The sequence below is a fragment of the Micromonospora sp. B006 genome, from assembly GCF_003408515.1.
Taxonomy (GTDB): Bacteria; Actinomycetota; Actinomycetes; order Mycobacteriales; family Micromonosporaceae; genus Micromonospora; species Micromonospora echinospora_A.
Genome location: NZ_CP030865.1, coordinates 167,272 through 277,647 on the forward strand (window position 1 = coordinate 167,272; position 110,376 = coordinate 277,647).

The following is a 110,376-nucleotide window of genomic DNA, read 5'->3' on the forward strand; positions in this document are numbered from 1 at the left end:
GACGCGGCTGAGCGGTGTGGGGCCGGATCGGCGGCCGGCCCGGATGGACGGTCGCACAGCGTAGCCGCTCATCGCCACCCATCGGTCGCCCACTGGGTTGACCAGGGCGGACCCCGAGCACGGCGCTCAGACTTGCGAAGTACGCTCTTGGGCCATGGGCGACCGCGACGACCTGCGCAAATTCATCAGTGACCTGGCTGTGGTCCACGGCCGGGTCGTGCTCTCGTCGGGTCGCGAGGCGGACTGGTACGTGGATCTGCGCCGGGTCACGCTCCATCACGAAGCGGCTCCGTTGATCGGTCGGGTCATGCTCGACCTGACCGCCGACTGGGCGTACGACGCGGTTGGTGGGCTGACCCTGGGCGCCGATCCGGTGGCCGCCGCCATGTTGCACGCCTCGGCCGGCACCGACGACGCGGTGGACGCGTTCGTGGTCCGTAAGGAGGGCAAGGCGCACGGCCTCCAGCGCCGGATCGAAGGTCCGGACGTGGCCGGTCGCCGGGTCCTGGCGGTCGAGGACACCTCCACCACTGGCGGAAGTGTGTTGACGGCGGTCGAGGCATTACGCGAGGCGGGGGCCGAAGTGGTGGGTGTGGCGGTTATTGTTGATCGAGGCGCCGGCGACGCGGTGCGAGCCGCCGGATTGCCCTATAGGGCGGCCTATACGTTGGCTGACCTCGGCCTTGTGGCGTAAAAGTCTGCCGATTCGGATCTGCTGATATGCAGGCGGATCGATGCTGCTGGTGGAAGGATGGAATACGTGGGAACTGCGTTGGCTGAAATGACCATGCCTCAGATCTCGCCGCTTGCCGGCGAGCCGATCGAACGCGCCGACGCCGAGCGGCTCGCGGGGGTCCTCAAGGCCCTCGCGGACCCCGCACGGCTGCGGCTGCTCAGCCTGATCCAGTCGGCTCCCGAGGGGGAGGCGTGCGTGTGTGACCTCACCGCGCCGCTCGGCCTCTCGCAGCCGACGGTCAGCCACCACCTGCGAATCCTCACCGAGGCCGGCTTGCTGGAGCGGGAGAAGCGCGGGGTCTGGGCGTACTACCGGCTGGTGCCGTCCGCGATCGCCACGATCGCGGATCTGCTCACCCCGCCGCGGAAGCGGGCCACCAAGAAGGCTCGCTGAAACCTTCGGGCCGACCCGACGAGGGTCGTCCCGGCCGGGTGCCCGATGGCGTGCGAGGGGTGGCGCCATCAGCGCACGATGACGGCTGCGGCCGTTCGTGTGACCCGGTTCGATGAGTCATGCCGAAAGCCGGTCCTCGCCCGAGGGCCGGCTTTCGGTGTCTGAACGCGCTCAGCGGCGGTGCTGCCCGCCGTCTCCGTGGCCGGGCCGGTGCTCCTCGATGCCCTCGCGAGCCGCCTCCACAGTGCCGGCCACGGTCGCCGCGGTGATCACCGCGACCGCCTCGCCGCGCTTGCGCGCCCGCCGGTCCCGCAGGAACTCGAAGAAGATCGGCAGCACCGAGATCACGATGATCAACGCGACCACCGGCAGGATGTACCTGTCGATCTTGTCGCCGATGGCGTCGTAGATCTGCCGGGCCAGCAGGTAGCCGATCAGCAGGATGCCGTCCACCCAGAGGACCGCGCCCACCACGTTCCACACGAAGAACTGGCGGGCCGGCATGCCGAGCACCCCGGCCACCGGGTTGAGGAACGTCCGCACGATCGGGATGAACCGGGCCAGCACCACCGCCTTCGCCGGCCCGAACCGCTGGAAGTAGTACTCCGCCTTCTCCACGTACTCCCGCTTGAACAGCCGGGAGTTGGGCTTCTCGAACATGCGGCGGCCGTACCGGGCGCCCAGCCAGTGCCCGAGCTGCGCGCCGACGATGGCGCAGAGCGGCCCGCCGATCATCAGACCGGCCAGGGACAGGCGGGTGCCGTCGCCGAAGATGGCGTCGGCCACCGGGGAGGCGGCCACCCCGGCCAGGAACAGCAGCGAGTCGCCCGGGAAGAAGAAGCCGACCAGGAGCCCGGTCTCGGCGAACAGAATGACCCAGACGCCGATCATGCCGAAGGTGTGGATGAGGTCCTTCGGATCGAGCGGGTTCAGAGCCACGCTCTCGGAGAACATCCGTGTCTTCTCTGCTGTGTCCACGGCCACACAGGGTACCCCGGCCCGGTCCGGCATTTCGGCCGGACCGGGCGTCCTCGTCAGAGGCGGGGATCGACGGGCTCGGACTCGCAGGCGAGGATCGCGAACACCAGCTCGTGGCGACGCCAGAGCGGCGCGTCCTCGGCCAGCGCGTCCAGGGCGGCCAGGCCCAGGCCGTGCTCGCGCAGCGCGAGCCCGCGCTTGCGGCCCAGCGAGCGCCGGCGCAGCGCGGCGAGCTGACCCGCCTCCGTGTACCCGGGACCGTAGATGATCCGCAGGTACTCGCGGCCCCGGCACTTGATTCCCGGCTGCAGCAGCGAGCCCTTCGGGCCACGGGCGGCCAGGCCCGCGTACGGCTTCACCACCATGCCCTCGCCGCCGTTCGCGGTGAGCGCCAGCCACCACTCGGTCGCGTCCGCCACCGCCGCCTCGTCGGCCAGCTCCACCACCCGCCGACGGGTCGGCGTGAAGAACTCCGGGTCGGCGGCGCAGAACCGGTCGGCCAGCGCCAGGTGCCAGCCGTGGTCGCGGTCGGCGTAGCTCACCCCGGCCCCGGCCAGCACCGCGAACGGCGCCAGCGTCACCCCGCGCAGCCCGTCGGTCGGCCGGACGTACGCCCGGTAGGCCGCCGAGTAGGCGGTGACCTCGGCGGCCCGGTCGGCCATCCGGGCGTGCAGCCCGTCCACCGGCAGCCCGCGCCCGGCGGCGGTGTCCAGCGCGGCGAGCACCGCCGGCAGCGCCGCCCGCCCGGCCGCGCCGACCCCGGCGTACTGCTCGCGGATCAGCCCGCTCGCCTTCGCCGACCAGGGCAGCAGCTCGGCGTCGAGCAGCAGCCAGTCGGTGCCCAGCTCGGCCCAGAGACCGGCGGCGGTGACCGCGGCGCGCACCCGCGCCAGCAGCTCGCCGTCGAGCGGCGGGTCGAAGAACGGCCTACCGGTACGGGTGTGCACCACCCCGCCGTCGAACCGGCCCGGCTCCCGCTCCACGAGCACCACCGCCCGCGAGCCCATGTGCTTCTCCTCGCAGACCACCCGGTCGACACCGGCCGCCCGGTAGTCGGCGAACGCCTCGGCCGGGTGCTCCAGGAACCCCTCGACTGTCGACGTGGAGCAGGGCGCCATGGTCGGCGGCAGCCACACCAGCCGGCCCGGGTCGACCGCGAACCGGCTCATCACCTCCAGCGCGGCGGCGGCGTTCTCGGCCGGCACGGTCAGCGACCCGTACTGGTGGGTCACGTGGCGTCGCCCGGTCACGTCGGCCAGGTCCAGCACGGTGTCCGGCCGCGCCGGCGTGAGCGGGACCAGCGGCCGGGCCGGGGCGTACCACTTCTTCACCGCCGGTACGGCGACCAGCTCCTTCTCCGGGTAGCGCAGCGCGGTGAGCTGCCCGCCGAACACGCAACCGGTGTCCAGGCAGATGGTGTTGTTCACCCACTCCGGCTCGGGAGTCGGCGTGTGCCCGTACACGACCATGGCCGAGCCCCGGTAGTCGCGCGCCCACGGGTAGCGCACCGGCAGGCCGTACTCGTCGGTCTCGCCGGTGGTCTCGCCGTAGAGCGCGAACGAGCGCACCCGGCCGGACGCCCGCCCGTGGTACGCCTCCTTCAGCCCGGCGTGCGCCACCACCAGCCGGCCGCCGTCGAGCACGAAGTGGCTGACCAGGCCGTCGATGAACGTCTCCACCTCGGCGACGAACTCCGGCGGCTCGGCGGCGAGCTGCTCCATCGTCTCGGCCAGGCCGTGGGTCAGCTTGACGTCGCGGCCGCGCAGCTTGCGCAGCAGCTTCTGCTCGTGGTTGCCCGGCACGCAGATCGCGTGGCCGGCCGCCACCATGCCCATCACCAGGCGGAGCACGCCGGGCGAGTCCGGGCCGCGGTCCACCAGGTCACCGACGAACACCGCGGTACGCCCCGACGGGTGCGCCGCGTCCACCGGGCGGCCCGCGTCGTCGCGGCGCAGCACGTAGCCGAGCCGGGACAGCAGCGCCTCCAGCTCGGTACGGCAGCCGTGCACGTCCCCGACCACGTCGAACGGCCCGGTCAGCTCGCGCCGGTCGTTGAACATCTTCTCGTAGCGGATCTCCGCGGCGTCGATCTCCTCCACCCCACGCAGCACGTGCACCTTGCGGAAGCCCTCGCGGGCCAGCCGCCCGAAAGACTGCCGCAGGTCGCGGCGCATCCGGTTGAGCACCTGCCGGCCGAACGTGCGGTCGGCGCGCGCCTCGGTACGCTCCCAGGCCACCGCCTCCGGTACGTCCAGCACGATCGCCACCGGCAGCACGTCGTGTTCCCGGGCGACCCGGACCAGCCCGGCGCGGGCGTGCGGCTGGAGGTTCGTCGCGTCGACCACTGTCAGCAGTCCCCGGCGCAGCCGGATGGCGGCGACGTGGTGCAGCGCGTCGAACGCGTCCGCGGACGCCGACTGGTCGTTCTCGTCGTCGGCGACCAGCCCGCGGAACGTGTCCGAGGAGAGCACCTGGCTGGGCGCGAAGTGCCGCCGGGCGAACGTCGACTTGCCGGAGCCGGAGACGCCGACGAGCGCCACCAGTGCCAGCTCGGGGATGTCCAGGACGGTCATCGGTTCGTCGCCTCCTTCCGGTCGTTGCTGGTGTTCTCATCGCGGTCGGCGCGGGTGAACACCGCCATCTGGGTCGGCGCGCCCACCTCCGGGTCGTCGTCGCCGACACCGCCGATGACAGCCGTGTAGCCGTGCGCCGCCGCCACCCGCGCCACCCAGGCGGCGAACTCGGCCCGGGTCCACTCGAACCGGTGGTCCGCGTGCCGGAACCGGCCCGGCCCGAGCCCCTCGTAGCGGACGTTGTGCTCGACGTTCGGGGTGGTCACCACCACCGTGCCCGGCCGGGCGTGACCGAACACCGCGTCCTCCAACGCCGGCAGGCGCGGCGGATCGACGTGCTCGACGACCTCCATCAGCACCGCCGCGTCGTACCCCCGGAGCCGGTCGTCGCGGTACGTCAGCGCCGACTGCCACAGCCGGATCCGGTCCCGCTGCCGCTCCGGCAGCCGGTCCAGGCGCAGCCGCCGGGCCGCCAGGCCGAGCGACCGGTCGGACACGTCGACGCCCACCACCTCGGTGAAGCGCCGGTCGGCGACGAGCGCGGTGAGCAGCGCGCCGCCACCGCAGCCCAGGTCCAGCACCCGGCTCGCGCCGCTGTCCCGCAGCGCGGTGAGCACCGCCTCCCGCCGCCGTACCGCCAGCGAGGCGCGGCGGACGTCCTCCGCCACCGGGGCTTCTCCGGGCGCGGGGTCGATGCTGTCGTCTGCGGGCGGCTCGTCGGCCAGCCGCAGCTCCGTCAGGCGGGCCATCGCCACGCCCGCGAGCGCCCGGCGGTGTGCCAGGTAGCGCCGCGTGATCAGGGTCCGCTCCGGATGACCGGCCAGCCAGCCGGCACCCGCGCGCAGCAGCTTGTCCACCTCGTCCGGCGCCACCCAGTAGTGCTTCGCGTCGTCGAGCACCGGCAGCAGCACGTACAGGTGGTTGAGGGCGTCCGCGAGCCGCAGCGTGCCGGTCAGCGTCAGGTCGACGTAGCGGCTGTCGCCCCAGTCCGGGTACGTCTCGTCGAGCGGGATCGGGGTGGCAGTCACGGTCCAGCCCAGCGGGGCGAAGATCCGTACCGCCAGCTCCGCGCCGCCCCGGCAGCGCAGCACCGGCACCCGTACGGTCAGCGGGATCGCGCTCGCGGCCAGTTCGGGACGGTCACGCGACTCGCCGCGCAGGGCGGAGCGGAACACCTTCGACAGCGCCGACGAGAGCAGGCTGGAGGCCGCGTACGGGCGGTCGTTGACGTACTGCCCGAGCGCGAAGCCCTCCGGCGCGCGATTCTTCCGGCCGCCGCCCAGCTTGAGCGGATCGACCTCGACCAGCAGCGCCGCCGTGCAGCGAGCCTCGTCCGCCTCCGGATAGAACACATGCGCGGCGCCGGCGGGCAGATCGAAGGTCTGCACGCGGTCCGGATGCTTCACCAGGAGGTGGCCGAGGTCGGTTGCGGGGCGGTGGGTCGTGGTCAGGGTCAGCAGCACTTGTCGATGATCTCGTTTCTTGCTGGTTTCTGTCGTGGGGGTTTCCGGGGGAGCCCGGCCTGCTCCGGGCGGTCAGGCTTGATCCCTGCGCAGGCCGGGCTCCCCCGGAAACCCGACCTGGTCCGGCTTCGTCGACCGGCGTGCTGCTGGGTGTCTTTTGCTTCTATGTGGCGGTGCCCCGCCGACCTTTGGTCGGCGGGGCACCTTTGTGCTTCTCGTCAGGCTACGAAGCGGGTCCTGCGGCGGCGGGTCAGCACGTAGCCGACCGCGCCGGCGGCGAGCAGCAGCGCGCCGATGCCGGCGATCAGGCCGGTGGAGGAACCGGTGATCGGCAGCGTGCCGCCGTCACCGCCGCCCTGGCCACCGTCGCCGCCACCCGGCGCCGCGTTGACGACGACCTTGGCGGTGTCGTTGGCCGGCTTCAGGTCACGGTAGAAGCCACCGTCGCACTGGCACGGCACGTTGATCTTCACGAGGCCGGTGTCGTTGGCGATCACCTTGTCGATCTTCAGGCCGAAGTCCAGCTTCACGGTGTCCCCGGCCTTCAGGAACGAGTCGAAGTAGCAGCGGTAGTGACGCGCGCCCGGCTTGCCCGGCTCACCCCACTCGTCGCCCTTCACCGGCGAGCAGTTCTCCGGCACGGCGGTCGTGGTGGTGCCCTTCGGCACGTCGAAGGTCAGGTACGTGACCGAGCTGCCGGAGCGGCTGTAGTCGAGCGTGGCCGGGCCGTTGTTGCGCAGCCCCACCGTCGCCTTGACGGTCGCGCCCGCCTTCCCGGTGACCGACGCGCCGAGCGCCTCCAGGTCGGTGCTGTTGTTGCCGGTGACCTTCACCTGCAGGTACGTGCCGTTGTTCTCCGGCCGCGGGTCGGCCTGGAAACCCCGCGCGGCGGCCCGGCCGGCGGCCTCGGCCAGCGTCAGCTTGCCGTCGGTGCCCGGCTTGCCGATGGTCACGTCGTAGTTGCCGAGGTAGTTCTCGAAGTCCTCGAACTCGTCCGGGGTCATCCAGATGATCTCGCCGTACCGGGAGCCGGGCGCCATGGTGTCCGCGCCGAGCGCGTACGGCAGCGTCGCGCCGAACGTGCTGCCGGCTGAGAGCTCCTCGTCGAACCGGCAGGTGCGCAGCTCGTCGCCGACGTACGTGCAGTTGCTGTAGTGCTTGGCGGCGTTCATGCCGTAGTCGTTGTAGAAGACGACGGCGGCGCCCTTGGCGGTGGTCTCGCCGACGTTCGTCACCTTCAGCGGCGCGGTGAAGCTCTTGCCCGGAGCTGCCGACACAGTGGTCTCCGGGCCGGCCGCCAGGTCGACGCCCTCACCGACGCGCACCTTGGCCTCGTGCGACACGCTGTCGAAGCCGTTCGCCGACAGCGTCACCTTGAGCGTGCCGGTGTCGCCGTCCTGGGCCTTGCCGGTGGGCTTGATCTGCACCGGGAAGATGCCGGAGAGGCCCCACTCGTCGAGCTCCACCTCCCACGGCGTCGTGCACACGAGCACGTTCGCGGAGGGCGAGGTGCAGTCCGTTCCGGTGTTCTCCTCCTCGCCGACGGTCACCTTGCCGGCGAGCCCGGTGAGGTCGTAGCGGACGGTGAGGTCGTGCAGCACGACCGAGCCCGAACTGCGGATGATGCTGTAGTCGATCTTGCCGTCCGAATCGGCGGCGATCGTCGTGTCGCTGAAGTAGACGCCGAGATTGACCTTCGGGTCCGCCGCGAAGCCGGGTGTGGCGGAGGCGGCGACGAACGCGCCTGCGACGCCCAACCCGGCGAGTAGACGCCGGCTGGAGTTGCTGAGCATGAAGAGGGTCCTCCCGTGGGGGTGATCAGGTGGAGCCCACGGAGCTTAAAGATTCCTTAAAGGATCGCGTTGTCCCACATCATGAATATTGACCGAACGGATGATCGGCGCCACCGCAATGTTCCAGCTGCCCGGGACCGTCCATCAATCGGACACCGGGAGGTGCAGTGACGTACGAGGAGTTCGCCGACGCGCGGTTGGGCGCCCTGCTGCGGTACGCGGTCATGCTGACCGGAGACCCGCACCAGGCCCAGGACCTGGTGCAGGAAACCATGGTCCGGGTCCAGCTCCACTGGCGGCGGGTGGCTCGCAGCGACGTCCCGGAGCGGTACGTGCGCCGCATGCTCACCAACCAGTTCATCGACTGGCGGCGCGGCTCGTGGGCGCGACGGGTGCTGCTGCGCGGCGAGGTCGACGACTCGGTGCCCGCCACGGCCGACCACGCCCAGTCCGCTGTGGACCGGGACCAGGTCCGGTCCTGGCTGGCCCGGTTGCCCCGGCGGCAGCGCGCCGCCCTGGTGCTGCGCTACTACGAGGACCTGCCGGACGGGGAGATAGCCGAGATCCTCGGCTGCGCCGTGGGCACCGTCCGGTCCAGCATCTCGCGCGCCCTGGCCACCCTCCGAGCCGAACTCGTGGAGGTCTCCTGATGATCGAGGACGAACTGCGGGCCGCGTTCGCCCGCCTTGAGGAGTCGACCCCGCCCGTCGGCCCGGTCCGGGCCGCCGTCGACCGGGCGGTGATCACTCGCCGTCGGCGCCGTCGGCGCGTACGCCTGGCCGGCACGGCGCTGGCGGTCGCCGCCGTCGCGCTCGGCGGCTTCACCGCCATGGCGCCCCGGCCACCGGCGCCCACGGCGGCGCCCTTGCTCGCCACGCCGGAGCCCGCGCCCGGCGGCGCGTTGAACGTGCTGCTGCCCGGCGTCGACCAGGCCGCCGGCAGCCGCCGTGCCGACTCGATCCTGCTGGTGCACGTGCCGGCCGACCGGAGCCGGCTCTACCTGGTGTCGCTCCCGCGCGACCTGCTGGTGCCCACGCCGGAGCAAGGCGGACTGGAGAAACTCAACGCGACCTTCTCCCGCGCCGCCGGTTCGGGCACCGACCTGGCCGCCGGCTTCCGGGCGACCCGCCAGGCGGTCGCCCGGCTGACCGGGGTACGCGTCGACGCCGGCGCGGTGCTCACGTACCCGGGGGCACGTGAATTGACCGACGCGGTCGGCGGCGTACCGGTCTGCCTGCCGGAGCCGGTTCGCTCGGTGCACACCGAGCGGCGTTTCCCGTCCGGATGCCAGCGGCTCAACGGCGCGGCGGCGGTGGACCTGCTGCGGCAGCGGTACGGCCTGCGCGACGGCGGACTGGACCGCGACCGCAACGCGGCGCGCTACGCCGCCGGCCTGCTCCACCAGATGCGGGAGCAGGGGACGGCGACGGACCCGGCGCAACTCGGCCGGCTGCTCCTGCGGGTCGGATCGGCCGTCACGGTCGACACCGGCGACCTCTCGCTGCCGGCGCTGGTGGCCGCGAGCGGCCGCGCAGCCGCGGCGGAGCCGGTCGCGGTTGCCTTCCCTGTGCTCGCCGAGTGGAACGGTCGCGGCTACGAGCCGGACCCGGAACTCACCCCGGGGCTCCTGGACGCGCTGCGGGCCGACCGGCTGGGGCAGTGGGCCGCCGCCCACCCGGCCTGGGTCACCAGCCTGCGGTGACCCGGCGCCGGATCAGCGGTAGTCGTCCTCGTCGGCGGTGACGACACGGGCCTGCTCCATGGCGTCCCAGTCGTCGACCTCCATGCCGCGGTGCGGCTCGCCGTCGCTGTCGTCGGTCACCGCGGTGGCCTGCTCGACCGCGTCCGCCGGTTCGGCCTCCAGATCCCGCTCCTCCGGGGCGAGGTGGTCACTGGGCGCGAAGTCCTCGTCGGGCTGCCCCATCGTCCCTCCCTGATCTCCGTGCGGGCATCGTCCCCACCACCGTACGGGCTGGTCCGGGCCGCCGCCCGGTGGCGGGCGGAACGCGGAGTCGGCGATTGTCCCGCTCCCGGCGCACGGCCGGTGCCAGGATGGTTGCCATGGGCTTTCTGATCCGACTGGCGATCACCGCTGTCGCGTTGTGGATCGCGACGCTGATCGTGCCCGGGGTGGAGGTGAGCGGCCGTAACACCGGCAACAACGTGCTCACCCTGATCGTGGTGGCGCTGGTCTTCGGTGTGGTCAACGCGGTGCTCAAACCGCTCATCAAGGTGTTCGGCTGCGTGTTCTACCTGCTCACGCTCGGCCTGTTCGCGCTCGTGGTGAACGCCCTGCTGTTCCTGCTGACCGACTGGATCGCCGGCGTGCTGAAGCTGCCCTTCCACGTGGACGGCTTCTGGGCCGCCTTCTGGGGCGCCATCGTGGTCGCGGTGGTGAGCTGGCTGATCAGCGTCGTCGTGCCGGACCGGCTGGAGAATCGGTGAGCAGCGCCCGGGCCGGTTGTGCCCCGTGCGCGCTCCTACGGGATACTGCCCGCGGTGGACAGCGCGGTCCGGCGCACCCGTGGACGTCAGCGGCCGGAACGGTCGCCTCCATGGAAGACAGCGGCCTGCACGGCCGAGAGCGGTAAGTAAGGAGCGTTCGACATGCCCATCGCTTCCCCTGAGGCTTACGCGGAGATGCTGGACCGGGCCAAGGCCGGCCGGTACGCGTACCCCGCGATCAACGTGACCTCCTCGCAGACGCTGAACGCGGCGCTCAAGGGCTTCGCCGACGCGGAGAGCGACGGCATCATCCAGGTCTCCACCGGCGGCGCGGAGTACCTGTCCGGCCCGTCCGTGAAGGACATGGTGACCGGCGCGGTGGCGTTCGCCGCGTACGCGCACGAGGTCGCCAAGAAGTACCCGGTGAACATCGCGCTGCACACCGACCACTGCCCGAAGGACAAGCTGGACAAGTTCGTCCGGCCGCTGATGGCCATCTCCCAGGAGCGCGTCAAGGCCGGCCAGGAGCCGCTGTTCCAGTCGCACATGTGGGACGGCTCGGCCGTGCCGGTGGCGGAGAACCTGGAGATCGCCGAGCAGCTGCTCGCCGAGGCCGCCAAGGGCAAGATCGTCCTGGAGATCGAGGTCGGTGTCGTCGGCGGCGAGGAGGACGGCGTCGAGAACGCCATCAACGACAAGCTCTACACCACCGTCGAGGACGGCCTGGCCATGGTCGACGCGCTCGGCCTGGGCGAGAAGGGCCGCTACATGGCGGCGCTGACCTTCGGCAACGTGCACGGCGTCTACAAGCCGGGCAACGTCAAGCTGCGCCCCGAGGTGCTCAAGCAGATCCAGGACGCGGTCGGCGCCAAGTACGGCAAGGACAAGCCGCTCAGCCTGGTCTTCCACGGCGGCTCCGGCTCGCTGCTGTCGGAGATCCGGGAGGCGCTGGACTACGGCGTGGTGAAGATGAACATCGACACCGACACCCAGTACACCTTCACCCGCCCGGTCGCGGACCACATGCTCCGCAACTACGACGGCGTGCTGAAGGTCGACGGCGAGGTCGGCAACAAGAAGATGTACGACCCGCGCGTCTGGGGCAAGGCCGCCGAGGCCGGCATGGCCGCCCGTGTGGTCGAGGCCTGCGAGCACCTGCGCTCCACCGGCACCACCATGAAGTGACCCTCTGCGTGTAAGGAAGGGCCCCTTATTAACCGCTGTGGTTAATAAGGGGCCCTTCCTCTACCGCAGGCGTTAATAAGGGGCCCTTCCTTTCACCGCACCAGGAGGGTGACTGCCTCGCGGACGTCGTCGGTCAGGTGGATCGTGTGCGACAGGTCGCCGAACGGGGACGCGGCGAACAGCGGCCGCAGCAGCGACTCCACCGGCAACTCCGTGGTCCAGTACGTGCGGTCCAGGAAGACGTACGCCCCGCTCGCCCCGTCCGTGCCGTAGAACGTCTTCGTGGCCGCCTGGAACACCTCCTGCACGGTGCCGGCCCGGCCGGGCGCGAACACGATGCCGCCCCGGGCCAGCCGCAGGATCGTGTCCTCCCGGATGGCGTTGGAGAAGTACTTGGCGATCCGCCCCGCGAACAGGTTCGCCGGCTCGTGGCCGTACAGCCAGGTGGGGATGGCCAGCCCGCCGGAACGGGCCCACTCGGTGCCGGGCGCCGACGGGCGGGGCGAGGGCAGCGACGGGCCGTCCGCGTACCGCTTGCGCACCGCCAGCGCCGCCGCCGTGTAACGCTCGTGGTCGGTGAAGTCCGGCGCGACGGCGAGCGTGTCGATCGCGGCGGACAGCTCCTCGGCCGGCCAGGCCGCGAGGAACGCGCCGAGGTTCGCCGCCTCCATCACGCCGGGACCGCCGCCGGTGACCACCAGGCGGTCGGCCCGCGCCAGCTCCCAGCCCAGCACCGCCGCCATCCGGTACGCGGCGCTGCCGCGCTGTACCGCGTGTCCGCCCATCACCCCCACCACGGACTGCGGCCCGTGCGCGGCCAGCCACGACCGGGTGGCGTCGGCCAGCGCGTTGTCCACGCCGTGGTCGTGCAGCCGCTGACCGAGTGCCTCGCGTACGTCCGGCAGCGCGCCGCCGTGCGCCCGGAAGTGCGCGTACACCCGGGTGTCGTACATCCCGGCGAACCCGCCCTCGGCGAACCCGGCGGCCAACTCGTCGGCGGTGTAGAGGTGCGACGGCTGGGTCGGGTAGGGCAGCCCGGAGAAGGGCGGGACCACGTTGGCGCCCCGCCGGACCAGGTCCGCCCCGACCTCCCGGCCGGCGAAGCGGCAGCCCACGAAGAGCGTGCCGGTGACGTCGACGTCGCGCAGGTCGGGGACCGGGTCGAGGTCGAGGCGCAGGCCCTGCACGGTCAGCCCGGCCAGGGTCCCTCCGGCCAGCCGCTGCTCGAACGCGGTGCGGGTCTCGATCTCGTTGACGTGGGGGGCGTGCGGCTCGATGACGTCCGCGGGTGGTGGGGTCGGCACCCCGTCATCCTGCCCCCGCACGGCAAGTGCCGAAACCGGGGGCGGGAACGACAGGAGCCCGGCGGGCACGCCGCCCGGCTCCTGCGTAACCGGGTCCTGGGGAGGCTCCGGATCTGTATTTGTAGTGCAAGAACCACGCCGGCGGCATGGGCCGCGGGTACGTGCGCTCCCGCCGCAGGCGTGACGAAACCCTCAGCCGTTCAGCCAACCGTACGGGCGAGGCCCCTCGCGTACCCGAGGGCGAAGCGGGTTGAATGGGGCGATGCAGAACCTGTTGCCTGAGCCACCGGCCACCCTGCTCCCGACCCACGAGGAGGCCGACGCCGCGCTGGCGGCGGCGGCCGAGCAGGGCACCGACGAGGCGTACGCCGAGGTCGCGGCCCGCTTCCCGACCTACAGCGCGGCCTGGGCCGCGCTGGCCGGCCGCTCGCTCGCCGCGGGCCAGGTCGTGACGGCGTACGCGTACGCCCGCACCGGCTACCACCGCGGCCTGGACCAGCTGCGCCGCAGCGGCTGGAAGGGGCACGGCCCGGTGCCCTGGTCGCACGCGCCCAACCAGGGCTTCCTGCGCTGCCTCTACGTGCTGTCCCGCGCCGCGGGGGAGATCGGTGAGGCGGACGAGGCGGCCCGCTGCGCCCAGTTCCTCCGCGACTGCGACCCGGCCGCCGGGGACGCGCTGTCCGGCGACTGACCCGCCCCGCGACGGCCGGCATCTTGCGGCCGGCCGTCGCGCCCGTCCCTACAGTCCTTCGGCCACCGACGCGGCGATCTTGAGCCAGGCGTCCCGGGTGGCGGAGGAGAGCTGCCCGTACCGCAGCGGCTCGCCGGTGTCGATGAGCCGCTCGTACGGCGCCAGCAGCACCGCCCGGGTCCGGGCCGCGAAGTGGGCCTGGATGGCCGGCAGGTCGATCTCCTTGCGGGACGGCGGCATCGACACCACTGTCACGGCCTGCCGGACCAGCCGCTGCCGGCCGCTCTGCTCCAGGTGGTCGAGCATCCGGGCGGCGGTCTCGGCCGAGTCGTTGCGGGCCGACATGGTGACCACGAGCTGATCGGTGGCGTCCATCGCGGCCTGCCAGTTCTGCGCCCGGACGTTGTTCCCGGTGTCCACGAAGATCAGCTTGTAGAACCGGCTGACCACCTCGCGGATCTCCGCGAACGCGGCGGCGGTGAGCATCTCGCCGCCGGTCGCCGACTCGTCCGAGGCGAGCACGTCGAACATGCCCTCGCCCTGCGAGCGGACGTACTGCGACAGGTCGCCGACCCGGCCGTGCGGCCCCTGGAACTGGGCCAGGTCGCGCAGCATGTCGCGCACCGTACGGGCGTGGAAGTCCTGCTGCGCCCGCATGCCGAGGGTGCCCTGGGTCTCGTTGTTGTCCCAGGCCAGCACGTATCCGCCGCGCTTCTGGCCGAACGTCATGGCGAGCAGCAGGATGGCCACCGTCTTGCCGGCGCCGCCCTTCGGGTTGACCACTGTCACCTGGCGCAGCCCGCCGAAGTTGCGGCGGACCATCTCGATGTCGCGCTTCACCTCCTGCTCGTGCTGCCCGGGCGCGAGCCGGACCAGCCCGATCTTGTTGACCACCGCGCGTACGCCCATGGTGGCCACCGGATCGACCGGTCTGGCCTGACGGCGGCGGGCGAAGTCCTCGGCGGTCGGGGGCACCGCCTGCTGCGGCGTCCAGCCCTGCTCCGGGTACGCCGGCGGGGGCGCGGCCGGGCCGGACACCGGCGGGGCGGGCACCTGCGGTGGCACCGGGGCGCCCGGCTGCGGCGTTCCGGCCTGCGGTGGACCGGCTTGCGGTGGGCCGGCCTGTGGCGTCCAGCCGGGCGGCGGGTACCAGCCGGGCTGGCCGGGCTGGGGCTGGTAGCCGGTCTGCGGGTAGCCGTTGCCGTAGGGCGACGGCGGCGTCGGCACGCCAGGCGACGGTGGGAACGGCCCGAGGCGCGGCGGCTCCGGCGCGGGCTCACCCGTACCCGGCGACACCGCCCCGGCGACCTGAGCCCGGCCCGTCACCGGGGCGGTGTCGGGCGGCGGTAGGGGTGTGCCGGCGACCGGGGCCCGGCCGGAGACTGCGCCGTCGGCGTGGACAGCCCGCGCCGGGTCGCTGCCGGACCCCGGCGTGTCGCCGTCAGCGGGAACGAGGTCCGGCGCGGAGTCGGCAGTGGCGCGCTGGGGCGGCTGGGCCCACGGCGACACGGCCCGGCCGTTCCCGGCGCCCTCGCCGTCCGCTTCGGCTGTCGTCCGCGCGTCGGCCGAGCGCGCCGTTGTCCGCGTGCCCTCCGGGTCGGCTGTCGTCCGCATGTCAGCCGGGTCCGGCGATGTGCGCGCGGCGGCCGGATCGGGATCGGCCGCGACCTGCGACGCGGGATAGGCGGCCGGGTCGGGATCGGGCGCGGGATACGCGGCGGCCGTGACCGGTGAGCCCGGTCCCGGCTGGGCCGGCGCCGGGGCGGGAGACGGCTGGTCGAGCGTGAACGGCAGGTCCAGGTCGACCGCGGGCGCCGGTGGCCCCGGGACGTCCGCCGCCGACGGCGTGGGAGCGTCGGCTGGCGGGAGCGGCCAGGGTACGGCCGCCCAGGGCGGGGCGGTGACCGCACCGTCGGTCTCCTCCGGCGGCCAGAGCGGCTCGACGTCCCGCTCCGGCACCTGCCCTCGACCCGGCAGGTGGGCCCGGTCGTCGTTGTCGTGCACCACGGTTCCTCCCCATTCCTTCCGCCGAGGATAGGCGGTACGGCCAGCGGCGCGAGCCGGGCGGGGATCGACCGAGGTCAGCCCGTCCAGACCGCCCAGGCCCCCGGCTCGGTCCACCAGGAGCGTTTGCGGGTCAGCTCGCCCTCGACGCCGTCGTCGAGGAAGGGCACCTTCTCGTCGCGGGGCACCACCGCCACCGCACGTCCCCGCGCCCGGCGTACCTCCAGCCGGACCTTCTTCCGGCCCAACGCCGACCGGGTCGCCACTGGTACGGCGACGCCCACCGTCACCCGGCCGTCGGCCGGATCCGGGCCGCCCAGCAGGTCCACCTCGCCCAGGCGCGCGTACCCGCCCGCGTTGCCGATCGCGCAGGCGGTGATCGGCTCGGAGCCGTCGCTGAGCACCGTGCCGTCGACCTCGACCCGGGCCCGCCAGTGCAGCGGGCGGCCGGCGTCGTCGGCGGCGCCGAGCAGCGCGCCGTCGAGCGTCACCGAGCCGCCGTCGTTGCGCAGCAGGTCCAGCCGCCGGGGGGTGCCGTCCAGCACCGCCGCGGCGACCCCTGCCGGGTCGCGGGGCAGCCCGAGCTGCGCGGCCAGGTCGCGCGCCGTTCCGGACCGGGCCGGATCGAGCGGGAGTACGCCGACCGGGGGCAGGTCGGGCACCGTCCGGTTCTCGGCCAGGTCGGCGGGGCGGCGGCTCGGCGGCGGAGCGTACCGGCGGACCAGCCGGCGCAGGACGGCGCGCAACTGACCGTCACTCGCCGTGGCGACGATCAGCCGGGTCTTGCCGTCGGGGTCCGGCCAGGTGAGGCCGTCGGCGCGCGGCGGGCCGTCGAGCCGGGCCAGCACCTCGTCGATCTCGGCGTCCGACCGGGCGGTCACCGTGGTCACCCGGGCACCCCGGGCGGTCAGCTCGTCCGCGCAGGCCAGCACCGGTACGCGTGGCGTCTCGCAGCGCTCCTCGCCGGTCTCGGCGGCGGTGTCGTCCGCGCCGCCGCAGCAGGCGCCGCCGTTGCCGCAGCCACCACCGGGAGCGTCCCGCTCCGAGCCGAGGGTGAGCAGCACCACGTCGTACACGAAGGAGCCTCCTGCTTCTCGACCAACCCCTGCTGGTCCCGCCGTCACTACTTGTTAGCCTGACACCCCGGGCTCGCAGACCGGTCGCCACCTGGCACCCGAGCCTTCTGGAGGCGGAAAAGATGCCAGCGATCGTGCTGCTCGGCGCCCAGTGGGGCGACGAGGGCAAGGGCAAGGTTACCGACCTGCTCGGTGAGCGGGTCGACTACGTCGTGCGCTACTCCGGCGGCAACAACGCAGGCCACACGGTGATCACGCCGGACGGCCAGAAGTACGCGCTGCACCTCATGCCGTCCGGCGCGCTGTCACCGAGCGCGATGATCGTGATCGGCAACGGCGTGGTGGTCGACCCGAAGGTGCTGCTGCAGGAGATCGACGGGCTCGCCGAGCGCGGCGTGGACGTGTCCCGCCTGCGCATCTCCGGTGACGCGCACCTGATCATGCCGCATCACCGGGCGCTGGACCGGGTGGTCGAGCGCTACCTCGGCAGCTCCCGCATCGGCACCACCGGCCGGGGCATCGGCCCCGCGTACGGCGACAAGGTCGCCCGGATGGGCATCCGCCTGCAGGACCTGCTCGACCCGGGCATCCTGCGCAAGAAGCTGGAGCTGGCGCTCCGCGAGAAGAACCAGCTGCTGTTCAAGATTTACAACCGCAAGGCGATCGACGTCGAGGAGACGGTCGAGGAGTACCTCCAGTACGCCGAGCGGCTGCGCCCGTACATCGCCGAGACCCGGGTGATGCTCTGGGACGCGCTCGACCGCGGCGAGACCGTGCTGCTGGAGGGTGCCCAGGCCACCATGCTCGACATGGACCACGGCACCTACCCGTTCGTCACCTCGTCGAACCCGACGGCCGGCGGGGCGTGCGTGGGCGCGGGCATCCCGCCGACCGCGATCACCAGGGTCATCGCGGTGAGCAAGGCGTACACGACGCGGGTGGGCTCCGGCCCGTTCCCCACCGAGCTGTTCGACGACAACGGGCAGCACCTGCGCAAGATCGGCCACGAGTACGGCACCACCACCGGCCGGGAGCGCCGCTGCGGCTGGTTCGACGCGGTGGTGGCCCGGTACGCGTGCCGCCTCAACGGGGTCACCGACCTCGTGGTCACCAAGCTGGACGTGCTGACCGGCTTGGCCAAGGTGCCGATCTGCGTCGGGTACGAGATCAACGGCGAGCGGTTCGACGACATGCCGATGACGCAGACCGACTTCCACCACGCCACGCCGATCTACGAAGAGCACGACGGTTGGTGGGAGGACATCACCAAGGCGCGGACGGAGGACGAGCTCCCCGAGAACGCGAGGCGCTACATCGCCCGCATCGAGGAGCTGACCGGCACCCGCGTGAGCGTGGTAGGTGTGGGCCCAGGCCGAGAGGAAAACGTCCTCCGCCACCCCCTCCTCCCCTAACCCCCCCCCGCCGGGCCCCGGCCCTCCCGGTCCTCGGGCCCTCCGGGCCCCACGCCGGTGATCAAGGAGTTTGTGTCCAGTCCGGCGTCGGATCCGGACACAAACTCCTTGATCACCGGGGCGGGTGGGCACGGGGTGGAGGCGGGACGGGCTGTAGGAGGGCGGTTGTCCACAGGTTTGTCCACAGGGGTGTCGGCTGTGGGGTGGCGCGGGGGAGCCTGCGCGTGTGGGTGGATTCGACGAGTTGACGCGGCTGGCCGCCGGGCAGGGCGGGTTTGTCACCGCTGGGCAGGCGTTGCGCCTGGGCCTTGGCCGGGAGCAGATCCGGTACCTCGTCCGGGCCGGGCAATGGACGCGCGTCTCGCGCGGCTGCTACCTCCCGTCCGCAGGGTCGACGGAGGTGGTGCTGCGGCGTGTCCGCATCCGCGCCGCGATCGCGAGTCTTGGGCAGGGCGCGGTCGCCGTGCTCGACACCGCCGCCGAACTGCACGGCATCGGCGGCCTTCCACCGACGGCGGCGATCCACGTCTCGGTGCCACCCGGTCGGCCGCACGTGCAGCGCCGGGCGGAGCCGGGACTGACGGTGCACCAGTTGACGCTCGCCGACGCGCACGTGTGCCGGGCCGGCGGCGCACCGGTCACCACACCGGCGCGGACCGTTGCCGACGTGTTGCTGCGGGCTCGGCGCTACCCGGCGGTGTGCGTTCTCAACTCCGCGCTCAACCAGGGGATCCTGGCCGAGGACGACCTGTCCCTGGTGCTCGCGCATCTCGCGGGACGCCGAGGGGCGGTCGCCGCGCGGGAGTATCTTGCCGAGGCGGACGGCCGGGCGCAGTCGCCCCTGGAGACGCGCGCCCGGCTCCGGTGTGTCGACGGCGGCGTCCCGCCGGACACCCTGCAACTCGCGGTACGGGACGAGGACGGTTACCTGCTCGGCATAGGGGACCTGGCCTGGCGGGGCGCACGCCTGATCGCCGAGGCGGACGGCCGGGCCCCGCACCTGACCCCCGAGGCGGTCTACGCCGACCGCTTCCGGCAGAACCGCCTGGTCAACGCCGGCTGGCGGATCCTCCGCTTCACCTGGTCCGAGACCCTGCGCCCCGACTACATCCCCCAGACGGTCAGACGCGCCCTGCGCCAGAGCCGCCAGCACGGTTGATCAAGGAGTTTGCGGACTCCCGCCCCCGAATCTGGGACGCAAACTCCTTGATCAACGGGGTGGGGTGGGGTGGTCAGTAGGATGCGGGGTCGTGCGCGTACTTCTTGTGGGTGGTGGTGGGCGGGAGCACGCTCTCGCGCTCGGACTGGCCGGGGATCCGGCTGTCGAGGCGCTCGTCGCGGCTCCGGGGAATCCGGGGATCGCGGCCGTGGCGCAGTTGCGGGAGGTGACACCCACCGACCCGGCCGCCGTGGCGGCCCTCGCCGTCGAGGTCGCGGCGGACCTGGTGGTCATCGGGCCGGAGGCGCCGCTGGTGGCGGGCGTCGCCGACGCGGTACGCGCCAAGGGCATCGCGGTGTTCGGCCCGAGCGCGGAGGCGGCCCGGCTGGAGGGTTCGAAGACGTTCGCGAAGGACGTGATGACCGCCGCCGGCGTGCCGACCGCCCGCGCGTACACCTGTGACGACGCGGCGGCCGTGGCGCGGGCGCTGGACGAGTTCGGCGCGCCGTACGTGGTGAAGGACGACGGGCTGGCCGCCGGCAAGGGCGTGGTGGTGACCGACGACCGGGCCGCCGCCGAGCGGCACGCCGCGGAGTGCGGCCGGGTGGTGATCGAGGAGTACCTGTCCGGCCCCGAGGTCTCCCTGTTCGTGGTCACCGACGGCGAGGCGGCGGTGCCGCTGCTGCCCGCGCAGGACTTCAAGCGCGTCGGCGACAGCGACACCGGCCCGAACACGGGCGGGATGGGCGCGTACACGCCGCTGCCGTGGGCCCCGCCGAACCTGGTGGACGACGTGATGCGCGACGTGGTGCACCCGACGCTCGCGGAGCTGCGCCGCCGGGGCACCCCGTTCGCCGGTCTGCTCTACGTGGGACTGGCGATCACCCCGTCCGGGCCGCGCGTGATCGAGTTCAACGCGCGCTTCGGCGACCCGGAGACCCAGGTGGTGCTCGCCCTGCTGGAGACGCCGCTGGGCGGGCTGCTGCACGCCGCGGCCACCGGCACGCTGGGCGCGCACCCACCGCTGCGCTGGCGCGAGGGCGCGGCGGTCACAGTCGTGGTGGCGGCCGAGGGCTATCCGGCTGGCCCGCGTACCGGTGACGTGATCACCGGCGCGGACCGCGCCGGGATCATCCACGCCGGGACCCGCCGCGACGCCGACGGCACGTTGCGGTCCGCTGGGGGCCGGGTCCTCTGCGGTACGGCGACCGGCCCGGACCTGGCCGCCGCGCGCGACGCCGCCTACGAGTTGGTACGCGAGGTCGAGCTGGCCGGTTCCCACCACCGCACCGATATCGCGGCGGCGGCGGTGGACGGCCGGATCACGCTTCCCGGCTGACGGGCGGCGCCCCGCGGCGGGACCGGCTCGCGGGGCGCCGCCCGTCAGTCGAAGTAGCGGCGCAACTCCCGGCTCAGCACCTTGCCGGTGGCGTTGCGCGGCAGGTACTTGACGAGCACCACGTCCCGGGGCACGGAGAAGCGGGCCAGGTAGCGCCGGACGTACTCGCGGACCGCCTCCGGGTCGAGCGTCTCGCCCGGCCGCAGCGCCAGGAACGCGGCCAGCCGCTGGCCGTAGTCGGGGTCCGGGACGCCGATCACCGCGACCTCGCGGACCTGCGGCAGCCGGGCGATCAGGTCCTCCACCTCGGACGGGAACACGTTCTCGCCGCCGGAGACGATCATGTCGTCCGCCCGGCCGTCCACGAAGAGCAGGCCGTGTGCGTCCAGCCGGCCGAGGTCGCCGGTGTCCAGCAGGCCGTCGCGGCGCTCCCGCCCGGCGCCCGAGGTGTAGCCCTCGAAGAGCATCTCGTTGCCCACGAAGATCCGCCCGACCTCGCCGTCCCGGACGGGGCGGCCGTTCTCGTCCAGGATCGCCAGCCGGGTGCCGTGCGGCGGCCGGCCCGCCGTGGTGGGCGCGGCGCGCAGTTCGCGCGGGCCGGCGATGGAGGCCCAGGAGACCTCGGTCGAGCCGTAGAGGTTGTACACCACGTCGCCGTAGCGGTCCATGAAGGCGGTGGCCAGGTTGCCGGGCAGGGCGGATCCGCTGACCGCGACCACCTTGAGCGGGGGCCGGGGCTGCGGCGGCTCGACCTCCATGAGTCGTTGCAGCATCACCGGTACGGCGAACATCGCGTCGCACCGCTGGGCGACGAGCGCGGTCAGTGTGGCGGCGGGGTCGAAGCGGCGGTGCAGCACGACTGTGGCGCGCAGCGCGAACGAGACCTGGAGGGCGGCGTACCCCCAGGTGTGGAAGATCGGCGCGGCGATCATGGTGGTGTTCCGCGCGTGCAGCGGGATGCGGTCGATGATGGACACCAGCGGGCCGAAGCCGTGCGGGGTGGGGCGGCGGGCGCCCTTGGGAGCGCCGGTGGTGCCGGAGGTCAGCACTATGGTGCGGCCGTCCCGCTCGGGCGGCTGGAGCTGTTCGCCGGGGACCGCGGCGGCGATCAGCGCCTCGTGCCGCCGCTCGTCGACCCGGTGCACCTCGGCGGGGAGGCCGAGGACGCGCTCGCTGAACTCGCCGTCGTGGACCAGGACGCGCAGGCCCTGTTCCTCGGCCACGGTGCCCAGCTGTGCCGCGGACAGGCCGGTGTTGACCAGGACGGCGTCCGCGCCGAGCAGCATCGCGGCGACTATCGCCTCGATCAGGCCGTGGTGGTTGCGGCAGAGCACGCCGACCCGGTCGCCGGCCTGTACGCCGAGGTGGGACCGGAGCGACCGGGCCAGCCGCTCGGAGCGCTCCAGCAGTTCCTGGTACGTCATGGTGGCGCCGCGCTCGTCGATCACCGCGACGCGGCCGGGGTCGCGGGCGGCGGCCTGGCGCAGCTCCCCGGCGAGGCTCCAGCCCCACCGGCGCAGCGCGTTCAGCTGCGAGACGATCCGGATCGGGCGGCCCGGGGTGAGTAGTCCACGGCGGGTCAGCGTGGCGGCGATGAACGGCAGGTCCAAGGCGCAACTCCTTCGCGTTCGTGGTTCGTCGACCAGGCTCCGGACGGGTCGGCCGTCCGGTTTTGCGTGATCTTGCGCCCGATCGCGGGTCGGCCAGGCGGGGGCGCCCGGCCCGCGACGGCACTGCCTGTCGTCACGGGCCGGGCGGCGTGCCGCCGGCGGTCAGCGGATCTGCATCCCGGAGATGGCCCGGGAGATGACCAGCCGCTGGATCTCGGAGGTGCCCTCGAAGATGGTGTAGATCTTGGCGTCGCGGTACCAACGCTCGACCGGGTGATCGCGCAGGAAACCCGCGCCGCCGAGGAGCTGGACCGCCTTGTCGGTCACCGAGACGGCCACCTCGCCGGCCTTGAGCTTGGACATCGAGCCCTCGCCGGCGGTGAACGGCCGGTTGTTGCGGCCCATCCAGGAGGCGCGCCAGACCAGGAGCCGGGCCGCGTCGATCTCCATCTTCATGTCGGCGAGCGCGAACGCGACCGCCTGGTTGGCGATGATCGGTCGTCCGAACTGGACCCGCTCCTTGGCGTAGTCCAGGGCGTACTCGTAGGCGGCGCGGGCCACGCCGAGCGCCTGCGCGCCGACTGTCGGACGGGACAGTTCGAACGTCCGCATCGCCGCCTGGCCGGAGGCGCGCTGGCCGGACCGGGCGCGGGCCAGGCGCTCGTCGAGCGCGTCCTTGCCGCCGAGCAGGCAGCGGCCCGGCACCCGGACGTCGTCGAGGAAGACGTCCGCGGTGTGCGAGGCGCGCAGCCCGAGCTTGCGCAGCTTGCGGGTGGCGGTCAGACCGGAGGTACCAGGGGGTACGACGAACGCGGCCTGCCCGCGCGAGCCCAGCTCGGGGTCGATCGAGGCGGTGACCACGTGCACGCCGGCGATGCCGCCGTTCGTGGCGTACGCCTTCTGCCCGTTGAGCACCCACTCGTCGGTGGCCTCGTCGTAGACGGCGCGGGTACGCATCGACCCGACGTCGGAGCCGGCTTCCGGCTCGCTCGTGCAGAACGCGGCGACGGCCGGGGAGTCGACGTCGCCGAAGCACTGCGGCACCCATTCGACGAGCTGGTCGGGGGTGCCGGCGCCGTAGATCGCGGCGACCGCGAGCGAGGTGCCGAAGATGCTCAGGCCGATGCCGGCGTCACCCCAGAAGAGTTCCTCGCTGGCGATCGGCAGGGAGAGGCCGGTGGGGTCGGCCCAGCAGGTGGCGAGGAACTCGAAGCCGTACAGGCCGACCTTCGCCGCTTCCTGGATGATCGGCCACGGGGTCTCCTCCCGGGCGTCCCACTCGGCCGCGGCCGGGCGCACGACCTCGGCTGCGAAGCCGTGCACCCAGTCGCGTAGATCCCGCTGTTCCTCGTTCAGGTCTAGCGAGAACTCGGCCATGTCAGGCCTTGGGGATGTCGAACAGGTTGGCGATGTTGGCGGCCAGGCCCAGGTCGCCCTTGGCCTTCAGCTTGCCGGTCATGAACATCATCACCGGGTTGGCGGCGCCGGTGATGATCTTCAGGAATTCGACCGGGCCCATGGTGAGGCTCAGCTTCGGGTCGCGGGTCGGGGTCTCCGAGGCGGTGCAGGTGCCGTTCTCGATGACGACCTCGTAGGTGTCGGTGCCACCGTCCGGGCGGCCGGTGATGTTCCAGTGGATGACCGCGTTGGTGGCGCCGGCACGGTCGGCGCGGAACAGCGCGGGCATCCGGTTGAAGACCTCGCTGAGGATCTTGCCGCGCGACTCGCCGGACATGATCTCGGCGATCTTGGCGTCCGGGGTGGACTTGACCAGCTGCGCGAACTCCTTCGGGCCGACGTTCGCGAAGTTGGCGGGGTCGAAGTCAGTCATAAGGGATTGCACCTCTCGGGCGGGTCCGACTTGGTTACTCTGGCGTAACCTTACGCACGGGTAGGTATGCTCGCAAGGGTGTCCAGCACGCCGACCTTCAAGCGCCTTCCCCGCGCCGTACGCGAGCAGCAGATGCTCGACGCGGCGGTGAAGGTGTTCTCCCGCCGCGGCTTCCACGCCGCCAGCATGGACGAGATCGCCGACGACGCCGGCATCTCCAAACCGATGGTCTACGCCTACCTCGGCACCAAGGAAGAGCTCTTCGTCGCCTGCCTGCACCGGGAGAGCACCCGGATGATGGAGGCCATCGCCGGGGCCGCCGCCCCCGACCTGCCCGCCGACGAGCGGCTCTGGCGCGGACTGCGCGCGTTCTTCGGCTTCGTCGGCGCGCACCGGGACGGCTGGGCCGTGCTCTACCGGCAGGCCCGCGGCTCGCAGCCGTTCGCCGTCGAACTCGCCGCCATGCGGGGACGGCTGGTCGAGGTGGTAGCCGGGATGCTCGACCACGCGCTGCGCGCCGCCGGACGGGAGGTCGGCGCCACCGACCTGGAGGTGGTCGCGTACGCGCTCGTCGGCGCCTCCGAGTCGCTCGCCGACTGGCTGGCCGACCACCCGGAGGCCGACGCCGGCAAGACCGCGACCCGGATGATGAACGTGGCCTGGCTCGGCGCCGACCAGCTGTTGCGCGGCGTCACCTGGCACCCCGGCGCTGTGTAAGGAAGGGCCCCTTCTTAACGCCTCCGGTAGTGGAAGGGCCCCTTGTTAACAGTCGCGCCGAGCGGCCGCCCGGGCGTGTGCCCTGCGCCGACCCCACCGGGCGGCCTCGAACAGGCCGGTGACCGCGAGCGAGATGGCGACCCCGGCGAGGAGCCCGGAGACGGGGTTGTGCTCGAACGCCAGGCCGCCGAAGTAGCCGAGCAGCGCGCAGTAGATTCCCCAGGTCGCGCAGGCCAGCGAGTCGTAGAGCAGGAACATCCGCGCCGGGTAGCGGACCGCGCCCATGGTCAGCGTGACGGCGGTCCGACCGCCGGGGACGTACCGGGCGGTGGTCAGGATCATCCCGCCGCGCCTGTCGACGGCCCGGCGGGCCCACTCGGAGCTGGCCCGCCGCCGGCTGTCCGCGGGGAGCCGGGCGAGCCGGTGCGCGCCGCCGCCGCGCCCGATCGCGTACGAGATGTGATCGCCGACGAGCGCGCCGAACGCGGCGGTCACGATCACCAGCACCAGGTTCGGCTCCCCGCCCGCCGCGAAGACCCCGGCCGTGATCACCACAGTCTCGCCGGGCACCGCCGGGAAGAACGCGTCGATCGCGGTGACCGCGATGATCAGCAGATACACCCACGGCGAGGTCACCGTGTGGTGCAGCAGGTCGAGCACGTCCCCCATGCACCCATGCTCGGGGGTGCGGTGTTAAGCAGGGGCCCTTCCCATACAAAAGGCGTTAACAAGGGGCCCTTCCTTCTCCTCGGCGGTGGGCCCGCGCGACGTGAGCACCACCGGCGCCCCCAGCGCCTCCGAGACCGCCGCCGACCAGTCGGCCGGTGACTCGCCGAGCACCGGCCGCGCCCGCAGCAGCCGCTGCGTGAGCGTCGCCTGCCGGTCCAGGTCACCGGCCGGCCCGGGGACGAGCCGGTCCAGGCCCTCGTACCGGCGGCAGATCCGCAGCTCCGGGCCGGCCAGGTCGAGGTGGGTCAGCGCCAACCCGTCCACCCCACCGGCGACCTCCAGCGCGTACCGGTGGGCGACAGCGTCGAAGTGCCCGAACCGGAACCGGCCCTGCCAGGGGTTCGTCCCGTTGTGCCGGTCGGTGAACGGCAGCGCCGCGTCCTCGGTGACCAGCGGGCCGGGGCCGTGCCGGGTGGTGGTCGTGCGCAGCACGCCGAGCCGCTGCGCGGTCCCGGCCAGGCCCACCTCGGCGAGCAGCGTCTCGGCGTTGGCGAACGTCGTGGTGCTCCACGTCGTGTACGGGTGGAAGCCGTGCCACTCGTCCAGCAGCACCCCCTGCGCGCCCTCGAACACGCAGGTGCCCTCGCGTAGGGCGCCGGCGAGCCAGGTCCGGTCGACGATCGCCACCCGGCGCGCGAAGGCCGCGTACGCGGGCAGGCAGTCCTCCACCGGCGGCGCGTCCAGTGGTCCCAGCTCGGCGGTGAGCCGATCGCGCAGCGCGGCCAGCCGACGGCGCAGCACCGCCGGGCGGCGGCAGTCCGCCACCCGGGGCGCCTCGTCGGGGTGGGCGAGACCGTACGCGACGGCCTCGCCCACCCCGAGCCCGCAGGAGCCGTGCCGGTCGGCTCCCCGGGCGATCTCCCGGGCGCGGTTGGCGGCCCGGTGGTACGGGGTGGCGAGCAGCGCCTCCCCGTCCACTGTCAGACGGTCGAGCGCGTCGGGCACGCCGACCGACGCGAGGTGGTCGGCCTCGGCGGCGAGCGCCAGCGGGTCCACCACGACGTGCCGCGCCAGGTGTGTCCGTACGCCCGGACGGAACGTCCCGGAGCCGAACTGCGCGAACGTGTGGTGCCGCCCGTCGCGCAGGACGACGTTGTGCGCCGCCTGCGCGCCCCCGTTGAAGCGGATGACCGTGTGCACCTGCCGGGTGGCGCAGAGCAGGTCCACCACTGTGCCCTTGCCGGCGTCGCCGTAGCCGAGGTCGACCACCATCACGTGGTTCACAGCCGGGTGACCCCGCTTCCGCCGTCGGCCGGGCTGAACGGCAGCGTCGCCACCGCGCGTCGCTCGGAGCCGAGCCGGGCCAGCGCCTTCGAGACGGTCCGGGTGGCGGTGGATCCGGCCCGGTCCAGGTCGCGCAGCCCGGCGTCCAGGTCGATGGCCTGCTCGCCGAGGCCGACGGTGAGCGCGATCGTCTCGCAGACCGCGTCCAGGTCGTCCAGCTCGACCGCGTTCTGCCCGAGCAGGCCGCGCCAGAAGTCCAGCACCTTGCGGTTGCCCGCGTAGTGGCTGCCGGCCGGGAGCAGGTAGTAGGTGTCCCAGCGCGCGGTCACCTCGTCCACCATCTGCCGGACCGGCATGTCCTCGCGCAGGTCGTCGCCGATCAGCCGGGCCACCTCCGCGGCCTTGACCCCCGGGTACGCCAGTTCGTCGCCGATGATGAACAGGTAGCCGCGCCGGCCGCGCTTGTCCCAGCTGTCGGTGGCGGTGTGCCGGGCCATGAAGTAGAGCGCGAGCTCGTACGACTCCATCATCTGGCCGCCTCCGCCGCCTTCCAGCACGATCCGGCCGAGGTCGTCGTCCATCCGGTTGTCGGATTCGAACTGCCCGATCTGCAACGGCACCCGGTCGCAGGTGGCGTCGCCGATCGCGCCGAACATGACCTGCGGGTCCTTCGCGTACCCCTGGCGCAGCAGCAGGCCGAGCAGTTGCGGCAGCTTGCTCTGCAGCACCCGGGGCACGTGCCCCATCGAGCCGGTGACGTCGAACAGCACGGCGATCGGCGTCGACTGCGGGTGCTCGGCGGAGTCGCGGCTCTCCCGCAGCGCGTCGCGCGGGTCGAGCGCCGGGTGCACCTTGCGGGCGCCGCTGTCGCTGTACGAGAACGCGCTCTTGCCGGTGCGGCGCCGGTAGCGGTCGGCGGCGTCGTACACGTCGGTGGACCAGATTCCACTGCCCATGGCAGCCTCCCTAGGGGTTGAGGGTGAAGGGTCGGAAGGTGCGCGGCCCGTACAGCCGGTGCAGCACCTCGTCGAGTTCGCGCAGCAGCCGCCAGGCGTCGTCGGGCCGGGTGGCGAGCGCGGCGCCCTGGCAGCCGTCGGCGAAGGCGCGCAGCTCGCGCGGCGCGCGGTCGCCCATCAGCCAGGTCATGCAGCGGGCGGCGAGCGCGATGTCGGTGCCCGGGCCGCACTGCCGCTTCGCGGCGACCTCCGGCGGATACCAGTCCTCGTGGCCGGGCACCAGCGCCGGCACGAGCCCGCCCGGCTCGGCCGAGAAGCACCAGTCGACGAGCACCAGGCCGTGCGCGTCCGGCTCGATCAGCACGTGCCGGGGCAGCACCGCGCCGTGGACCACGCCGGCCCGGTGGGCCAGGCCGAGCGCCACGAGCAGCCGCCGCCACATCCAGGCGGCGTCGCACGGGTCCAGCCCGTCGGGGTACGCGCGGCGCACGTCGTCCAGGCTGTGCAGCCCGGGTACGGTGGCCAGTTCGTTGACCTGCCGTTGCACTCCGGTCGACGGGTCGCGCGCCGGGTAGGAGTCGACCAGCCTCGGCACGTACGCGAGGTGCTTGGCGTCGCCCCGCTCGGCGATCCGGCGCAACGCGCGGGCCTCGCGGGCCATCAGGTCGTTGTCGCCGGGATGCCGGGCCACCTTCGCCAGGTGATAAGAAGGGGCCCTTCCTCTACCGGAGGCGTTAACAGGGGGCCCTTCCTTACGTTCGTGCAGGGTGGCGACGTCGCCGGTGTACGCGGGGGCCGGGGTGCGCCAGCGCGTGTTGACGGTGATCAGCGCTTCGGCGGCGGCGGCGCGTACCCCCGGGTCGGCCGCGCCCAGCCGGTCGGGGTGCAGCGCGCCGACCAGCTCGCGGTAGCGGCGGGCCGGCTCGTCCGCGCCGAACAGGTCGGCGTCGGTACGCGCGGCGGTGACCAGCCGGATCGCCTCTTCGGTCCTCACCGCACCGTCTCCTCCCGGGCGGGGCGCAGCAGCGCCGGGTGCAGCAGCCGGGCGTCTCCGGCGCGGTAGAGCTTGGCCCGGGGGCCGCCGCGCGCGCCGCCGCGTTCGGTGCTGGCGCCGGTGCTCTCCACGAAGCCGGGCACCGAGAGCACCTTGCGGTGGAAGTTGCCGGCGTGCAGCGGGTGGCCCCAGACCGTCTCGTAGACCTCGCGCAGCTCGGTGATGGTGAACTCGGGGGCGAGGAAGCGGGTGGCCAGCGGCGTGTACTCCAGCTTGGAGCGGGCCCGCTCCAGCCCGTCGTCGATGATCCGGGCGTGGTCGAAGGCGAGCTGCCGGCTGGTCAGCGCGGTCACCGGCAGCCAGATCGCCTCGTCGGCGTCGGTGTCGGCGACCGGGTCGGGCAGGTCGGGGGCGAACGCCAGGTGCGCGACCGAGACCACCCGCATGCGCGGGTCGCGGTCCGGCGCGCCGTAGCTGCCGAGCTGTTCCAGGTGTACCCGGCGCAGCCGCTCGCCGCCGAGGCCGGTCTCCTCGGCCAGCTCGCGCCGGGCGCCGGTGGTCAGGTCCTCGTCCGGCTGGACGAAGCCGCCGGGCAGCGCCCAGTGCCCCTCGTAGGGCGGCGCGCCCCGGCGGATCAGCAGCAGGTGCAGCGCGCCCTCGCGGATGGTCAGCGCGACCACGTCGACGGTGACCGCGACCGCCGGGTAGTCCCGCGGGTCGTATCCGGCGAGGAAGTCCTGCTCGTTCACGGCCGCTCACTCTCTCAGGTTGAGAACAACTCAATCTGAGAACAACCTAGCGCCGAAAAGAGGGGACGGCAAGTCCCCTCTTTCGCTCAGCGCACGGAACCGGTCAGATGCGGTCTCCCGTCCCGGGCGCTGTGCAGCGCGAAGTCCCAGCCGTCGCCGACCGGCGAGGCACTGAACGCGACAGTGGACGGCAGCGGCACCGGCAGCTTGAACGCCACGTCCACCGTGTACGCCTCGGGCAGGCGGGGCTCCAGCGCGGCCAGGCAGCGGGCCTTGCTCCACATGCCGTGCGCGATCGGGCGCGGGAAGCCGAACAGCCGCGCGCCCAGCTTCGAGGTGTGGATCGGGTTGTGGTCGCCGGAGACGCGCGCGTAGTCCGTACCCACCTGGGGCGTCACCCGCCACTGGGCCGAGAAGGCCGGCGGCGCCGGGCGGTCACCCCGGTCGCGCCGCGGGCCGCCGCCGGACGCGCGCTCCTTCCCGAGGTACGTGGACACGCCGCGCCAGACCTCCTCGCCGCCGATCGACCCGATCAGCACCACGTCGAGCTGGCGGCCCCGCTCGTGCGGGCGCAGGTTCTCCGCGTACGTGTGGAAGTCGACCGTCTCGCCGACCTCGACCGGCCGGCGCACGGTGATCCGGTTGGCCACGTGCACCACGCCGGTGAGCGGGATCGGGAAGCCCGGGCTCGTCATCAGCCGCAGCGACAGCGGAAACCCGAGCACGTGCAGGTACGTCGCCGGTAGTCGATCGGTCAGCCGGAACCCGCACACCCGGTCGTAGTCCGCCAGGTGCCGCTGATCCACAGCCACCCCGCCGACGGCGAGTTCAAGCCCCGGCACGTCCGCCCCGCGCCGCCCCCCAACCCCAGGCACCACCCCAAGTAGCGCCCGCCGATAAAGCGCCCCACTGGCAGGCAGCCGCTCCAGTTCCACCCGCCGCCGCCCCTCCGGCCCCGCTCCTTCACCCCGTTGATCATGAGGTTGGCCGGCTTGTGGATCTCCAGAAGTGCCGTCAACTTCATGATCGTCGGAGGCCGGGCGGGCCTGGATGCGAGCGAGGGCGGCGGCGCGGGCGGAGGTCAGATCCCGGGTGGGGCCCTCGATCAGGTCGTGCAGGCTCAGGTCGTCGTCCTCGTGGTCCTTCGCCATCACGCCCCCAGCAGGCTCTGGCCGCAGACCCGGACCACGTTGCCGCTGACCGCGCCGCTCGCCGGCCAGGAGAGCCAGCCGATCGTCTCGGCCACGTCCACCGGCAGGCCGCCCTGGGCCATGCTGTTCATCCGCCGTCCCGCCTCGCGGATGGTCAGCGGGATGCGCGCGGTCAGCCGGGTTTCGATGAAGCCCGGCGCCACAGCGTTCAGGCTGATCCCGCGCTCACGCAGCACCGGGGAGAGCGAGTCGACAAGACCGATCACGCCGGCCTTGCTGGTGGCGTAGTTGGTCTGCCCCCGGTTGCCGGCGATACCGGCGATCGAGGAGACCGACACGATCCGGCCGCCGGCCGGGATCAGGTCGCGCTCCAGCAGCACGTCGTTGATGCGCTCCTGACTGGACAGGTTCACGTCGATCACCGAGTCCCAGCGGTCGGCGTCCATCCGGCCCAGCGTCTTGTCCCGGGTAATGCCCGCGTTGTGCACCACCACGTCGACCCGCCCGTGCCGCGACGCCAGATGCTCCGCCAGCCGGGTCGGCGCGTCCGGCGCGGTCAGGTCGAGCTGCACCGCGCTGCCGCCGATGTCGTTGGCGACGGCGGCCAGCTCGTCCCCGGCCGCCGGGATGTCCAGCGCCACCACCTGCGCGCCGTCGCGCGCCAGCACCTTCGCCAGCGCCGCGCCGATGCCCCGCGCCGCGCCGGTCACCAGCACCACCTGTCCGTCCAGCGGCCGGTCCCAGTCGGCCGGCGCGACGGCGGTGCCGGCGCCGACCCGGATCACCTGGCCCGAGACGTACGCGGACCGGCCGGAGAGCAGGAACCGGAGCGTGGACTCCAGGCTCACCGGTGTGCCGGCATCACCCTCGCGGGTCACGTAGACCAGTTGGGCGGTGACACCCCTGCCGAACTCCTTGCCGATGCTGCGGGTCAGGCCCTCCAGCGCGCGCTGGGCGGTAGCCTCCCGAGGGGAGCCGCACTCGGCCGGCGGTGTGCCCAGCACGATCACCCGGCCGCTCGGCATCAGCGAGCGGGCCTGCGGGTGGAAGAAGTCGTACAGCTGGCGCAGCCCGGTGGAGTCGGTGATGCCGCTGGCGTCGTACACCAGGGCCGCGAAGCGGCGGTCGGCGTCGTGGGCGGCGACCGGTTCGGCCAGCTCGACCCCGGCGGCGGTCAGGATCTTCCCGGCCGGCTCGGCGATCCGGCCACCGGCCGAGGAGCCGAGCAGGACCGGCCCGGGAACGAGCGGGTCGCCCGGCGTGTGCCGGCGCAGTCGAGGCGGGTCGGGCAGCCCGAGGCGCTTGACCAGCGCGCGACCGGCCCCCGTCTGGACGAAGCTCGCGTACCTGTCGGTCATAGGCGTAGCCTACTGGCGAGTAGGGTTGGGGCAACAGTTTCGAGGGAGGCCGATCGTGCAGAGTGTCCGGCGGGTCGCGGTCATCGGGGGCAATCGCATCCCCTTCGCCCGGTCCAACTCGCGCTACGCGCACGCGTCGAACTCCGACATGCTGGGCGCGGCGCTCGACGGGCTGGTCGCCCGGTTCGGGCTGGCCGGCGAGCGGGTCGGCGAGCTGGTGGCCGGCGCGGTGCTCAAGCACTCCCGCGACTTCAACCTCACCCGCGAGGTGGTGCTCGGCTCCCGGCTCGACCCGCACACCCCCGCGTACGACATCCAGCAGGCCTGCGGCACCGGGCTGGAGGCCGCCATCCTGGTCGCCAACAAGATCGCGCTCGGGCAGATCGAGGTCGGCATCGCCGGTGGCGTCGACACCACCTCGGACGCGCCGCTCGCCGTCAACGAGGACATGCGGCGCACCCTGCTCCAGCTCAACTCCGCCCGTACGCTCGGCGAACGGCTCAAGATCGCGGCGAAGCTGCGCCCGCACCAGCCGTTCAAGCCGGACATCCCGCGCAACGCCGAGCCGCGTACCGGACTGTCCATGGGTGAGCACGCGGCCCGCACCGCGCTGCGCTGGAACGTCGACCGGGCCGCGCAGGACGAACTCGCGCTGCGCTCGCACCAGCGGCTCGCGGCCGCGTACGACAAGGGGTTCTTCGACGACCTGATGACCCCCTACCTGGGGCTCACCCGCGACCAGAACCTCCGGCCGGACACCAGCCTGGAGAAGCTCGCCTCGCTCAAGCCGGTCTTCGGCGCCTCCGGCGCGGACGCCGAGCGGGCCACCATGACCGCCGGCAACTCCTCGCCGCTCACCGACGGCGCGTCGACGGTGCTGCTCGCGTCCGAGGAGTGGGCGAAGGCGCACAACCTGCCGGTGCTCGCCTGGTTCTCCTGGTCCGAGGCCGCCGCCGTCGACTTCGTGCACGGCGACGAGGGCCTGCTGATGGCCCCCGCGTACGCCGTGCCCCGGATGCTGGCCCGCGCCGGGCTCAGCCTCCAGGACTTCGACTACTACGAGATCCACGAGGCGTTCGCGTCGCAGGTGCTGGCCACGCTCGCCGCCTGGGAGTCGCCGGAGTTCTGCAAGGAGCGCCTCGGCCTGGACGCGCCGCTCGGCTCGATCGACCGGGACAAGCTCAACGTCAACGGTTCCTCGCTGGCGGCCGGTCACCCGTTCGCCGCCACCGGCGGCCGGATCGTCGCCACGCTGGCCAAACTGCTCGACCAGAAGGGGAGCGGGCGCGGCCTGATCTCCATCTGCGCGGCCGGCGGGCAGGGCGTGACAGCCATCCTGGAGCGCTGACGGCTTCGGAGCAGGGCTGCGGTCCCGGTCGCAGCCCTGCTCCACGTTCCGTCGGCGCCCCGAGCAACCCGACGGCGGCTCAGCCGCGTCACCTGGGCATGAGGCGAACGAGAGGCTCCGGGACGTGAACCGGGCCGAGGAAGACGAGTACCGGCAGTTCGTCACCGCCCGGCTGGAGTCGTTGCGCCGCACCGCGTACCTCCTGTGCCGCGAGTGGCACACCGCCGACGACCTGGTCTCCATCACGATCGGCAAGCTCTACCGGCACTGGCGCCGGGTCCGCGCAGCGGAGAACGTCGACGCGTACGTGCGCGGAATGCTCACCAACGCCTGGCTGGACGAGCGGCGGCGGCCCTGGCGGCGCGAGCACAGCACCGACACGGTGCCGGAGACCGCCGACATGATCCTGCCGGAGCCCACGCTCGCCGAACGCGACATGCTGCTCGCCCTGCTCGGTCAACTGCCGCCCCGGCGGCGCGCCGTGCTGGTCCTGCGCTACTACTGCGACCTGTCGGTCGAGGAGACAGCTGACGTCATGGGCATCAGCGCCGGCACCGTCAAGAGCCAGTCCGCACGCGGCCTGGAGGCGTTGCGCCTGCTGCTGGGCGGCATCCCGTCGACCCGAGGGGAGCTGTCATGACGTACCGGCAGTTGTTCGACGACCTGATCGGCGAGCCGCCGGTCTCCACAGTGGACGTGGACCGGGTGATCAGCGGACAGCGCCGGGCCCGGCGGCTGCGGATCGGGGCCGGTACGACGGCGGTCGCCGCTGTGGTGGCGGCAGTGCTGGTCGGCACAACCACGCTCATCGGCAAGCCGCACGCCCAGCCGGCCAAACCGGTACCGGCCGTCACGACGATCCCCGGCAGCGATCAGGACCTGGACCGGATCGACGCCGCGGTGATCGCGGCCCTGACCCGCGCGGTGCCGCGCCTGGCCTGGGCGGTGAAGGACGGGCCGGTGATCGACACCCCCGCGTGGGCCTCCGACGTCATGGGCGGGCCCGGCTCCCTCGGCTACCGAGGAAACGGCAGCTTCCGGGCGGACGGGGTGGACCTGACCGCGAGCTTGCAGATCACTCCTGACGGCGCGAAGAGCTGGCAGGCTGAGGCGGCTCGCGGATGTTCCAAGAACGCCGTCGAGTGCGGCGAGCAGACGGGTCCGGACGGCGAGAAGATCAGGTACCACCGGTCGGTCTGGGAGCAGGAGGTGCCACCGCAGCTCCGGGATCAGATGCCGAGCCGGACAGAGAGCGCCGGCGTGACAGCACTGCGTCGGGACGGCACTTTTCTGCACCTGAACATCAGGACCGTAACCGCCGAGGACAAGCTCCCGGTCGCCGTCGGGCAGTTGATCCCGGTCGTGGTCGACCGGGCCGTCGTTCTCGCGCCGGAGCCGTCCCCCACACCGGCGGCCACGTCCACCGTCACCACTGTCGCGGGCACCGCCGCGGACGCGGCACGTCTCGACGCGGCGCTGACCAGCGCCCTGCGCCGGCAGGCATCCGACTTCACGTGGTTGACCAAGTGGGGCGGCGAGAGCAGCCCGACCCCGGTCGGGTTCGAGCCCAAGGGCCGGCTGAGCGTCGACGCGCCGGTGCTGGATGCCGCCACGTTCCGGGTCGGGAACCGGGCCGGGCAGGTCACGCTACGGCTGGTGCGCGACGGAAAGGCCGCCTGGTCGGTCGCCCCGCCCTGCCCGACCGCCGCGCTCGCCGCCCACTACTGCACGGTGACCGAGTTCCCTGGTGGCGGGGGTCTGCGAGCCCGGCGGATGCTCACCCGTTTCGGCTCGCGCCCCGACTCGGCACGGCCGGTGGGAAGCAACAACTACCTGATCGAGTCGCTCCGCCCGGACGGCACGCTGGTCCGCCTCTATCTCACGCAGGACAAACCGGCGCTCTCGATGGAACAGGCGACCGAAGTGGCTCGGGATCCGGCCCTCGCCCTGGCCCCACGGCCACCGGCGGGAGCCGCCACCAGCCAGGTCTACAGTCCGCTCAGGTGGGACTACGACGGCGCAGCGTCGGCGGCAGCCACCGGCGCGCTCGACGCCGTCTCACCGGACGGAATGATCTATCTGCTGCCCTTCCGGGTAGGGGGCGGCAGCGGGCCCAACGGCGCGACTCTCCTGTCGTACAACTTCATGGTGCAGCGAGGCGGCCTGGCCGGCGACGGGGAGATCATCGTGGAGCGCCGCGCGGCCCTGGCGCTGAGCTGCGCCACGGTCGGAGCGCTCCCGCCCGCGACGCACCGAGGGCACGCGCATGACGGCGAGTGCACCGAGTCGACCCGTCCGGACGGAAACCGGGTCGTCACGATCGTCTCCCGTCCGGCCGGGTCGGTGGTCTACAGCGTGTTCGTCCAGCGACCCGACCGCGGCACGGTCGAAGTGGTGATCGACAACCGGCCCAACACCGGCGCCGCCTCGGACATGCCGACGGACGGAGAATTCGGGCGCCGCTGGCCGAAGGGCGTCAAGGGCGGCGCGACCCCGCCACTCACCCTGGAGCAGGTCACGGCGCTTGCCGCTCACCCGGATCTGATCAACATGTTGCCCTGACCGGAGAAGACGGACGCCCCGGGCCCGACCGGTCCGGGGCGTCCGCCACCAGCGGGCCGACCGGTGACGGCGCGAGCCCGTACGCGAGAATGAGGGCCGTGACGACGATCCCGAACGTGCTCGCCAACCGGTACGCCTCGCCCGAACTGGTCGCCCTCTGGTCGCCGGAGGAGAAGGTCCGGATGGAGCGCCGGCTCTGGCTGGCGGTGCTCAAGGCCCAGCGTGATCTCGGCGTGCCGGTGCCGGACGGTGTGGTCGAGGCGTACGAGCGGGTCGTCGACGACGTCGACCTGGCCTCGATCGCGGCGCGGGAGCGGGTCACCCGGCACGACGTGAAGGCCCGGATCGAGGAGTTCAGCGCGCTCGCCGGGCACGAGCACGTGCACAAGGGGATGACCTCCCGCGACCTCACCGAGAACGTCGAGCAGCTCCAGATCCGCGCCTCGCTGGAGCTGATCCGGGACCGGGTGGTCGCCACGCTGGCCCGGCTGGGCTGGCACGCGGGCGAGTACTCGGCGCTGGTGATGACCGGCCGGTCGCACAACGTCGCCGCGCAGGCCACCACGCTCGGCAAGCGTTTCGCGTCCGCCGCGGAGGAGCTGCTGATCGCGTACGAGCGGCTGGAGGACCTGATCGGCCGCTACCCGCTGCGGGGGATCAAGGGGCCGGTGGGCACCGCCGCCGACCAGCTCGACCTGTTCGACGGCGACGCCGGGAAGGTGGCCGAGCTGGAGCGCCGGGTGGCCGGGCACCTGGGCTTCAGCCGGGTGCTGGACAGCGTCGGCCAGGTCTACCCGCGTTCGCTGGACTTCGACGTGCTCTCCGCGCTGGCGCAGGTGGCCGCCGCGCCGTCGTCGCTGGCCACCACGATCCGGCTGATGGTGGGCCAGGAGCTGGTCACCGAGGGCTTCAAGCCGGGCCAGGTCGGGTCCAGCGCCATGCCGCACAAGATGAACACGCGCTCGTCGGAGCGGGTGAACGGTTTCGCGGTGATCATCCGGGGCTACCTGTCGATGGTCGGCGAGCTGGCCGGTGACCAGTGGAACGAGGGAGACGTCTCCTGCTCGGTGGTGCGCCGCGTCGCGCTGCCGGATGCCTTCTTCGCCGCCGACGGGCTGTTCCAGACGTTCCTCACCGTGCTGGACGAGTTCGGCCCGTACCCGGCGGTGATCAACCGGGAGCTGGAGCGCTTCCTGCCGTTCCTGGCCACCACGAAGATCCTGGTCGCGGCCGTACGCCGGGGTGTCGGCCGGGAGGTCGCGCACGAGGTGATCAAGGAGCACGCGGTTGCCGTGGCGCTGGCCATGCGGGAGAAGGGCGCGGCCGAGAACGATCTGTTCGACCGCCTGGCCGCCGACGGCCGGCTGGGCCTGACCCGGGCCGAGATCGACACCCTGGTGGCCGACCGCAACGCCTTCGTCGGCGCCGCCGCCGACCAGGTCAACCGCGTGACCGCAAGGATCACCAAGGTCGTCGAGTCCCACCCCCAGGCCGCGACCTACTCCCCACCCCCCATCCTCTGACCCCGCCCTCTTCTCGTTGATCAAGGAGTTTGTGTCCTGCACGGAGCGCCGCAGTGACACAAACTCCTTGATCAACGGGGTATGAGCGCCGGTCAGGTGCCGGTGGGGGTTTCGGCTGCGGAACTCAGGTTCGGGGCGCTCGCGGGTTCGGCGATGCCGCTGGGCGCGGAGGCGATCTCCGGCTCGTGAGCGGTCTCGGCCGCGATCGCGGGCTGATCCGGCGGCATGACGTCCGGCATCGTGGGCGCGACGATCACCGCCGTGCCGTACGCGCAGATCTCCATCCACATCTCGCCGCAGTCGCGGCTGTCGAAGCGCATGCCGATCACCGCGTTCGCGCCGAGGCGGCGGGCCTCCTCGCCGAGGCGGGCCACCGAGTCGGTACGCCACCGCGTCAGGTTGTCCGGCGCCAGCGGGTCGTAGGCGCCACCGCGCAGGTTCTTGACCCCCTCGCGGTACGGGTTGCGGGTCCTCGCCATCGACGAGACCACTTCGCCGAGGATCTGGCGGATCTCGTAGCCAGGCAGTTGATCCGTCGTCACGACCAGCACGTTTCCGATGCTGTCAGTCCCCGGCCGGGTGGTTCGGGAGCCGTGTTCAGCTGATCGCATGCTGAAAAACGACGCGGCGCGGACGGCCGGGCCGCACCCGGCCGATCCGCGCCGCATCGGCATCAACCGTCAGACACCGGCCGTCGAGGTGATCCAGGACCGGTTGTACGCGACACTGCCGTAGTTCTGGATGGTGGTGCCGTTGGCGGTGGAGGCGACCCCCACCTGCCGGCCGTTGTAGAACTGCGGGCCGCCCGAGTCGCCCCGCCACGCGTTGCCGTTGATCCGGGTGCTCCGGATCGCCTGGCCGCCGTACGCGTCGGTGACGCTGGTGCTGGTCACCTGGACGGTGGCGGTCTTGAGCTGGGGCGACGCGCCGCAGCCGCTGTAGCAGGTCATGCCCCAGCCGTAGATGGTGTTGGTGGAGCCGACCGGCGGGTTGCTGGTGGCCAGCGACACGGCGGAGGTGCTGACCGTGCTGGACAGGCGCAGCAGGGCCAGGTCGTAGCGGGTGTAGGAGGCGCTCACGGTGCGGGTGACGCCGCCCGAGGCGTAGTAGACGCTGCCGACCCGCACGGACATGGTGCCGCTGACGCAGTGCCGGGCGGTGAGCACCCACTGGGGCGCGATCACGCTGCCGGAGCAGGTGAACGAGCCGTTGCTGAAGACGGCGGCGGCCCACGGGGCGGACGAGACGGTGCCGCCACCGATGATCGGCTGCGGGCCGGCCGGCGCGGCGGTGGCGCCGGAGGCGGTGGCCAGGACACCGGCCAGCGCGGTGGTCAGCACGGCGAGCAGGGGACGGAGGCGCATGTCGGGGCTCCTTCTGCGCGACGCCCGGGGTTGCCGGGCAGGGGGTGACACCCGCCGGGTGGGGTGAGCCGGCGAGAGGCGTCGATCGAGTGCATCGACATCTGACGATGCATGCTACGGGTGTGCCATGCGGTGTCACAAGAGATGAATCGAACAATGCCGATGGCGTGACGTCCGCCGCGCGCCGCGCCGACGTGCTGTCGGATACCTGTCCAAGCTGGGGCGTTTCGCGGCAGAATGCCTGCTAGGAGGGGGTGCGGAGGGTCACCCACAGGCACCGAGCGCAACGAATTCGCATCGACGCCGCAACGAACGGGCAACGGTGTCCGGCCGGCGTCGCCGGTCCCGCCGAGCACTGCCGGAAGTGCCCCCGGCCGGTTCGGGCCGGGCGGTATCTGCCAGGTAGGCTGGCTGCGCTCGCCCGATAGTGGGCCGGCACCCAACTGCGTACACAGTCAGGAGTGCCCCGTGCCTCGCGTCGTAGTCGACGTCATGCTCAAGCCCGAGATCCTCGATCCGCAGGGCCAGGCCGTCGCGAACGCGCTGCCCCGGCTCGGCGTCAGTGACGTCGCCTCGGTTCGGATCGGCAGGCGGATCGAGATCGAGTTCACCGGCGAACCGGACCTGGACCGGGCCCGCGAGATCGCCGACAAGCTGCTGGCCAACCCGGTCATCGAGGACTTCACCGTCCGCGTGGTCACCGCCGACGAGACCGCGGGCGCGCAGTCGTGACCGCCCGGGTCGGTGTGGTGACCTTCCCCGGCTCGCTCGACGACGGGGACGCGGCCCGGGCCGTGCGGATCGCCGGCGCCGAGGCGGTCCGGCTCTGGCACGGCGACCCGGACCTGCACGGGGTGGACGCCGTCGTCCTGCCCGGTGGTTTCTCCTACGGTGACTACCTGCGCTGCGGCGCCATCGCCCGGTTCGCCCCGGTGATGGAGACGATCGTCCAGGCCGCCCGCGGCGGCCTGCCGGTGCTCGGCATCTGCAACGGCTTCCAGATCCTCTGCGAGGCGCACCTGCTGCCCGGCGCGCTCACCCGCAACCAGCACCTGCACTTCCGCAACCGGGACCAGGTCCTGCGCATCGAGGGCACCGGCACCGCCTGGACCAACGCGTTCCAGCCGGGCCAGGAGGTGCTCGTCCCGGTCAAGAACGGCGAGGGCTGCTACGTCGCCGACTCCGCGACGCTCGACCGGCTGGAGGGCGAGGGCCGCGTCGTCGCCCGCTACGTCGGCGGCAACCCCAACGGATCGCTGCGCGACATCGCCGCGATCACCAACGAGGCCGGCAACGTGGTCGGCATCATGCCGCACCCCGAGCACGCGGTGGAGGCGCTCACCGGCCCGTCCCTGGACGGCCTCGGCTTCTTCACCTCGGTGCTCAAGCACCTGGTGGGAGCGCCGGCGTGATGGTGGCCGTGATCATCGGTCGGCTCATCCGCCGCACCGGCGGCGAGCGCAACAAGGAGACGTCATGACCACCCATCCGGAGCCGGCCCTGCGGGAGCCGCAGGGCGGCCCGACCGACGAGTGGGCGCCGGGCGTGGACACCGTCCCCCGGGCCGCCGAGACGCCGGAAGAGCTTCAGCCGTACGCCGAGCTGGGCCTCCGCGACGACGAGTACGACCGGATCCGGCACATCCTCGGCCGCCGGCCCACCCAGGCCGAGCTGGCCATGTACTCGATCATGTGGAGCGAGCACTGCTCCTACAAGTCGAGCAAGGTGCACCTGCGCCAGTTCGGTGAGAAGGCCCCGCCGAGCGACCGGCTGCTCGCCGGCATCGGGGAGAACGCCGGCGTGGTCCAGGTCTCCGACGAGCTGGCGGTGACCTTCAAGGTCGAGTCGCACAACCACCCGAGCTTCGTCGAGCCGTACCAGGGCGCGGCGACCGGCGTCGGCGGCATCGTCCGCGACATCCTCGCCATGGGCGCCCGCCCGGTCGCCGTGATGGACCCGCTGCGCTTCGGCGCGGCCGACCACCCGGACACCGCCCGGGTGCTGCCCGGCGTGGTCGCCGGCGTCGGCGGCTACGGCAACTGCCTCGGCCTGCCCAACATCGGCGGCGAGGTCGTCTTCGACCCCTGCTACCAGGGCAACCCGCTTGTCAACGCGCTCTGCCTGGGCGTGCTGCCGGTCGACCGGCTGCAGAAGAAGGACGCCACCGGCCCCGGCAACATCGTGGTGCTGATGGGCGCCAAGACCGGCCGCGACGGCATCGGCGGCGTGTCCGTGCTGGCCAGCGCCACCTTCGACGAGGGCAGCGAGCAGCGCCGCCCGTCCGTGCAGGTCGGCGACCCGTTCATGGAGAAGCTGCTCATCGAGGCGTGCCTGGAGCTGTACGACGCCGAACTGGTCGTCGGCATCCAGGACCTCGGCGGCGCCGGTCTGACCTGCGCCCTCACCGAGACCGCCGCCTCGGCCGGCACCGGCATGCGGGTGTGGCTGGAGCGCGTGCCGCTGCGCGAGCCGTCGATGGAGCCGCACGAGATCCTGGCCAGCGAGTCCCAGGAGCGGATGCTGCTCGTCGTCTCCCCGGACAAGCTCGACGCGGTGCTCAAGACCGCCGAGAAGTGGGGCGTCTGGGCCACCGCCATCGGCGAGGTCACCGCGCCGTCCCCGGACGGCCGGCCGGGCCGCCTGGTCGTCACCTGGCGCGACCAGCTCGTGGTGGACGTGCCGCCGGGCTCGCTCGTCGACGACGGCCCGGTCTACGCCCGGCCGATGCGCGAGCCGGCCGACCTGATCCTGCTCCAGGCCGACCGCGCCGAGACGCTGCCCCGGCCGAACACCCCGGAGGCGCTCCGGGAGACCGTGCTGCGCATGATCGCGTCGCCGAACCTGGCCGACAAGACCTGGGTCACCGAGCAGTACGACCGCTACGTGCTCGGCAACACCGTGCTCGCCCAGCCGGAGGACTCCGGCGTGATCCGGATCGACGAGCGCAGCGGCCTCGGCGTCGCGCTCTCCGTCGACGGCAACGGCCGGTACGCCCGCCTCGACCCGTACCACGGCACGAAGCTGGCGCTGGCCGAGGCGTACCGGAACGTGGCGGTGACCGGCGCGAAGCCGATCGCCGTGACCAACTGCCTGAACTTCGGCTCGCCGGAGGACCCGGGCGTGATGTGGCAGTTCGCCGAGGCCGTGCGCGGCCTGGCGGACGGCTGCCTGGAGCTGGGCATCCCGGTGACCGGCGGCAACGTCAGCTTCTACAACCAGACCGGTGCCGCGGCCATCCACCCGACCCCGGTGGTCGGCGTGCTCGGCGTGCTCGACGACGTGGCGAACCGGGTGCCGATGGGCTTCGTGCCCCGGGCGGCCGGTGACCACGACCAGCTCTTCCTGCTGGGCGAGACGCACGTCGAGCTGTCCGGCTCGGAGTGGGCCTGGGTGACCCACGAGCACCTGGGCGGCATCCCGCCGCAGGTCGACCTGGCCCGCGAGCGTCAGCTCGCCGAGCTGCTGGCCGAAGCGGCCCGCGTCGGGCACCTCAGCTCGGCGCACGACCTCTCCGACGGCGGCCTGGCGCAGAGCCTTGTCGAGTCGGCCCTGCGCCGGGGCGTCGGCGCCCGGGTCGTCGTGCCGGAGCACTTCGCCGGTGGCTCGATGCCGTTCGTCTTCCTGTTCAGCGAGTCCGCCGGACGGGCGCTGGTGTCGGTGCCGCGCGGGCACGAGAAGGCGTTCACCGCCCTCTGCGCCGAGCGCGGCGTGCCGTGGGAGTTCATCGGCGTCACCGACCCGGCCTCCAGCGCGCTGGAGGTGCACGGCCAGTTCCGGATCGGCCTGGACGAGCTGCGCGAGGCGCACACCGGCACGCTGCCGCGCCTGTTCGGCGCGGCCGAGGCGGCGCGGGTGGAGGTGGCGGCCACCCGTACCGGGACCACCACCGTGCTCCCGGCCACCGCCGAGCAGCCGGTCGGTGTGGACCCGGCCGAGGTCGTCTCCGAGCCGATCGCCGAGGCGGGCACCGACGACTCGTCGGCCGGGGCGCCCGCGCCGGTCGCGACCGACTCCGCTCCGGCCGCGTCGGAGGCCGACTCCGGCGTACCCGCTGCGGCGGAGCCCACCGCCGAGGCGCGGGACGAGACCGCGCCGGCCGCCGACCCGAACCCGGCACAGGACGGGTCCGACGGCCCGGCTCCCGGTGAGCCGGCGCCGGACCAGCGCTGAGGCCCGGGCCTTGGCCGTTTTCGCCCAGCCCGGCGCCGGTGCCCGGTTCGACTGGGGACTGACCGGGGCGGCGGAACTCGGCCGGGTCTGCGCCGCCCTGGTGGTGGTGGACGTGCTGTCGTTCACCACCGCCGTGGAGGTCGCGGTGAGCCGCGGCATGCGGGTGCACCCGTTCCCGTGGGGCGAGCAGGCCGCCGACTACGCCCGCCGGGTCGGCGCCGTCGCCGCGGTGGGCCGCCGGAGGACGACAGCGGAGCACCCGTGGTCGCTCTCCCCGGCGGCGCTGCGGGCCGCGGCTGCCGTCGCCGACCTGGTGCTGCCGTCGCCGAACGGCTCGGCGATCAGCGCCGCCGCGAGCGCCACCGGCGTGCCGGTCGTCGCGGCCTGCCTGCGCAACGCGCGCGCCGTCGGGCACTGGCTCCGCACCCAGGGGTACGGCTCGACCGACGCTCCCGTGGGTGTCGTGGCGGCCGGGGAACGCTGGCCCGACGGGTCACTGCGGCCGTGCGTGGAGGACCAGCTCGGCGCGGCCTGCGTGCTCGACGCGCTCGCCGGGGTGCCCGGTGGGCTCTCGGTGGAGGCCGCGATGGCGCTGGCCGCGCTCGCCAGCACCCCTGACGTGCCGGCGGCGGTGCGGGGGTGCGTGTCCGGCCGGGAACTCGCCGAGGGTGGCTTCGCCGAGGACGTCGACGTCGCGACCGAGGTCGGCGTCTCCGACGTGGTGCCGGTGCTCCGCCAGGACTACTTCGCCGCCGCCTGAGCCTCCGCTTCCACTGCCCGCTCGACGGGGCGTATCGACAACTGTGGCCGCCCGCGAGCGCGGGCGGCCACAGTCGTGCGTGCTGATTCGGGTCAGTCGTCGAGCCAGTCGAGTCGCCGCCCGCCGCGGTCCCCCTGCGCGTCCGGGCGAGCGCGACCTGCCTGCGCCGGGTCGTTGGGGTAGGCGTTGTCGTAGCCGGCACCGCGCTGCTGCGGCGGCTCCTGGCCGTAACCACCCTGCTGGCCGTAGCCGCCCTGCGGGGACTGGCCGTAACCGTCGCCGTATCCGGCGTCCTGCTGGCCGTATCCGCCCGCCTGGTGTCCGCCGTCGTACCCGCCGCCGGTGTTGCCGTAGCCGCCACCGGCCGGGCCGTTGTCGTAGCCGCCCTGCTGCCGACCGTCGTAGCCACCGGCCGGGCTGTCGTAGCCACCGGCCGGGGCGTCGCCGTATCCGCCCTGCTGGCGGCCCGCGTCGTAGCCACCGGCCGGGGCGTCGTACCCGCCTGCGGGCGCGCTGTCGTAGCCACCCGCCGGGGCGTCGCCGTATCCACCGGTGGCCCGGCCACCGCCGTAGCCCGCGTCGCCGTACCCGCCGGCCGGTGCGTCGCCGTAGCCACCGGCGCCGCCGTATCCGCCCGCCGCTGCGTCGCCGTAGCCACCCTGCTGGCGGCCGCTGTCGTAGCCGCCGGTTGGCGCGTTGTCGTAGCCACCCGAGGCGGTGCCGTACCCGCCGCCGGCGCGGTAGCCGTCGCCCTGCTCCGCGCCGCGGCCGTACGCGGCCGGGCCGGACTGGTCGTAGCCGCGATCCTGCTCCGGCTGGTAGGTGCTGGTCGGGTACGGGTCGGCCGCCGGCGCGTACTGGGTGCTGTCGCCGGTGTAACGGCCGGTCGGCTCGTCGAACCGCTCGTTGCCGTACCCGCCGCCCTGGGCCGCGTATCCGGCCGCCCCGGCCGCAGCGCCGGCGGCGTAGTCCGGGCTGCCGTAGCCGGCGCCGGAGGACGGACCGTTGCCGTAACCGCTGCCCGAGGAGGGCGCGGTGCCGTATCCGCCGCCGGAGGCAGGCGCGTCGCCGTAGCCGTTGCCGGCGCCGTAGCCGCCCTGACCGGGCGCGTCGTCGCCGTAGCCGTACCCGGCCTGTCCCGCGCCGACGCCGTACGCCGGTCCGGGCGGCGCGCCGTACGGGTCCGGCGGGACGTCGTCCACGACCGGCCGCTGGAGCATGGTGGGGGCCTCGCTGATCGACGGGCCGCCGACCATCGTCGCGGACGGCCCGGCGCCCATGCCGTTCACCACCCGGGTCTGGTCGTCCGTGCCGTGGTACGCGCCCCGGGCCGCGGGGATCGCACCGGCCGCCGCTGCGCCGCCGGGGCCACCCGGACCGACCGGCCCGCCCGGGCCGTCGCCGTCACCGTCGTCGCCCTCGTTCTTGCGCCGCATGTAGAGCAGCACGATGGTGCCCACACCGACGGCGACGAACAGGCCGCCGAGCAGGATCAGCAGCCAGGAGCCGAAGCCGCCGGAGTCCTCGTTCGCGGTCGGCTGCTGGGCGGCCGGCGCGTCGGTGGCCGGGGTGTCGGTCGCCTCCTCGTCGAGCGGTTCTTCCGACGGTGGGGCGGACTCGCTCGCCGACGGGGTGGCGCTCGGGCTCGCCGACGTCCGCAGCTGAATGCTGAGCCGGACGCCGGTCACGGACTGACCGGCGCTCGCGTTGATCGACCTGGCGACCGGCGTGGCGCCGTCGGTCGAGGCGCCCACCTCGATCCGGCCGGGTGCGATCGGGGCGGACTCGGAGCCGCTGAAGCTGAAGTTGCCGTTGCCGCTGGTGTTTGTACGGCGCTCCTTGCCCGCGCTGTCGCGCAGCATGACGAGGGCGCCTTCGATCGGCTCGCCGTCGGCGTTGACCACCTTGCCGGACACCGTCTTGACGGTCTGCGGCTGGTCCGGCTCCTGCGCCTTGCCCCTGACCGTCAGCTGGAAGTTCCCGGTGGCCGGGTCCGACTTGTCCGGCCGCACCTGCACCGTGACGGAGGCATTGGCGTCCTGCGCGTTGTCGCTCGCGCGGATGGTGAGCAGCTGGGTCTTGGGCAGCGGGTTGCCGGGCGAGAAGTTGACCTGGCCGCAGCCCGATGCGCAGCTGACGCCGGACGGCAGGCCGGTCAGGCCGATCTCAGCGTTCTGGTCGCCGTCCTGCGGAGTGACCCGGACGGTGATCGTGGTGTCGCTGCCGGCGTTGACCGTGGCCGATCCCGGCGAGACGCTGACGTCGGCGGCGAGGGCGGGGGAGGCGGGGACGGTGAGCAGGGCGCCGAAGACCAGCGCAACGACCACACCGGCCCGCTGCTTCCAGGCACGTCGGTGTGTTGACACGTCCACCGCCTTCCGGGTCTGATCTTTCCGCCGGCCGCTCGGCCGAGGTTGATCACTCACGGTACGAACAACGCCGTCGGCAACTATGCCTTGTCTGACCGGATCATCTCTACCCAGGGCCGCCGGAGGGCGGCCTTCTGCCGGGTCGTATCGTCCCGTCGTGTCCTCTCCGCACGCTTATTCCGAAGCGGTACTCGCCGCGCTGGCGGCGCTGGACGAGGGGCGTACGCCCGAACGGCCGGTCCTCCGGGAGGCGGTCCGGACCCTCTTGGCTGCCCTCACGGATCGCGCCCCCGGCCGATCGGTGGAGGTGCGCGTCCCACCCTACGGCGCGGTGCAGTGCGTGAGTGGCCCACGACACACCCGGGGCACGCCCCCGAATGTGGTGGAGATGGACCCGCCGACGTGGCTGGCGCTCGCCACCGGACGCCTCGACTGGGCGCGGGCGGTCACCGACGGTCGCGTACGGGTGTCGGGGAACCGGGCCGACCTCTCCGCGTACCTCCCGATTTAGTCGGCGGGCGACGGCGACACCCCCTCACCCTGAGCGGGGACTCCGTGACTGTCGGTATCGACTGCTGTTCGCGTACACTGAGAGCCGACGACGGTCCCGGCCCATGCGTGCGGAGCTGACCCCCGGCTCCGCCAGGCCAGTCCAGACCCCACTGCGAGGGAGCGGCAGGTGCCCCGAGGCGATGGCCGGCTGAGCCACGACCTTGACCCCCAGCGACCCGGCCCCCAGGACGCGTGCGGCGTCTTCGGCGTCTGGGCGCCGGGGGAAGAGGTCGCGAACCTCACCTACTTCGGGCTGTACGCCCTCCAGCACCGCGGCCAGGAGGCCGCGGGCATCGCGGTCAGCGACGGTTCCGGCGTCGTGGTCTACAAGGATCTCGGCCTGGTCGCCCAGGTGTTCGACGAGCCGACACTGGCCAGCCTGCGCGGGCACGTCGCGATCGGGCACGCGCGGTACTCCACCACCGGTGGCTCGACCTGGGAGAACGCCCAGCCGACGATCCGGGCGACCAGCGCCGGCACCACGATCGCGCTGGCGCACAACGGCAACCTGGTGAACACCGCCGAGCTGCAGCGCGAGGCGGCGGTGCGCGGGCTGGACTCCGACGGCTCGACGAACGACACCTCGCTGGTCACCATGCTGCTGGCCAGCCGGCCCGACCTGTCGGTCGAGGCGGCCGCGCTGGAGGTGCTGCCGCAACTGCGCGGCGCGTTCAGCTTCGTTTTCATGGACGAGTCGACGCTCTACGCGGCGCGGGACGCGCACGGCGTACGCCCGCTGGTGCTCGGCCGGCTGGAGCGCGGCTGGGTGGTGGCGAGCGAGACCGCCGCGCTGGACATCGTCGGCGCGAGCGTGGTCGGCGAGGTGGAGCCGGGCGAGCTGATCGCCATCGACGAGAACGGGATGCGTTCCAGCCGGTTCGCCTCGCCCGAGCCCAAGGGCTGCCTCTTCGAGTACGTGTACATCGCCCGGCCGGACGCCACCATCGCCGGCCGTAACGTGCACGCCGCGCGGGTGCAGATCGGCCGCCAGCTCGCCAAGGAGCACCCGGTCGAGGCCGACCTGGTGATCCCGGTGCCGGAGTCCGGCACCCCGGCCGCGATCGGCTACGCCGAGGAGTCCGGCATCACCTACGGCCAGGGCCTGATGAAGAACCCGTACGTCGGGCGCACCTTCATCCAGCCCTCGCAGACGTTGCGCGCGCTCGGTGTCCGGCTGAAGCTGAACCCGCTGCGGCAGAACGTGCGCGGCAAGCGCCTGGTGGTGGTGGACGACTCGATCGTGCGGGGCACCACCCAGCGGGCGATCGTCCGGTTGCTGCGCGAGGCGGGCGCTCTGGAGGTCCATGTCCGGATCTCCTCGCCGCCGGTGAGCTGGCCCTGCTTCTACGGCATCGACTTCGCCACCCGGGCCGAACTGCTGGCCAACGGGCTGGACAACGAGGGAATCCGGCGCTCGATCGGCGCCGACACGCTCGGGTACGTATCGCTGCCCGGTCTCATCGCCGCGACCGAGCAGCCGAAGAGCCGGCTCTGCCGGGCGTGCTTCGATGGGGAGTACCCGATCGAACTGCCGGCCGGGAACCTGATCGGCAAGCACGTGCTCGAAGGAGTGGGACGCCGGGTCGCCGCCGAGGCTGCCGGGCCGACCGGTCCGCTCGTCGCCACACCGACCCACCACCCGTAGCACCACCGACGCGGGTCCGGCCGCTCCGGGCTCGCGGGAACCACAAAGGGGAGAACCGTGACGCACGTGTCCGAGCGCAGCGGCGCAGGATCCAGCCCGACGGGCGCCGGCGGCGACCGCCAGCCCTGGTCGGCGGGGTCCGGCCGGACGCAGCGCAAACGCTCGGTCTCGTACGCCGACGCCGGGGTGTCGATCGAGGCGGGCGACCGCGCGGTCGAGCTGCTCAAGTCCAAGGTCAAGCAGACCCGGCGCCCCGAGGTCATGGGTGACCTGGGCGGCTTCGCCGGCCTGTTCCGGCTGGACACCAAGAAGTACAAGAACCCGATCCTGGCCTCCTCGACCGACGGCGTGGGCACCAAGCTGGTGATCGCGCAGCAGCTCGACATCCACGACACGGTCGGCATCGACCTGGTCGCCATGGTCGTCGACGACCTGGTCGCCTGCGGCGCCGAGCCGCTGTTCCTGCTCGACTACATCGCCACCGGCGAGGTCGTGCCGGACAAGGTCGCCGAGATCGGCGCCGGCATCGCGGACGGCTGCCGGTACGCCGGTTGCGCGCTGCTGGGTGGCGAGACCGCCGAGCACCCGGGCGTGCTGCGCCCCGACGAGTACGACATCTCCGCCACCGGCGTGGGCGTGGTGGAGGAGAGCGACATCCTCCGCCCGGAGCGGGTGGAGGTGGGCGACGTGGTGATCGCCATGCGTTCCTCCGGCCTGCACTCCAACGGCTACTCCCTGGTGCGGCACGTGCTGCTGGGCGCCGGCCGGATGCGGCTGGACGTGGTGATCGACGACTTCGGCCGCCAGCGGACGCTCGGCGAGGAGCTGCTCACCCCGACCAAGATCTACGCGCAGGACTGCCTCAAGCTGATCGCCGAGGCCGAGGTGCGGGCGCTGGCCCACGTCACCGGCGGCGGCATCCCCGGCAACCTGGTCCGGGTGCTTCCCGAGAACGTCGACGCCGTGGTCAACCGCTCCACCTGGAAGCCGCAGCCGATCTTCGACCTGATCCAGTCCAAGGGCCGGATCGAGGACCCGGAGATGGAGGCGACGTTCAACATGGGCGTCGGCATGTTCGCGATCGTCTCCGCCGAGGACGCCGACCGCGCGCTGGCCACCCTGACCGGCCGGGGCGTGGACGCCTGGCAGGCGGGCGAGATCATCGAGGGGTCCGGCAACGTGCAGATGGTCGGGCAGCACACCCGGGGCTGATCACCCTGCGCCGATCGGCCGGGCACCTGATCGGGGGTTCACCCGAGCGGTTGCCGCGGCCTAGCCTGGAGGTTCGGTTTTCAGGCAGGCGGGGGAGGTGCTGATGGCTGCGCGCACGCCCGAAGGGATGCGGGGCATCGCCGCCGTCCCGTCGTATGTGGTGATGCAGCCGACGACGCTGTGCAACCTCGACTGCGCCTACTGCTACCTGCCATTACGGGCGGCCGACAGGCGGATGCCGGTGGCTGTCGCCGAGGCGGTGGCGGCGTCGGTGAACCCGTGGGCGGCGGGCGGCCGCTTCTCCGTGGTCTGGCACGGCGGGGAGCCGCTCGCGGCCGGCCGGGAGCACCTGGCCGCGCTGCTGGCGCCGTTCGGGCCGGGCGTCGAGCACCACGTGCAGACCAACGCCACGCTGATCGACGACGCCTGGTGCGCGTTCTTCGCCGAGCACCGGGTGCGGGTCAGCGTCAGCGTGGACGGGCCACGGGCCCGCAACGCCGAGCGGGTCACCCGGGGCGGACGGCCGGCGTACGACCGGATCGTGGCCGGGGTGGCGGCGCTGCGCCGCCACGGCGTGCCGTTCTCGGCGCTGGCGGTGGTGTCGCGGCCGGAGCCGGGCCTGGCGACCGAGTTGTACGACTACTTCCTCGACCTGGGCTGCGACGTGCTCGGCGTCAACATCGAGGAGACCGAGGGCGTCAACACCCGGACGAACGCCCGGGACGCGGGCGCGGTCACCGGGTTCTGGGCGGAGCTGGTGGCGGCGTGGCGCCGCGATCCCCGGATCCATCTGCGCGAGGTGGAGTGGTCGCTGCGGTACGCGGGCGCGGTCCTGGCCGGCACCGCCGACGACCTGCTGCCTCGCCGTCTCGACCCGATCCCGACGGTCGGGCACGACGGCTCGGTGGTGGTGCTCTCGCCGGAGCTGGCCGGCTTCACGGACCCGCACTACGGCGACTTCGCCAGCGGGAACGTGCTCACCACCCCGCTGGGCGACATCCTCGCCGACGCGGCCGGCACGCCCTGGGTGGGGGAGTTCCTGACCGGCGTGGAGGCGTGCCGGACGTCCTGCGCGTACTTCGGCTTCTGTGGCGGTGGGCACGCCGCCAACCGCTACTTCGAGCTGGGGCGTTTCGACGGTACGGAGACCGAGCACTGCCGGAACAGCAAGATCCGCCTACTGGAGGGAGTGTTGGAGCATGCCCGAGACCATCAGTGACACCGACCGGGGAGCCGTGGCCGACCGGGTGCGGGACGCCGCTGCGGGGCTTACCGCTCTGCTCCGTGAGGCGGAGGCGGCGCGGCTGCTGCGGGCGGAGGTGTCGGGCGGCGACGGCGCCAACGCGGTCTGCGCGTGGAACCACTTCGAGAACATCCCGACGTTCTACAACTGGAACAACCGGCCACGCTGAGGAGACGGTTCCGCGATCAGGGACCTGTCGGCGACTCGGGGCGGCACCCCGGCACGGCAGGTCCCTGATCGTCGGTCGTACGCCGGCTCAACAGAGCACATGCGTGAGCACGCGGGGGGTTACCGCGTGCTCAGATGTGACCGGAGGTCAGCGGGTCGGACGAACCCAGGTGTCCGGGTCGTCGTCCGCATGGTCCTCGTCATCGTCGTCGACATACTCTTTGTAGTCGTCGTCGAAGTTGTGCTCAGACTTCCCACTGCCCGCAAGTTCGCGCTGCAAGGCGGTTAGGTCGGTGTTCGGGGAGTGGTACTTCAACTCCCGGGCCACCTTCGTCTGCTTGGCCTTAGCACGGCCGCGCCCCATGGCTCGACCCCCTCGCACAGAATGCGGGGCAGCCCGAAGGCGGGCCCCGATGACGTCAGGCATCTCTCGTGGCTCTTACGGTACATGGGGATGCCATCGTTCGGCACCTCGGGTCACCGTCGACCGGACCTGCGCGTCGCAGTTGTCCAGCCGTCACCAAGTGTACCCGGTAAGGGGTAAGGTCCGGGACTGGCCGTGACAGCGGACAAATCGGTAAAAAGTAGCCCGAGCGGCAGCGTACCGCGCGGCTCCCCCGAGGGCGGAGGGGGTCGTTCGCCCTCGGGGGTGAGCCTCACCGCAGATGGATCGCGCGCAGCCGGCCGACTTCGGCCATCCGCCGCTCGGCGAGCCGGTCCGCGGCCACCGCCGGCGGCACGCCCTCGTCCTCGGCCAGCTGGAGGATCTGCCGGGTGGTGTCGAAGATCCGGGTGGCCCGCAGCTTGGCGCGCTCGAAGTTGAAGCCCTCGATCTCGTCCGCCACCTGGATCACGCCGCCCGCGTTCACCACGTAGTCCGGGGTGTAGAGGATGCCCCGGTCGGCGAGCACCTTCTCGATGCCCGAGTGGGCGAGCTGGTTGTTCGCGGCCCCGGTGACCACCTTCGCCCGCAGCACCGGCACGGTCTCGTCGTTCAGCGCGCCGCCGAGCGCGCACGGGGCGTACACGTCGATGTCGGAGGCGACGAGCGCCGCGGTGTCGTCGACCAGGGTGACCTGCGGGTGGGTGGTGCGCGCCCACTCCAGGGCGCGCGGGCTCACGTCGGTCGCCACCACCTCGGCGCCGTCGTCGAGCAGGTGGGCGGTCAGGTACTTGCCGACCTTGCCCAGCCCGGACACGCCGACCCGCCGGCCGGCCAGCGTCGGGCTGCCCCAGACGTGCTCGGCGGCGGCCCGCATGCCCTGGAAGACGCCCCACGCGGTGAGGATCGAGGAGTCGCCGGCGCCGCCGTGCTCGACGCTGCGGCCGGTGACGTACCGGGTCTCGCGCGCGATCACGTCCATGTCCGCGACGTACGTGCCGACGTCGCAGGCGGTGTAGTAGCGGCCGTTGAGCGACTCGACGAAGCGGCCGTACGCGCGCAGCAGCGCCTCGCTCTTGATCTGCTCGGGGTCGCCCCAGATGACCGCCTTGCCGCCACCGAGGTCGAGGTTCGCCAGGGCGTTCTTGTACGCCATGCCGCGCGAGAGGTCGAGCACGTCGGCGAGGGCGTCCTCCTCCGTCGCGTACGGGTAGAACCGGGTGCCGCCGAGCGCGGGGCCCAGCGCGGTGGAGTAGATCCCGATGATCGCCTTCAGGCCGGACTGCTTGTCCTGGCAGAACACGACCTGCTCATGCCCCGTGGAAACGGGGTCGTCGGTACTGGCGAATACGCCCATGGCTGACTCCTGTGTCGGTGAGCGCCCTTGTGGGGAGCGGAACCTGGTGGCACGCCGGCGGGATGGTGCCGGTGTCTCTGAGCCTAATATCGGCCGGGTCCGTACTGTCGCGCACGTCACGCCACGGGCTCGCGGGCGGCGACGGAGGGTCCCGTCTCGTGGGAGGATCGCGCCGTGCCGTCGCTCTTCGCTTCATACCTGCGCGTGTACGAGCCGTTGACCGCCTTCGACCGGGACCGGCAGTCGTACTGGCGCCGGTACGTCAGCGAAGGCCGGGCGATCGCCCCGCTGGAGGGGCCGGTACGACAACGGACCGCGGTGATCGAGGCGCTGGGCGCGGGCTGGACCCGGTTGCCCGACCTGCCCGACGAGGCGTACGTCCTGGAGTCGGACGACTCGTTGCTGGTCTGCCCCTGGAACCTGCGTATCCGGGTCGCCGAGGCGGCGCTGAGCGCCCGCGACGGCGTGCCCTCGGTGCTGGCCGACGCGTTCGTGCCGCCGGTGCTCGCCGGGCAGGCCAAGGCCGTGGTGGAGGACTGGCGCAGCGGCGCCCGGGTGCTGGAGCACGGCGTGCCCCGGGTGCACGAGCAGATCGCCACCTGGGGCGTGCCGCTGCGCTGGTTCGTGCTGTTCGAAGCCGGGGAACGGCACCTGGTCACCGAGCCGGAGCGGCGCGCGCTGCGCTACCGCACCGAGATCTCCAAGGCGCGCCGCCGGGCGTCGCGGGCGCTGTCGGTGCTGCGCAAGTCGATCGGCGAGGCGCCGATCACCGAGGCGGTCGAGGAGGCCGCCCGGTGGCTGGAGGAGTTCCACCCCCGCTCGGTGGTCGAGCTGGACTACGGCGGCCTGGTGCAACTGCTGCCCGACGAGACGCTCGAGGCCGACGACTCGACCGATCTGGTGGCCACCGGACTGTCCGGACTGGGCCGGGGCGAGGCGGAGGAGGCGTCCGCCGCGTACGACAAGCTGGTCGCCCGCTGGCGCGCGGTGCAGCTGCTGGAGCGCTGCAACTGACGTCCGGTTTGCCCCTCTAAGTGGCCTTAGACACGAGAGTGTCTCGTAGTTGATGCGTCACGACCCGTGATCATGAGTCCGAATAAGGTAGTTTCTGCGGCATAAAAGTCGTAAAAATCGGGCATGCTTCATCCGTCCGTCTAGGGACCTTCAGCCGTTCGGCCCATGTCGGACATCGGGGACTAGCCGGACCATGGGAGACGCGTCGGCCGGCGGGACCCCGGCCGATGTCTATACATGTGGAGGAGTGACCCCGATGGCATCGCGAACGCACGAACCTGAGCCGCTACTCACACCGGCCGAGGTGGCGTCGATGTTCCGTGTCGACCCGAAAACGGTGACCCGGTGGGCCAAGGCTGGCAAGCTCAGCGCCATCCGGACCCTCGGCGGTCACCGCCGCTACCGTGAGTCAGAGGTTCGGGCCCTGTTGCAGGGGCAGATCCCCCAGCAGCGCCAGGGAGACTGACGAACCGGCAGTTCCCGGCGTTCCTGATCAAGGGCGGTGCCGTCGCGGCGCCGCCCTTAATCGTGTCCGGGCTCAATCGTGTCCGGGGGCCGCGCCGTCCAGCACGATCCGCAACCCCACAGTGCCCCCCTCGCCCCGGCGCAGCCGGCTGCCCAGCAGGCTCAGCCGCCCGATCAGCCGGTACTTCTGCTTGAGCAGGCCCCGCACCCGCCGGGTGCTCTCCGGACCGGCGATCGTCGCGTGCCCCGGCACCGCCTCGCCGTGCGGCCGCCCGCGTACGTCGCAGGGCGCCACCGTGACCCGGCCGTCGCGCCGGATCCGCTTCACCTTGCCGGAGTCGGACACCGTCCACACCGCCAGCGAGTCGCCGTCGCGTACCGCCCACACCGGTGTCGCCACCGCCCGGCCGTCCTTGCGGAACGTGGTGAGCAGGACGTACTTCTCCGCCGCCAGGCGGTCCAGGTCGGTCACGCCGCCCAGGATACGGCGGCGACAGCCCGGCCGAGCACGGATAGCGTGCTCACATGACCGGGGAACCCCAGATCGGCGACGTGTTCGGCGAGATGATCCGCGACGCGTACGCGGTCGCCACCGGGATCGGACCCCGGCCGATGGCCGGTGGACGCCTGCCCCGCCCGGTCATCGAGATCATCGAACGGGACGACGGGCTGATCAACGGCGCGCCCGCCGGGCACTACCTGGACCCGCCGCAGCTGTGGCAGCCGCACGACCACCGGGCCGTGGACCGGGTACGCGGGCACGTGCTCGACGTCGGCGTCGGCGCCGGACGGATCGCGCTGGAACTCCAGGAGCGCGGCGTGCCGGTCACCGGCCTGGACACCTCGCTGGGCGCGCTGCGGGTCAGCCGACACCGGGGCGTACGCGACCTCGTCCACGGCACCGTCGACGAGCACGCCGCCGACGGACCGCGCTATGACACGTTCCTGCTGCTCGGCAACAACCTCGGGCTGTTCGAGGGGCGGGAACGTGCCCCGGCGATGCTGGCCGCGCTCGCCGCCCTGGCGCGCCCCGGCGCCCGGGTGATCGCCCACGGCACCGACCCGTACGGCACCACCGACCCGGCGCACACCGGCTACCACGAGCGCAACCGGCAACGGGGCAGGCTGGGCGGGCAACTGCGGCTGCGGCTGCGCTACCGGCTGCTCGGCACCGGGTGGTTCGACTACCTGGTCTGCTCGCCCGAGGAGTTCGCCGAGCTGGTCCACGGCTCACCGTGGCGACTGGCCGACGTGGACGACACCGACCACCCGTACTACCTCGCCACCCTGGAGCTGCGGCGTTAGGAAGGGCCCCTTTCAAGCGCCTACGCGTTAACAAGGGGCCCTTCCTTACATGCTCAGACCTGGACGGTGGGGGTGGTCTGCTCCGGGGGCAGGCCGCCGTCGCCGTCGACCACCTCGTCCGGCGTGCCGTCCTCGTCGATGTCCACCATGGTGATGTCCACCTTGCCGTCACCGTCGGTGTCGAACTGGAACAGGTCGGCCTTGCCGTCGCCGTCGGTGTCCACCACCCACACGTCGGTCTTGCCGTCGTTGTTGGTGTCCGCGCGGAGCAGGTCCACCCGCTCGTCGCCGCGGGTCTCGACCGTCTCGGTGTTCTCCGCGCTCTCCGGTGCCTGGCTCATCTCGTTCCTTCCTTCGGCGTTGACGGCCGTCCTTACCCCGTCCGCTCCGCCCCCACTCATCCCGGCGGCCCGGCCCTGCATAGGGTCGCATGCAGGAACGAGCGAGCGGACGGGCCCGGCGGCGGAGACCCCGCGCGCCCCCGCCGCGGCGAGGGGACATCGATGAGTGGTCGTTTTGTGGTCGTCGGGGCCGGCACCATGGGCCTCGGCATCGCGTACGTGGCGGCCGGCGCCGGGTACGCGGTCGAACTGGTCGAGGTCGACCCCGCCCGGGGCGCCGAGGCCGTCCGCCGGCTCGGCGAGCTGTGGGACCGGGGCGTGCAGCGCGGCAAGCTGACCGAGGAGGCGGCCACCGCCAACCGCGAGCGCGTCACGCTGCGGGCCGGGCTGGCCGAGGTGGCCGAGGGCGCCGACGTCATCGTGGAGGCGGTGCCCGAGCGGCTCGACCTGAAGCGTGCCGTGCTGCGCGAGGCGGAGAGCCGCCGGCCGGTGCTGCTGGGCAGCAACACCTCCAGCATCGCCATCGCCGAACTGGCCGCCGGGCTGGACCGCCCGGCGGACTTCGTCGGGCTGCACTTCTTCAACCCGGTCTGGGCGATGGCGCTGCTGGAGGTGGTGGTCGGCCCGGCCACCGCGCCGCAGACCACCGAGGCGGCCGTCGCGCTCGCCGGCCGGCTGGGCAAGGACCCCGTCGTCGTACGCGACATGCCCGGCTTCGCCACCTCCCGGCTCGGCGTCACGCTCGGCCTGGAGGCGATCCGGATGGTGGCCGACGAGGTGGCGAGCCCGGCCGACATCGACAAGGCGATGGTGCTCGGCTACCGGCATCCGATCGGCCCGCTGGAGCTGACCGACCTGGTCGGGCTGGACGTGCGGCTCGACATCGCGCGGACGCTCCAGGCCGCGTACGGGGACCGCTTCGCGCCGCCGCCGCTGCTGGTCGAGATGGTGGCCGACGGGAAGCTGGGCAAGAAGTCCGGGCAGGGTTTCTACACGTGGAAGGACGGCGTACGGCAGTGAGCGCGAGGAGTGAGCTTGCGAGCCCCGCAGTCGCGAACGAAAGGCTGGCACAGCAGTGACCGGGCTGCGGATCGAGGAGCTGCCGGACCGGCTGGTGGTCACGCTGGACCGGCCGGAGAAACGCAACGCGATCGACGCGGACCTGGTTGCCGAGCTGCACGCGGTCTGCGCCGACCTGGAGGCGCGCCCCCGGCTGCTGCTGCTCACCGGCGGCGCGGCGGGGATCTTCGCCGGGGGCGCGGACATCGCCCAGCTCAAGGAACGCGGCCGGCTCGACGCGCTGGCCGCCATCAACCAGGGCGTCTTCGCCCGCATCCGGGCGCTCCCGATGCCCACTGTGGCCGCCGTCGACGGGCCGGCGCTGGGCGGCGGCGCCGAACTCGCGTACGCCTGCGATCTGCGGGTGTGCACGGAGCGCGCGGTTTTCGGTCAGCCCGAGGTGCGGCTGGGCATCCTGGCCGGCGCGGGCGCGACCTACCGGCTGCCGGCGCTGATCGGTGAGGCCCGCGCCAAGGAGTTGCTGTTCACCGGCCGGCGGGTGGACGCCGCGGAGGCGCTGCGGATCGGGCTGGTGAACCGGGTGGTGGCCGACCCGGAGGAGCTGCTGCCCACCGCGCACGGCCTGCTCGACGAGATGGCAAAGGGCTCCGCGCTGGCCCTGCGGCTGACCAAGCTGGCGGTGGACGCCCCGGCGGCCGCGCACCCGCAGCTCGACCTGCTCAGCCAGGCGGTGCTCTTCGAGGACGAGGAGAAGCACCGGCGGATGACCGAGTTCCTGGACCGGCGCAAGGCGCGCTGAGCCGGATACGACGCGAGGGCCACGCCGGTGTTCCGGCGCGGCCCTCGTCGTCGGCGCTTCTCAGCGTCTGATCTGGACTCCGGCGTCCGCCAGCGCCGGGATCGCCGGCGCGGACTCGGCGAAGCCGATGAGCAGCAGCGCCTCCGGCCCGTACGCCTTGATCTCCTGGGCGATGCCGGAGAAGTCGACGGGGGTCTTCGGGTCCTCCGGCGGCTCGTAGGTCAGCAGCTTGACCCGGTCCGCGCCGATGCCGGCCTTCTCCAGCTCCGAGCGGACGTTCTCCTGGAGGCCCTCGCCGTAGGAGTCCTTACGGGCCAGGATCGCGATCTTGCGCGGCCCGTCCCGGAGCATCACGTCGGCCAGCGCGCGACCCTGGAGGCTGTCCGGCGGGGCGGTACGGAAGTAGAGGCCCTTGTCGTCCACCTCGCTCAGCCCCGCGTCGGTGTTCGACGGCGAGAACAGGATCCGCCCGGCGGCCACCACGTCCGGCAGCACCGCCCGGGAGATGCCGGATCCGCCCGCGCCGATGATGACCTGGACGCCCTCCTGGACGTGCGAGGCGACGGTGGCCTTGGCGACCGCCGGGTTGGTGCCGTCGTCGCCCTCGATCCACCTCACCGGCTCGCCGAGCACACCACCGGCGGCGTTGACCTCGCGGAGCGCGAGCGCGGCGCCGGCGGCCAGCGGCGGGTACGCCAGCGCCAGGTCACCGGTCTTCGGCAGGAGGCCGCCGAGGACCAGCGGCGCGTCCTTCGCCTTCCCGTCGCGCAGCTTGCGACCACGCGGCGGCGTCTTGCTGCTCGCCCCGGACTCCTCACCGGCGCCGACGAACTCGGTCTTGCTGTCGTCGATCTTCTGGTTGTCGAAGTGCATGGTGCCGTAGCTCGCGGTGGCCGGCTCGCCGTTGTCGGTGAACCCGGCACGGGTGAGCGACACGCCCCGGTACTCGATGTCCTGACCGGCGCGGGCGAGCTGAAGGCAGGCCGCCACGTCGTCACAGCGTTCGCCGCCGGTGGTCACCCCGACGATCTGCTTGGCGATCTCGGCCGGCGCGGTGGTGCCGGCGAGCTGGGCGGCCAGCGCGCTGATCACGACCGCGTCGTAGGACTCGGCGGAGTAGAGGAAGTCACCCAGCTTCGCGTCTACGGCGAGTAGTCGTTCCTTGAAGCTCTCGGGCAGCGGAGTGAGGGGCGTGGTGCCCTTCATCCCGTTCACCAGATCCGCCCGATCCTTCAGCTCGGCTGGGTATGAGTTGAGCATGTTGCCGTCGGTGCCGTAGAGGCGCACCTGGGTGGCGGGCGCTTCTTCCGGCTCGTCGCTCCCGCAGGCGCTCGTGGCGAGCAGGAGCACCGCGCAGGCCATGGACAGGGCCGCGCGCGACGTGCGTGTTCTCAGCATGGTCGTCCTTCCTCCGGCGAAGGTCCGCTGCGCACCTTAGCGTGCCCACGCGGTAGGCGGGACTGTGGAGTCGGCTCCGTCGGCACCCCGACTGCGGGTATCACGCTGCGTGTTCATCGAGCGATTTCCGGGTCACGGCTTGACCCCCGGCGCTACTGTTCCGCGGGTGAACGACGGAGCACAGCAGACGCTGGACGACGCGACCGCCGTGCTCCGTTCCGCCCTCGCCGGGGACGGCGCCGGGGTGGTGGGCACGTTCGACGCGGTGGTGGACCGCTCCGGCCTGGCCGGGGCGTACGGGGTGGCCTGGTGCCTGGCCGCCACCATGCTCGGCGACGACGCGCCGGCCGGCGGGGCCGCCCTCGACTTCCCCGGCATCGACCAGGCCGACTACGACACCCGCTGGGTGGCCCGTTTCGTCAGCGCGTGCGCCAACGACGACGCCGACACCGGCGAGGCGCTGTTCGGCGCGGCGGCCGCCGACGGGCTGCTGCCGGACTGCCTGCTGACCCTCGCCGGCTCGACCATCGCCACGCTGCGCAGCCGGTCCGACTGAGCCCGCCACGCCGCGACGCGCCCCGGCTGTGATAGCTCTGGGTCATGTCCGAGGCGATGCTCAGCAAGGTGCGCAAGCTGCTCGCCCAGGCCGAGGCCCCGGCCTGCACGCCCGCCGAGTCGGCCGCGTTCATGGCCAAGGCCACCGAGCTGATCGCCCGTTACGGCGTCGACCGGGCGCTGCTCGCCGCGCGTGACCCGGCCGTCGACCCGGTCGGCGACCGGACGGTCGAGGTGGTCGCGCCGTACGCCCGGGACAAGGCCGGACTGCTGGCGGCCGTCGCCGAACCGTTGCGCTGCCGCTGCGTACGTCGACGGCAGGGCAACGGCTTCGCCATGCACCTGTTCGGCTTCGCCAGCGACCTGGAACGCGTCGAGCTGCTGTTCACCTCGCTGCTGGTGCAGGCCGCGCACGGACTGGTGGGGGCCGCCGTGCCGGACGGGGAGCACCCGGCCGCGTTCCGGCGTACCTGGCTGGCCGGCTTCGCGTACGTCGTCGCGGAACGACTGCGCGCAGCGGAGAACAAGGCGGTGGCGGAGTCGGGCGGTCCCTCGACGGCCCTGGTGCTCGCCGACCGCTCCGACCGGGTCCAGCGCCGGGTCGCCGAGGCGTACCCCAGGTTGCGCACCGCACCGCGACGGCGCCTCGCGGGCGGTGGTTTCGGACCGGGCGCGGCCGCCGGCCGCCGCGCCGACCTCGGCGGCACCGGCGTGGCCGGCGCCGGAGCGACCCCGGGCATCGCCGGCTGATCCGGACCCATCCGACGGGTACGGGTCAGGTGGTGCGGGCGACTGTCGCCAGGTAGCGGCAGAGCAACTCGTGCCAGCCGGCCGTGAGCGCCTCGCGGTAGCCCTCGGCCGCGGTGCCGTGCCGGTCGAAGTAGCGGTGCTCGACGTCCACCCGGGTCAGCTCCGGGCCCTCGGGGTGGAACAGGACCTCCACCTCGCTGGCGCCGGCCGGGTCCGGCACCGGCACCCGGTCCGGGCCGATCTGCCAGGTGAAGACCAGACGCCGGGGCGGATCCCAGGTCAGCACGCGGCCCCAGTCGTTGCGGAAGCCGTAGGGACCGATCTCGTAGAGCATGCCGCCGGCCCGGGGTTCGATGCCGAGCGCGGCGAGCGCCTGCGGGCCGGACCAGGTGTACTCGCGTACCCACCAGTCGGCGAGCGATCCGGTGAACACGGCGTATGCCCGCTCGGCGGACGCCGGGACGAACAGGTTGCTGCGGAGGGAGAAGCGGTCGGATTCCTGCCGGACCTCATCCGGATCGGCCATCTCCTGTCCCATAGGTCCGGACCATACCGGCTCATGTCTCGGTGCGCAGCTTCCGTTTCGCGCGCTTCCGGACACCGGGAATGCCGGTCCATGACAGCGCTGAGTGGTGGGTCAGGCGCGCTGCGCAAGGCTCAGCGGCGCTTCCGGGAGGTCAGGGCGGGCGTACGAGAGGGATGCCGTGCCGGAAAGCGGGTAAGCGCCGCCGACCGGACCGACTGGGAGAGCGGGGAGCATGACCGACAGCCGAGCCACCGAACCCGTGCCGGACCCCGGCTACGAGCCGCCCACCTCGCCGGCCGATCCCGAGTCGGAGCCGGACGTCCTGCTCGACGTCCCGGAGCTGACCGTCGACGAGATCCGGCTCACGGTGGACGGCCTCGACGCCGACCTGTCGTTGCGAGCCCGGCTGGCCAACCTGCTCCAACTCGACGCCGGAGTGCGGGTGCACCTGGAGGGCGTCGAGCTGGACATCACCGGGGTGAGCGCCGAGGCGCTGCTCAAGGTGCGGCTGGAGAAGCTCGTGCAGATCCTGGACCGGGCGCTGACCACCATCGACCGCAACCCGCAGCTCATCGACGCGCTGGCCCGCTCGGCCGGCGTCGCCCTGGACGACGTGCACCGGCTCGCCGCGCCGGTGGTGGACCAGGCCGGGCGTACCGTGGCCGCGGCCGGCGAGGTGGTCGAGCGCACCGGTCCGGCGGTGGTCGATCGGGCGGCGCCGCCGGCCGGCGAGGTGGTCGATCGGGCGGGTCCCGCTGTGTCCGGCCCGATCGAGGCACCCGAACCGCCCCAGCGCCCGGCCCGGACGGAGTCGCCACCGGCGGCCGGTGGCGGGCGGGAGAGCAAGGCGGAGTCCGAGCGCGCTGCCGGTTCGGGGCCGGGCGCCGGCGCGGGCTCGTCGGCCGATCGTCCCGGCGAGAAGAGCCGCGGTTCGGAGCGAACCGGCCAGCCGACGAGCGCCGCCGCCGAGGCGGCGCAGCTGGCGGGACAGGCCGGACAGGCGCTCCGGCAGGCAGGCCGAAGCGTCTGGGAGGCGATCCAGGGCAGCCCCACCCAGAACCGCCGCCCTCCGAAAACCTGACCCGTCCGGACCGACCGCGGTGGCGGCCCGCTGGTGGCGGCGGAGCAGCTCCTGGAGGGCGGCGATCTCGGAGTGCAGGGCCTGACGGGAGACCGGGACCGGTGTGCCTTCAGTCGCGGTCGAGGTCGGCGAGCAGGGCCTCGACCTGGGCCCGGATCTCGTCGCGTACGCCTCGCACCACGTCCAAGGGCTGGCCGGCGGGGTCGGTGAGCTTCCAGTCCTCGTACCGTTTCCCGGGGAAGACCGGGCAGGCGTCGCCGCAGCCCATGGTGACGATGACGTCGCTGGCCTGCGCGGCGTCCCAGGTGAGGCGGGCGGGGGTCTAACCGGTGAGGTCGATGCCGACCTCGCGCATGGCCTCGGCCGCGACCGGGTTGATCCGGTCGGCGGGCTCGCTTCCGGCGGAGCGGACCTCGACGGCGTCACCGGCGAGGTGGCGCAGCCAGGCGGCGGCCATCTGGGAGCGGCCGGCGTTGTGCACGCAGACGAACAGGACGCTTGGCTTGTCGCTCATCGAGCTTCGGTCTCCCGGGTGAGGTGCGGTACGACCACGTCGCCCGCGGTGTCGGCGGCGTGCGGGTACCAGAGGGCGAGGGCGGCGACGGCGAGCACGCCGCCGGCCAGTTGGGCGGCGAGGAAGCCGGGCACCGAGCCGGGCGCGATGCCGGCGAACGTGTCGGTGACGGCCCGGCCGACGGTGACGGCGGGGTTCGCGAACGAGGTCGACGAGGTGAACCAGTAGGCCGCGCCGATCCAGGCGCCGACGGCGGCCGGCGCGGCGGCGGTACGGCCGGACCGGGCGAGCGCGAAGACGAGGACCACCAGACCGGCGGTGGCGACCACCTCGGCCAGCAGGAGGTGGCTTCCGCCGCGTACGGTGCGGGACCAGGTCGCGGCCGGCAGGCCGAACATCAGGTGGGCGAGGACGGCTCCGGTGATCGCGCCACCGACCTGCGCCACGGCGTACGCGACGAGGTCCGGCCCGGTGAGGCCGGTGCCGGCGCGGCGGCCGAGCCACCAGTCGACGGCGGAGACCACCGGGTTGAGGTGTGCGCCGGACACCGGACCGAAGATCAGGATGAGCGCGCCCAGCGCCAGCGCGGTGGCGATCGCGTTCTCCAGCAGTTGCAGCCCGACGTCGGACGGGGAGAGCCGGGTGGCCGCGATGCCGGAGCCGACCACGGCGGTAACCAGCAGCGCCGTGCCGGCGAACTCCGCCGAGGCGCGCCGGGGCAGGGCGAGCGTCACGAGTCGTGGGCGGGGATCTGGAGTAGCGCGCCGAGTTGGCGGAACACGTCGGGGCGTACCCGGTACCAGACCCAGGTGCCGCGCCGCTCGGAGTCGACCAGCCCGGCCTCGCGCAGCACCTTGAGGTGGTGCGAGATGGTCGGTCCGGACAGGTCGAAGGCTGGGGTCAGGTCGCAGACGCAGATCTCCGGCACCGAGGCGATCATCGACATCAGGCGCAGCCGGATGGGGTCGCCGAGCGCCTTGAACATCGGCGCCACCACTGCCGCCTGGTCCGGCTCCATGGGGCGTACGGACATCGGCGGGCAGCAGGCGACCGCGTCGAGGTCCACGATCGGCAGCGCTTGTTTCGACATTCCTCTAGGTTGACAGACTTCAAAACAGGAGGCAAGGTTGGCCCTGCTTCGACATTCATCTAGGCAGGGAGTTCACATGTCCCGCGTCCAGCTCGCCCTGCGCGTGTCCGACCTCGAAGGCTCCGTCGCCTTCTACAGCAAGCTGTTCGGCGTCGAGCCGGCCAAGCGCCGCCCCGGCTACGCCAACTTCGCGGTGGAGAACCCGCCGCTGAAGCTCGTACTCCTCGAAGGTGAGCCCGGCCTGCCGACGGTGATGGACCACCTCGGGGTCGAGGTGGCCACCACCGACGAGGTGAACGCCGCGACCAACCGGCTCACCGAGTCCGGCCTGATCACGCTGGAGGAGAACGACACCGAGTGCTGCTACGCGCTCCAGGACAAGGTCTGGGTACGCGGCCCCGGCGACGAGCCGTGGGAGGTCTACACGGTCAAGGCCGACTCACCGCAGCTGGAGAAGGTGACCGAGAGCGCCTGCTGCGCCTCGGACGCCGCCGAGCAGCCCGCCGCCGTCTGAGCCGGACACCGCGAGATCCTCACCGGCGGACGCGCCGGTGAGGATCTCTGTCGTCGTTGAGCCACCTCAGCATGCCCACCGCGCACGTCGACTATCGCGCTTTGGCGAACTTCAGCCGTGCGAACGCCTCGACGTAGACGAACCGCTTGCCGTCCGGAGAGAAGCTCGGGTGGTACGCGCGGGCGCCGTTGGCGATCCTCGTCTTCTTCCCGCTGCCGACGTCGACCGACCACACCCCGCCCACGTGATCCGACGCGACAGCGGCGATCACCGACCGGCCGTCCGGCGACACCGCCAGGTTGGCGAGGCCAGGCAGCTCCGTGAGGAACCTGGCTGTGGCCGATCCGACGTCCCACTCGGTCAGGTGCCAGGTGAGGTCGTTCGGACTCACCTCGGGCGGCAGCGGCAACCTGCCGAGGGAGTCGGGTGCGGTGATGAAGAACAGCCGCTCACCCAGCGCCGCGGGCGACCGCGCCAGCACCGTCGACCCGCAATCCGTGTCACCGCCGCTGGGGTTGAAGGTCGCCCCGCCCACCGTCACCGGAGAGCCGAACTCGTACGCCTTCCCGTCGGCGAGTAGCTGGATTCCTCCCGGACCGCACTTCCGGGGCGCCTCGACATATCCGCCGCGGCCACCGTTCACGAGTGCGGCGTCGACGAGGAAGCGCGTCGACGCCAGAGGCTCGAACGTCTTGTCGGCGGGCGAGTAGCTGAGCAGCTCGGTTCCGTCCCAGCCGCATTCGAGGGCCACCCCGAGGTCGCCGTCGGGGCCCGCGAACAGGAAGCTGAACAGGCCCGCTTCGCAGGTGGACACCGCTGGCGCGCGCGTGAGAACGGGTTCCTCGGCGCTCCCATCGGGTCGCTGCCGCCACACCTCAGCCACTCCCGAACTCGAGGTCGAGGTCACCTCCCGCAGGTAGTAGACCCAGCCGTCGGCGGCCCAGACCGGATGGAACAGGGAGACCCGGTCCAGGAGTCCCGAGACCCGGCCACACCCGCCGAGCAGGATCACCGCCAGTACGAGGACCGGCGCCAGAGCCGTACGCAGCACCCGCACACGCGACCCTTCCGCCTCATCCCGTCCGTCACTCAGCGGGCTCACCGTAGGCACCGCCGTTGCCGGGGTGCGTACCGTACACCCGCCAGGTACTCCGGCGTGGCGGCCTGTGCCGGCCGTGGCTCCTGCCCGTCGGCCAGGAAGCGCAACCCCTAGCGGGACCGGACCACGGCCGTGACCTCGACCTCGAGCACAGCGCCCGGCAGGAACAGCTTGCTGATCTCGACAGTCGTGCTCGCCGGCGGCGGTGTACCCGTGAAGACCCGGCGCCGGACTGCCGCGTACGCCGGCAGGTCAGCCAGGTCCGTCATGAACGTGCGGATGTGCAGCACGTCGTCGAAGCACGCGCCGTGCGCCGCGAGCACGCCGTCCACGATCTCGAAGATCCGTTCGGCCTGGGCGCCGGGTTCTCCGGGGGCTACCACCTTGCCGTCGTCGTCGACGGCGACCTGTCCGGCGAGCATCAGCAGCGCGCCGCCGCCGACATCGATCCGGGCGACGTGCGCGAAGCGGTCGCCGAACGGGGCCGCGACGGATGCGGGGTTGTCCAGGGTGAGGCGCATCAGCGTCCCTTCAGGAAGTCGGCTGAGACGAGGGAGGAGAGATCCGCGTCCTGGTCCGGCGCGGCCTGCATCAGGTCGAGGGCGGCCTCCAGCACGGGAGCCGGCACCGGGCGGCGCAGCGCCAGCCGCGCATCCTTCGCCGCCATCGCGACTGCGAACGAGGCGCCCGGCGCTGTGACCCGTCCGACCGCGCCGGCAAGGGCCCCACGGCCGAGGACGTCGAGGGCGGTCTGCCTGTCGACACCGAGCGCCGCGGCGACAGCCAGCGCGTCGTGCAGTGCGGCGACAGCCGTCACCAGGCCCGTGTTCGCGACGAGCTTGACGGCGGCGCCTGCGCCGATCGGACCGCAGTGACGGACCGAGCCGAGTTGTTCCAGCACCGGAGCCGCCCTCTCCACGGCGTCGGCAGGGCCGCCCGCGAAGATCACCAGCGTGCCGGCGTGGGCGGCGTTGACGCTGCCGCCGACGGGGGCGTCGAGGAGTGAGACGCCCGCCGGCAGCCGGCCGGCCACTGCTCGGACTTCGTCCGGCCCGATCGTCGACATCTGCACCACGACCGTCCCGGGTCGGAGCGCTGTGGCAGCGCCGTCCGGCCCGAACAGCACCGTCTCGACCGCGGCGGCGTCGGCGAGCATCACGACGACGACGTCGGCTCCGTCGACCGCGGCGGACGGGCTCGCGGCCACCGTCGCGCCGACCGCGGCGAGCGGCTCCGAACGCTCCGGGCTGCGGTTCCACACTCTGACCCGGTTGCCACCGGCCAGGAGGCGGCGCGCGATCGGCGTACCCATGTGTCCTGTCCCGAGGACCGCGATGATCTTCACGCCGTAACGCTAGGCCGGTGAAAGCAATGCGGCCAACGAATGTCTCGCATGTCTGCCATGCGCGAATACCATGCCTGCCATGGAGACTCAGCTGCTGGCGGTGTTCCGCACCGTCGCGCGGCACGGCTCGATCACCACCGCTGCCCGCGCCCTCCGCTTCACCCAGTCGGCTGTCTCCCGGCAGATCGCCGCGCTCGAGGCCGACATCGGCGCTCGGCTCTTCGACCGGCTGCCCCGTGGCGTAGCCCTCACCGAGGAGGGACGAGAGCTGCTCCCACACGCCGAGGCGGTCCTCGACCGGCTCGCCGCGGTCCGGCGTGACCTTGAGGACCTGCGCGGGCTCGGCCGAGGGCGGCTGCGTGTGGGCGCCTTCCCGACCGCTGTCGCGGCCCTCGTACCCCGAGCGATGGCGTCGTTCCGCTCGGCCTACCCGGAGATCTCGCTGTCGCTGGTCGAGGGTGTGACGCCGCGGCTGCTGGAGCGCCTGCTCGCGGAGGAGGCGGATGTGGCAGTGGTCAGCACCTCTCCCACGGGTGAGTTGGACCGCGAACGATTCGACCTGCGACATCTGCTCGACGAGCGGCTCCTGGTCGCGGTCGCGCGTGACCACCGGCTCGCGCGCCGCCGCTCGGTGCGCCTGGCGGAGCTCGCCCAGGACGCGTTCGTCGTGGGCTCGGCCACCGCGGAGAACACCCTGCTCCGCGCAAGCCTGCCCAGCGGTTTCTCGCCACGTATCGACATCGTCGCGGCCGAGTGGACCGGCAAGCTGGGATGCGTTGCCGCCGGCCTGGGGGTGGCTCTGGTTCCGGCCCTGGCGGTACGCGGAACCCCGCCGGACATCGCCCTGCTACGCCTGCATCCGGACGACGAGTCGGTACGGCAGATATTCGCGGCGACCGTGCGGGGCAGGACGCCGTCGCCGGCAGTCATGCATTTTCTTGAGCATCTGCGGGCGGAGGCGGCCCACCTGGGCTGACCACCTTACGTCACCCATGCCCGGACGACAGACGGCCTGCCGGGGGAAAGCAGAACGCCGACCTGCGTATCCGCTGGTCGGCGTTCCTGTAGCCCGGCGAAAGGCTATGTGGCCAGGGGCGGGGTCGAACCGCCGACCTTCCGATTTTCAGTCGGACGCTCGTACCAACTGAGCTACCTGGCCGTGGTGCTCGGCACATGCTACCGCACGAGCCGATACGCAGAACGCCGCGCATTGAGCTGCGCGGCGTCAGCGCTTGCGGTCCTGACGGGACTTGAACCCGCGACCTCCGCCTTGACAGGGCGGCGAGCACTCCAACTGCTCCACAGGACCTGGCTGGTGTTGCATCCGGCGCGAGCCGGACCGTGCCCCCAACGGGATTCGAACCCGTGCTACCGCCTTGAAAGGGCGGCGTCCTGGGCCGCTAGACGATGAGGGCGGCCCCGCCATCATTGCACACTCGCAACTTCAAGCGGACTTGCTCCCATCCGGCCCCGCCGGAGGCAGGAGAAGCATATGTCATGCCTGCACGGACGGCCAAACCGGTATGGGCACGGCTGCGGAGCCGGGTAAAACCGCAGGTCAACGGAGGTGTGCGATCCCGTACCGCCGTTTCAGGTCCGGGATCAGGTGCCGGCACGCGGCCATCGTCTGGGCCCGGTCACCGCCCGCGTCGTGCATCAGCACGACCGAGCCGTGCCGGGTGGCGCCTGTCACACGCTTGATGATCGTCTTCGCCGGTGGGTGGTCCCAGTCCTGCGGGTCCACGCTCCAGTGCAGCGGGCGCAGGCCCATCTGCCGGGCCACCACGATCTCCTCGGCGGTCCACCGGCCGCCGGGCTGGCGGAACCAGGTGATCGGCGCCTTGGGCGCGGCAGCGCGGATGGCGTCGTTGGTCCGCTCCAGGTCGGCCCGGATCTCGGCGGCCGACCGCCGGCCGAGGTTCACGTCGTGGTGCCAGCTGTGGTTGCAGAGCTGGTGACCCTCGCGGACGATCCGGGCCACCAGCTCCGGGTAGCGCTTGGCCTGCTGGCCGACCACGCAGAACGTGGCGGTGACCCGGGCCGCCCGGAGCTGGGCCAGGATCTGCGGGGTGTAGCGGGGGTCCGGCCCGTCGTCGAAGGTGAGCGCCACTCCGCTGCTCCCGCTGGCCCGATGCAGGCCCGCCGGGAGCTTCTTGGGCACCGGGCGCAGCTTCGGCTTCCTGGGGGTGGGGGTGGGGGTCGGTGAAGGCTCCGTCGCGGGCGACGGCGACGCCGGGACCGACGGCGAGGCCGCCGCCTGTTCGGGTGACTTGCCGGCGTCGCCGCAGGCGGTGACGAGGAGCACCAGGCCCAGGGCGAGCGCCGGCAGGGCGCGTGGACGCATTCGTCGCTCCCGGAGGGGTCGGGGTCAGACGGACTTTCCGACCGTAGTGGACGCGCCCCGGAGCGGAAAGGCCGTCAGCCCGTGGTCGACTGGTCCAGCGAGTCCCGAACCGCCACGGCGAGTGAGAGCGCCTCGGCCAGATCCACCGGCCGGACCACCCCGGCCGGCAGCGAGTCGGCCCGCCAGCCGGGCCCGGCGGCGAGCACCAGCAGCGGCCTGCGCGGGACCGTCAGCAGCGCGGTGAGCTGGCACGGGTCGGCGGTCGAGCGGGTGTGCGACCAGAGGACCACGGCGGCCGGCCCGGTCCGGTTGACCGCCTCCACGAGGGCGGGCACCGGCACCCGGGCGCCGAGCATGCGACAGCTCACCCCGGCCTCCGCGAGCGCGGCGGCGAGCGCCTCCAACGGCAGCGAGTGCTGTTCCTCGTCGGCGCAGGAGAGCAGGATCCGGGGCGGGCCGCCGTTCGGGTGGGCCCGGATCACCGTGGCGAACGCCACCGAGACGCACCGGGACATCAGGTGTTCCACCTCGATCAGGCCGGCGGTGGCGGCGTGCCGTTCCCCGATGCCGGTGAGCACCGGCCGGAGCAGCCCCTCCCAGGTCGCCACCACCCCGTCGGCGGCGAGCGCGTCGGCGATGGTCCGCGCGATGGTCACCGAGTCCAGGCGCATCGCGGCGCGGGCCAGCCCTCGTGCGGCGGGCCCGGCCCGGCCGACCGGGATGGTCGTGCCGCCGCCGTCGCGTACCGCCGAGGTTCGTGCCTTGAGCGCGAGCCGGTCCGGAGGCAGCACGGCCGGGGCCTGCCGGGCCCAGCGGGCCGCCTCGGCGGGCGCCACCCCCTCCGCGGTCAGCCGGCGCATGATCTCCAGGCGGGCGAGGTCGGCGGGCGTGTAGCGCCGGTGGTGGCCCGGCACATGCTCGCTGGGACCGAGGCCGTAGCGCTGGTGCCAGGTGCGCAGCGTGGTGACCGCCACACCGAGTCGGCGTGCCACGGCCCCCGCGCTCAGCGCCTCATCGGCCACCCGACCGCTCCGGTGCCTCGGAGGCTGCGACGCCCGGCCGGGCCGGGCCCGCCGCAGGCAGCAGCCGGTTGACCACGCCGCCCAGCCACGGGGCGTACGCCCGGGGGTCGGCGTCCAGGTCGGCCACCACCGCGCCGGGGTCGGCCCACCGCAGGTCGGCCACCTCGTCCGGATCGGGCCGCGTCACCAGGTCCGCGGGTACGTCGGCGCGCAGCACGTGGTCGTACTCGAACTCGACGCGGCCGGTGGCCGGGTCCTCGGCGTAGTAGATGTAGACGCCCACCTCGGTGAGCGCGACCGGGCCGAGGCCCAGTTCCTCGGCGAGCCGCCGGTTGGCGGCCTCGGTCAGCGACTGGCCCGGCAGCGGGTGCCCGCAGCAGGAGTTCGCCCAGCGCAGCGGGAAGCGCGTCTTCACCGCGGCCCGCTGCTGCAACAGCACCCACCCCTGCGGGTCGACCAGGAGCACCGAGAAGGCCCGGTGCAGCCGGCCGGGTGGCTGGTGGGCGGTCGCCACGGTGGTCTCGCCGAGCACCTGCCCGTCGTCGCCGACCAGCTCGACGAGGTGTTCCTCCCGCTCGCTCATGCCGTCGCCCCGGTGATCCGGGCGGCGGCGAGCTTGCCGCTGATCAGCACCATCGGTACCCCCACGCCCGGCTGCGTGCCGGAGCCGACGAAGACCACGTTGTCCAGCTTCCGGTGCAGGTTGGAGGGGCGGAACGGGCCGGTCTGGAAGAGGCTGTGCGCGGCGGCGAACGGCGTCCCGGCGGCCATGCCCTGTGCCGCCCAGTCGGCGGGGGTGACGGCCTCCATCACCTCGATGCCGTCGCCGAAACCGACGTAGCCGCGCTCCTCGAGCGTGCCCACCAGCTGTTCGGCGTACCGCTGCGTGAGGTCGCCCGTCCAGTCGAACGGCGCCCGCTCCAGGTTCGGCACCGGCGCCAGCACGTAGTAGGTGTGCTTCCCGGCCGGCGCCACCGACGGGTCGGTGCGGCTCGGGTTCGTCACCAGCAGTGACGGGTCGGTCATCAGCTCGCCTCGGCGGATCACCTCGTCGAACGTGCCCTTCCAGGACCGCCCGAAGTGAATGTTGTGGTGGGCGATCTTGCCATAGCCCTGCGTCGAACCGATGTGCAGCACCACGCAGGACGGCGAGTAGGTGAGCTTGCGCTGCCGGCTGGGCGGCAGCAGGTCCTCGTAGGCGACCGGCAGGTCCGGGTTGAGCACCACCGTGTCGGCGGGGACGAAGTCGCCGTCCGCGGTGATCACGCCGGTGGCGCGGCCGTTGGCGGTCTCCACCCGGGTCACCGTGGTGCCGTACCGGAACTGCACGCCGTGCTTCTCCGCCGCGCCGGCCATGCCGCGCGAGACCGCGTGGATGCCGCCGCGCGGGAAGCACACCCCGGCCACCGAGTCGAGGTACGCGATGACCGTGTAGATCGCCAGCGCGTCGTGCGGCGACAGGCCCGCGTACATGGCCTGGAAGGAGAAGATCCGCTGGGTACGCGGGTCGCGGAAGAACTGGTTGATCTTCGTCTGGAGTCGCCGGAAGGCGCCGTTGGCGAACAGCTTCAACAGGTTGCCGGTGAGCAGGTCGGTCGGCGCGTCGAGGTTGCGCTCGATGAAGTCGGCCCGTTCCCACTGCCACAGGTTGCGGGCGTAGTCGACGAAACGCAGGTAGCCGTCGGCCTCCCGGGGGCCGCAGACGCGGGCGATCTCGGCGGCCATCCGGGTGGTGTCGGTGATGACGTCGAGCGTCGACCCGTCCGGGTAGTAGGCGCGGTACGCCGGGTCGAGCGGGCTCAGGTCGAGCCAGTCGGTCAGCTCCTCGCCCACCGCGCCGAGCGCCTCGGCGATCAGGTCGGGCATGGTGAGGACGGTCGGGCCGGTGTCGAACTCGTACCCGTCGACGCTGAGCCGCCCGGCGCGCCCGCCGGGCACCGGCTCGCGTTCCAGCACCGTCACCTGCCGGCCACTGCCGGCCAGGTGCAGCGCGCAGGCCAACCCACCCAACCCGGCCCCGACCACTACCACCCGGTCGGTCCGTCCCTTGACGGTACGCATTCCGGCCCCCTTGCTCACGAAGTTGCTCATCATGCCCGCCGCGCGGTGGCGGCGGTGGCGAGACCCGTCAGCGCGGTGCGCGCGGTCTCATCGATCGGTGCGGTGCCGAGCGCGGCGAGCGCCTCGGTGACCCGGTCGGCGATCATCCGCTCCACCCGGGCCGTGGCCCCGGTGTCGCGGACCACGTCGGCCAGCCGGTCCACCTCGCGTGCCGTGGTGACCGAGCCGGCCCGGTCCAGCACCCGGCGCTGCGCCGGGTCGGCGAGCTGCCGAGCCAGCATGAGCAGCGCGGTCGGCTTGCCGGTACGCAGGTCGTCCCCGGCCGGTTTGCCGGTGGTCTCCGGGTCGCCGTAGACGCCGAGGAGGTCGTCGCGGAGCTGGAACGCCTCGCCGACGGCCAGCCCGTACCGGGTGTACGCGGCGATGAGCGGGTCGTCCGCGTCGGTGCCGGCCAGGCAGGCGCCGAAGAGCAGCGGCCGCTGGACGGTGTAGCTGGCGGTCTTGTACCGGGCCACCCGCAGCGCCCGGTCGACAGTCCAGTTCCCCGCGTCGTTCTCGCCGAGCACGTCCAGGAACTGCCCGGCGACCGTCTCCACGCGCATCTGGTCGTAGCAGCGGCGCACGTCGAGCAGCCGCTCGGCGGGGACCGCCGCGTGGCTCATGAGCCGGTCGGCCCACACCATGCAGAGGTCGCCGATGAGGACGGCGACTGCTTCGCCGTACCGGTCGGGGTCGCCCGAGTGCCCGGCGGCCCGGTGCCGGGCAGCGGCGGCCCGGTGCGCGGTCGGCAGTCCGCGCCGGGTGTCGGAGGCGTCCATCACGTCGTCGTGCACGAGCGCGAACGTGTGCAGCAGTTCGAGGGCGGACAGGGCCGGGAGCACCGAACACATCGGTTCCTCCCCGCCGACCGCACCCCGCCATCCCCAGTACGCGAACGTGGGGCGGACCCGCTTGCCGCCGGCCAGCACGCAGTCGCGCGCGGTCGCGGCGAAAGCACCCATCGCTGCGTCGATCTCGGTGAGCGAGTCGACTTCCGCGGCCAGGAACGCCACCAGCGTCTCATCGACCCCTTTGATCAGGTCCTTCGTGAACGCGGCCAGTACGCCGCGGACCGGATCGTCCGTCGCCCCGGGCTGAGCCGGCGCGACGCGGAGCGCATTACCCGCAACTGCGTCGTTGGCCATGTGGGCGAGCGTACCCTAGGGTTACGAGTTGCGTCGATTGATGCGTCGAAACTGAGGAGGGCCGATGGACGTGGATCTGGCCGCCGCCTATGACCGTTGCCGCGAGCTGCACCGGCGTCACGGCCGTACCTACTATCTCGCCACCCGGCTGCTCCCCGCCTGGAAACGGCGGCATGTGCACGCCTTGTACGGGTTCACTCGCTACGCGGACGAGATCGTCGACCGCACCGAGGACCTGCCGCCCGCCGAGCGCGCGGCCCGGCTGCGCGAGTGGTCGGATCGATTCGTGGCCGGGCTGCACGGCGCGTCGGTCGACGACCCGCTGCTCCCCGCCGTGCTGCACACCATCGCCGTGTTCGACCTCGACCGGGACGACTTCGCGTCGTTCCTGCGCAGCATGGCGATGGACCTGACGGTCATGTCGTACCCGACCTACGACGACCTGCTCGACTACATGGAGGGCTCGGCGGCCGTCATCGGCACCATGATGCTGCCGATCCTGGGCAGCTCCGATCCGGCCGCCGCCCGGGAGCCCGCCCGCCAGCTCGGCTTCGCGTTCCAGCTCACCAACTTCATCCGGGACGTCGCCGAGGACCTCGACCGGGGCCGGACCTACCTGCCCGACGAGGATCTGGCCAAGTTCGACGTCACCCGCGCCGACCTGGTCGCGGCCAAGGACGCCGGTCGCACCACGCCGCGCATCCGTGAGCTGATCGAGTACGAGGTGACCCGCGCGCAGGCCCACTACCTCGCCGCCGCGCCGGGCATCCCGCTGCTCAACCCCGCCTCGCAGGCGTGCATGCGCACCGCGTACGCGCTCTACGGCGGCATCCTGGACGAGGTCGCCGCGCAGGACTACGACGTCTTCGTCCGCCGGGCCCTGGTGCCGCAGCGGCGCCGGATGGCGGTGGCCGCGCGGGCGCTGCTCACCCCGGCCGGCACGCCGGTGCGGGTGCCCGGCCCGGCGCTGGAACCGGCCCTGGCCGGATGACCGGCCGGACGGCGGTCGTGCTGTTCACCCGCGACCTGCGGGTGCACGACCACCCGGCACTGGCCGCCGCCTGCTCCGCGTTCGAGCGGGTGGTGCCGCTCTACGTGCTAGACCCGGCGTTGCAGAAGCTCTCGGCGAACCGCACCCGGTTCCTGCACCAGAGCCTGGCCGACCTGCGCGAGGCGCTGCGCGCGCTCGGCGGCGACCTGGTGGTGCGGCGCGGCGACCCGGTGACCGAGACGGTCGAGCTGGCCCGGAAGGTGGGTGCCGAGGGCGTCGGGCTCTCCGCCGACGTCAGCCGCTACGCCCGCCGCCGGGAACGTCGCCTGCGCGCCGAGTGCGACCGGCACCGCATGTTCCTGCGGCTGTTCCCCGGCCTGACGATCGTCGAGCCGGGAGCGCTGCGACCCAGCGGCGGCGATCACTATCGCGTGTTCAGCCCCTACTTCCGCGCGTGGCAGGGCGTGCGCCCGCGGGACGAACTCGCCGCGCCGAAGCGGGTCCGGCTGCCCGACGGCGTCGACCCGGGTCGTCTGCCCGACCCGCCGAAGGGCGACAGCCCGGCCGCCGCCGCGGGCGGGGAGAGCGTCGCCCGCCGCCGGCTCACCGCCTGGCTGCCCACCCTCGACCGGTACGACGACATCCACGACGACATGGCCGGTGACGAGACCTCCCGGCTCAGCCCGTACCTGCGCTTCGGCTGCGTATCGCCGCTGACCGTGGCGAACCGGGCCGGTGACCGGGACGGGCCGTTCGTCCGGCAGCTCTGCTGGCGCGACTTCTACCACCAGGTCGTCGCCGGTTTCCCCGACCTGTCCACTACTGCCTACCGGCGCGGCGCCCGGGAGGACTGGCGGTACGACGAGCACGCGCTCGACGCCTGGACCGAGGGACGGACCGGCATGCCGATCGTCGACGCCGGCATGCGTCAGATGCGCGCCGAGGGCTGGATGCACAACCGGGCCCGCCTGATCACCGCCGGCTACCTGACCAAGCACCTCGGGCTGGACTGGCGGCCCGGCCTGGAGGTGTTCTTCCGGTGGCTGCTCGACGGCGACCGGGTCAACAACTCGGGCAACTGGCAGTGGGTGGCCGGCACCGGCAACGACACCCGGCCGTACCGCGGCTTCAACCCGGTACGGCAGGCCGAGCGTTACGACCCCGACGGCGCGTACGTGCGGCGGTGGGTTCCGGAGTTGGAGTCGGTGGCGGGCAAGGCGGTGCACCAGCCGTGGCGGCTGCCCGACGGGGTGCGCCGCACGCTCGACTACCCGCCGCCGCTGGAGGTGCCGGGCACCGACCCGGTCTGGCTCCGCTGACGCCCTTCGTCGCCCGTCGCCCGTCGCCCGAGCGTCCTCACGAGCATCAACGTCGCTGGCGCAGAGCCCACGCGGATCGCGAGGCCACTGCTCTCATAGTTACTGCAAGTGACTGCGGCTCTCGCCCGTAGCATCCACCTCCGGTCGACTTTGCTCTGCAGCCATATCCGCACCCGTTGCGGAAAGTGACCGCGCGCGCCCCTCGCGGTTTTCGGACCTATTGTGAATGCCCTGCTCAACGCGGTGCTGCGCCATTGGCTGCAGAGCAAAGTCGAAAACGGAAGACCAAGTGGTCCCGCCGGCCGAATGCGCTGCGTGACGAGGCACTGGAATCACAGAAAGTGACTCACGGTCAGAGGCAGGAGTGCAGCGCCTCGACCAGCTCCTCCACCCGATCGTGGTCGGCCAGCCGGGCGGTCGCGTACGCGAAGGTGTAGCCCCGCTCCGGGTCGGCCCAGGCGCTGCTGCCGCCGATTCCGCCCATGCCCCAGCTGCCGTCCGGCTCCCACTGCATGCCGAGCGTCCAGTCCACCGGCCGGTCCAGCAGCAGGTCCGGTCCGCTGTACTGCACCCGCGTCGCCTCGGCGACCAGCTCCGGGCTGAACAGGCGTACCCCGTCCAGCGTGCCGCCGGCGAGCAGGCCCGCGTACAGGCGGGCGAGCCCGGCGGCGGTGGCGTGCAGGTTCACCGCCGGGATCTCGGCGGCCCGCCACAGGTCGCTGTTCACCATCGCGACATCAGTCCCGCCGGGCGGGTTGCCCAGCGCCCGCGCCCGCAGCGAGCCCGGCTCGTCGCGCATCCGGTCCGGCCAGGCCGGATCGGCGTACGACAGGTCGGCGCACCGCCGCCGGTCCGCCGCGTCCAGCCCGAAGACCAGGTCCAGGCGCCACGGACCGGCGATCTCCTCGGCCAGGAACCGGCCCACCGGCCGCACGTCCACCCGGCGGACCAACTCGCCCACCAGATGCCCGTACGTCCAGGCGTGCTCGCCCGCGACGGTGCCCGGCGTCCACTCCGGGTCGGCCGCCGCCAGGTCGGCGCAGAGCAGGTCCCAGTCGGCGATCGCCGCGGCGGGCCGGGGCACCGGGAAGGCGGGCAGCCCGGCCGTGTGGGCGAGCACCTGCCGCACGGTGGCCGGGGTGCGGAACCCCGGCCAGTACGTCGACACCGGCGCGTCAAGGTCGACGCGGCCCCTGTCGACGAGCAGCAGCAGGCAGAGCGCCACCACCGGCTTGCCGGTCGAGTAGACGTCCACGAGCGTGTCCGGCCGCCACGCGCGGTCTGCCCCGGAAGCCGGTACGACCGCGCCGGGCGGGACCGTCGCCGCCGTGCCGCCCACCAGGTCGATCACCGGTACGCCGTCGCGCCACACCGCCAGCGACGCGCCCGTCTCCCGGCCGGTGGCGAACAGGTCGTGGAAGCAGTCCCGGACCGGGGTGAAGCGCGTGTGCATGCGGGCCACGGTAGGCGGTCGCGTCGGTTACCGGCGCGGGAATTCAGGCCCGGCGCGGTGGCCGGTGTCCCGAAGGTGCGGAATGCTTGCGGAATGGCGGAGCCGGAACAGGTGGACGTAGTAGTGGTCGGGCTCGGCGTCGGCGGCGAGGAGGTGGCCGGGCGGCTCGCCGAGGCCGGCCTCACAGTGGTCGGCATCGAACGGGACCTGGTCGGGGGCGAGTGCCCGTACTGGGGGTGCGTGCCGAGCAAGATGATGATCCGGGCGGCGAACGCGCTGGCCGAGGCGCACCGCGTCAACGAGCTTGCCGGTTTCGCCCAGGTGCGGCCCGACTGGGCGCCGGTGGCGAAGCGGATCCGGACCGAGGCCACCGACACCTGGGACGACAAGGTGGCGGTGGAGCGGTTCACCGGCAAGGGCGGCCGGTTCGTCCGGGGCAGCGGGCGGCTCGACGGCCCGAACCGGGTACGCGTCGGCGACCAGGTGTTCCAGGCCCGGTACGGCGTGGTCCTCGGCACCGGCACCCGGCCCTCGGTCCCGCCGATCGACGGGCTGGCCGACACGCCGTACTGGACGAATCACCAGGCCATCGAGGTCGAGGAGCTGCCCGGGTCGCTGCTGGTGCTCGGCGGCGGCGCGATTGGGCTGGAACTGGCCCAGGTCTTCGCCCGGTTCGGCGTCCGGGTGACGGTCATCGAGGCGGCCGACCGGGTGCTGGCCGTCGAGGAGCCGGAGGCGTCCGCGCTCGCCGCCGACGCGCTGCGCGCCGACGGCGTGCAGATCCACACCGGGGTCCGGGCCGGCCGGGTCAGCCACGACGGCGGCGCGTTCACAGTGCACGCCGACGGCGCCGAGTTCACCGGCGAGAAGCTGCTCGTGGTGACCGGCCGCAGGGCGCACCTGGAGGAGCTGGGCCTGGACACCGTCGGGGTGGACGCCGGGCAGCGTTACCTGCCGGTGAACGACCGGATGCACGTCACCGACGGAATCTGGGCGGTCGGCGACCTCACCGGCGAGGGCGCGTTCACCCACATCGCCATGTACCAGGCCGGCATCGTGGTGGCGGACGTGCTCGACCACATGCGGCGTACCAAGGGCGGCCCGGACGCCAGCGGCACCGCGAGCGTGGTCGGCGGCGCGGCCGGTGTGGTCAGCTCGGTCGGCGGCGCGATGAGCGCGGGCGGGTCGACGGCCGCGCCCGGCAGCGTCCCGGTCGCCGACTACCGGGCGCTGCCCCGCGTCACGTTCACCGACCCCGAGGTCGGCGCGGTCGGCCTCACCGAGCAGCAGGCCCGCGAACGCGGTGTCAACGTCCAGGTCGGATACGCCGACCTCACCTCGTCGACCCGCGGCTGGATCCACAAGACCGGCAACGCCGGGTTCATCAAGCTGATCGCCGACGCCGACCAGGGCGTGCTCGTCGGCGCCACCTCGGCCGGACCGGCCGGCGGCGAGGTGCTTTCCGCGCTGGTCGTGGCGGTGCACGCGGCAGTGCCGATCAGCCAGCTCCGGCACATGATCTACGCGTACCCCACGTTCCACAGGGCCATCGAGGACGCGTTGCGCGCCCTGAAGTGACGCCTCAGCCGGTCGGCGCCCCGTGCCGGCCGGCCCCGGCGGCGAACCGGCCGGCACCGCGTACCCCGTCGATTGCCAGCGACTCCGTGCCGTAGGCCAGCTCGGTCGCCATCGCCTCCGGCTCCGGCCGGCCCGCGCCGTCCAGCACCGCCGCCCGGTCGTTGCGCAGGCACGTCCGCGGAGACCGGGCGATCGTGGCGGCCAGTTCCTCGGCCGCCGCGCGGGCCGCACCCGGCGCGACCAGCCGGTTGACCAGACCCATCGCGTACGCCTCGTCGGCCGGCACCGGACGGCCGGTGAGGATCAGGTCCATCGCCCGGCTCTCGCCGATCAGCCGGGGCAGCCGGACCGTCCCGCCGTCGATCAGCGGTACGCCCCACCGGCGGCAGAACACGCCGAGCGTCGCGTCCGACTCGGCGACCCGCAGATCGCACCAGAGCGCCAGCTCCAGGCCGCCGGCCACCGCGTACCCGGAGATCGCGGCGATCACCGGCTTGGACAGCCGCATCCGGGTGGGGCCCATCGGCCCGTCCCCCTCGGGCTCGACCCGGTTGCCGCGTGGCGTGCCGACGGCCTTCAGGTCGGCGCCGGAGCAGAACGTGCCGCCCGCGCCCCAGAGCACGGCGACCGCCGCGTCCGGGTCGGCGTCGAACGCGCGGAACGCGTCGGCGAGCGCCCGGGCGGTCGGCCCGTCCACGGCGTTACGGGCCTCGGGCCGGTCCAGGATCACAGTGGTCACGGCACCGGCGTGCTCGACGCGTACCCCCATGGGCCCAGCATGCCCGCGACGGCGCTGCCGCGGCTACGGCCTATTTGATCGTGTCGGGTCGGGTCAGCCAGTGCATCGGCTGGCCGGTGACGGCGCCGACCTGGTCGAAGTCCCGGTCGTAGTGCAGCAGCGAGAGGCCGTGGTATTCGGCGGTGGCGGCGATGAGCAGGTCGACGGCGCCCGCCGAGCGGTGCGTGCCCCGCGCGGTCAGCTCGCCCTGGATCTCGGCGGCGCGCTCGTAGATCCGGTCCGGCATGACCACCCAGCCGAAGGCGGCCCGGAGCTGCTCGGTCAGGCGCGTCCGGTCGGCGACCGACCGGGCGGTGTAGAGGAATTCCAGCTCGACAAGCGGGCACACGGCGAGCAGGCCCGCTGTCACCTGTTGTTCCCAGCGAGCCAGCACGTCGGGATCACGCAGGAGCCGGACGAGGGCGCTGGTGTCGATCAGGTAGTCGGCCAGTTTCACGAGCGGTAGGCGCCCTTGTCGAGCAGTTCGTCGAAGTCACCGGCCTGCCCGCGTTCGGCCAGCTCCGCCAGCGCCCGGGCGCGGCGCAGTCTCGCCGCGCCCTCGCGGAGAGCGACGTTCACCGTGTCCTTCTTGGTCTTCGTGCCGAACGCCTCGGCGGCATCCGCCAGCGCCTCGTCGTCGACGTCCACCAGGATCTTGGTCATCGCGGCTCCCTATATACGACTAGCCGTCCGAGTATATCCAGCGGGGAGGCCGTGCGAGGGAATTCCGGGGCGTCCGGTTTGGGCGCTCTCCTGCCGGGAAGTCGGAACGGGTGCGCGAACTACTGACGAAGATCGAACAGGCCAGCGGCCTCGACCGGGTGGGTGACCGGTTGCAGCGCGCCGTCCAGGGCACGCTGCGTTCCCAGCGGGTACGCGACGCGCTGCACGGCGTGTGGCTCGGCCATCCGCTGCACCCCGCGATGGTGCAGGTGCCGGTCGGCGCGTGGATCTCCGCCGCCGTGGTGGACCTGCTGCCGGGCCAGCGCCGGGCCGCCACCGCGCTGGTGGGCCTCGGCACGGTCAGCGCGGTGCCCGCGGCGGTCGCCGGGCTCAACGACTGGGCCTCGCTCTCCCGCGACCAGCGCCGGATCGGGCTGGTGCACGCCGCCGCCAACACGGTCGGCCTGGCGCTGTACGCCGGCTCGCTGGCGGCCCGCCTCAACGGGCGGCACGGGCTCGGTCGGGCGCTGTCCTACCTGGGTCTGTCCGCCGCGAGCGGCGGCGCGTACCTGGGCGGGCACCTCGCGTACAAGCAGGGCGCCCAGGCCAGCCAGAGCGTCTCCGAGCTGCACCTGATCAGCGACGGGTGGCACCGGGTCGGCGACCTGAGCAGCCTGCCCCGGCACGAGCTGGTCACCAAGAAGATCGACGAGGTCTCGGTGATCCTCTACCGGGACGGCGACGACGTCACGGTGATGCTGGAGCGCTGCCCGCACCAGAGCGGCCCGCTCGGCGAGGGCAAGGTGGAGCAGATCGACGGTCACGCCTGCGTGGTCTGCCCCTGGCACGGCAGCGCGTTCCGGCTCAACGGCGGCGAGGTCGTGCACGGCCCGGCCGCGAACGACCAGGTCGTGCTCCCCACCCGTGTGGTGGCCGGCCAGGTCGAGGCCCGGCTGCCCTGACTCAGTCCCGCCGGTGCCGCCCGCTGGACCCCGCGCGGGCGGGCACCGGCCGCTTGCGCAACCCGAGCAGCGCGCCGATCTGCGCGCCCACGATGCTCGCGACCGCCAGCACCGCCGAGATGGCGAGCGGACGGTTGATGCCCTCCTCGGCGGTGGGCCGGGACGCGCCCGCCGACATGGCCGGCGGCTGACCGACCGGCGCCTCCACGGTGGGCGTCGCGTCCCGCGGGGTGGGCTTCGGCTTCGCCTTCGGCGCGGTCGAGGACGCGCCGCCGCCACCCGGCTTGACCGGCGCGGTCTGGGCCGGCTTGGTGACCACCAGCCGCCCGGTGGCGTGCCGCCGGGCGCCGGAGTCCGTCGCGCCGTCCGGCAGTGTGATGAGCTGACCCGGGCGGATCCGGTCCGGGTCGGCGAGCCGGTTCAGCCGGGCCAGCTCCCGGTATCTGTCGAAGTCGTCCAGGTAGCGGTCGGCCACCTCGCCCAGGTAGTCGCCCTTGGCGACCCGGTACACCGCCGGGTCGCTGGTCTCCGCCGCGACAGGGGCCGGTGGCACGACCTGGCTCGTGGCCACGGCCGGTGAGGTGACGGCGGCGACCGCCGGGTGCGGCGCGGTGAGCGCGGCGGCGCTCGCCGCGGCCGGGCTCGCGGCCAGGATCAGCGCGACCGAACCGACGAGCGCGGCGGCCGCCTTCTGCTGGCGGTGCATGCCGGGCAGCTTCGGCGCCGGCCGGCGTACCGCCGCCGCGAGCAGTTCCACCACGACGGAGAACGCGAACGTGGCCCAGCCGAACCAGCCCACCACCGCCAGCGCCCGCAGGAAGAGCTGACCGTCGTCGCGGCTGGTCAACGTCGTACCGATCTCGGCGAACGTGGGTAGGTGATCCGGCAGCGGGTTGCCGGCGAACGCCAGCAACGCGACCGGCCCGCCGGCCAGCACGCCGACGAGCACGACGAGTGCGCCGAGCCCGGTGAGGACCTGGCCGGTGCGGCGGACGGGGGAGCGTCGGGGTGCGCCCATGGCGGCCTTCCTTCCTACGGTGGTCCGGTGAGCGCCCGAGCGGTGGCCTCACCGGAGACGATGGCGGTGTTCTGCATGCCGAACAGACCCAGCAGGTCCCGGCTGTAGGTGATCTGCACGCTCACCCGGATCTGGGTCTCGGCGCCGACCACGGGGAAGTCGACCTCGTGGTCGGTGACCCCGCCCGCGGCGTCGAGGTAGGCGGCGACCGCGGCGCGGGCGGCGACCTGGTCGATCTGCTTCGGGCCGCCCTCGATGGCCCGCGCGCGGTCGATCATCTGGCCGCCCGCGCGCGCCGCCTCGGCGGCCAGGTTGTCCGCGCGCTGGAGCGTGCGTAGTTGACCGGCGCCGTCGTAGGCAAGGCCGATGATCGCCAGCACGCCTGTCATCGCCACGGCCAGGAAGAGGCTCACCCGGCCGTTCTCCGCCTCCCGCCGCCCGGTCATCCGCGACTCCGGTAGGTGTCCAGCGGCGAGGTGAAGCGCGCCGAGACGGTCTTGCCGCCCGGCACCCCGGGCAGGCCGGGCGCGCTCAGGTCGTCGAAGGAGACGGTGCAGGTGACAGTGACCGTCACCGTCGCGGGAACGCCTGCGGCGCTCTGGTAGGCGGCGGCGAAGCTCGTCGTCGTACCGGCCACCGAGCCCGCGAGATCGATCTGGGGTGGGCCGGTGCAGTTCAGTCCCGCCCAGCCGAGCTGATCCCGGGCCGCGTCCTCGGCGGCCTCCGCGCCGTCGTCGGCGTTGCGGGCGAGCGAGGCGGCCCGGGCGGCGTCGTGAGCGGCCGACTCCACCGCCTCGTCCGCGACAGCGGTCCGCCCGGCGACCCCGGCCAGCACCATCAGCCCGATGAAGGCGGGCGCGAGCACCGCCACCTCGATCGAGACGGAACCCCGCTCCCGCCGCGGCCCGGCGCTCATCCGGTGGTCCAGCGTTCGGCCGGGCCGTGCGCGGTCTGCGTGACCTCGAACGAGACGCCCGGGATGACCGACAGGGAGCGTCCCTGCACCGTGCAGGTGACTGCGGTGGCGGTCTCGACGCAGGTCGGTCCGGTCTGCTCCCAGTCGACCAGCCAGTCGCCGGACTGTTGCAGGAAGCTGGTCGCCCGCTCCCGGCCGGCGTCCGGCCCGGCGTCGATCGTGCGCTGGGCGTTCACAGCGGTCTGCGCGGCGTTGAGCGCTGTGGACCGGGCCACGAACCAGACGGCGACCTGGATCGAGCCGAACAGCATCACCAGGATCACCGGCATCACCACGGCCAGCTCGACCGGGTTGGCGCCCCGCTCGCCCTCGGCCAGGCGGGCGCGCAGGGCGGCGGCGATCCGCCCCGGACCGGGCGGGCCGGCGGGCCGGCCGGCGTGCGCCGGCCGGCTCCGGACCGTACGGGCGGGGCGCGGCATCACGGGGCCTGCGGCGCCGTGTTGTTCGGGATGGCGTTCATCCAGTTGTTCGCCTTGGCCAGGGCGAGGCCGGTGACCGCCATGGCCACCGCGACCAGGCCGAAGATGATCACCGCGGTCGGCACCGGGCTGTCGCCGCGCTCGGAGTCCCGGCGCAACTCGGCGAGGCGGGTGCTCACCGCCACGTACAGGTAGGCGTAGAGGTGCATGGTCGTCTCCTTCTCGAAGGTGGGTTCACAGACGGGCGAGGAACGGATAGACGGCGAAGCCGAGCAGGACGAACACCAGCAGCGAGCCGGGGATGTCCAACTTGCTGGTGACCCCCTCGGCCCGGGCCAGGTTGTCGGTACGGATCTGGTCGCGCAGCGAGTCGGCACGGGACCGCAACGTCTCGTGCACCTGGGCGCCCTCACTGCCGGAGGAGCGCATGATGGCGCCCACGTCGCCCAGCTCCGGGATGCCGATCCGGTCGGCCAGCTCCTGCAACTCGTCCCAGGGCGAGTGCATCTGGAGCTGGGCGAGCCGCAGCGCCTCCCGGATCCGGTCGAAGACCCAGCCGTCGCAGACCGCCGCCGCGCGTTCCAGCGACTGCACCGGGCCGTGCGCGGCGGACAGCTGCAACGCCACCAGGTCGAGGTAGGTGCAGACCGCCTGCCGGAACTCGTCCCGGGCGGCGTCGGCCTTGGCCAGGACCGCGCGGTGCGCGAGCAGACCGGCGCCCAGCGCCAGGCCCAGGCTGGTCAGCACCGGTACGGCCACCGGCAGCGCCACCCCGCCGACGAAGAGCACTGCCGAGGCGACCGCCGGGGTGGCGAACCCGACGAGCGCGGAGAGCAGCACGGAAAGGGCGTACTGCTCGGGGGTGCGGTCGAGCAGGGCGAGTTGCCGGTGCGGCGGGCGCAGCCAGCGGGCGAACCCGCCGAGCCAGTCCGGCCCGGCGCCGGCGGCCGGGGCCTGGCCGGGCGGCTGGTGCAGCCGGCGCAGCGCCGGGCCGAGCGCCGGGGTGGCCGGCAGCGCCTCGCGGACCACCATGAACAGTCCGAGCCCGACCGCGCACCCGCCGAGCACCGCGATCGCCATCTGCCAGTTGAGGATCATGCGATCGCCTCCTCCAGGTCGGGCGCCGGCAGGAAGCGCGCGGGCCGGGGCGGCTGGCTCATCGAACGCACCCAGACCAGCAGGCCGACGAACGCCGCGCCGAGCACCGCCATCACGAGCTGGCCGGTCACGGTCCCGTAGGGACGGATGTAGTCGCTGTTCACCAGCCCGTACGCCAGCGTCGCCAGCGTCATGCCGGTGAGGAAGCGGACCGCGAACCGGGGCTGGGTGCGTTTGGCCTCGACCTCCCGCCGGGTCGCGACCTCGGCCGACGCGGCGGTGGCGATCGACCCGAGCACGTCGCCGAGGCGCTCGCCCCGGTCGGTGAGGTGCAGGATCAGCGCGGCCACCACCTGGTCGGCGACCGGGTCGGCGATCTCGTCGGCGAAGGCGAGTAGCGCGGAGCGGGCCAGCCAGCCGGCCTGGAGGCGGGCCGCGAGCGTGCGTACCTCCTCCTGGATCTCCTCCGGCGCGGTGGCGATGGTGCCGATGATGGCCTGCTGGAGCCCTTGGCCGGTGGCCGAGATGTCCTTGAGCCGGCGGGTCCACTCGCCTACGGCTTCGACCCGGGCGATGGCCCGCTGCTCGGCCCGGCCCACCGCGAACAGCCACGGCACGCCCGGCACCGCGAGCGCCACCAGCAGGCCGACCACCGGCAGCCCGGTGAGCAGGAACGCCGCCGCTCCGGCGACCACCGCGGCGCCGAGCAGGAGCTGGTAGCGGCGCTGGTCGGCGCGGCTCGCGCCGGAACCGGTCCAGAGCCGGCTCAGGCCCGGCCCGGCGCCCGGTGCCGGACCCGGCGGGCGGCGGGTGCCGACGAGCGCGACCACCGTCAGCACCAGCCCGGCCACGCAGGCCGCGCCGGAGACCAGGGCGATCAGTTCGATCTGCGTCACGCCGGGCCTCCGCTCGGCCGCGCCCCGAGGCGGGTGTGCCGGGGCCGCCGCCACGCGCCCACACCGGCCTCCACGAACCGGGTGAGCAGCCGGGCGTCGTAGCCGACGCGCAGCAACTGCTCGCGGATGCGTTCGGGCAGGTGGCGGGGGACCGCGCGGCCGTCCGGCCCCGGACCGAAGACGCTGGTCGTGGTGATCCGGTTGCCCTCGCCGACGCCGATGACCTCCTCGACGTGCGAGACGAAGCGGTGCTTGCGCCCACCGATCGCGGTCTCGTCCTCGACAGTCACGTAGACGATCAGGTCGAGCGCGTTGCCGGCCATCCGGCGGGCCTGGTCGACTGTCATCTCCCGGCCGTGCGACAGCGCCAGCTCGATGATGCGTTCGCTCACCCCCGAGGGGGTGCGCGCGTGGATGGTGCACATCGACCCGCGGCTCGTCGTCATCGCCTGGAGCATCGGCACGATCTCCCGGGACCGCACCTCGCCGACGATGATCCGCAGCACGCCCATCCGCAGCGACACCGGGATCAGGTCGGCGATGCTGACCTCACCCGCCGGCCGCCCGTCCGCGCCGCGCTCGCCGTGCCCCTCGCGGGACTCGAAGCTCATCACCGCCCGGTGCTTGTGCCCACGCCGGGCAGGCAGCAGTTCCCGGCTCTCCTCCAGCAGCACGTACGGCTCGTCGGCCGGGATCTCGTCCATCAGCGCCCGGATGACAGTGGTCTTCCCGGCACCGGCGAGCCCGGCGACCATGATGTTCAACCCGGCCCGCATGGACGCGCGGAGGAAGTCGCGCAGCAGCGGATCGATCATCTCGTCCAGGTCGGGCCGCCCGCCCGCGATGTCCTCCAGGCTCACCGCGAGCGTGTTGTGCTTGCGGATCACCGCGTACGGGCGGTGGCTGACCAGGAACACGGCGGCGAGGCGGCTGCCGTCGGGCAGTTGCAGGTCGAGCGTGGGCTTCGAGGTGGACAGCGAGCGTTCGGTGGCCCCGGCCCGGCGGGCCGCCGCCTGGAGGATCTCCACCAGCTCGTCGTCGGTCTCGGCGATCGGTTCGGCCCAGTCGACGCCGCCGCCGTGCCGGGTGATGCGCACCTGGTCGCAGCCGAGGATGTGCACCTCCTCGATGCTGTCGTCGACGAGCAGCGTCTGGAGCCGGCCCAGCCCGACGAGTTCGGCTGTCACCTGGTCGAGCAGCAGCCGTTCGGAGTCCGCTGCCATCGGCGTGCCGGACCGGCGTACTGAGTCGGCGTACGCGGAGACCACCGTGACGGCCAGCCGGGCGCGCTCGACCTCCTCGGCGTCGGGGTCGAACTCGCGTCCGCGCTGCCAGTGGGTGAGCCGTTCGCTCAGCTCCCGGCGCAGCTCGCGGACCACAGCGAAGTCGATCCGGGGGCGCGGCGGCGGGGCCGGGGGCGCGGCGGGGAGCGGGCCGGGGACGTGGTGCCGGCCGTTCGGCGGCGCCAGCGGCGGGACCGTGGAGACGACGCCGGGCTGCTGCCCGCGCGGGTCGTGGGAGACCGGCTCAAACCGCACCGGACACCCCCGGCATGCTCGGCGCGGTCACCGCGCGCGGTGTGGTCGCACCCGGCCAGGCGAGCCGGGCCCGCCGCCGGTCCAGCAGCGCCCGGACCGGCACCTCCAGGGCGCCGGCCGCGCGCATCAGCGGCCGGTTCGCGCGTACGGTGCCGCCGTGGCCGAGCACCTCGGCGGTACGCGGGTCGTGCGGCAGGCGGGCGATCACCGGCAGCCGCAGCGCCTTGCTGATCTCGCTGGTGCCGTGCCCGTCCCCGACCACGAGCAGCCGCAGCGTGCCCGGCGGTACGCGGTGCTCGGTGAGGTCCCGTTCGATCGCCCGGGCGGTGGCCCGGGTGGCGGAGAGGTCGGGCAGGTTCGCCCGGGTCACCAGCAGCACCACGGTGGCGGCCCGGAGCAGCGGCCACGGCGGACCGCCGACTGCGAGCCGGCCACAGTCGACGAGCACGTCGTAGGGCGGTTCGCCCCGCTCCAGCCCGGTGAAGTAGTCGGCGAAGCGCTGCCAGAGCGGGATCACGCTGCCGGCCTGGGCCGGGTCGACCACGCCGGGTAGCAGCAGCCGCTCGCGCCGGGGCGCGTCCAGGTCGACCAGCTGGGACCAGAACGTCTGCTCCAGGCTGCCGTCGCGCAGCTCGCCCACCGCCAGCTCGCCGATGCCGCGCGGGCCGTCCAGGGCCCCGCCGAGGTAGCCGGCGAGGATCGAGCCGCCCGCCGGGTCGCACTCGGCCAGCACGAGCCGCCGATGCCAGCTCAACGCGGCGGCGAGCGCCGCGGTGGTGACGCCCGGCGAACCCTTCGCCGAGACCAGGGCGATGATCGCCATCAGGCCGCCTCGGTGAGCACGAGCGCGATCCGGTCGTCGGCGGCGAGCGCCACGACCGCCGGCACGTCCCGCACGGTCAGCGCCAGGTAGACCACCACGTCGCCGTTCTGCGGCGTGGCGGTGTCGATCACGGTGCCCTCGAACCGGGTTCCGCCGCCGCGGGACGCGTCGGTGCCGTTCGTGGCGTTGCTCGGCGTGCTGACCAGCAGCACCTTGTCGCCGGGGTTCAGCTTTCGGGCCGGCACCTGCTCAGGTTCCAGTCCGAGCGCGATCTGCTGCTGGCCGGGGCCGAGCAGCGGGGCCTCGGTGAGCTGCGCCGGGGTGAGCAGCGTGCCCGGAGTGAGCCGGACGGCCGCCCGCAGTCCCAGCACCTCGTCCATCCGGTCGGCCGGCACCGGCTGGAGTTCCCGTCCGCCGGAGACGCGCACCGGCACCAGGTCGTCGGCGGTGAGCTGCCGGCCCACGTCGACCGGCCGGGCCACGGCCAGGTACATGCCGGTGGAGCGCACCGAGGTGACCGCGAACGCCGCGCCCAGCCCGCCGAGGGCGATCAGCAGGATCGCCAGGCCGAGCAGGCCGGGCCGGACACGTCGCTGCCGGACCACCTTCGGCGGCGCGATCGGCGCCTCCATCGGGGTTCCGTTGCGGGCTGCCACCACACTCATCGGGTCACCACCTGAAGCTCGTTGATCTGTACCGGGATGACGCCGCTGGACCGGCTCTGGGCGATCACGCCGCTCTCGCCGCCGCCGGACCACTCGACGGTCCAGAACGTCGTGGCGCTGACCTGGTAGGTGTCGGCCTTCGGATAGCCCGCGTCGAGACCGCAGTCGGGCGAGGTCAAGCCGGCCCGCGGCCCGTCGGCCCGGTACGGCGTGCCCGGTCCGTGGCAGGTGACGTCGATGTCGTCGGACATGTGCCAGACGATCCGGTCCACCCGGGCGGTGATCCGGACGGTCAGCCCGCGGTCCGAGGCGGAGGCGTTCAGCGGCCCGAAGTACGCCTCACCCGGGCTGGCCCACATCCAGACCGGCAGCCCGACCAGGCCCGGTCCCTGACTGCGCCGGGGCGCGACCGAGGCCCGGGGTGGGAGCAGCGAGATCGAGGCCAGCGCGCGTCGGGCCAGTTCCTCCGGGTCCGGCGGCGCGCCGTAGCCGGGCGGCGGGGCGTCCAGGAGTTCCTGGCGCATGCTGCCCGTGTCGCCGCCGTTGCAGGTGAGCTGGTACCACTGCTTGCCGGGGGGCGCCTCGTCCTGCGGCTCGGCGAGTTTGTAGTAGCAGCCGTCGGCGTTGTTGAACCAGCCGAGCGCCTCGTTGTAGCAGGGGATGACGCGGCCGTTCCACTGGCACTTCGGCGCGCCCCCGCCGTTGCCGCCGCCGTTGTCCCCGCCACCGCCCGGTCCGCCCGGTCCGCCGGGGGTGCCGCGGTCGTCGTCCCAGACGTCGCAGTCGGTCTGTTCCGGCGGGCACGAACCGCCGGGGTCGGCGGCGCGCGCGGGTGCGCCGGTGAGCGTCAGCAACGCGGCGAGGCCGGCGGCGAGCAGCAGCCGGCGGAGCGTCCCGGCCCGGGGCTGGCGGGCCGGGACACCCCATCCTCCCCAGGTCAGCACGGCTGGTCCTGATGTGCGGCGCCGCCGTTGATCAACCACCGGCCGTCCGGGAAGCGGACCGCTGTGGCGGTGGCGAGGTAGCGCCCGCCGCGGGTGCCCGGCACGGCCTTGCGGTCCTTGGCGTAGACGAGCCGGTAGCCGCTCGCGTCCAGGCAGTCCTGGATCTCGACGGTCGGCGGGCGGGCGGCCAGGTCGACCGAGACCACAGTGGGATCGGAGACCAGTTTCCCGGTACGCATCGCGCCGTGCTCCTTCGCGTCGAGAATTGCCATTCGCACCCGGGTCAGCAGCGGATCAGCCAGAAAACGGGCCAGAGCGGGATGGGACGGATCGCTTCGGGCGCTCGCCGCCCGGGACGCGTCGAGATAGCCGGAATACGCGGCAAGCGCCGCCTTTTCGGCTTCCTTCTCCGCCGCGGCGGAATGGGTGGCGGGGGCGGCGGCGCGGCCGGTGAGCGGGCGGGTGGCCGCCTCCGGCTCGGTGCCGCAGCCGGTCGCGCCGACCGCCAGCGCGAGGCTGAGCAGGTAGATTTCCCATCGGCGGGATTGCCGTGTGCGCAACGCCGATCCCTCCTCGGTGCCGGCCCGGGGCGATCACGCCGACCCGCTCCGGGCATGCGGAAGCGCGCCCGGAACTGTCACTCCGGGCCCCCGTCGCCACCACTGGTATTGACCTGTACTGATTGCTGCGGACTCTGTGCCCTGACTCCTCCGACGCCAATTGATCGGGGGTTGCGTCGTACCCAAGGGGCGAGCATAAGCTCACGTCCGCCGATGCAACAGAGGCAATTCACGTGAACACGGTGAGTGAAGACGGGAGGTGGTGGCCGGTGTGTGTCGTCACGATGACGAGCGGGCTTCCGGTGGGCTCCGGCCCGGCGGGCGTGTGCTCACCCGTACCCGCCGCGCGGGTGCCGACGAGCCGTCGGTATGGGTGGGGAGCGTGCCGCTCGTCCGATCCGTCCCGTCGTCCACCCGGTCCGGGGTCTCGGTGCGCTCCGGCCCGCCGCGCGTCGCGTCTCACGCCGGCCCGGGTCCCATCCGTCACATGTGGACGGACCAAGAATCACTCTGCGTGCTCCACGATGGAACCGTGGGCAACCGGACGGGGGAGCCGGCGTGACCGCTGAACGGGTACGGCGTACCGGACCGGTGGCCGAGGTCCGCCGTCCGGTCGTCCGGCTGCTTGCCGCCCTCGCGGTCGTACCGCTGCTCCGGCTGGCGGTGGCGCGCTACGCCGTACCCCCGGGGTCTCCGGACCGGACGGGGTGCGACGGCTGCGCCGCCCCGATCGGGCTGGACCGGCCACTGCCGGCGCTCGGGCCCGGCGCCCGCTGCCCGGTCTGCCGGGGCCGGATCGGCGCGGCCCCCGCAGTGGTGGAGGTGGCGTTGCTGCTCGCGGTGGCCGTGCCGGTGCTCGCCGGCGGCGTGCCCGCCGCGCGCCTGGCGCTCGCCTGGTGGCTGCTCTGGGCGGTGCCGATGACGATCGTGGACGCGATGGCGCACCGGCTGCCCGACCGGCTCACCTGGCCGGCCGCGGCCGGCGCGTGGGTGCTGCTCGGGGTGGCCGCGTTGACCGGCTCGGGCGCGGACCCGTGGATCCGCGCCACAGTCGCCGCTCTGGCGCTCGGCGGCGGCTTCGCCGCGACCACGCTGCTGCTCGGGCGGCGCGGGTTCGGCCTCGGCGACGCCAAGCTGGCGCTCGGCGCGGGCGCGCTGCTCGGCTGGTACGGCTGGCCGGTGCTGGTGGCCGGGCTGGTGCTCGCGCTCGTCCTCGCCGGGCTGGCCGGGGTGGTGCTGCTCGCCGCCCGGCGGGTCCGCTGGACCGGGCACCTGCCGTTCGGGCCGTTCCTGGTGCTCGGCACCGCCGCCACGCTGGTGCTCGTCACCGTGTGATCGGCCACCCGCAGGTGCGGGCGGGGGTCGCCACGGGTATCGGAGTCCCAGCCGCCTCCCAGCCGGGTCTGGTTCGGTGGCGGTCCAGGCTTCGGACTCGGGAGGGCACGTGTCGCACGGCGACGACGGTTGGCGGATCCGGCGCACCAGCGCGGACCTGGACCGGCTGGGTGAGACCGAGTCGATCTTCGCGCTGGCGAACGGCTGGGTGGGCTGGCGCGGGACGCTCGACGAGGGCGAGCCGTGCGGCATGCCGGGCAGCTACCTCAACGGGTTCCACGAGCAGCACGAACTGAGCTACCCGGAGAGCGGGTACGCCTTCCCGGAGCGCAGCGACACGGTGATCAGCGCCCCGAATGCCGCCCTGATCCGGCTCTGGGTCGACGACGAGCCGCTCGACGTGCGTACCGGCACGATCCGGCGGCACCACCAGGAGCTGGACCTGCGCGCCGGCGTGGTCCGCCGGGAGACCGAGTGGATCTCGCCGGGCGGCCGGGGCGTCCGCGTCCGCAGCACCCGGCTGGTCTCACTGACCCGTCGTCCGGTCGCCGCCGTCGACTGGACGGTCGAGCCGCTGGACGAGCCGGTCCGGCTGCGGGTCGGCGCCGACCTGCTCGCCAACCAGCGGGTGCCGGAACGCGCCGACGACCCGCGGGCCGCCTCGGTGATCCACGATCCGCTCACCGGCGAGATCCGCCGCGACGACGGCCTCGACGGTGTGCTGGTGCACCGGACCGGGCGCAGCGGCCAGCGGGTCGCCGTCGCCGTCGCGAACCGGGTCGAGGCCCCGGACGAGATCGCCACCGACACCGAGCTGACCGCCGACCGGTTCCGGCTGGCGCTGTCCGGCCCGGTACGCCCCGGCGAGCGGATCCGGGTCACCCGGTTCGCCGCGTACGAGTGCGCGGAGGTCGACGGCACCCCGCCCGGTGAGCTGGCCGACCTGGTCGTCGCGGAGGCGGAAGCGGCCCGGGCCGACGGATTCGACGCCCTGCTCGCCGAGCAGCGCGCCGCCCTGGACGCCGCGTGGGCCACCGCCGACGTCGAGCTGGACGGCGATCCGGAGCTGCAACTCGCGGTGCGGTTCTCGGTGTTCCACCTGCTCCAGTCGGGGCGCGCCGACGGTGACCGGACCATCCCGGCAAAAGGGCTGACCGGCAACGGCTACGACGGGCACGTGCTCTGGGACACCGAGGGCTACGTGCTGCCGGTGCTGACGTACCTGAGGCCGGAACTGGCCCGCTCGGCGCTGCGCTGGCGGCACGCCCACCTGCCCGAGGCCCGGGAACGCGCGGCCGAGCTGCGCCTGACCGGCGCCACCTACCCCTGGCGGACGCTCAGCGGCCGGGAGTGCTCCGGCTACTGGCCGGCCGGCAGCGCGGGCCTGCACGTCAACGCGGACATCGCGGACGCGATCCTGCGGTACGTGGCGGCCACCGGCGACACCGGGTTCCTCGCCGAGTGCGGCGCCGAGGTGCTGATCGAGACCGCCCGGCTGTGGCACGGCTACGGCCACTTCGACGACGGCGGCGCGTTCCACCTGACCGGCGTCACCGGGCCGGACGAGTACTCCGCGCTGGTCGACGACAACGTCTTCACGAACCTGATGGCGCGGCGCAACCTGCGCGGGGCCGCCGACGCCGCCGAGGACTGCCCGGAGGTCGCCGCCCGGCTGGGTGTCGACGCCGCCGAGGTGGCCGGCTGGCGGGCCGCCGCCGACGCGGTGTTCGTCCCGTACGACGGCAAGCGCGGCGTGCACGAGCAGTCGGCCGGTTTCACCACGCAGCCGGAGTGGGACTTCGCCGGCACCGGCGAGGACGACTACCCGCTGCTGCTGCACTTCCCCTACCAGGAGCTGTACCGCAAGCAGGTGGTCAAGCAGGCCGACCTGGTGCTGGCCATGCTGCGCTGCCCGGGGGAGTTCACCGCCGAGGAGAAGACGCGCAACGTCGCCTACTACGAGGCGCGGACCGTCCGGGACTCGTCGCTGTCGGCGTCCGCGCAGGCGATCCTCGCCGCCGAGGTCGGGCACCTCGACCTGGCGTACGACCTGTTCGCCGAGACGGCGTTGCAGGACCTCGCCGACCTGGGCGACAAGACCGCCGACGGGCTGCACCTGGCGTCCCTGGCCGGCGCCTGGCTGGTGGTGGCGCAGGGCTTCGGCGGGCTCCGCGACGACAAGGGTGTGCTCGCGTTCGAGCCGCGGCTACCTCGGCCCATCACCCGGCTGGTGTTCCACCTGCGCCGGCACGGGCACCGGCTGCGGGTCACGCTCACCGGGCAGGAGGCCCGCTACGAGCTGCCGGACCCCGGTCCGGGCGACGCGGTCGAGCTGTGGCACCACGGCGAACAGCTCCGGGTCACCGGCGACGAGCCGGTCATCCGGCCGATGCCGCCGGTGCCCGACCCCGGCCCGGAGCCGCAGGCCCCGCCCGGCCGCCGTCCCGAACGACGCGCTCAGGAGGAGGCGGGCGGCGACGACTGAGCCGGCAGGCCGGACATCCGCGCGACGACCTCCTCCAGCGCCTCGAACGCGTACGCCCAGTTGTGGCACTTGAAGCTGCGCAACCCGGTGATCGGGGTCCGGCAGTCGGCACAGTGGACACCCGGGATAGCGTCCGGCACCTCGGTGTTCACGTACTTGCGGTCGCCGAGGATCACCCGGGCGATCATCGTGCGGTCGTGCACGCCGTGCAGCGCGGACGCGACGATGTCGTACCAGGTAGCCCGCCGCCCGCACTTCGGGCAGTCCGGCTCGTCGCCACTGACCCACAGCGGCGCGCCGATGCTGCGCGCCGGCATGTTCAGCAGCTTCTCCAGCCGCCGCACGTCCGCCTCCGGGGTGGTCCACCGGTGCCGCCCCGGCAGCGAGGCGGGCGAGTCGTAGACGGCGCGGAACACCACCGGATCGACCTCCACTGTCTCCCGGCCACCTGTCATCGGTACCTCCTCGCGACGGCGTGTCCCACCGTCGTACCAGGTGGACGGCGGGATCGGCCGGATCATCGACACGACGGGTCAGCGGTGTGTCGCCCAGAGTGCTAGACAACGAGGCGTGACGGAGGCTGAGAACCGACCCAATGTCGCCCGGATGTACGACTACTACCTGGGCGGCTGCCACAATTTCGCCGCCGACCGTGCCGCCGCCGAGGAGATCCTGAGGATCTTCCCGGACACCGGGGTCGCCGCGCAGAGCAACCGCGCGTTTCTGCGCCGGGTCGTGCGCTGGGCCGCCGAGCAGGGCATACGTCAGTTCCTCGACATCGGCGCCGGCCTGCCCACGCAGGGCAACGTGCACGAGGTGGTCCGCGCGATCCGCCCCGACGCCCGGGTGGTCTACGTCGACCACGACGAGGTGGCTGTCGCGTACGCCCGGCGGCTGCTGCCCGTCGACGGCCGCACCGTGGTGCTCCGGGGTGACCTGCGGCGCCCCGGCGAGTTGCTGGCCGATCCGACGCTGCGGGCCACCATCGACCTGAGCGAGCCGGTGGCGGTGCTGCTGCTCGCGGTGCTGCACTTCGTGCCGGACGCCGACGACCCGTACGCGGCGGTGGCGAGGCTGCGCGACGCCACCGTGCCGGGCAGTGTGCTCGCCCTGTCCCACCTCACGCTGGACGGTCTGCCGACGCTGCCCACCGAGCAGGGCACCGCGATCTACCGCCGCAGCAGCTCACCGTTGGTGCCCCGCACCCGCGACCAGGTGGCCCGCTTCCTCGACGGGTACGAGCTGGTCGAACCGGGCCTGGTCAAGGTGGCCCAGTGGCGGCCCGACGGCGAGCCACAGGCCGCGGTGTCGCACGGCTACGGTGGGGTGGGCGTCCGCCGCTGAGTGCGGTTGGTCCAGCGCAGTTTCTCCGGCGATCGTCGCACGATCGCGTGCTCACCGGCGCAGCGTCGTTTCCCGGGTCATGCGGGACAGCTTCTCCGGGTTGCGCACCGCGTAGAGGCCGCTGATCCGGCCGTCGTCGAGGCGTACCGCGACGACGGTGTCCAGCTCGCCGTCGAGGCGTACCAGCAGCGCCGGGTAGCCGTTGACCTGCACCGGCTCCATCGACGCCACCGCCGCGATCCGGTGCCAGCCGCCGGCCAGCAGCCGGGCCACCTTGTCGCCGCCGGTGACCGGACGGGCGAGCGCCTGCTTGATCCCGCCGCCGTCGCCGACCAGCACCGCGTCCGGGGCCAGGACGCGGAGCAGCCCGTCCAGGTCGCCGGTCTCGACCGCCCGCCGGAACGCGTCGAGGGCGTCGCGGGCCTCGGCCGCCGGGACGGTACGCCGGGGGCGGCGCGCCGCGACGTGGGCCCGCGCCCGGTGCGCGATCTGCCGCACGGCGACGGGAGTCCGCTCGACCGTCTCGGCGATCTCGTCGTAGCCGACGTCGAACACCTCACGCAGCACGAACACGGCCCGCTCGGTCGGTGTGAGCGTCTCCAGCACCAGCAGCATCGCCATCGACACGCTCTCGGCCAGCGCCACGTCGTCTGCCACGTCGGGCGCGGTGAGCAGCGGCTCGGGCAGCCACGACCCGACGTAGGACTCCTTGCGCCGGCCCAGCGTGCGAAGCCGGGACAGCGCCTGGCGGGTGGTGATCCGCACCAGGTAGGCGCGCCGGTCCCGCACCTCGCCGAGGTCGACGCCGGCCCAGCGCAGCCAGGTCTCCTGCACCACGTCCTCCGCGTCGGCCGCCGAGCCGAGCATCTCGTACGCGACGGTGAAGAGCAGGTTGCGGTGCGCGAGAAAGTCCTCGGTGGCCTGGTCCGCCATGGCTGGCTCCTCCGCTGTCCGGCTGCGCTCCCCACCAGACGCCGCCCGCGGCCGCCGTGTGACATCGGGTCGCTGTGGTGGTCCTCACCCGGCGTCGCCGTCACGCCGAGGCGGTCCCCGGCATCTCGTGTTCGTCCGACTCCACCGAAGCAGAGAGGGCGCAACCGATGCAGACCCGATTCAACCTGTTCGAGAACGCGGTCTCGGCCACGTTCATGAAGCGTTTCGCCGGCGCGGGCCTGGCGATCCACCAGTCGTCGCTGCCCCGCACCGTCCAGGAGCTGGTGTCGCTGCGGGCCAGCCAGATCAACGGCTGCGGCTGGTGCATCGACATGCACACCAAGGAGGCGGTGGCCGGGGGTGAGAGCGCGGTCCGGCTGAACCTGGTCGCCGCCTGGCGCGAGTCGACCGTCTTCACCGACGCCGAGCGCGCGGCGCTGGCGTTCGCCGAGGAAGGCACCCGGCTCGCCGACGCCCATCAGGGCGTGTCCGACGAGACGTGGGCGCAGGTGCGCGAGCACTACGACGACGACCAGATCGCCGCGCTCGTCTGCCTGCTCGGGCTGATCAACGCGGCGAACCGGTTCGCGGTGCTCGTGCACCAGCGCGGCGGCTCGTACGAGCCGGGGATGTTCGCGGCGGCGATGAGCTGAACGCCGCGGCGGCGGTCCGGCCCGGTCGTCCCGGGCCGGACCGTCGCCGGAAAACGCGGCGACACCCGTGCTCCCCGGTGGCCATACTGCTCGCCATGAAGATTGCGGAGGCCCTTGCGCTGCGGGCGGATGCGGCGCGACGCGCCGAACAGCTCCGTGCCCGCATCACCGCGAGCGCCCGCTACCAGGAGGGCGAGACGCCCGCCGAGGACGCCTCGGCGCTGCTCGTCGAGGCGGCCGGGGTGCTCGGTGAGCTGGAGACGCTGATCCGGCGGATCAACCGTACGAACGCCGCGACTGTCGTGGACGGTGGCACCCTGACCGACGCGCTCGCGCGTCGCGACGTGCTGCGCCTGCGGCACGGCGTGGTCACCGCGGCAGCGGACGCCGCCGCGGGCGAGGGCCAGCGCGGCTACCGTCAGCTCCGGTCGGAGCTGAAGATGGTCCCGGCGTTGCCGGTGGCGGAGCTGCGCCGGCAGGCCGACGAGCTGGCCCGGCAGATCCGCGAGGTGGACACCACGATCCAGCGGACGAACTGGGAGGTCGATCTGCTGGACTGACGAGTCGCGGAGCAGGTAGCCGACGTGGAGGCGTGCACGCCCCCGAGAGCCGGCGGGCAATCCGGCTCACTCCTGGCGCGCCGAGGGCAGGCGCAGGGGTTCGACTCCCCGGCACACACCGCATGCCCAGCACGGGACACAGGTGACGGCGCACAGGGCACGGCACACCACCAGGTGCAGATCCACGACGGTGAGGGTGGGACAGGGGACTTCCGCGACTCGTCCCGTCATCGCAGGTTCCAGAAGAACGACCGGACGTCGTCGACGAACAGGTCCGGCACCTCCAGCGCGGCGAAGTGGCCGCCCCGGTCGAACTCGCTCCACTGCCGGATCGTGTACGTCAGCTCGGCGATCGGGCGGACGGACCGGGTGATGTCGTGCGCGAACACGGCCACCCCGATCGGCGGCGGGCAGGGCGCGGGCGGGCCACCGAACGCGCTCTCCCGCACCAGCCGCGCCGACGACGCGGCAGTGCCGGTGAACCAGTAGACCGAGACGTCGGTGAGGATGCGGTCCACGCTGACGACCGATCCCGGGTCGGTCCACTCGGTGAACTTCTCGGCGATCCACGCGAGTTGGCCGACGGGTGAGTCGTGCAGCGCGTACGAGACGGTCTGCGGGCGGCTGGCGTAGAGCACCTGGTGCGGGTGGCGCTGCGTCTTGAGCCGCATGATCCGGGTGAGCCGGTCCCGGTCCTCGTCGGACAGGCCGGCCTCGCCGGTCCAGCCGGGCGGCGGGGGCGTGGGCAGGTAGTTGAGGTGCACGCCGACGACGTGTTCCGGGTCGATGCCGCCGAGCCGGGTGGAGATCACCGAGCCCCAGTCGCCGCCCTGGGCGCCGTACCGCCGGTAGCCGAGCCGGCGCATCAGCTCGGCCCAGGCGCGGGCGACCCGGTCGACGTCCCAGCCGCGTTCCCGGGTCGGGCCGGAGAAGCCGAATCCGGGGATCGACGGCACGACCAGGTGGAACTGCTCGGAGAGCGGGCCGAGCACGTCGAGGAACTCCACGATCGAGCCGGGCCAGCCGTGGGTGAGGATCAGCGGCAGCGCGTCCGGGTCGGCGGCCCGTACGTGCAGGAAGTGGATGTTCTGCCCGTCGATGGTGGTGGTGAACTGCGGATACCGGTTCAGTTCGGCTTCGGCCGCCCGCCAGTCGTACGTGGTGCGCCAGCGCTCGGCCAGCTCGCGTACCCGGGCCAGCGGAATGCCGTAGTCCCACCCGGCGCCTGGTAGCTCGTCGGGCCAGCGGGTGCGGGCCAGGCGGTCCGCCAGGTCGTCGAGGTCGGCCTGGGGGACGTGGACTCGGAACGGCTCGATCACGATTGCCGCCTTTCGTTGGTGGCACAAACGTTAGGGTGACCAACGGTAGCGCAAATCGTTGGGGCCGCCAACGTTTCCGGATAGGCTTGGCACGTGGAGAACCCGGAGCCGGACCTCGTACCGACCCGCCTGGCCGGCCTGCCGAGCTGGCTGATCACCCAGACCGCCGTACGCGCCGGCCGGCTGGTCGCCGACGGGCTGGCGGCGGACGGCGCGCGGGGCTACCACTTCCGGCTGCTCGCCACGCTCGACGAGTTCGGCCCGGCCAGTCAGGCGGCGCTCGGCCGGCGCAGCGGCATCCACGTCAGCGACGTGGTGGCCGCACTCAACGAACTCGCCGAGCGGGAGTTCGTCGTCCGCTCACCGGACCCGGCCGACCGGCGGCGCAACGTCGTCACCATCACGGCGGCCGGGCGGCGGCAGCTCCGGCGGCTGGAGAAGCGACTCGCCGCCGTCCAGGACGAGCTGCTCGCCCCACTGTCGGCCGACGAGCGCGCGGACCTGACCCGGCTGCTCGCGCGGGTGCTGGCCCACCACACCCGTCCGTCCGTCTGATCCTCCGGCCATCGCGCCCCGGCCGCCCCACCCTCTACCTCTATCACTATCGATAGTGATAGCGTTCGGCCATGGCGATGTCGATGGAGCGGTGGGCGGAGGTGGCGCTGCACCCGGTGCGGCTCCGCGTCCTGCGCGCCGTGGCGGGCACCCGGGTGACCACTCACGACCTGGTCGAGCTGCTGCCCGACGTCCCGCACGCCACGCTCTACCGGCACCTGGCGACGCTCGTGAAGACCGGGATGCTCGACGTGGTGGAGGAGCGCAAGGTGCGCGGCGCCGTCGAGCGGGTGTACGCGCTGCCCGCGCACGGCGCGGCGCTGGACCCGGCGGCCCTGGCTACGGCCACGCCGGAGGACCACGCGCGCTACTTCACCGCGTTCGTGTCGAGCCTGCTGTCCGAGTTCTCCCGCTACCTCGCCCGGGAGTCCGTCGACTTCGTCGCCGACGGCGTCGGATACCAGCAGCTCGTACTGCACCTGACCGACGCCGAGCTGCACGAGTTCGCGGCCGGGCTCAGCGCGCTGGTCGGCCCGTTGCTCGCCAGAGGGCCCGGCGACGGTCGGACCCCCCGGCTGCTGACGACCATCCTGATGCCCGCCGATCGCCAGGCGACCCCCGGCGACACGCGCACATCAGCGCACGACTCCGACACGACGAAGGGCGACGACTGATGGCCTCCGTAATGCTCGACGGCGATGTGATCGACATCCGGTTCACCGGATGGGAACGGATGTGGGTCGGGCGGGAGCGGTTCGCGCTGCGCCTGGCCGCCGTGCGGCACGCCGCCCCGGTGGACGAGCCGATCCGGCTGGCCCGGGGCGCCCGGCGCGGGTACGCCGTGTCCGGCTTCGCCAAGATCGGCGTCTGGGGTCTGTTCGGCGGTCCCCGGCAGCTCGTGGCGGCCCGGCGGGGTCAGCCCGGCCTGCACCTGGTGCTGGACCGCGCGGCGGCCGGCGGGGAGTTCGACGAGGTGGTGGTCTCCGACCCGGCCGCGCCGGGCCTCGCCGGCACGATCGAGCGTGCGACGCGGGGCCGGTCGTGACCGGCGACCACCTGGCGATCGAGGCGTCGGGCCTGACCAAACGCTACGGCGACGTCACCGCCGTACGCGATCTGACCTTCACCGTGCGACCCGGCGCGGTCACCGGCTTCCTCGGCCCGAACGGCGCCGGCAAGACCACCACGATGCGCATGCTGACCGGACTGGTGACGCCGACCAGCGGCGCCGCCACCATCGGCGGGCAGCCCTACGGCCGGCTGGCACAGCCGTCACGGATCGTCGGCGCGGTGTTCGACGGCAACGCGTTCCACCCCGGCCACACCGCCCGTGACCACCTGGGCGTCTACGCCGCGATGGCAGGCTGCCCGAACAGCCGGGTCGCGGAACTGCTGGATCTGCTCGGCCTCGCCCACGCCGCCGACCGTCGTACCCGAGGGTTCTCCACCGGCATGCGGCAACGGCTCAGCCTTGCCACGGCGTTGCTCGGCGACCCGCGCGTCCTGCTGCTCGACGAACCGGCGAACGGCCTGGACCCGGAAGGCATGTCGTGGCTGCGCGGGCTGCTGCGCCGCCTCGCCGACGAGGGCCGCACCGTGCTGGTCTCCAGCCACGTCCTGCACGAGGTCCAGCAGGTGGTGGACGACGTGGTGGTCATTCGGCGCGGGGAACTCGTCGCCGCCGGGCCGTGGTCCCGGCTCACCGGCCCGCCGACGGTGCTCGTCACCTCGCCGGACGCGACAGCTCTGGCCGCCGCGCTGGCGGCCGCCGCCGGGTCCGTCGAGGCCGCCGGTCCCGGCCGGCTGCGGGTACGCGGACTGGACGCGCCGGGCGTCGCCGACCTCGCCGCGGCCCATCGCGTGCGGGTCCACGAGCTGGTCACCGAGACCACAAGCCTCGAACAGCTCTTCCTCGACCTGACCACCGACAAGGCGGAGGCCCGATGAACCTGCTCCGAGCGGAACTGCGCCGGGTGCTGGCGACCCGGATGTGGGGTGCGCTGCTGCTCGCCTCCGTCGCGCTGGGCGGCGGCCTGGTCGGGATGATGGCGCTGGTCGGCCCGGAGAACTTCGACCCACCGATGCCCGGCCTGCACACCGAGGAGGGCCTGCGGTCGATCCTCGGCATCCTCGGCTTCACCGCCTTCGTGCCGGCCGCCGCCGGCGCCCTCGCGGCCACCTCCGAGTACCGGCACGGCACCGCCGCCGTCACGTTCGTGTTCGCGCCGCGCCGAGGGCGGGTGCTCGCCGCCAAACTCGCCACCCACGCGGTCGTCGGCCTCGCCTACGGCCTCGCGCTCGCCGTCGCCGCCGCGGCAGCCCTGTTCACAGTCGCCGCCGCGCGCGGCGTGCCGCTGGGCCTGCCCGCCCCCACGGTGCTGGCGCTGCTCGCCCGCATCGGCGTCGCGATGGCTGTCTACCTGCTCGTCGGCGTCGGCGTGGGCGCCCTGCTCCGTAACCAGGTCGCGGCCGTCTGCGTGGTGGTCGGTTACCTGTACCTGGCCGAGCCCGTCCTGATGATGATCCCCGGCGTCAACGCGCTCTACCCGCTCCTGCCCGGCGGGGCCACCGCCGCGCTCACCGACTTCACCTACGTCGCCGACGCGATGTCCGCGCAGCTCGGCAACGACGCCGTCGCGCTCCTGCCACCGGCGGCCGGCGCCCTGCTGCTGACCGCGTACGCGCTGACCGCCGCCGCGATCGCCGTGGTCGTCCCGATGCGCCGCGACATCACCTGAGCGTCGCGAGCCGGACGATCTCCTCCGCGGTCAGCGGGCTGCGCGGATGGTGGGTCAGGCACATCGGCGCCTGCATCTTGACGAACCGGGCACCCTCCACGGTGGCGTAGAACTGGCCGGTACGCAGTTTGCCGATGTCCGGGACGTCGGTGCCCTTCGCCCTGGCCACGTCCCGGGCCGCCTCGATCTGTACCGGCACGGTGAGCAGGCCGAAGAACTGCGTGGCGGCGTTGCCGGGGATCTGGTTGTGCAACGCCTTCGGCGCCTGGGTGGCGAAGACCAGCCCCAGCCCGTACTTGCGGGCCTGCGAGGTCAGCGCGAGCGTGCTCTGGGTGCAGGCGGTCACGGCGCCGGACGGGGCGAGCGTCTGTGCCTCGTCCATGACGAAGAGTCCACCGAGTGGCCGGTCCCCGGCCGGATGGCGCTTGATCCAGGTGAACAGGGCGAGCTGCAACTGGTTGACGAAGCTCTGCCGCTGATTCTCCTCGGACAGCCCGGCGAGGTTGATCACCGAGACCCGGGCGCGGCGACCGGGTGGCGGGGTGAGTAGTTCGCCCGGATCGACAGGCGTTCCGACGCCGCCCAGGAGCGGATCGTTGATCAGGGCGGCCTTGAGTAGCTGTGCCATGCCGGCGGCCAGCTTGGGCGCGCTGTCGAGCTGACTCACTCCGTCCGGGAGGTCGTTGAGGACGTCGGTGAACTCGCGCAGGTCACTTGCGCCGCTGCGGGCGTAGCCGATCAGCGCCTCGCGCAGCACGGCCCGGCCGAGTCGGGCCTTGTCGGTTCCGCCGTCCACCCGGGCGTGCGGGGCGAGCGTGGCGACGGCGGCGTTGACGGCCGAGGTGAACCCGTCCGGGTCGTCGAGCACGTCGGCGAAGGCCGGCAACGGCTGGAACGTCAACGGCCGACCGGCCTGCCGTCCTGGCGTCCAGACGACCACGTCGGTGCCGGCCAGATATTCCGCCGCGCGGCGGGCGTCGTCGGCGCCCCAGCCCGGCGGTGGCTCGGGCCAGGCCTCGCCGAGCCGGGCCAGGTCGTTGTTGGGGTCGAGCACGATGGCCGAGACGCCGCGCAGGGCGCACTCCTCGATCAGGCGGCGGATCAGGACGGTCTTGCCGGAGCCGGAGCCGGCGAAGATGACTGTGTGCCGGCGCAGCGCTTCGAGGTCGATGCCGACCGGGTCGGGCCGCCCGGTGACCGTGCCGATCTCCATCCGCGCCGGGTCGATGCCCGCCACCGGCGGCAGGGGAGCGATCATCGGCGGAACCGGGCCGGAACCGGCGGACCGCGGCGCAGGGACGAGACTGGCGGAGCGCGATGCGGGGACGGGACCGGCGGAGCGCGGCGCAGCGGTGACCGGCGGTGGCGTCCCGACCGGGGGTCGGTCCGGCACCTCCTCCGGCCGCTCCTCGGCCCGGACGGCTTCCGGCGCGCCCGGCCAGTCGCCCAGCGCCTCCCGCAGGCAGGTGATGTCGGAGGCCGGCCGGCGATCGGCGAACCAGGGTCGCAGCGTCTCCCGCCCGTAGTCCTGGATGAGTTGTTCGAGCGCGACCATCCGGGCGACGTCCGGCGTGTCCAGGGGGAGCCTCCGGCCACCGGCCCGCTCGAACGCGTCCAGCACCTCGCGGGTACGGGCACCGGCCGACCACTCCGCGCTGCGTAGCAGGAAGAGCCGGCGTTTGGCGACCCCTTCGGTGAGCCCGGCGGTCGTGATCGCGTTGCGAATCCGGTTGAGCACAGCGATGTGGTGCGGCGCGGAGATCGCCCGGAACGACCAGTGCTCCTCGTCCTCGCTGTCCTCGCTCAGGCTGTGCCGTAGCCGAGCGTGCAGCGCCGGCTTGGTCCCGGCGGGGATCGGGTCGAGGCTGAACGCGTCGACGGCCGTCCCCTGCGCGGCGATCCACGCGGTCAGGCCGGCTTCGAGCAGGCGCGGGACACGGCCGTCCTCTGACTCCGGGGATACGGCAGAGCCGGTGTCGGCGGCGGCGACCAGCTCCGCGTACCGGGCGTCGATCTTGCTGAATCCGTTCGCCCGGTTCTCCGGCGGCGGCCCGGTGACCGGGGCGTGGACGAGCCCGTCGGCGACGCGATCGCCGCTGGCGTGCAGCAGGTGCCGCAGCTCCCGCGCCTCGCCGTCGGCCAGGCAGGCCCGGACGTGTGTGTCGATCCGCCGTAGCAGCTCACGCGGGGTGAAGCCGACGACCTCCTGGAACGCGTCCGGGTGGACCGGCCAGGTGGGATGGGGCGGCGTGAACCCGAGGCCCTCGAAGAGCACCGCGAACCGCTTCTCGACCAGCTCGCGGCCCACCTCGACGGAGGGGATCTCCTTGAGCGGGGCAGCCTCCCGGAACCGGTCCTGGACGGTGTCCGTCGCCTGCTGCTGGATGCTGCGCCATGTCTGCGGCAGGCACGAGACGACGGACAGGGTCCGGCGGGTGGTCTCGCGCAGCGCCATCAGGCCGCTGGCGACCTGTTCGAGCAGGAGCGAGGTCTGCCAGTCCGCCTCGCCCCGGGCGTCCTGGTTGGTCGCCTTCACGGACTGGGCGATCATCAGGTCGATCTGGTCCACCGCGATCACGGTCGGGCCGACGACGGCGAGCAGCCGGGAGATGTCCCGGACCACCTCCTGGGGCGCACGTCGGTTTCGCCGCAGCCCCCATCCGGCCCGCTGGCCGGGTTCCTCCTCGTCCATGGAGGACAGGAAGTCGTAGCCGATGTCCTGCACGGCGGACTGCTCGGCCGCGTAGAGCACCAGGGCACGCGCGGTGTCCTGGCACTCCGTACCGATCTGGCGGTCCTTCTTGCGGATCAGGTCGACGAACGCGTCGAGCGTGGAACGGCTGAGTTCGGTCTCGCCGGCGACCGCGCGGCGTACCGTGCGGGGCGCCCTCACTTCGTCGGCCAGCCGGCGCAGGAACGTCCGCAGCTGGGTGGTCTCGTCCGGCATCGGCCGGACCAGGCCCTCCAGCATCGAGATCGCGGTGCGTTGCCAGAACGTCCGGGCCTCGAGCAACTCGACCAGGAAGAAGAAGCCGCCGCGCCCCTGTACCTGCTGGCGGACCGTGCCGATGAGGTGGGTCTTGCCGGTGCCGCGCTGGCCGAGGATGGCCACCCCCACCGGACTGGAGTCGGTGCTGGCCTGAGCCTCCGCGAAGCTGTCCAGCACCGTCGAGACGACGTCGTGGTGCAGGCCCTCGACGTGGAAGGGAGTCGGTTTCCAGACGTCGTCCGGGGTCGGAGCCCAGTTGAACCTCAGCGCCGCCAGGGCGCGGCGTTGCTCGTCCCCGATCATGACGAGATGGCGACCAGATGCTTGTCCTGGTTGCCGATGGTCACCGCCGCCGCCCGCTCCTGCGGCTTGAGCACCTTCTGGTTGGACTCGGGCACCAGGTTCACGCCGCGCTCCCGGTTGAGCGTCACCAGCGCGGCGTCGAACTCGTGGCGGGGCAGATCGGCGAGGGCCTCGCGAAGGTCTGCCAGCATGACGTAGTCACCGGGCTTGGCGGCCAGCTCGTGGTACGCCTGCCGGATCAGCGCCACCGCGTCGACGGCCGCGGATGCCGGCGACGCCACCGGCGGCGCGACGACCTCGTCCCGGTTGATCTGCATCCGGAACAGGTCGTCGGCGCGGATCCCGGAGTGGTCGATCAGCCGGCGCAGGAAGTCGAGCGCGACGTAGAGGGTTCCGCCGGCGGTACCGGCGCCCTTCGGCGGCTCCGCGCCCAGCTCGCCGGTGGCGCGATCCCATCCCTTGTCGGTGAGCGCCAGCGTGATCGGCTTCTCCGTGACCTCGATCAGGCCGAGCGACTGAAGTCGACGGCGGTGATCCGCTTTCAGCCCGATACCGGCGACATTGGTGAAGTAGGTCTGCGGCAATGGCGCCGCCTTCACCATCAGCGTGACAAGAATGCACCGGTCGACGAGGGTCAGTTCCTTTTCCGGCATGCGGATGCTCCTCTGCGGCACGAGCTCCCACCGCGTCGACGGTGTGATCGAAGGCTCGGAAGGGGTGGCCATGATCGAGGTGGGCAACGGGGACGGCCCCGGCGCACGGGCCGATTCTGCCGACGGTCTCCGGCTCGCGCAAGGTCACCGATCTCGCTGACGAAAGCCGACAGGACAGCACAGTGGATCTCTGACGGTCCTGCGTGGACGGCCCGGCTGAAACGCCTGTTCGACCGATTCGGCGCGGTTCGCCGGCCGGACCATTGCGAAGTGACAAGGGCAACGGGCAGCATGGCAGACCGGCGGGAGGGCCGGAGTTCTGCTCCGCCGCGAACCCTCCTGCCCGTTCCCCTGAAATACGTCACGGAGGTGACCGTGCAGTCTGAGGTGGTCCGCTACCAGGTCGACGACGAAACGGTTGCCTTGATCGAAGTCGAGCCGACGCCAGGTTTCCAGCCCGCCGGCTTCGGCGACGTCGCCGGCTGGGTACGCGAATCCGCGGCGCCGGCAGTCGCCGCCGCCCGGGAATTGCTGGAACAGGTCAAGACCGTCTCTCCCGATGCGGTGGAGGTGCGCTTCGGGATCAAGGCCACCGGCACGGCGAGCTGGGTGGTGGCGAAGGCGACCGGAGAGGCGAACTTCGAAGTCACGCTCGCCTGGCAGCCGGACGGCCCCACCGATCGCGGTGCCGGCCCACGGCGCTGACGGACGGGTCGGCCCGTGACAACGGCCCCGGACGAGTGCTCGTGGGCGGTGGCCCTGCACCGTGAGGCGGACCCGCACAAGGCGCTCGGCACCGGCATCGTCATCGCCACCAACCTGGTGCTCACCTGCCACCACGTGGCGTTCGCCGCCGACGGCACCCTCCGGCCCGATCTCACTGTCGCCTTTCCGCGCGCGCCCAAGGTCGCCTACTTCGATCGGCGCAAGGTCCGGCGGTGCCGGCACGACGGCATGCGGGAGGCGCACGTCGACCTGGTCGTGCTCGAACTCGTCGAGCCGGTGCCGGCCGCCGTCACCCCGGCGCGGTTGCGTTGCCTCGCCCCCAAGCCGCTGCTCGACCGGCCGTTCTGGGCGTACGGCTTCCCGGACGGAGTGGTCGGCGGCCTCCAGGCGACCGGTTCCGTCGTCGAAGCCGGCGGGTACGGCCGCGTGACCATCGACAGCGGCGCCGCCGGGCCGCTCAGCAAGGGGTTCAGCGGGGGCGCTGTGTGGTCCCCGGAGTATCAGGCGGTGGTCGGCGTGGTCGTCACGGCCGACGGCAAGGGCAAGGGCCAGGCGGTCACCCTGAGCCACGCCGACGAACAGGTGCCGGCGATGGCGTTGGGCGCGTTGTCGGCCTGGCGGGTCGAGGACGCCGACGACGCCGCCCTCTCGGCCTGGGGGTGGACGTTGAGCACCGACGGCGAGGCCGGCCGGCACTGGCTGCCCCGGGCGCGGGGGGTCGCCGTGGACACCGAGGGCGGTGCGCGGTTTCGGGGTCGTACGGCTGCGCTCCGGCGGATCGTCGACTTCATCGACGGGGAGGCGCCTGCCATCCGGCCACTGATCGTCACGGGCTCGCCCGGGGTCGGCAAGTCCGCCGTCCTGGGCCGCGTGGTGACCACTGCCGATCAGCAGATCCAGGCCAGCCTGCCGGGCGGCGACATCGCCGTGCGGGCCACGGTCGGCTCGGTGTCCTGCGCCGTGCACGCCAAGGGCAAGACCGCACTCGAGGTGGCGATTGAGATCGCACGGGCCGCCGCCGTCGACCTGCCCGGCGCGCCGGCCGACCTGATGCCGGTGGTGCGGGAGCGGCTGGCGCGTCGTCCGGCTCGCTTCGCGCTGGTCATCGACGCGCTGGACGAGACGGCCGACCCGGGTCAGGCGCGGCAGGTTATCGACGACGTCCTGCTGCCGCTGGCCCGGGAGTGCGGCCGGTACGGCGTCCGGGTGGTTGTCGGCACCCGGCGCGGCGACGACCGGGGCGATCTGATCGCCTGCTTCGGTGATCCGGTCGAGCTGCTGGATCTGGACACGCCGGAGTACTTCGCCGAGGCCGACCTGGTGAACTACGCCCTGGCGACCCTGCGGCTGCTCGGCGCGGAACGGCCGGGCAATCCGTACACCGACTCGGCGGCGGCCGCCCCGCTGGCCCGCCGCATCGCCGAGCTGGCGAAGGGAAACTTCCTGGTGGCCGGTCTCGTCGCCCGGGCACACGCGCTGCGCGACATCGAGCCGGTCGACCCGGCCTCGGTGTCGTTCACCGCGACAGTGGCCCATGCGCTCGACTCCTACCTGGCCGGGTTGCCGGCCGCCGGCTCGGCCTCCGCCCGGCTCGCCCTCACCGCTCTGGCGTACGCCGAGACGCCGGGTCTGCCGCTGTCGCTCTGGCGGATCGCGGTGACCGCACTCGGTGGCACGGTCACCGAGGAAGAACTCCTCGCGTTCGCCCGTACGTCGGCGGCGAACTTCCTGGTCGAGACCGGCGGCGGCAGCCAGCCCGCGTACCGCCTGTTCCACCAGGCCCTCAACGACGCGTTGCTGGCCGGGACATCACGCCGGGACGACCAGCGACGGCTGGTCGCCGCCTGGACGGAGCTGGCGGCCGAGGTGGGATGGGCCTCGGTGCCCGACTACCTGCGGCGCTCCCTGCCCCAGCACGCCTCCCGTGCCGGGCTCGTGGAACGGCTCCTCACCGACGAGGGCTATCTCCTGCACGCGCACCTGGAGCGGTTGCTCTCGGTCGTCGACATGGAGAAGCCGCTGGAACCGCTGTCCCGATCACGGGTGCGGCTGCTGCACCGCACGCCGCTCGCGGTCGCGGCGGCGCCGGCCGAGCGCGCCGCCCTCTTCTCGGTGGTCGACCGGCTCGACGGGTTGGGCAGCGGGATCGAGGCCGACGCCGCGCCGTACCGCGCGCGCTGGGCGCACACGCCGCCGCGGCAGGAGCGCAGCGTGCTGGACGGGCACTCGCAGGCCGTCTACGACGTGGCGGCCGTCGAGCTGGACGATCGGTGGTTGCTCGCCTCCGCCGGTGACGACGGCACGGTCCGGCTCTGGGACCCGATGACCAACCAGGCCGTGGCGGTCTTCACCTGTCACGACGACACGATCCGCGGGTTGTGCGCCGTCCGTACCGGCGGTGGCGAGACGCTGATCGCCACCGCCAGCCACGACGGGACCGTCGGCCTCTGGGATCCACGAACCGGTCAGCGCCGGCACGAACTGCGCGGGCACGACGACTGGGTCCGCAACATCTGCGTCATTCCGCTGCCGGACGGCGACCTGCTCGCCTCGGCGGGCGACGATCGGACGGTCCGGATCTGGGATCCGGTGACCGGGACGCAGCGCTATGCGTTGACCGGGCACTCGGGCTGGGTGACCGCCGTGACGTACGTCCCGGCGGGCGGCCGGCACCTGCTCGCCTCCACCGGTTTCGACGGCGTCGTCCGGGTCTGGGAACCGACATACGACACGCGCCCGACGTTGACCCTCACCGGACACGTCGGCTGGGTGACCACCCTCTACGCCGTTCGTGCGCCGGGCGGCACGTTGCTCGCCTCGGCCGGCTACGACGGCACGGTCCGGCTCTGGGATCCGCAGAGCGGCGAATGCGTCCACGTCCTGGAAACCGGCGGACCCGTCACCGATCTCTGCACGGTCGAGGTCGACGAGGGCTGCCTGCTCGTGTCGACGGGTGAGGACGGGCTCATCCGTGTCTGGGACGTGCCGACCTGGACCACCCGGCCGAGCCTGCGGGGACACGCGAGCTGGATCCGCGCGGTCTGCGAGCTGCGTACGGCGAAGGACCGGATGCTGGCGACGGCGGGTGACGACGGCACCGTGCGACTGTGGGACCCGGCCGGCGGCCGGCCGGACACCGTCGCCGAGCGGGACCGGCTCGGGCCCGTGCACAGCCTCTGCGCGGTCCCCGGCGAGCGGCCGGGTCTCGTCGCCTCCGGCGGTGCCGACGGTCGGGTGGGAGTCTGGGACGCCGCGACCGGCGAGCGGTTGCGGGAGATCCCGACACCCGGCGGGCCGGTCAACGCGATGTGCGCGGTCGCCGACGTCGAGGAGCCGCTGCTCGTCACCGCGCAGGACGACAACACGGTCGGGACCTGGAGTGTGCGGCACAGCGCATTGGTGGGGGAGATGAACGAGCACCACGCTCCGGTGGCGGCGGTCTGCCCGATCGTCATCGGCGGTGAGACGCTCGTCGCGTCGGCCGGCGACGACCAGGCCATCCGGCTGTGGCACCCGCAGAGCGGCGCCGTGCGGGCGGTCCTGCTCGGGCACGTCACCCGTGCCTGGGTGACCGCCCTCGCGACGGTCCGGTGGCCCGAGATGGAGGCGCTCGCGTCGGCCGACAAGAGCGGCACGGTGATGCTGTGGGGCGGTGGTGACACGCCGGTATGGACCCGGCAGGGACACCAGGACGCTGTCACCGCGCTCTGCGGTCTTGTCATGGCGGGCCGCCGGATGCTGGCGTCGGCCAGTGCCGACCACACGATCCGGCTGTGGGACGCCGAGTGGGGCGAGCCGGTGGACGTGTTCACCGGCCACACGGCTGCCGTCACCGGGCTGAGCCTGGTGCGGGTCGGCGGGCGGGATCTGCTCGCCTCGACCAGCCGGGACCGGACGGTACGTATCTGGGACCCGGCCACCGGACGGGCACTGCACACCATCCCCGTCTATCACCCGGCGCTCACCTGCTGCACGGTCGGCGGAACGCTGCTCGTCGGCCTGGACCAGGGCCTGCTCGCGTTGGACATCGACGGTCGGAGCGACCTGCCACCCGAGGCCGCGGACCGTGCGGTCGCTCGGGTGGCGGTGCGCTGCTGATCAGGGGCGCAGGACGTAGCGCCCGCGTACCCCGCCCTTGGCCGCCTCCCGG

General features: G+C 73.0%; 110 protein-coding genes, 3 tRNA genes and 1 pseudogene (2 of these 114 cut by a window edge). 51 read left to right on the forward strand and 63 right to left on the reverse strand.

Annotation, left to right across the window (positions count from 1 at the left end; translation table 11 throughout):
• The 3 genes from MicB006_RS00835 to MicB006_RS00845 all read left to right on the forward strand — a co-directional run.
• On the forward strand, positions 1–11 hold the final stretch of the coding sequence (locus MicB006_RS00835; protein ID WP_116511047.1) for an SDR family oxidoreductase. 799 nt of this gene lie to the left of the window's left edge; only the last 11 of its 810 coding nucleotides appear in the window; its start codon lies off the left edge, out of view; its stop codon occupies positions 9–11.
• Between the two features lie 143 nt (positions 12–154).
• Positions 155–694 carry an orotate phosphoribosyltransferase gene (pyrE, locus tag MicB006_RS00840; protein WP_030500558.1) on the forward strand — a complete coding sequence of 180 codons (540 nt, stop codon included), beginning with the start codon at positions 155–157 and terminating at the stop codon, positions 692–694.
• Between the two features lie 57 nt (positions 695–751).
• Positions 752–1,129 carry a helix-turn-helix transcriptional regulator gene (locus MicB006_RS00845; RefSeq protein WP_007454255.1) on the forward strand — a complete coding sequence of 126 codons (378 nt, stop codon included), beginning with the start codon at positions 752–754 and terminating at the stop codon, positions 1,127–1,129.
• A 171-nt stretch (positions 1,130–1,300) separates the two neighbouring features.
• Here the strand turns inward: MicB006_RS00845 and MicB006_RS00850 are convergent, their stop codons facing one another.
• The 4 genes from MicB006_RS00850 to MicB006_RS00865 form a co-directional block, all read right to left on the reverse strand.
• The gene (locus tag MicB006_RS00850) at positions 1,301–2,140 is read right to left on the reverse strand and encodes a DedA family protein (RefSeq protein ID WP_116503200.1); all 840 of its coding nucleotides are present in this window, start codon (positions 2,138–2,140) and stop codon (positions 1,301–1,303) included.
• 23 nt (positions 2,141–2,163) lie between these two features.
• Complete coding sequence (locus MicB006_RS00855) at positions 2,164–4,680, reverse strand: polynucleotide kinase-phosphatase (protein ID WP_116503201.1); 2,517 nt, start codon at positions 4,678–4,680, stop codon at positions 2,164–2,166.
• Positions 4,677–6,143, reverse strand: coding sequence for a 3' terminal RNA ribose 2'-O-methyltransferase Hen1 (locus MicB006_RS00860; RefSeq protein WP_116503203.1), 1,467 nt, complete (start codon positions 6,141–6,143; stop codon positions 4,677–4,679). Before MicB006_RS00860 ends, MicB006_RS00855 begins: the two co-directional genes overlap by 4 nt.
• Before the next feature lie 218 nt (positions 6,144–6,361).
• Positions 6,362–7,936 (reverse strand): LPXTG cell wall anchor domain-containing protein, encoded by a 1,575-nt coding sequence (locus MicB006_RS00865; protein ID WP_116503205.1) that lies wholly within the window; start codon positions 7,934–7,936, stop codon positions 6,362–6,364.
• 167 nt (positions 7,937–8,103) lie between these two features.
• Between MicB006_RS00865 and MicB006_RS00870 the strand changes: the two genes are divergently transcribed.
• The gene (locus MicB006_RS00870) at positions 8,104–8,586 is read left to right on the forward strand and encodes a SigE family RNA polymerase sigma factor (RefSeq protein WP_116503207.1); all 483 of its coding nucleotides are present in this window, start codon (positions 8,104–8,106) and stop codon (positions 8,584–8,586) included.
• The gene (locus MicB006_RS00875) at positions 8,586–9,638 is read left to right on the forward strand and encodes an LCP family protein (RefSeq protein ID WP_116503209.1); all 1,053 of its coding nucleotides are present in this window, start codon (positions 8,586–8,588) and stop codon (positions 9,636–9,638) included. The genes MicB006_RS00870 and MicB006_RS00875 overlap by 1 nt, the downstream gene beginning before the upstream one ends.
• Positions 9,639–9,650: 12 nt before the next feature.
• On the opposite strand, the gene MicB006_RS00880 is transcribed toward MicB006_RS00875, so the two are convergent.
• Positions 9,651–9,860, reverse strand: a complete 210-nt coding sequence (locus MicB006_RS00880; protein ID WP_116503211.1) for a hypothetical protein — start codon at positions 9,858–9,860, stop codon at positions 9,651–9,653.
• A 137-nt stretch (positions 9,861–9,997) separates the two neighbouring features.
• On the opposite strand from MicB006_RS00880, the gene MicB006_RS00885 reads away from it, so the two are divergent.
• Entirely contained in the window at positions 9,998–10,381 is a 384-nt protein-coding gene (locus MicB006_RS00885) for a phage holin family protein (RefSeq protein WP_073826809.1), read from the forward strand.
• A gap of 162 nt (positions 10,382–10,543) precedes the next feature.
• The gene (fbaA, locus tag MicB006_RS00890) at positions 10,544–11,566 is read left to right on the forward strand and encodes a class II fructose-bisphosphate aldolase (protein WP_073826807.1); all 1,023 of its coding nucleotides are present in this window, start codon (positions 10,544–10,546) and stop codon (positions 11,564–11,566) included.
• Positions 11,567–11,658: 92 nt separating this feature from the next.
• Here the strand turns inward: fbaA and MicB006_RS00895 are convergent, their stop codons facing one another.
• Complete coding sequence (locus tag MicB006_RS00895) at positions 11,659–12,870, reverse strand: LOG family protein (protein ID WP_225980598.1); 1,212 nt, start codon at positions 12,868–12,870, stop codon at positions 11,659–11,661.
• A gap of 262 nt (positions 12,871–13,132) precedes the next feature.
• Here MicB006_RS00895 and MicB006_RS00900 point away from each other — a divergent pair, with 262 nt between their 5' ends.
• Positions 13,133–13,561: a DUF3151 domain-containing protein gene (locus tag MicB006_RS00900; RefSeq protein ID WP_073826804.1), complete on the forward strand. Its 429-nt coding sequence runs from the start codon at positions 13,133–13,135 to the stop codon at positions 13,559–13,561.
• A gap of 48 nt (positions 13,562–13,609) precedes the next feature.
• Here the strand turns inward: MicB006_RS00900 and MicB006_RS00905 are convergent, their stop codons facing one another.
• The gene (locus tag MicB006_RS00905) at positions 13,610–15,568 is read right to left on the reverse strand and encodes a chromosome partitioning protein (RefSeq protein WP_116503213.1); all 1,959 of its coding nucleotides are present in this window, start codon (positions 15,566–15,568) and stop codon (positions 13,610–13,612) included.
• A 74-nt stretch (positions 15,569–15,642) separates the two neighbouring features.
• Positions 15,643–16,641, reverse strand: coding sequence for a diacylglycerol kinase family protein (locus MicB006_RS00910; RefSeq protein ID WP_116503215.1), 999 nt, complete (start codon positions 16,639–16,641; stop codon positions 15,643–15,645).
• A gap of 122 nt (positions 16,642–16,763) precedes the next feature.
• Between MicB006_RS00910 and MicB006_RS00915 the strand changes: the two genes are divergently transcribed.
• The 3 genes from MicB006_RS00915 to purD all read left to right on the forward strand — a co-directional run bounded on the left by MicB006_RS00915 (position 16,764) and on the right by purD (position 20,551).
• Positions 16,764–18,053 carry an adenylosuccinate synthase gene (locus tag MicB006_RS00915; protein WP_073826797.1) on the forward strand — a complete coding sequence of 430 codons (1,290 nt, stop codon included), beginning with the start codon at positions 16,764–16,766 and terminating at the stop codon, positions 18,051–18,053.
• Between the two features lie 226 nt (positions 18,054–18,279).
• A complete protein-coding gene (locus tag MicB006_RS00920) occupies positions 18,280–19,212 on the forward strand; it encodes a type IV toxin-antitoxin system AbiEi family antitoxin domain-containing protein (protein WP_116503217.1) in 933 nt (310 codons plus the stop codon).
• Between the two features lie 91 nt (positions 19,213–19,303).
• Positions 19,304–20,551, forward strand: coding sequence for a phosphoribosylamine--glycine ligase (gene purD / locus MicB006_RS00925; protein ID WP_116503219.1), 1,248 nt, complete (start codon positions 19,304–19,306; stop codon positions 20,549–20,551).
• Positions 20,552–20,595: 44 nt separating this feature from the next.
• Here purD and MicB006_RS00930 read toward each other — a convergent pair whose 3' ends face one another.
• From MicB006_RS00930 to MicB006_RS00940, 3 genes are all read right to left on the reverse strand, one after another.
• Positions 20,596–22,161: an AMP-binding protein gene (locus tag MicB006_RS00930; protein ID WP_116503221.1), complete on the reverse strand. Its 1,566-nt coding sequence runs from the start codon at positions 22,159–22,161 to the stop codon at positions 20,596–20,598.
• A gap of 162 nt (positions 22,162–22,323) precedes the next feature.
• A complete protein-coding gene (locus MicB006_RS00935; protein ID WP_073826788.1) occupies positions 22,324–23,538 on the reverse strand; it encodes an acyl-CoA dehydrogenase family protein in 1,215 nt (404 codons plus the stop codon).
• Position 23,539: 1 nt separating this feature from the next.
• Positions 23,540–23,992 (reverse strand): SCP2 sterol-binding domain-containing protein, encoded by a 453-nt coding sequence (locus tag MicB006_RS00940; protein WP_030500577.1) that lies wholly within the window; start codon positions 23,990–23,992, stop codon positions 23,540–23,542.
• 78 nt (positions 23,993–24,070) lie between these two features.
• Here MicB006_RS00940 and MicB006_RS00945 point away from each other — a divergent pair, with 78 nt between their 5' ends.
• The gene (locus MicB006_RS00945) at positions 24,071–24,709 is read left to right on the forward strand and encodes a TetR/AcrR family transcriptional regulator (RefSeq protein WP_192900169.1); all 639 of its coding nucleotides are present in this window, start codon (positions 24,071–24,073) and stop codon (positions 24,707–24,709) included.
• Between the two features lie 45 nt (positions 24,710–24,754).
• On the opposite strand, the gene MicB006_RS00950 is transcribed toward MicB006_RS00945, so the two are convergent.
• The 7 genes from MicB006_RS00950 to MicB006_RS00980 all read right to left on the reverse strand — a co-directional run bounded on the left by MicB006_RS00950 (position 24,755) and on the right by MicB006_RS00980 (position 31,870).
• The gene (locus MicB006_RS00950; RefSeq protein ID WP_116503223.1) at positions 24,755–25,378 is read right to left on the reverse strand and encodes a DedA family protein; all 624 of its coding nucleotides are present in this window, start codon (positions 25,376–25,378) and stop codon (positions 24,755–24,757) included.
• 24 nt (positions 25,379–25,402) lie between these two features.
• Positions 25,403–26,662 (reverse strand): adenylosuccinate synthetase, encoded by a 1,260-nt coding sequence (locus tag MicB006_RS00955; RefSeq protein WP_116503225.1) that lies wholly within the window; start codon positions 26,660–26,662, stop codon positions 25,403–25,405.
• Positions 26,659–27,618 (reverse strand): hypothetical protein, encoded by a 960-nt coding sequence (locus tag MicB006_RS00960; protein ID WP_116503226.1) that lies wholly within the window; start codon positions 27,616–27,618, stop codon positions 26,659–26,661. The genes MicB006_RS00955 and MicB006_RS00960 overlap by 4 nt, the downstream gene beginning before the upstream one ends.
• Before the next feature lie 10 nt (positions 27,619–27,628).
• Entirely contained in the window at positions 27,629–28,612 is a 984-nt protein-coding gene (locus MicB006_RS00965; protein WP_116503228.1) for a serine/threonine protein kinase, read from the reverse strand.
• Complete coding sequence (locus MicB006_RS00970; protein WP_073827080.1) at positions 28,609–29,361, reverse strand: NUDIX domain-containing protein; 753 nt, start codon at positions 29,359–29,361, stop codon at positions 28,609–28,611. The genes MicB006_RS00965 and MicB006_RS00970 overlap by 4 nt, the downstream gene beginning before the upstream one ends.
• 86 nt (positions 29,362–29,447) lie before the next feature.
• On the reverse strand, positions 29,448–30,512 hold the full coding sequence (locus MicB006_RS00975; protein WP_225980599.1) for a MaoC/PaaZ C-terminal domain-containing protein: 1,065 nt from the start codon (positions 30,510–30,512) through the stop codon (positions 29,448–29,450).
• The gene (locus MicB006_RS00980) at positions 30,512–31,870 is read right to left on the reverse strand and encodes a 3-oxoacyl-ACP reductase (protein ID WP_116503230.1); all 1,359 of its coding nucleotides are present in this window, start codon (positions 31,868–31,870) and stop codon (positions 30,512–30,514) included. Before MicB006_RS00980 ends, MicB006_RS00975 begins: the two co-directional genes overlap by 1 nt.
• Positions 31,871–31,925: 55 nt before the next feature.
• Between MicB006_RS00980 and MicB006_RS00985 the strand changes: the two genes are divergently transcribed.
• The 4 genes from MicB006_RS00985 (at position 31,926) to purB (ending at position 37,303) form a co-directional block, all read left to right on the forward strand.
• Entirely contained in the window at positions 31,926–33,218 is a 1,293-nt protein-coding gene (locus tag MicB006_RS00985) for an acetyl-CoA C-acetyltransferase (protein WP_116503232.1), read from the forward strand.
• A 124-nt stretch (positions 33,219–33,342) separates the two neighbouring features.
• Positions 33,343–33,858 (forward strand): SigE family RNA polymerase sigma factor, encoded by a 516-nt coding sequence (locus tag MicB006_RS00990; RefSeq protein ID WP_073826762.1) that lies wholly within the window; start codon positions 33,343–33,345, stop codon positions 33,856–33,858.
• Positions 33,855–35,780, forward strand: coding sequence for a hypothetical protein (locus MicB006_RS00995; RefSeq protein ID WP_116503234.1), 1,926 nt, complete (start codon positions 33,855–33,857; stop codon positions 35,778–35,780). Before MicB006_RS00990 ends, MicB006_RS00995 begins: the two co-directional genes overlap by 4 nt.
• 89 nt (positions 35,781–35,869) lie before the next feature.
• Positions 35,870–37,303 carry an adenylosuccinate lyase gene (gene purB, locus MicB006_RS01000; protein ID WP_370013402.1) on the forward strand — a complete coding sequence of 478 codons (1,434 nt, stop codon included), beginning with the start codon at positions 35,870–35,872 and terminating at the stop codon, positions 37,301–37,303.
• Positions 37,304–37,395: 92 nt separating this feature from the next.
• Here purB and MicB006_RS01005 read toward each other — a convergent pair whose 3' ends face one another.
• Both MicB006_RS01005 and MicB006_RS01010 read right to left on the reverse strand, forming a co-directional pair.
• Entirely contained in the window at positions 37,396–37,971 is a 576-nt protein-coding gene (locus MicB006_RS01005; RefSeq protein ID WP_192900170.1) for a YbjQ family protein, read from the reverse strand.
• A gap of 12 nt (positions 37,972–37,983) precedes the next feature.
• Positions 37,984–38,667, reverse strand: coding sequence for a trypsin-like serine protease (locus MicB006_RS01010; protein ID WP_073826753.1), 684 nt, complete (start codon positions 38,665–38,667; stop codon positions 37,984–37,986).
• Positions 38,668–39,135: 468 nt separating this feature from the next.
• Between MicB006_RS01010 and purS the strand changes: the two genes are divergently transcribed.
• The 4 genes from purS (at position 39,136) to MicB006_RS01030 (ending at position 43,597) form a co-directional block, all read left to right on the forward strand.
• Complete coding sequence (gene purS / locus MicB006_RS01015) at positions 39,136–39,399, forward strand: phosphoribosylformylglycinamidine synthase subunit PurS (protein WP_013473439.1); 264 nt, start codon at positions 39,136–39,138, stop codon at positions 39,397–39,399.
• Positions 39,396–40,079: a phosphoribosylformylglycinamidine synthase subunit PurQ gene (gene purQ, locus MicB006_RS01020; RefSeq protein WP_073826750.1), complete on the forward strand. Its 684-nt coding sequence runs from the start codon at positions 39,396–39,398 to the stop codon at positions 40,077–40,079. The genes purS and purQ overlap by 4 nt, the downstream gene beginning before the upstream one ends.
• Before the next feature lie 64 nt (positions 40,080–40,143).
• Positions 40,144–42,837, forward strand: coding sequence for a phosphoribosylformylglycinamidine synthase subunit PurL (gene purL, locus MicB006_RS01025; RefSeq protein ID WP_116503238.1), 2,694 nt, complete (start codon positions 40,144–40,146; stop codon positions 42,835–42,837).
• Between the two features lie 10 nt (positions 42,838–42,847).
• A complete protein-coding gene (locus MicB006_RS01030) occupies positions 42,848–43,597 on the forward strand; it encodes a 2-phosphosulfolactate phosphatase (protein WP_116511051.1) in 750 nt (249 codons plus the stop codon).
• A gap of 92 nt (positions 43,598–43,689) precedes the next feature.
• Here the strand turns inward: MicB006_RS01030 and MicB006_RS01035 are convergent, their stop codons facing one another.
• Positions 43,690–45,963: a carboxypeptidase-like regulatory domain-containing protein gene (locus MicB006_RS01035; RefSeq protein WP_116511053.1), complete on the reverse strand. Its 2,274-nt coding sequence runs from the start codon at positions 45,961–45,963 to the stop codon at positions 43,690–43,692.
• A 160-nt stretch (positions 45,964–46,123) separates the two neighbouring features.
• Here MicB006_RS01035 and MicB006_RS01040 point away from each other — a divergent pair, with 160 nt between their 5' ends.
• The 5 genes from MicB006_RS01040 to amcA all read left to right on the forward strand — a co-directional run bounded on the left by MicB006_RS01040 (position 46,124) and on the right by amcA (position 50,787).
• A complete protein-coding gene (locus MicB006_RS01040) occupies positions 46,124–46,477 on the forward strand; it encodes a sterol carrier family protein (protein WP_043327538.1) in 354 nt (117 codons plus the stop codon).
• Between the two features lie 168 nt (positions 46,478–46,645).
• On the forward strand, positions 46,646–48,163 hold the full coding sequence (purF, locus tag MicB006_RS01045; protein WP_116503240.1) for an amidophosphoribosyltransferase: 1,518 nt from the start codon (positions 46,646–46,648) through the stop codon (positions 48,161–48,163).
• A gap of 57 nt (positions 48,164–48,220) precedes the next feature.
• Positions 48,221–49,375, forward strand: a complete 1,155-nt coding sequence (gene purM, locus MicB006_RS01050; protein ID WP_073826742.1) for a phosphoribosylformylglycinamidine cyclo-ligase — start codon at positions 48,221–48,223, stop codon at positions 49,373–49,375.
• Between the two features lie 127 nt (positions 49,376–49,502).
• The gene (gene amcB / locus MicB006_RS01055) at positions 49,503–50,594 is read left to right on the forward strand and encodes a cyclophane-forming radical SAM peptide maturase AmcB (RefSeq protein WP_192900247.1); all 1,092 of its coding nucleotides are present in this window, start codon (positions 49,503–49,505) and stop codon (positions 50,592–50,594) included.
• The gene (gene amcA / locus MicB006_RS01060; protein WP_030500600.1) at positions 50,575–50,787 is read left to right on the forward strand and encodes a multiple cyclophane-containing RiPP AmcA; all 213 of its coding nucleotides are present in this window, start codon (positions 50,575–50,577) and stop codon (positions 50,785–50,787) included. Before amcB ends, amcA begins: the two co-directional genes overlap by 20 nt.
• A gap of 147 nt (positions 50,788–50,934) precedes the next feature.
• Here amcA and MicB006_RS01065 read toward each other — a convergent pair whose 3' ends face one another.
• Positions 50,935–51,150, reverse strand: a complete 216-nt coding sequence (locus MicB006_RS01065; protein WP_073826739.1) for a DUF3073 domain-containing protein — start codon at positions 51,148–51,150, stop codon at positions 50,935–50,937.
• A 292-nt stretch (positions 51,151–51,442) separates the two neighbouring features.
• Positions 51,443–52,525, reverse strand: a complete 1,083-nt coding sequence (locus MicB006_RS01070; RefSeq protein ID WP_073826736.1) for a Glu/Leu/Phe/Val dehydrogenase — start codon at positions 52,523–52,525, stop codon at positions 51,443–51,445.
• Between the two features lie 174 nt (positions 52,526–52,699).
• On the opposite strand from MicB006_RS01070, the gene MicB006_RS01075 reads away from it, so the two are divergent.
• The gene (locus MicB006_RS01075; RefSeq protein WP_030500602.1) at positions 52,700–53,539 is read left to right on the forward strand and encodes a hypothetical protein; all 840 of its coding nucleotides are present in this window, start codon (positions 52,700–52,702) and stop codon (positions 53,537–53,539) included.
• Positions 53,540–53,795: 256 nt separating this feature from the next.
• Positions 53,796–54,005 carry a BldC family transcriptional regulator gene (locus MicB006_RS01080; RefSeq protein WP_007073996.1) on the forward strand — a complete coding sequence of 70 codons (210 nt, stop codon included), beginning with the start codon at positions 53,796–53,798 and terminating at the stop codon, positions 54,003–54,005.
• 72 nt (positions 54,006–54,077) lie between these two features.
• Here MicB006_RS01080 and MicB006_RS01085 read toward each other — a convergent pair whose 3' ends face one another.
• A complete protein-coding gene (locus MicB006_RS01085; RefSeq protein WP_073826733.1) occupies positions 54,078–54,476 on the reverse strand; it encodes a PPOX class F420-dependent oxidoreductase in 399 nt (132 codons plus the stop codon).
• Between the two features lie 53 nt (positions 54,477–54,529).
• Here MicB006_RS01085 and MicB006_RS01090 point away from each other — a divergent pair, with 53 nt between their 5' ends.
• Positions 54,530–55,309, forward strand: a complete 780-nt coding sequence (locus MicB006_RS01090) for a bifunctional 2-polyprenyl-6-hydroxyphenol methylase/3-demethylubiquinol 3-O-methyltransferase UbiG (RefSeq protein ID WP_116503242.1) — start codon at positions 54,530–54,532, stop codon at positions 55,307–55,309.
• A 53-nt stretch (positions 55,310–55,362) separates the two neighbouring features.
• On the opposite strand, the gene MicB006_RS01095 is transcribed toward MicB006_RS01090, so the two are convergent.
• A complete protein-coding gene (locus MicB006_RS01095; protein ID WP_043327533.1) occupies positions 55,363–55,650 on the reverse strand; it encodes a hypothetical protein in 288 nt (95 codons plus the stop codon).
• Between the two features lie 162 nt (positions 55,651–55,812).
• Between MicB006_RS01095 and MicB006_RS01100 the strand changes: the two genes are divergently transcribed.
• Both MicB006_RS01100 and MicB006_RS01105 read left to right on the forward strand, forming a co-directional pair.
• Entirely contained in the window at positions 55,813–56,670 is an 858-nt protein-coding gene (locus MicB006_RS01100) for a 3-hydroxyacyl-CoA dehydrogenase family protein (RefSeq protein WP_116503244.1), read from the forward strand.
• A gap of 55 nt (positions 56,671–56,725) precedes the next feature.
• Positions 56,726–57,469 carry an enoyl-CoA hydratase/isomerase family protein gene (locus tag MicB006_RS01105; protein WP_116503246.1) on the forward strand — a complete coding sequence of 248 codons (744 nt, stop codon included), beginning with the start codon at positions 56,726–56,728 and terminating at the stop codon, positions 57,467–57,469.
• A gap of 60 nt (positions 57,470–57,529) precedes the next feature.
• Here MicB006_RS01105 and MicB006_RS01110 read toward each other — a convergent pair whose 3' ends face one another.
• Positions 57,530–58,867, reverse strand: a complete 1,338-nt coding sequence (locus tag MicB006_RS01110) for an ABC transporter substrate-binding protein (RefSeq protein ID WP_116503248.1) — start codon at positions 58,865–58,867, stop codon at positions 57,530–57,532.
• A gap of 166 nt (positions 58,868–59,033) precedes the next feature.
• Between MicB006_RS01110 and MicB006_RS01115 the strand changes: the two genes are divergently transcribed.
• Positions 59,034–59,423, forward strand: a complete 390-nt coding sequence (locus MicB006_RS01115; protein ID WP_116503250.1) for a hypothetical protein — start codon at positions 59,034–59,036, stop codon at positions 59,421–59,423.
• 44 nt (positions 59,424–59,467) lie between these two features.
• Complete coding sequence (locus tag MicB006_RS01120; protein ID WP_116503252.1) at positions 59,468–60,172, forward strand: DUF2786 domain-containing protein; 705 nt, start codon at positions 59,468–59,470, stop codon at positions 60,170–60,172.
• A gap of 25 nt (positions 60,173–60,197) precedes the next feature.
• On the opposite strand, the gene MicB006_RS01125 is transcribed toward MicB006_RS01120, so the two are convergent.
• Positions 60,198–60,710, reverse strand: a complete 513-nt coding sequence (locus MicB006_RS01125) for an SRPBCC family protein (protein ID WP_073826715.1) — start codon at positions 60,708–60,710, stop codon at positions 60,198–60,200.
• 220 nt (positions 60,711–60,930) lie between these two features.
• Here MicB006_RS01125 and MicB006_RS01130 point away from each other — a divergent pair, with 220 nt between their 5' ends.
• Entirely contained in the window at positions 60,931–61,779 is an 849-nt protein-coding gene (locus MicB006_RS01130) for a hypothetical protein (RefSeq protein ID WP_116503254.1), read from the forward strand.
• Between the two features lie 109 nt (positions 61,780–61,888).
• On the opposite strand, the pseudogene MicB006_RS01135 reads toward MicB006_RS01130, so the two are convergent.
• From MicB006_RS01135 to MicB006_RS01145, 3 genes and pseudogenes are all read right to left on the reverse strand, one after another.
• Positions 61,889–62,293 (reverse strand): annotated as a pseudogene (locus MicB006_RS01135) (arsenate reductase ArsC).
• The gene (locus MicB006_RS01140) at positions 62,290–63,027 is read right to left on the reverse strand and encodes an MIP/aquaporin family protein (RefSeq protein WP_116503256.1); all 738 of its coding nucleotides are present in this window, start codon (positions 63,025–63,027) and stop codon (positions 62,290–62,292) included. Before MicB006_RS01140 ends, MicB006_RS01135 begins: the two are co-directional and overlap by 4 nt.
• Positions 63,024–63,383: a metalloregulator ArsR/SmtB family transcription factor gene (locus MicB006_RS01145; RefSeq protein WP_116503258.1), complete on the reverse strand. Its 360-nt coding sequence runs from the start codon at positions 63,381–63,383 to the stop codon at positions 63,024–63,026. Before MicB006_RS01145 ends, MicB006_RS01140 begins: the two co-directional genes overlap by 4 nt.
• A 76-nt stretch (positions 63,384–63,459) precedes the next feature.
• On the opposite strand from MicB006_RS01145, the gene MicB006_RS01150 reads away from it, so the two are divergent.
• Complete coding sequence (locus tag MicB006_RS01150; RefSeq protein WP_116503260.1) at positions 63,460–63,897, forward strand: ArsI/CadI family heavy metal resistance metalloenzyme; 438 nt, start codon at positions 63,460–63,462, stop codon at positions 63,895–63,897.
• A gap of 91 nt (positions 63,898–63,988) precedes the next feature.
• Here the strand turns inward: MicB006_RS01150 and MicB006_RS01155 are convergent, their stop codons facing one another.
• The 3 genes from MicB006_RS01155 to MicB006_RS01165 all read right to left on the reverse strand — a co-directional run bounded on the left by MicB006_RS01155 (position 63,989) and on the right by MicB006_RS01165 (position 66,341).
• Positions 63,989–64,948 (reverse strand): hypothetical protein, encoded by a 960-nt coding sequence (locus MicB006_RS01155; RefSeq protein WP_225980600.1) that lies wholly within the window; start codon positions 64,946–64,948, stop codon positions 63,989–63,991.
• A 158-nt stretch (positions 64,949–65,106) separates the two neighbouring features.
• Positions 65,107–65,517, reverse strand: coding sequence for a RidA family protein (locus MicB006_RS01160; RefSeq protein ID WP_116503264.1), 411 nt, complete (start codon positions 65,515–65,517; stop codon positions 65,107–65,109).
• Positions 65,517–66,341 (reverse strand): NAD(P)-dependent oxidoreductase, encoded by an 825-nt coding sequence (locus tag MicB006_RS01165; RefSeq protein WP_225980601.1) that lies wholly within the window; start codon positions 66,339–66,341, stop codon positions 65,517–65,519. The genes MicB006_RS01160 and MicB006_RS01165 overlap by 1 nt, the downstream gene beginning before the upstream one ends.
• Positions 66,342–66,420: 79 nt before the next feature.
• Between MicB006_RS01165 and MicB006_RS01170 the strand changes: the two genes are divergently transcribed.
• Positions 66,421–67,317: a LysR family transcriptional regulator gene (locus MicB006_RS01170; RefSeq protein WP_116503268.1), complete on the forward strand. Its 897-nt coding sequence runs from the start codon at positions 66,421–66,423 to the stop codon at positions 67,315–67,317.
• Between the two features lie 109 nt (positions 67,318–67,426).
• Here MicB006_RS01170 and MicB006_RS01175 read toward each other — a convergent pair.
• From MicB006_RS01175 to MicB006_RS01210, 8 genes are all read right to left on the reverse strand, one after another.
• A tRNA-Phe gene (locus tag MicB006_RS01175) sits at positions 67,427–67,500 on the reverse strand.
• A gap of 76 nt (positions 67,501–67,576) precedes the next feature.
• Positions 67,577–67,650 (reverse strand) — tRNA-Asp (locus tag MicB006_RS01180).
• A gap of 33 nt (positions 67,651–67,683) precedes the next feature.
• Positions 67,684–67,756, reverse strand: a tRNA-Glu gene (locus tag MicB006_RS01185).
• A 143-nt stretch (positions 67,757–67,899) separates the two neighbouring features.
• Positions 67,900–68,685, reverse strand: coding sequence for a polysaccharide deacetylase family protein (locus MicB006_RS01190; protein ID WP_116503270.1), 786 nt, complete (start codon positions 68,683–68,685; stop codon positions 67,900–67,902).
• A 74-nt stretch (positions 68,686–68,759) separates the two neighbouring features.
• A complete protein-coding gene (locus MicB006_RS01195) occupies positions 68,760–69,707 on the reverse strand; it encodes a MerR family transcriptional regulator (protein WP_116503272.1) in 948 nt (315 codons plus the stop codon).
• A complete protein-coding gene (gene idi, locus MicB006_RS01200; RefSeq protein WP_116503274.1) occupies positions 69,697–70,290 on the reverse strand; it encodes an isopentenyl-diphosphate Delta-isomerase in 594 nt (197 codons plus the stop codon). Before idi ends, MicB006_RS01195 begins: the two co-directional genes overlap by 11 nt.
• Complete coding sequence (crtI, locus tag MicB006_RS01205) at positions 70,287–71,768, reverse strand: phytoene desaturase family protein (protein WP_192900248.1); 1,482 nt, start codon at positions 71,766–71,768, stop codon at positions 70,287–70,289. The genes idi and crtI overlap by 4 nt, the downstream gene beginning before the upstream one ends.
• Positions 71,769–71,797: 29 nt before the next feature.
• On the reverse strand, positions 71,798–72,952 hold the full coding sequence (locus MicB006_RS01210) for a polyprenyl synthetase family protein (RefSeq protein ID WP_073826693.1): 1,155 nt from the start codon (positions 72,950–72,952) through the stop codon (positions 71,798–71,800).
• A 64-nt stretch (positions 72,953–73,016) separates the two neighbouring features.
• Between MicB006_RS01210 and MicB006_RS01215 the strand changes: the two genes are divergently transcribed.
• Positions 73,017–73,943, forward strand: a complete 927-nt coding sequence (locus MicB006_RS01215; protein WP_116503277.1) for a phytoene/squalene synthase family protein — start codon at positions 73,017–73,019, stop codon at positions 73,941–73,943.
• On the forward strand, positions 73,940–75,262 hold the full coding sequence (locus tag MicB006_RS01220) for a deoxyribodipyrimidine photo-lyase (protein ID WP_116503279.1): 1,323 nt from the start codon (positions 73,940–73,942) through the stop codon (positions 75,260–75,262). Before MicB006_RS01215 ends, MicB006_RS01220 begins: the two co-directional genes overlap by 4 nt.
• 352 nt (positions 75,263–75,614) lie before the next feature.
• Here MicB006_RS01220 and MicB006_RS01225 read toward each other — a convergent pair whose 3' ends face one another.
• A complete protein-coding gene (locus MicB006_RS01225; RefSeq protein WP_116511057.1) occupies positions 75,615–76,715 on the reverse strand; it encodes a serine hydrolase in 1,101 nt (366 codons plus the stop codon).
• 93 nt (positions 76,716–76,808) lie between these two features.
• On the opposite strand from MicB006_RS01225, the gene MicB006_RS01230 reads away from it, so the two are divergent.
• Positions 76,809–78,293, forward strand: a complete 1,485-nt coding sequence (locus MicB006_RS01230) for an NAD(P)/FAD-dependent oxidoreductase (RefSeq protein WP_116503281.1) — start codon at positions 76,809–76,811, stop codon at positions 78,291–78,293.
• Between the two features lie 4 nt (positions 78,294–78,297).
• Here MicB006_RS01230 and MicB006_RS01235 read toward each other — a convergent pair whose 3' ends face one another.
• The 3 genes from MicB006_RS01235 to MicB006_RS01245 are packed head-to-tail and all read right to left on the reverse strand — an operon-like array spanning position 78,298 to position 79,734.
• Positions 78,298–79,062 carry a crotonase/enoyl-CoA hydratase family protein gene (locus tag MicB006_RS01235; protein WP_116503282.1) on the reverse strand — a complete coding sequence of 255 codons (765 nt, stop codon included), beginning with the start codon at positions 79,060–79,062 and terminating at the stop codon, positions 78,298–78,300.
• 40 nt (positions 79,063–79,102) lie between these two features.
• Positions 79,103–79,528 carry a PIN domain nuclease gene (locus tag MicB006_RS01240; RefSeq protein ID WP_116503284.1) on the reverse strand — a complete coding sequence of 142 codons (426 nt, stop codon included), beginning with the start codon at positions 79,526–79,528 and terminating at the stop codon, positions 79,103–79,105.
• The gene (locus MicB006_RS01245) at positions 79,525–79,734 is read right to left on the reverse strand and encodes a type II toxin-antitoxin system VapB family antitoxin (RefSeq protein ID WP_030500628.1); all 210 of its coding nucleotides are present in this window, start codon (positions 79,732–79,734) and stop codon (positions 79,525–79,527) included. Before MicB006_RS01245 ends, MicB006_RS01240 begins: the two co-directional genes overlap by 4 nt.
• A gap of 110 nt (positions 79,735–79,844) precedes the next feature.
• Here MicB006_RS01245 and MicB006_RS01250 point away from each other — a divergent pair, with 110 nt between their 5' ends.
• Complete coding sequence (locus MicB006_RS01250) at positions 79,845–80,696, forward strand: Rieske 2Fe-2S domain-containing protein (protein ID WP_116503285.1); 852 nt, start codon at positions 79,845–79,847, stop codon at positions 80,694–80,696.
• Position 80,697: 1 nt separating this feature from the next.
• Here the strand turns inward: MicB006_RS01250 and MicB006_RS01255 are convergent, their stop codons facing one another.
• Genes MicB006_RS01255 through MicB006_RS01310 form a run of 12 tightly spaced genes read right to left on the reverse strand, consistent with a single transcriptional unit; the run spans position 80,698 to position 89,633 of the window.
• Positions 80,698–81,714: a LysM domain-containing protein gene (locus tag MicB006_RS01255; protein WP_116503287.1), complete on the reverse strand. Its 1,017-nt coding sequence runs from the start codon at positions 81,712–81,714 to the stop codon at positions 80,698–80,700.
• A 14-nt stretch (positions 81,715–81,728) separates the two neighbouring features.
• Positions 81,729–82,160 carry a pilus assembly protein TadG-related protein gene (locus MicB006_RS01260; protein ID WP_073826667.1) on the reverse strand — a complete coding sequence of 144 codons (432 nt, stop codon included), beginning with the start codon at positions 82,158–82,160 and terminating at the stop codon, positions 81,729–81,731.
• On the reverse strand, positions 82,157–82,630 hold the full coding sequence (locus MicB006_RS01265) for a TadE/TadG family type IV pilus assembly protein (protein WP_073826664.1): 474 nt from the start codon (positions 82,628–82,630) through the stop codon (positions 82,157–82,159). Before MicB006_RS01265 ends, MicB006_RS01260 begins: the two co-directional genes overlap by 4 nt.
• Complete coding sequence (locus tag MicB006_RS01270; protein ID WP_073827074.1) at positions 82,627–83,109, reverse strand: TadE family protein; 483 nt, start codon at positions 83,107–83,109, stop codon at positions 82,627–82,629. The genes MicB006_RS01265 and MicB006_RS01270 overlap by 4 nt, the downstream gene beginning before the upstream one ends.
• Complete coding sequence (locus MicB006_RS01275) at positions 83,109–83,318, reverse strand: hypothetical protein (RefSeq protein ID WP_013283462.1); 210 nt, start codon at positions 83,316–83,318, stop codon at positions 83,109–83,111. Before MicB006_RS01275 ends, MicB006_RS01270 begins: the two co-directional genes overlap by 1 nt.
• Positions 83,319–83,343: 25 nt before the next feature.
• Positions 83,344–84,207, reverse strand: a complete 864-nt coding sequence (locus MicB006_RS01280; protein WP_116503289.1) for a type II secretion system F family protein — start codon at positions 84,205–84,207, stop codon at positions 83,344–83,346.
• Positions 84,204–85,157, reverse strand: a complete 954-nt coding sequence (locus MicB006_RS01285; RefSeq protein ID WP_370013404.1) for a type II secretion system F family protein — start codon at positions 85,155–85,157, stop codon at positions 84,204–84,206. Before MicB006_RS01285 ends, MicB006_RS01280 begins: the two co-directional genes overlap by 4 nt.
• On the reverse strand, positions 85,100–86,641 hold the full coding sequence (locus MicB006_RS01290; protein WP_116503290.1) for a CpaF family protein: 1,542 nt from the start codon (positions 86,639–86,641) through the stop codon (positions 85,100–85,102). Before MicB006_RS01290 ends, MicB006_RS01285 begins: the two co-directional genes overlap by 58 nt.
• Positions 86,631–87,464 carry a ParA family protein gene (locus tag MicB006_RS01295; RefSeq protein ID WP_116503292.1) on the reverse strand — a complete coding sequence of 278 codons (834 nt, stop codon included), beginning with the start codon at positions 87,462–87,464 and terminating at the stop codon, positions 86,631–86,633. The genes MicB006_RS01290 and MicB006_RS01295 overlap by 11 nt, the downstream gene beginning before the upstream one ends.
• A complete protein-coding gene (locus tag MicB006_RS01300; RefSeq protein ID WP_116503294.1) occupies positions 87,464–88,129 on the reverse strand; it encodes an SAF domain-containing protein in 666 nt (221 codons plus the stop codon). Before MicB006_RS01300 ends, MicB006_RS01295 begins: the two co-directional genes overlap by 1 nt.
• Positions 88,126–89,073, reverse strand: coding sequence for a hypothetical protein (locus MicB006_RS01305; protein ID WP_116503296.1), 948 nt, complete (start codon positions 89,071–89,073; stop codon positions 88,126–88,128). The genes MicB006_RS01300 and MicB006_RS01305 overlap by 4 nt, the downstream gene beginning before the upstream one ends.
• Entirely contained in the window at positions 89,067–89,633 is a 567-nt protein-coding gene (locus tag MicB006_RS01310; protein WP_116503298.1) for a hypothetical protein, read from the reverse strand. The genes MicB006_RS01305 and MicB006_RS01310 overlap by 7 nt, the downstream gene beginning before the upstream one ends.
• Positions 89,634–90,191: 558 nt before the next feature.
• On the opposite strand from MicB006_RS01310, the gene MicB006_RS01315 reads away from it, so the two are divergent.
• Together MicB006_RS01315 and MicB006_RS01320 are read left to right on the forward strand one after the other, a co-directional pair.
• Positions 90,192–90,968 (forward strand): A24 family peptidase, encoded by a 777-nt coding sequence (locus MicB006_RS01315; protein WP_116503300.1) that lies wholly within the window; start codon positions 90,192–90,194, stop codon positions 90,966–90,968.
• Positions 90,969–91,077: 109 nt separating this feature from the next.
• Positions 91,078–93,453, forward strand: coding sequence for a glycoside hydrolase family 65 protein (locus tag MicB006_RS01320; RefSeq protein ID WP_116503302.1), 2,376 nt, complete (start codon positions 91,078–91,080; stop codon positions 93,451–93,453).
• Here the strand turns inward: MicB006_RS01320 and MicB006_RS01325 are convergent.
• Positions 93,426–93,908, reverse strand: coding sequence for a hypothetical protein (locus MicB006_RS01325; RefSeq protein WP_116511061.1), 483 nt, complete (start codon positions 93,906–93,908; stop codon positions 93,426–93,428). The two genes, MicB006_RS01320 and MicB006_RS01325, sit on opposite strands and share 28 nt — an antisense overlap.
• Positions 93,909–94,023: 115 nt before the next feature.
• On the opposite strand from MicB006_RS01325, the gene MicB006_RS01330 reads away from it, so the two are divergent.
• Positions 94,024–94,797: an SAM-dependent methyltransferase gene (locus MicB006_RS01330; RefSeq protein WP_116503304.1), complete on the forward strand. Its 774-nt coding sequence runs from the start codon at positions 94,024–94,026 to the stop codon at positions 94,795–94,797.
• A 51-nt stretch (positions 94,798–94,848) separates the two neighbouring features.
• On the opposite strand, the gene MicB006_RS01335 is transcribed toward MicB006_RS01330, so the two are convergent.
• Positions 94,849–95,730: an RNA polymerase sigma-70 factor gene (locus MicB006_RS01335; protein ID WP_116503305.1), complete on the reverse strand. Its 882-nt coding sequence runs from the start codon at positions 95,728–95,730 to the stop codon at positions 94,849–94,851.
• A 167-nt stretch (positions 95,731–95,897) separates the two neighbouring features.
• Between MicB006_RS01335 and MicB006_RS01340 the strand changes: the two genes are divergently transcribed.
• Both MicB006_RS01340 and MicB006_RS01345 read left to right on the forward strand, forming a co-directional pair.
• Positions 95,898–96,383 carry a carboxymuconolactone decarboxylase family protein gene (locus tag MicB006_RS01340; protein WP_116503307.1) on the forward strand — a complete coding sequence of 162 codons (486 nt, stop codon included), beginning with the start codon at positions 95,898–95,900 and terminating at the stop codon, positions 96,381–96,383.
• 95 nt (positions 96,384–96,478) lie between these two features.
• Positions 96,479–96,943, forward strand: a complete 465-nt coding sequence (locus MicB006_RS01345) for a DIP1984 family protein (protein ID WP_064448468.1) — start codon at positions 96,479–96,481, stop codon at positions 96,941–96,943.
• Between the two features lie 227 nt (positions 96,944–97,170).
• Here MicB006_RS01345 and MicB006_RS01350 read toward each other — a convergent pair whose 3' ends face one another.
• On the reverse strand, positions 97,171–98,262 hold the full coding sequence (locus MicB006_RS01350; protein ID WP_116503308.1) for an epoxide hydrolase family protein: 1,092 nt from the start codon (positions 98,260–98,262) through the stop codon (positions 97,171–97,173).
• Between the two features lie 93 nt (positions 98,263–98,355).
• Here MicB006_RS01350 and MicB006_RS01355 point away from each other — a divergent pair, with 93 nt between their 5' ends.
• From MicB006_RS01355 to MicB006_RS01375, 5 genes are all read left to right on the forward strand, one after another.
• Positions 98,356–98,817 carry a MarR family winged helix-turn-helix transcriptional regulator gene (locus MicB006_RS01355; RefSeq protein ID WP_116503310.1) on the forward strand — a complete coding sequence of 154 codons (462 nt, stop codon included), beginning with the start codon at positions 98,356–98,358 and terminating at the stop codon, positions 98,815–98,817.
• A 71-nt stretch (positions 98,818–98,888) separates the two neighbouring features.
• Positions 98,889–99,491, forward strand: a complete 603-nt coding sequence (locus MicB006_RS01360; protein ID WP_225980602.1) for a helix-turn-helix domain-containing protein — start codon at positions 98,889–98,891, stop codon at positions 99,489–99,491.
• Positions 99,491–99,862 (forward strand): hypothetical protein, encoded by a 372-nt coding sequence (locus MicB006_RS01365; RefSeq protein ID WP_116503312.1) that lies wholly within the window; start codon positions 99,491–99,493, stop codon positions 99,860–99,862. The genes MicB006_RS01360 and MicB006_RS01365 overlap by 1 nt, the downstream gene beginning before the upstream one ends.
• Positions 99,859–100,764, forward strand: a complete 906-nt coding sequence (locus MicB006_RS01370) for an ABC transporter ATP-binding protein (protein WP_116503314.1) — start codon at positions 99,859–99,861, stop codon at positions 100,762–100,764. The genes MicB006_RS01365 and MicB006_RS01370 overlap by 4 nt, the downstream gene beginning before the upstream one ends.
• Positions 100,761–101,555 (forward strand): ABC transporter permease, encoded by a 795-nt coding sequence (locus MicB006_RS01375; RefSeq protein WP_073826620.1) that lies wholly within the window; start codon positions 100,761–100,763, stop codon positions 101,553–101,555. Before MicB006_RS01370 ends, MicB006_RS01375 begins: the two co-directional genes overlap by 4 nt.
• Here the strand turns inward: MicB006_RS01375 and MicB006_RS01380 are convergent.
• Together MicB006_RS01380 and MicB006_RS01385 are read right to left on the reverse strand one after the other, a co-directional pair.
• Entirely contained in the window at positions 101,548–104,847 is a 3,300-nt protein-coding gene (locus tag MicB006_RS01380) for a helicase HerA domain-containing protein (protein ID WP_116503315.1), read from the reverse strand. The two genes, MicB006_RS01375 and MicB006_RS01380, sit on opposite strands and share 8 nt — an antisense overlap.
• Positions 104,844–105,587, reverse strand: coding sequence for a hypothetical protein (locus MicB006_RS01385; RefSeq protein WP_225980603.1), 744 nt, complete (start codon positions 105,585–105,587; stop codon positions 104,844–104,846). The genes MicB006_RS01380 and MicB006_RS01385 overlap by 4 nt, the downstream gene beginning before the upstream one ends.
• A gap of 288 nt (positions 105,588–105,875) precedes the next feature.
• On the opposite strand from MicB006_RS01385, the gene MicB006_RS01390 reads away from it, so the two are divergent.
• Both MicB006_RS01390 and MicB006_RS01395 read left to right on the forward strand, forming a co-directional pair.
• Entirely contained in the window at positions 105,876–106,205 is a 330-nt protein-coding gene (locus MicB006_RS01390) for a CU044_2847 family protein (protein ID WP_013283485.1), read from the forward strand.
• Between the two features lie 15 nt (positions 106,206–106,220).
• On the forward strand, positions 106,221–110,324 hold the full coding sequence (locus tag MicB006_RS01395; RefSeq protein WP_116503317.1) for a trypsin-like peptidase domain-containing protein: 4,104 nt from the start codon (positions 106,221–106,223) through the stop codon (positions 110,322–110,324).
• Here MicB006_RS01395 and MicB006_RS01400 read toward each other — a convergent pair whose 3' ends face one another.
• Positions 110,325–110,376, reverse strand: the end of a protein-coding gene (locus MicB006_RS01400; protein WP_116503318.1) for an NADP-dependent oxidoreductase. It continues 863 nt past the right edge of the window; the window shows 52 of its 915 coding nt (coding positions 864–915); its start codon lies off the right edge, out of view — the gene reads right to left on this strand; the stop codon is at positions 110,325–110,327.

What these genes read in the sequence shown, in the direction of transcription:
- MicB006_RS01005 (WP_192900170.1), bottom strand. Translation starts at nt 37,971, where the DNA reads ATGCGGCGCGGATCGGCCGGGTGCGGCCCGGCCGTCCGCGCCGCGTCG.
- MicB006_RS01235 (WP_116503282.1), bottom strand. Translation starts at nt 79,062, where the DNA reads ATGGGGGTACGCGTCGAGCACGCCGGTGCCGTGACCACTGTGATCCTG.
- MicB006_RS00865 (WP_116503205.1), bottom strand. Translation starts at nt 7,936, where the DNA reads ATGCTCAGCAACTCCAGCCGGCGTCTACTCGCCGGGTTGGGCGTCGCA.
- MicB006_RS01070 (WP_073826736.1), bottom strand. Translation starts at nt 52,525, where the DNA reads ATGGGCGTATTCGCCAGTACCGACGACCCCGTTTCCACGGGGCATGAG.
- MicB006_RS00900 (WP_073826804.1), top strand. Translation starts at nt 13,133, where the DNA reads ATGCAGAACCTGTTGCCTGAGCCACCGGCCACCCTGCTCCCGACCCAC.
- MicB006_RS01170 (WP_116503268.1), top strand. Translation starts at nt 66,421, where the DNA reads ATGGAGACTCAGCTGCTGGCGGTGTTCCGCACCGTCGCGCGGCACGGC.
- MicB006_RS01100 (WP_116503244.1), top strand. Translation starts at nt 55,813, where the DNA reads ATGAGTGGTCGTTTTGTGGTCGTCGGGGCCGGCACCATGGGCCTCGGC.
- MicB006_RS01110 (WP_116503248.1), bottom strand. Translation starts at nt 58,867, where the DNA reads ATGCTGAGAACACGCACGTCGCGCGCGGCCCTGTCCATGGCCTGCGCG.
- idi (WP_116503274.1), bottom strand. Translation starts at nt 70,290, where the DNA reads ATGAGCGAGCGGGAGGAACACCTCGTCGAGCTGGTCGGCGACGACGGG.
- fbaA (WP_073826807.1), top strand. Translation starts at nt 10,544, where the DNA reads ATGCCCATCGCTTCCCCTGAGGCTTACGCGGAGATGCTGGACCGGGCC.
- MicB006_RS01160 (WP_116503264.1), bottom strand. Translation starts at nt 65,517, where the DNA reads ATGCGCCTCACCCTGGACAACCCCGCATCCGTCGCGGCCCCGTTCGGC.
- MicB006_RS01220 (WP_116503279.1), top strand. Translation starts at nt 73,940, where the DNA reads ATGACCGGCCGGACGGCGGTCGTGCTGTTCACCCGCGACCTGCGGGTG.
- MicB006_RS01210 (WP_073826693.1), bottom strand. Translation starts at nt 72,952, where the DNA reads ATGGCCAACGACGCAGTTGCGGGTAATGCGCTCCGCGTCGCGCCGGCT.
- MicB006_RS00880 (WP_116503211.1), bottom strand. Translation starts at nt 9,860, where the DNA reads ATGGGGCAGCCCGACGAGGACTTCGCGCCCAGTGACCACCTCGCCCCG.
- MicB006_RS00940 (WP_030500577.1), bottom strand. Translation starts at nt 23,992, where the DNA reads ATGACTGACTTCGACCCCGCCAACTTCGCGAACGTCGGCCCGAAGGAG.
- MicB006_RS01360 (WP_225980602.1), top strand. Translation starts at nt 98,889, where the DNA reads ATGGCGATGTCGATGGAGCGGTGGGCGGAGGTGGCGCTGCACCCGGTG.
- MicB006_RS01300 (WP_116503294.1), bottom strand. Translation starts at nt 88,129, where the DNA reads ATGAGTGTGGTGGCAGCCCGCAACGGAACCCCGATGGAGGCGCCGATC.
- MicB006_RS01130 (WP_116503254.1), top strand. Translation starts at nt 60,931, where the DNA reads ATGACCGACAGCCGAGCCACCGAACCCGTGCCGGACCCCGGCTACGAG.
- MicB006_RS01380 (WP_116503315.1), bottom strand. Translation starts at nt 104,847, where the DNA reads ATGATCGGGGACGAGCAACGCCGCGCCCTGGCGGCGCTGAGGTTCAAC.
- MicB006_RS00875 (WP_116503209.1), top strand. Translation starts at nt 8,586, where the DNA reads ATGATCGAGGACGAACTGCGGGCCGCGTTCGCCCGCCTTGAGGAGTCG.
- MicB006_RS01125 (WP_073826715.1), bottom strand. Translation starts at nt 60,710, where the DNA reads ATGGGACAGGAGATGGCCGATCCGGATGAGGTCCGGCAGGAATCCGAC.
- MicB006_RS01230 (WP_116503281.1), top strand. Translation starts at nt 76,809, where the DNA reads ATGGCGGAGCCGGAACAGGTGGACGTAGTAGTGGTCGGGCTCGGCGTC.
- purB (WP_370013402.1), top strand. Translation starts at nt 35,870, where the DNA reads ATGAGGGCCGTGACGACGATCCCGAACGTGCTCGCCAACCGGTACGCC.
- MicB006_RS00915 (WP_073826797.1), top strand. Translation starts at nt 16,764, where the DNA reads ATGCCAGCGATCGTGCTGCTCGGCGCCCAGTGGGGCGACGAGGGCAAG.
- MicB006_RS01145 (WP_116503258.1), bottom strand. Translation starts at nt 63,383, where the DNA reads ATGTCGAAACAAGCGCTGCCGATCGTGGACCTCGACGCGGTCGCCTGC.
- MicB006_RS00950 (WP_116503223.1), bottom strand. Translation starts at nt 25,378, where the DNA reads ATGGGGGACGTGCTCGACCTGCTGCACCACACGGTGACCTCGCCGTGG.
- MicB006_RS00885 (WP_073826809.1), top strand. Translation starts at nt 9,998, where the DNA reads ATGGGCTTTCTGATCCGACTGGCGATCACCGCTGTCGCGTTGTGGATC.
- MicB006_RS01225 (WP_116511057.1), bottom strand. Translation starts at nt 76,715, where the DNA reads ATGCACACGCGCTTCACCCCGGTCCGGGACTGCTTCCACGACCTGTTC.
- MicB006_RS00995 (WP_116503234.1), top strand. Translation starts at nt 33,855, where the DNA reads ATGACGTACCGGCAGTTGTTCGACGACCTGATCGGCGAGCCGCCGGTC.
- MicB006_RS01365 (WP_116503312.1), top strand. Translation starts at nt 99,491, where the DNA reads ATGGCCTCCGTAATGCTCGACGGCGATGTGATCGACATCCGGTTCACC.
- MicB006_RS01375 (WP_073826620.1), top strand. Translation starts at nt 100,761, where the DNA reads ATGAACCTGCTCCGAGCGGAACTGCGCCGGGTGCTGGCGACCCGGATG.
- MicB006_RS01335 (WP_116503305.1), bottom strand. Translation starts at nt 95,730, where the DNA reads ATGGCGGACCAGGCCACCGAGGACTTTCTCGCGCACCGCAACCTGCTC.
- MicB006_RS01215 (WP_116503277.1), top strand. Translation starts at nt 73,017, where the DNA reads ATGGACGTGGATCTGGCCGCCGCCTATGACCGTTGCCGCGAGCTGCAC.
- MicB006_RS01150 (WP_116503260.1), top strand. Translation starts at nt 63,460, where the DNA reads ATGTCCCGCGTCCAGCTCGCCCTGCGCGTGTCCGACCTCGAAGGCTCC.
- MicB006_RS00980 (WP_116503230.1), bottom strand. Translation starts at nt 31,870, where the DNA reads ATGACCGACAGGTACGCGAGCTTCGTCCAGACGGGGGCCGGTCGCGCG.
- MicB006_RS00960 (WP_116503226.1), bottom strand. Translation starts at nt 27,618, where the DNA reads ATGGGCAGTGGAATCTGGTCCACCGACGTGTACGACGCCGCCGACCGC.
- MicB006_RS01095 (WP_043327533.1), bottom strand. Translation starts at nt 55,650, where the DNA reads ATGAGCCAGGCACCGGAGAGCGCGGAGAACACCGAGACGGTCGAGACC.
- amcB (WP_192900247.1), top strand. Translation starts at nt 49,503, where the DNA reads ATGCGGGGCATCGCCGCCGTCCCGTCGTATGTGGTGATGCAGCCGACG.
- MicB006_RS01245 (WP_030500628.1), bottom strand. Translation starts at nt 79,734, where the DNA reads ATGACCAAGATCCTGGTGGACGTCGACGACGAGGCGCTGGCGGATGCC.
- MicB006_RS00845 (WP_007454255.1), top strand. Translation starts at nt 752, where the DNA reads ATGGAATACGTGGGAACTGCGTTGGCTGAAATGACCATGCCTCAGATC.
- amcA (WP_030500600.1), top strand. Translation starts at nt 50,575, where the DNA reads ATGCCCGAGACCATCAGTGACACCGACCGGGGAGCCGTGGCCGACCGG.
- MicB006_RS01190 (WP_116503270.1), bottom strand. Translation starts at nt 68,685, where the DNA reads ATGCGTCCACGCGCCCTGCCGGCGCTCGCCCTGGGCCTGGTGCTCCTC.
- MicB006_RS01255 (WP_116503287.1), bottom strand. Translation starts at nt 81,714, where the DNA reads ATGGGCGCACCCCGACGCTCCCCCGTCCGCCGCACCGGCCAGGTCCTC.
- MicB006_RS00855 (WP_116503201.1), bottom strand. Translation starts at nt 4,680, where the DNA reads ATGACCGTCCTGGACATCCCCGAGCTGGCACTGGTGGCGCTCGTCGGC.
- MicB006_RS01260 (WP_073826667.1), bottom strand. Translation starts at nt 82,160, where the DNA reads ATGACCGGGCGGCGGGAGGCGGAGAACGGCCGGGTGAGCCTCTTCCTG.
- MicB006_RS01065 (WP_073826739.1), bottom strand. Translation starts at nt 51,150, where the DNA reads ATGGGGCGCGGCCGTGCTAAGGCCAAGCAGACGAAGGTGGCCCGGGAG.
- MicB006_RS01295 (WP_116503292.1), bottom strand. Translation starts at nt 87,464, where the DNA reads ATGGCGATCATCGCCCTGGTCTCGGCGAAGGGTTCGCCGGGCGTCACC.
- MicB006_RS01080 (WP_007073996.1), top strand. Translation starts at nt 53,796, where the DNA reads ATGGCATCGCGAACGCACGAACCTGAGCCGCTACTCACACCGGCCGAG.
- MicB006_RS00975 (WP_225980599.1), bottom strand. Translation starts at nt 30,512, where the DNA reads ATGGCGAAGGACCACGAGGACGACGACCTGAGCCTGCACGACCTGATC.
- MicB006_RS01340 (WP_116503307.1), top strand. Translation starts at nt 95,898, where the DNA reads ATGCAGACCCGATTCAACCTGTTCGAGAACGCGGTCTCGGCCACGTTC.
- MicB006_RS00935 (WP_073826788.1), bottom strand. Translation starts at nt 23,538, where the DNA reads ATGGCCGAGTTCTCGCTAGACCTGAACGAGGAACAGCGGGATCTACGC.
- MicB006_RS01275 (WP_013283462.1), bottom strand. Translation starts at nt 83,318, where the DNA reads ATGCACCTCTACGCCTACCTGTACGTGGCGGTGAGCACCCGCCTCGCC.
- MicB006_RS01345 (WP_064448468.1), top strand. Translation starts at nt 96,479, where the DNA reads ATGAAGATTGCGGAGGCCCTTGCGCTGCGGGCGGATGCGGCGCGACGC.
- pyrE (WP_030500558.1), top strand. Translation starts at nt 155, where the DNA reads ATGGGCGACCGCGACGACCTGCGCAAATTCATCAGTGACCTGGCTGTG.
- crtI (WP_192900248.1), bottom strand. Translation starts at nt 71,768, where the DNA reads ATGCGTACCGTCAAGGGACGGACCGACCGGGTGGTAGTGGTCGGGGCC.
- MicB006_RS00850 (WP_116503200.1), bottom strand. Translation starts at nt 2,140, where the DNA reads ATGCCGGACCGGGCCGGGGTACCCTGTGTGGCCGTGGACACAGCAGAG.
- MicB006_RS01120 (WP_116503252.1), top strand. Translation starts at nt 59,468, where the DNA reads ATGTCCGAGGCGATGCTCAGCAAGGTGCGCAAGCTGCTCGCCCAGGCC.
- MicB006_RS01270 (WP_073827074.1), bottom strand. Translation starts at nt 83,109, where the DNA reads ATGCCGCGCCCCGCCCGTACGGTCCGGAGCCGGCCGGCGCACGCCGGC.
- MicB006_RS01010 (WP_073826753.1), bottom strand. Translation starts at nt 38,667, where the DNA reads ATGCGCCTCCGTCCCCTGCTCGCCGTGCTGACCACCGCGCTGGCCGGT.
- MicB006_RS01265 (WP_073826664.1), bottom strand. Translation starts at nt 82,630, where the DNA reads ATGAGCGCCGGGCCGCGGCGGGAGCGGGGTTCCGTCTCGATCGAGGTG.
- MicB006_RS01325 (WP_116511061.1), bottom strand. Translation starts at nt 93,908, where the DNA reads ATGACAGGTGGCCGGGAGACAGTGGAGGTCGATCCGGTGGTGTTCCGC.
- purL (WP_116503238.1), top strand. Translation starts at nt 40,144, where the DNA reads ATGACCACCCATCCGGAGCCGGCCCTGCGGGAGCCGCAGGGCGGCCCG.
- MicB006_RS01090 (WP_116503242.1), top strand. Translation starts at nt 54,530, where the DNA reads ATGACCGGGGAACCCCAGATCGGCGACGTGTTCGGCGAGATGATCCGC.
- MicB006_RS01280 (WP_116503289.1), bottom strand. Translation starts at nt 84,207, where the DNA reads ATGATCCTCAACTGGCAGATGGCGATCGCGGTGCTCGGCGGGTGCGCG.